At 69.4% G+C, this 115,343-nt stretch carries 85 protein-coding genes and 1 pseudogene (2 of these 86 cut by a window edge); 31 read left to right on the top strand and 55 right to left on the bottom strand.

The genetic code is table 11. The features are described from left to right. The 3 genes in view from ACIQF0_RS08525 to ACIQF0_RS08515 are tightly spaced (at most 43 nt apart) and all read left to right on the top strand, a layout consistent with a single transcriptional unit that may run on beyond the window. A protein-coding gene (locus tag ACIQF0_RS08525) for a discoidin domain-containing protein (RefSeq protein WP_401026171.1) crosses the window boundary here: on the top strand, positions 1–1,836 show its 3' portion. 21 nt of this gene lie to the left of the window's left edge; only the last 1,836 of its 1,857 coding nucleotides appear in the window; the start codon falls outside the window, past its left edge; it ends in the stop codon at positions 1,834–1,836. A gap of 43 nt (positions 1,837–1,879) precedes the next feature. Then, positions 1,880–3,694 (top strand): ricin-type beta-trefoil lectin domain protein, encoded by a 1,815-nt coding sequence (locus tag ACIQF0_RS08520; RefSeq protein ID WP_401026168.1) that lies wholly within the window; start codon positions 1,880–1,882, stop codon positions 3,692–3,694. Between the two features lie 42 nt (positions 3,695–3,736). Continuing rightward, entirely contained in the window at positions 3,737–3,862 is a 126-nt protein-coding gene (locus tag ACIQF0_RS08515; RefSeq protein WP_360029726.1) for a hypothetical protein, read from the top strand. Position 3,863: 1 nt separating this feature from the next. Here the strand turns inward: ACIQF0_RS08515 and ACIQF0_RS08510 are convergent, their stop codons facing one another. Together ACIQF0_RS08510 and ACIQF0_RS08505 are read right to left on the bottom strand one after the other, a co-directional pair. Beyond that, on the bottom strand, positions 3,864–4,139 hold the full coding sequence (locus ACIQF0_RS08510) for a hypothetical protein (protein ID WP_360029725.1): 276 nt from the start codon (positions 4,137–4,139) through the stop codon (positions 3,864–3,866). A gap of 101 nt (positions 4,140–4,240) precedes the next feature. Further along, positions 4,241–4,642 carry a DUF6292 family protein gene (locus ACIQF0_RS08505; protein ID WP_401026164.1) on the bottom strand — a complete coding sequence of 134 codons (402 nt, stop codon included), beginning with the start codon at positions 4,640–4,642 and terminating at the stop codon, positions 4,241–4,243. 328 nt (positions 4,643–4,970) lie between these two features. Here ACIQF0_RS08505 and ACIQF0_RS08500 point away from each other — a divergent pair, with 328 nt between their 5' ends. Beyond that, complete coding sequence (locus tag ACIQF0_RS08500; protein ID WP_401026161.1) at positions 4,971–5,705, top strand: spermidine synthase; 735 nt, start codon at positions 4,971–4,973, stop codon at positions 5,703–5,705. A gap of 10 nt (positions 5,706–5,715) precedes the next feature. On the opposite strand, the gene ACIQF0_RS08495 is transcribed toward ACIQF0_RS08500, so the two are convergent. After that, positions 5,716–7,560 carry a protein-arginine deiminase family protein gene (locus tag ACIQF0_RS08495; protein WP_401026158.1) on the bottom strand — a complete coding sequence of 615 codons (1,845 nt, stop codon included), beginning with the start codon at positions 7,558–7,560 and terminating at the stop codon, positions 5,716–5,718. Between the two features lie 146 nt (positions 7,561–7,706). Here ACIQF0_RS08495 and ACIQF0_RS08490 point away from each other — a divergent pair, with 146 nt between their 5' ends. Further along, positions 7,707–10,337: an AAA family ATPase gene (locus ACIQF0_RS08490; RefSeq protein WP_401026156.1), complete on the top strand. Its 2,631-nt coding sequence runs from the start codon at positions 7,707–7,709 to the stop codon at positions 10,335–10,337. Here ACIQF0_RS08490 and ACIQF0_RS08485 read toward each other — a convergent pair. From ACIQF0_RS08485 to ACIQF0_RS08425, 13 genes are all read right to left on the bottom strand, one after another. Continuing rightward, entirely contained in the window at positions 10,318–10,698 is a 381-nt protein-coding gene (locus ACIQF0_RS08485; protein ID WP_401026153.1) for an ester cyclase, read from the bottom strand. The two genes, ACIQF0_RS08490 and ACIQF0_RS08485, sit on opposite strands and share 20 nt — an antisense overlap. Continuing rightward, positions 10,698–11,117 (bottom strand): Dabb family protein, encoded by a 420-nt coding sequence (locus tag ACIQF0_RS08480; RefSeq protein WP_093601950.1) that lies wholly within the window; start codon positions 11,115–11,117, stop codon positions 10,698–10,700. Before ACIQF0_RS08480 ends, ACIQF0_RS08485 begins: the two co-directional genes overlap by 1 nt. Further along, complete coding sequence (locus ACIQF0_RS08475) at positions 11,117–12,205, bottom strand: MFS transporter (RefSeq protein ID WP_401027759.1); 1,089 nt, start codon at positions 12,203–12,205, stop codon at positions 11,117–11,119. Before ACIQF0_RS08475 ends, ACIQF0_RS08480 begins: the two co-directional genes overlap by 1 nt. A gap of 109 nt (positions 12,206–12,314) precedes the next feature. Further along, positions 12,315–12,965 carry a GntR family transcriptional regulator gene (locus ACIQF0_RS08470; RefSeq protein ID WP_401026150.1) on the bottom strand — a complete coding sequence of 217 codons (651 nt, stop codon included), beginning with the start codon at positions 12,963–12,965 and terminating at the stop codon, positions 12,315–12,317. A gap of 20 nt (positions 12,966–12,985) precedes the next feature. After that, positions 12,986–14,329 (bottom strand): ABC transporter substrate-binding protein, encoded by a 1,344-nt coding sequence (locus ACIQF0_RS08465; protein WP_401026147.1) that lies wholly within the window; start codon positions 14,327–14,329, stop codon positions 12,986–12,988. Continuing rightward, entirely contained in the window at positions 14,326–15,231 is a 906-nt protein-coding gene (locus tag ACIQF0_RS08460; RefSeq protein WP_401026144.1) for an acetylxylan esterase, read from the bottom strand. Before ACIQF0_RS08460 ends, ACIQF0_RS08465 begins: the two co-directional genes overlap by 4 nt. Beyond that, positions 15,225–17,384: a glycosyl hydrolase family 95 catalytic domain-containing protein gene (locus ACIQF0_RS08455; protein WP_401026142.1), complete on the bottom strand. Its 2,160-nt coding sequence runs from the start codon at positions 17,382–17,384 to the stop codon at positions 15,225–15,227. The genes ACIQF0_RS08460 and ACIQF0_RS08455 overlap by 7 nt, the downstream gene beginning before the upstream one ends. After that, a complete protein-coding gene (locus tag ACIQF0_RS08450) occupies positions 17,381–18,262 on the bottom strand; it encodes a carbohydrate ABC transporter permease (RefSeq protein WP_401026140.1) in 882 nt (293 codons plus the stop codon). Before ACIQF0_RS08450 ends, ACIQF0_RS08455 begins: the two co-directional genes overlap by 4 nt. Before the next feature lie 9 nt (positions 18,263–18,271). Then, the gene (locus ACIQF0_RS08445) at positions 18,272–19,222 is read right to left on the bottom strand and encodes a carbohydrate ABC transporter permease (protein ID WP_401026138.1); all 951 of its coding nucleotides are present in this window, start codon (positions 19,220–19,222) and stop codon (positions 18,272–18,274) included. 26 nt (positions 19,223–19,248) lie between these two features. Further along, entirely contained in the window at positions 19,249–21,207 is a 1,959-nt protein-coding gene (locus ACIQF0_RS08440) for an alpha-galactosidase D (RefSeq protein WP_401026135.1), read from the bottom strand. Between the two features lie 31 nt (positions 21,208–21,238). After that, a complete protein-coding gene (locus ACIQF0_RS08435) occupies positions 21,239–22,327 on the bottom strand; it encodes a mandelate racemase/muconate lactonizing enzyme family protein (protein ID WP_401026133.1) in 1,089 nt (362 codons plus the stop codon). Between the two features lie 232 nt (positions 22,328–22,559). After that, positions 22,560–23,015: an SRPBCC family protein gene (locus ACIQF0_RS08430; protein WP_401026131.1), complete on the bottom strand. Its 456-nt coding sequence runs from the start codon at positions 23,013–23,015 to the stop codon at positions 22,560–22,562. Positions 23,016–23,049: 34 nt separating this feature from the next. Beyond that, the gene (locus tag ACIQF0_RS08425; protein ID WP_401026128.1) at positions 23,050–23,979 is read right to left on the bottom strand and encodes a D-2-hydroxyacid dehydrogenase family protein; all 930 of its coding nucleotides are present in this window, start codon (positions 23,977–23,979) and stop codon (positions 23,050–23,052) included. Between the two features lie 25 nt (positions 23,980–24,004). On the opposite strand from ACIQF0_RS08425, the gene ACIQF0_RS08420 reads away from it, so the two are divergent. Further along, the gene (locus ACIQF0_RS08420; protein WP_401026126.1) at positions 24,005–24,463 is read left to right on the top strand and encodes a DUF3291 domain-containing protein; all 459 of its coding nucleotides are present in this window, start codon (positions 24,005–24,007) and stop codon (positions 24,461–24,463) included. On the opposite strand, the gene ACIQF0_RS08415 is transcribed toward ACIQF0_RS08420, so the two are convergent. Beyond that, on the bottom strand, positions 24,420–24,977 hold the full coding sequence (locus tag ACIQF0_RS08415) for a TetR/AcrR family transcriptional regulator (protein WP_401026123.1): 558 nt from the start codon (positions 24,975–24,977) through the stop codon (positions 24,420–24,422). The two genes, ACIQF0_RS08420 and ACIQF0_RS08415, sit on opposite strands and share 44 nt — an antisense overlap. A 56-nt stretch (positions 24,978–25,033) precedes the next feature. Here ACIQF0_RS08415 and ACIQF0_RS08410 point away from each other — a divergent pair, with 56 nt between their 5' ends. Beyond that, the gene (locus ACIQF0_RS08410; RefSeq protein WP_401026120.1) at positions 25,034–25,426 is read left to right on the top strand and encodes a hypothetical protein; all 393 of its coding nucleotides are present in this window, start codon (positions 25,034–25,036) and stop codon (positions 25,424–25,426) included. Here ACIQF0_RS08410 and ACIQF0_RS08405 read toward each other — a convergent pair. From ACIQF0_RS08405 to ACIQF0_RS08390, 4 genes are all read right to left on the bottom strand, one after another. Next, a complete protein-coding gene (locus tag ACIQF0_RS08405; RefSeq protein WP_401026117.1) occupies positions 25,416–26,546 on the bottom strand; it encodes a lipase family protein in 1,131 nt (376 codons plus the stop codon). The genes ACIQF0_RS08410 and ACIQF0_RS08405 overlap by 11 nt on opposite strands. A gap of 86 nt (positions 26,547–26,632) precedes the next feature. After that, positions 26,633–28,039 carry an FAD-binding oxidoreductase gene (locus tag ACIQF0_RS08400; protein WP_401026115.1) on the bottom strand — a complete coding sequence of 469 codons (1,407 nt, stop codon included), beginning with the start codon at positions 28,037–28,039 and terminating at the stop codon, positions 26,633–26,635. A gap of 64 nt (positions 28,040–28,103) precedes the next feature. Next, complete coding sequence (locus ACIQF0_RS08395; RefSeq protein ID WP_401026112.1) at positions 28,104–29,201, bottom strand: calcium:proton antiporter; 1,098 nt, start codon at positions 29,199–29,201, stop codon at positions 28,104–28,106. Between the two features lie 132 nt (positions 29,202–29,333). Beyond that, a complete protein-coding gene (locus ACIQF0_RS08390) occupies positions 29,334–29,744 on the bottom strand; it encodes an SSI family serine proteinase inhibitor (RefSeq protein WP_401026109.1) in 411 nt (136 codons plus the stop codon). 244 nt (positions 29,745–29,988) lie between these two features. Here ACIQF0_RS08390 and ACIQF0_RS08385 point away from each other — a divergent pair, with 244 nt between their 5' ends. The 5 genes from ACIQF0_RS08385 (at position 29,989) to ACIQF0_RS08365 (ending at position 34,730) form a co-directional block, all read left to right on the top strand. Beyond that, positions 29,989–30,576 (top strand): D-alanyl-D-alanine carboxypeptidase family protein, encoded by a 588-nt coding sequence (locus ACIQF0_RS08385; protein ID WP_401026106.1) that lies wholly within the window; start codon positions 29,989–29,991, stop codon positions 30,574–30,576. A gap of 91 nt (positions 30,577–30,667) precedes the next feature. Beyond that, a complete protein-coding gene (locus ACIQF0_RS08380) occupies positions 30,668–31,285 on the top strand; it encodes a TetR/AcrR family transcriptional regulator (protein ID WP_401026103.1) in 618 nt (205 codons plus the stop codon). A 56-nt stretch (positions 31,286–31,341) separates the two neighbouring features. Further along, positions 31,342–31,734, top strand: coding sequence for a hypothetical protein (locus ACIQF0_RS08375; protein ID WP_360029696.1), 393 nt, complete (start codon positions 31,342–31,344; stop codon positions 31,732–31,734). A 33-nt stretch (positions 31,735–31,767) separates the two neighbouring features. After that, positions 31,768–32,265: a hypothetical protein gene (locus ACIQF0_RS08370; protein WP_401026101.1), complete on the top strand. Its 498-nt coding sequence runs from the start codon at positions 31,768–31,770 to the stop codon at positions 32,263–32,265. A gap of 224 nt (positions 32,266–32,489) precedes the next feature. Continuing rightward, a complete protein-coding gene (locus tag ACIQF0_RS08365; protein ID WP_401026098.1) occupies positions 32,490–34,730 on the top strand; it encodes a glycoside hydrolase family 3 N-terminal domain-containing protein in 2,241 nt (746 codons plus the stop codon). Here ACIQF0_RS08365 and ACIQF0_RS08360 read toward each other — a convergent pair. The 10 genes from ACIQF0_RS08360 to ACIQF0_RS08315 all read right to left on the bottom strand — a co-directional run bounded on the left by ACIQF0_RS08360 (position 34,708) and on the right by ACIQF0_RS08315 (position 52,124). After that, positions 34,708–35,481 carry a hypothetical protein gene (locus ACIQF0_RS08360; RefSeq protein WP_401026095.1) on the bottom strand — a complete coding sequence of 258 codons (774 nt, stop codon included), beginning with the start codon at positions 35,479–35,481 and terminating at the stop codon, positions 34,708–34,710. The two genes, ACIQF0_RS08365 and ACIQF0_RS08360, sit on opposite strands and share 23 nt — an antisense overlap. Then, a complete protein-coding gene (locus ACIQF0_RS08355) occupies positions 35,478–37,226 on the bottom strand; it encodes a class I SAM-dependent methyltransferase (RefSeq protein ID WP_401026093.1) in 1,749 nt (582 codons plus the stop codon). Before ACIQF0_RS08355 ends, ACIQF0_RS08360 begins: the two co-directional genes overlap by 4 nt. Next, complete coding sequence (locus tag ACIQF0_RS08350; protein ID WP_401026091.1) at positions 37,223–38,359, bottom strand: glycosyltransferase; 1,137 nt, start codon at positions 38,357–38,359, stop codon at positions 37,223–37,225. Before ACIQF0_RS08350 ends, ACIQF0_RS08355 begins: the two co-directional genes overlap by 4 nt. Further along, on the bottom strand, positions 38,356–39,123 hold the full coding sequence (locus ACIQF0_RS08345) for an alpha/beta fold hydrolase (RefSeq protein WP_401026088.1): 768 nt from the start codon (positions 39,121–39,123) through the stop codon (positions 38,356–38,358). The genes ACIQF0_RS08350 and ACIQF0_RS08345 overlap by 4 nt, the downstream gene beginning before the upstream one ends. Further along, the gene (locus ACIQF0_RS08340; RefSeq protein ID WP_036014077.1) at positions 39,116–39,376 is read right to left on the bottom strand and encodes an acyl carrier protein; all 261 of its coding nucleotides are present in this window, start codon (positions 39,374–39,376) and stop codon (positions 39,116–39,118) included. Before ACIQF0_RS08340 ends, ACIQF0_RS08345 begins: the two co-directional genes overlap by 8 nt. Then, positions 39,376–43,041 carry a beta-ketoacyl synthase N-terminal-like domain-containing protein gene (locus ACIQF0_RS08335; RefSeq protein ID WP_401026084.1) on the bottom strand — a complete coding sequence of 1,222 codons (3,666 nt, stop codon included), beginning with the start codon at positions 43,039–43,041 and terminating at the stop codon, positions 39,376–39,378. Before ACIQF0_RS08335 ends, ACIQF0_RS08340 begins: the two co-directional genes overlap by 1 nt. After that, positions 43,029–49,538, bottom strand: coding sequence for an SDR family oxidoreductase (locus ACIQF0_RS08330; protein WP_401026081.1), 6,510 nt, complete (start codon positions 49,536–49,538; stop codon positions 43,029–43,031). Before ACIQF0_RS08330 ends, ACIQF0_RS08335 begins: the two co-directional genes overlap by 13 nt. Before the next feature lie 195 nt (positions 49,539–49,733). Next, positions 49,734–50,528, bottom strand: coding sequence for a hypothetical protein (locus ACIQF0_RS08325; RefSeq protein WP_401026078.1), 795 nt, complete (start codon positions 50,526–50,528; stop codon positions 49,734–49,736). Further along, a complete protein-coding gene (locus ACIQF0_RS08320; RefSeq protein WP_401026076.1) occupies positions 50,525–51,370 on the bottom strand; it encodes a protein-ADP-ribose hydrolase in 846 nt (281 codons plus the stop codon). The genes ACIQF0_RS08325 and ACIQF0_RS08320 overlap by 4 nt, the downstream gene beginning before the upstream one ends. Before the next feature lies 1 nt (position 51,371). Next, entirely contained in the window at positions 51,372–52,124 is a 753-nt protein-coding gene (locus tag ACIQF0_RS08315; RefSeq protein WP_401026073.1) for a nuclear transport factor 2 family protein, read from the bottom strand. A 55-nt stretch (positions 52,125–52,179) separates the two neighbouring features. Here ACIQF0_RS08315 and ACIQF0_RS08310 point away from each other — a divergent pair, with 55 nt between their 5' ends. Further along, entirely contained in the window at positions 52,180–52,998 is an 819-nt protein-coding gene (locus ACIQF0_RS08310) for a helix-turn-helix domain-containing protein (protein WP_401026070.1), read from the top strand. Here the strand turns inward: ACIQF0_RS08310 and ACIQF0_RS08305 are convergent. The 4 genes from ACIQF0_RS08305 to ACIQF0_RS08290 all read right to left on the bottom strand — a co-directional run bounded on the left by ACIQF0_RS08305 (position 52,975) and on the right by ACIQF0_RS08290 (position 56,967). Then, positions 52,975–53,832: an aminoglycoside phosphotransferase family protein gene (locus ACIQF0_RS08305; protein ID WP_401026067.1), complete on the bottom strand. Its 858-nt coding sequence runs from the start codon at positions 53,830–53,832 to the stop codon at positions 52,975–52,977. The genes ACIQF0_RS08310 and ACIQF0_RS08305 overlap by 24 nt on opposite strands. Continuing rightward, positions 53,832–54,704, bottom strand: coding sequence for an aminoglycoside phosphotransferase family protein (locus ACIQF0_RS08300; protein WP_401026064.1), 873 nt, complete (start codon positions 54,702–54,704; stop codon positions 53,832–53,834). The genes ACIQF0_RS08305 and ACIQF0_RS08300 overlap by 1 nt, the downstream gene beginning before the upstream one ends. A 65-nt stretch (positions 54,705–54,769) precedes the next feature. Beyond that, entirely contained in the window at positions 54,770–55,741 is a 972-nt protein-coding gene (locus tag ACIQF0_RS08295; RefSeq protein WP_401026061.1) for a 3-oxoacyl-ACP synthase III family protein, read from the bottom strand. Beyond that, positions 55,738–56,967 (bottom strand): ThiF family adenylyltransferase, encoded by a 1,230-nt coding sequence (locus ACIQF0_RS08290; protein WP_401027756.1) that lies wholly within the window; start codon positions 56,965–56,967, stop codon positions 55,738–55,740. The genes ACIQF0_RS08295 and ACIQF0_RS08290 overlap by 4 nt, the downstream gene beginning before the upstream one ends. A gap of 21 nt (positions 56,968–56,988) precedes the next feature. On the opposite strand from ACIQF0_RS08290, the gene ACIQF0_RS08285 reads away from it, so the two are divergent. The 3 genes and pseudogenes from ACIQF0_RS08285 to ACIQF0_RS08275 all read left to right on the top strand — a co-directional run. Then, positions 56,989–57,501 (top strand): hypothetical protein, encoded by a 513-nt coding sequence (locus tag ACIQF0_RS08285; RefSeq protein WP_401026058.1) that lies wholly within the window; start codon positions 56,989–56,991, stop codon positions 57,499–57,501. A 332-nt stretch (positions 57,502–57,833) separates the two neighbouring features. Further along, positions 57,834–76,466 (top strand): type I polyketide synthase, encoded by an 18,633-nt coding sequence (locus ACIQF0_RS08280; protein WP_401026055.1) that lies wholly within the window; start codon positions 57,834–57,836, stop codon positions 76,464–76,466. 70 nt (positions 76,467–76,536) lie between these two features. Further along, positions 76,537–81,516: pseudogene (locus tag ACIQF0_RS08275) on the top strand (SDR family NAD(P)-dependent oxidoreductase); the annotation flags it as partial. Here ACIQF0_RS08275 and ACIQF0_RS08270 read toward each other — a convergent pair. The 7 genes from ACIQF0_RS08270 to ACIQF0_RS08240 form a co-directional block, all read right to left on the bottom strand. Further along, positions 81,506–81,976, bottom strand: a complete 471-nt coding sequence (locus ACIQF0_RS08270; RefSeq protein ID WP_401026052.1) for a GNAT family N-acetyltransferase — start codon at positions 81,974–81,976, stop codon at positions 81,506–81,508. The pseudogene ACIQF0_RS08275 and the gene ACIQF0_RS08270 overlap by 11 nt on opposite strands. After that, positions 81,973–82,425 (bottom strand): winged helix-turn-helix domain-containing protein, encoded by a 453-nt coding sequence (locus ACIQF0_RS08265; RefSeq protein ID WP_360029678.1) that lies wholly within the window; start codon positions 82,423–82,425, stop codon positions 81,973–81,975. Before ACIQF0_RS08265 ends, ACIQF0_RS08270 begins: the two co-directional genes overlap by 4 nt. A 15-nt stretch (positions 82,426–82,440) precedes the next feature. After that, the gene (locus ACIQF0_RS08260) at positions 82,441–83,373 is read right to left on the bottom strand and encodes an ABC transporter substrate-binding protein (protein ID WP_401026049.1); all 933 of its coding nucleotides are present in this window, start codon (positions 83,371–83,373) and stop codon (positions 82,441–82,443) included. Between the two features lie 12 nt (positions 83,374–83,385). Continuing rightward, entirely contained in the window at positions 83,386–84,108 is a 723-nt protein-coding gene (locus ACIQF0_RS08255) for an amino acid ABC transporter ATP-binding protein (RefSeq protein WP_401026046.1), read from the bottom strand. Next, the gene (locus ACIQF0_RS08250; RefSeq protein WP_360029675.1) at positions 84,105–84,980 is read right to left on the bottom strand and encodes an amino acid ABC transporter permease; all 876 of its coding nucleotides are present in this window, start codon (positions 84,978–84,980) and stop codon (positions 84,105–84,107) included. The genes ACIQF0_RS08255 and ACIQF0_RS08250 overlap by 4 nt, the downstream gene beginning before the upstream one ends. Before the next feature lie 211 nt (positions 84,981–85,191). Beyond that, positions 85,192–86,463 carry an LLM class flavin-dependent oxidoreductase gene (locus tag ACIQF0_RS08245; RefSeq protein WP_401026043.1) on the bottom strand — a complete coding sequence of 424 codons (1,272 nt, stop codon included), beginning with the start codon at positions 86,461–86,463 and terminating at the stop codon, positions 85,192–85,194. A gap of 12 nt (positions 86,464–86,475) precedes the next feature. Beyond that, the gene (locus ACIQF0_RS08240; protein WP_401026040.1) at positions 86,476–87,327 is read right to left on the bottom strand and encodes an LLM class flavin-dependent oxidoreductase; all 852 of its coding nucleotides are present in this window, start codon (positions 87,325–87,327) and stop codon (positions 86,476–86,478) included. A 178-nt stretch (positions 87,328–87,505) separates the two neighbouring features. Here ACIQF0_RS08240 and ACIQF0_RS08235 point away from each other — a divergent pair, with 178 nt between their 5' ends. Genes ACIQF0_RS08235 through ACIQF0_RS08210 form a run of 6 tightly spaced genes read left to right on the top strand, consistent with a single transcriptional unit; the run spans position 87,506 to position 92,258 of the window. Then, the gene (locus tag ACIQF0_RS08235) at positions 87,506–88,504 is read left to right on the top strand and encodes a DUF6745 domain-containing protein (RefSeq protein WP_401026037.1); all 999 of its coding nucleotides are present in this window, start codon (positions 87,506–87,508) and stop codon (positions 88,502–88,504) included. 7 nt (positions 88,505–88,511) lie between these two features. Beyond that, a complete protein-coding gene (locus ACIQF0_RS08230) occupies positions 88,512–88,904 on the top strand; it encodes a hypothetical protein (RefSeq protein WP_401026034.1) in 393 nt (130 codons plus the stop codon). A 45-nt stretch (positions 88,905–88,949) separates the two neighbouring features. Further along, positions 88,950–89,330, top strand: coding sequence for a MerR family transcriptional regulator (locus ACIQF0_RS08225; RefSeq protein WP_319979756.1), 381 nt, complete (start codon positions 88,950–88,952; stop codon positions 89,328–89,330). Beyond that, positions 89,321–89,629, top strand: coding sequence for a thioredoxin (gene trxA, locus ACIQF0_RS08220; protein WP_360029666.1), 309 nt, complete (start codon positions 89,321–89,323; stop codon positions 89,627–89,629). The genes ACIQF0_RS08225 and trxA overlap by 10 nt, the downstream gene beginning before the upstream one ends. A 19-nt stretch (positions 89,630–89,648) precedes the next feature. Further along, positions 89,649–91,232: a Na+/H+ antiporter gene (locus ACIQF0_RS08215; RefSeq protein WP_401026029.1), complete on the top strand. Its 1,584-nt coding sequence runs from the start codon at positions 89,649–89,651 to the stop codon at positions 91,230–91,232. Positions 91,233–91,250: 18 nt separating this feature from the next. After that, positions 91,251–92,258 (top strand): gamma-glutamylcyclotransferase, encoded by a 1,008-nt coding sequence (locus ACIQF0_RS08210; protein ID WP_401026026.1) that lies wholly within the window; start codon positions 91,251–91,253, stop codon positions 92,256–92,258. Here ACIQF0_RS08210 and ACIQF0_RS08205 read toward each other — a convergent pair. From ACIQF0_RS08205 to ACIQF0_RS08185, 5 genes are all read right to left on the bottom strand, one after another. Then, the gene (locus ACIQF0_RS08205) at positions 92,251–94,305 is read right to left on the bottom strand and encodes a VWA domain-containing protein (protein WP_401026023.1); all 2,055 of its coding nucleotides are present in this window, start codon (positions 94,303–94,305) and stop codon (positions 92,251–92,253) included. The two genes, ACIQF0_RS08210 and ACIQF0_RS08205, sit on opposite strands and share 8 nt — an antisense overlap. Positions 94,306–94,500: 195 nt before the next feature. Continuing rightward, positions 94,501–96,072, bottom strand: coding sequence for a hypothetical protein (locus ACIQF0_RS08200; protein WP_401026020.1), 1,572 nt, complete (start codon positions 96,070–96,072; stop codon positions 94,501–94,503). 87 nt (positions 96,073–96,159) lie between these two features. Then, entirely contained in the window at positions 96,160–97,962 is a 1,803-nt protein-coding gene (locus tag ACIQF0_RS08195) for a VWA domain-containing protein (protein ID WP_401026018.1), read from the bottom strand. Between the two features lie 41 nt (positions 97,963–98,003). Further along, entirely contained in the window at positions 98,004–98,186 is a 183-nt protein-coding gene (locus ACIQF0_RS08190; protein WP_401026015.1) for a DUF397 domain-containing protein, read from the bottom strand. Further along, complete coding sequence (locus ACIQF0_RS08185) at positions 98,161–99,009, bottom strand: helix-turn-helix domain-containing protein (RefSeq protein ID WP_401026012.1); 849 nt, start codon at positions 99,007–99,009, stop codon at positions 98,161–98,163. Before ACIQF0_RS08185 ends, ACIQF0_RS08190 begins: the two co-directional genes overlap by 26 nt. Positions 99,010–99,139: 130 nt before the next feature. Between ACIQF0_RS08185 and ACIQF0_RS08180 the strand changes: the two genes are divergently transcribed. Genes ACIQF0_RS08180 through ACIQF0_RS08155 form a run of 6 tightly spaced genes read left to right on the top strand, consistent with a single transcriptional unit; the run spans position 99,140 to position 104,565 of the window. Beyond that, a complete protein-coding gene (locus ACIQF0_RS08180) occupies positions 99,140–100,273 on the top strand; it encodes an efflux RND transporter periplasmic adaptor subunit (protein ID WP_401026010.1) in 1,134 nt (377 codons plus the stop codon). Beyond that, positions 100,270–100,950 carry an ABC transporter ATP-binding protein gene (locus ACIQF0_RS08175; RefSeq protein WP_401026007.1) on the top strand — a complete coding sequence of 227 codons (681 nt, stop codon included), beginning with the start codon at positions 100,270–100,272 and terminating at the stop codon, positions 100,948–100,950. Before ACIQF0_RS08180 ends, ACIQF0_RS08175 begins: the two co-directional genes overlap by 4 nt. Beyond that, positions 100,947–102,137: an ABC transporter permease gene (locus tag ACIQF0_RS08170; protein ID WP_401026004.1), complete on the top strand. Its 1,191-nt coding sequence runs from the start codon at positions 100,947–100,949 to the stop codon at positions 102,135–102,137. Before ACIQF0_RS08175 ends, ACIQF0_RS08170 begins: the two co-directional genes overlap by 4 nt. Positions 102,138–102,149: 12 nt before the next feature. Continuing rightward, positions 102,150–102,647 carry a hypothetical protein gene (locus tag ACIQF0_RS08165; RefSeq protein WP_401026002.1) on the top strand — a complete coding sequence of 166 codons (498 nt, stop codon included), beginning with the start codon at positions 102,150–102,152 and terminating at the stop codon, positions 102,645–102,647. After that, positions 102,647–103,339 (top strand): response regulator transcription factor, encoded by a 693-nt coding sequence (locus ACIQF0_RS08160; protein WP_401025999.1) that lies wholly within the window; start codon positions 102,647–102,649, stop codon positions 103,337–103,339. The genes ACIQF0_RS08165 and ACIQF0_RS08160 overlap by 1 nt, the downstream gene beginning before the upstream one ends. Further along, the gene (locus ACIQF0_RS08155; protein WP_401025996.1) at positions 103,336–104,565 is read left to right on the top strand and encodes a sensor histidine kinase; all 1,230 of its coding nucleotides are present in this window, start codon (positions 103,336–103,338) and stop codon (positions 104,563–104,565) included. The genes ACIQF0_RS08160 and ACIQF0_RS08155 overlap by 4 nt, the downstream gene beginning before the upstream one ends. Here the strand turns inward: ACIQF0_RS08155 and ACIQF0_RS08150 are convergent. Continuing rightward, positions 104,551–105,735: a YbiU family protein gene (locus ACIQF0_RS08150; protein ID WP_401025994.1), complete on the bottom strand. Its 1,185-nt coding sequence runs from the start codon at positions 105,733–105,735 to the stop codon at positions 104,551–104,553. The genes ACIQF0_RS08155 and ACIQF0_RS08150 overlap by 15 nt on opposite strands. A gap of 87 nt (positions 105,736–105,822) precedes the next feature. Between ACIQF0_RS08150 and ACIQF0_RS08145 the strand changes: the two genes are divergently transcribed. Further along, the gene (locus ACIQF0_RS08145) at positions 105,823–106,890 is read left to right on the top strand and encodes an ROK family protein (RefSeq protein WP_401025991.1); all 1,068 of its coding nucleotides are present in this window, start codon (positions 105,823–105,825) and stop codon (positions 106,888–106,890) included. 1 nt (position 106,891) lies between these two features. Here the strand turns inward: ACIQF0_RS08145 and ACIQF0_RS08140 are convergent, their stop codons facing one another. After that, positions 106,892–107,629, bottom strand: a complete 738-nt coding sequence (locus ACIQF0_RS08140; protein WP_401025988.1) for a class I SAM-dependent methyltransferase — start codon at positions 107,627–107,629, stop codon at positions 106,892–106,894. 90 nt (positions 107,630–107,719) lie between these two features. Further along, a complete protein-coding gene (locus ACIQF0_RS08135; protein WP_401025985.1) occupies positions 107,720–108,289 on the bottom strand; it encodes a helix-turn-helix domain-containing protein in 570 nt (189 codons plus the stop codon). Positions 108,290–108,337: 48 nt separating this feature from the next. Between ACIQF0_RS08135 and ACIQF0_RS08130 the strand changes: the two genes are divergently transcribed. After that, on the top strand, positions 108,338–109,687 hold the full coding sequence (locus ACIQF0_RS08130; RefSeq protein ID WP_401025983.1) for an MFS transporter: 1,350 nt from the start codon (positions 108,338–108,340) through the stop codon (positions 109,685–109,687). Here the strand turns inward: ACIQF0_RS08130 and ACIQF0_RS08125 are convergent. The 4 genes from ACIQF0_RS08125 to ACIQF0_RS08110 form a co-directional block, all read right to left on the bottom strand. Next, the gene (locus tag ACIQF0_RS08125; protein WP_401025980.1) at positions 109,626–110,693 is read right to left on the bottom strand and encodes an FAD-dependent oxidoreductase; all 1,068 of its coding nucleotides are present in this window, start codon (positions 110,691–110,693) and stop codon (positions 109,626–109,628) included. The genes ACIQF0_RS08130 and ACIQF0_RS08125 overlap by 62 nt on opposite strands. Positions 110,694–110,800: 107 nt before the next feature. Beyond that, on the bottom strand, positions 110,801–111,943 hold the full coding sequence (gene dgoD / locus ACIQF0_RS08120; protein ID WP_401025979.1) for a galactonate dehydratase: 1,143 nt from the start codon (positions 111,941–111,943) through the stop codon (positions 110,801–110,803). Then, entirely contained in the window at positions 111,940–112,620 is a 681-nt protein-coding gene (locus tag ACIQF0_RS08115; RefSeq protein WP_401025976.1) for an SDR family NAD(P)-dependent oxidoreductase, read from the bottom strand. The genes dgoD and ACIQF0_RS08115 overlap by 4 nt, the downstream gene beginning before the upstream one ends. Before the next feature lie 10 nt (positions 112,621–112,630). Continuing rightward, positions 112,631–114,646, bottom strand: coding sequence for a hypothetical protein (locus ACIQF0_RS08110; protein ID WP_401025973.1), 2,016 nt, complete (start codon positions 114,644–114,646; stop codon positions 112,631–112,633). A 74-nt stretch (positions 114,647–114,720) separates the two neighbouring features. Between ACIQF0_RS08110 and ACIQF0_RS08105 the strand changes: the two genes are divergently transcribed. After that, positions 114,721–115,311: a bifunctional 4-hydroxy-2-oxoglutarate aldolase/2-dehydro-3-deoxy-phosphogluconate aldolase gene (locus tag ACIQF0_RS08105; protein ID WP_401025970.1), complete on the top strand. Its 591-nt coding sequence runs from the start codon at positions 114,721–114,723 to the stop codon at positions 115,309–115,311. Here ACIQF0_RS08105 and ACIQF0_RS08100 read toward each other — a convergent pair. Continuing rightward, a protein-coding gene (locus ACIQF0_RS08100) for an alpha-galactosidase (RefSeq protein WP_401025967.1) crosses the window boundary here: on the bottom strand, positions 115,298–115,343 show its final stretch. The gene runs 1,898 nt beyond the window's last position; only the last 46 of its 1,944 coding nucleotides appear in the window; its start codon lies beyond the right edge, outside the window; it ends in the stop codon at positions 115,298–115,300. The two genes, ACIQF0_RS08105 and ACIQF0_RS08100, sit on opposite strands and share 14 nt — an antisense overlap.

Genomic DNA, 115,343 nt, shown 5'->3' with positions numbered 1-115,343 from the left:
GCCCTGGTGGTCGGACTGACCGCCGTGCCGACAGCCGAAGCCTCCAGCGCGCCCCAGGTGCGGGTGTGGGTGACCACGCCGGACCGCGCGGAGCTGATGCACGAACGGCCGCGCGTCACGTTCGGCACCAGCGAGTCGGCGCACCCGACGATCGTGGTCGACCCCGACCGCCGTTACCAGGAGGTCGACGGCTTCGGCGCCTCGATCACGGACTCCTCAGCCGAGGTGCTCGCGGGCCTCTCCCCTGCCGTCCGCGCCGACACCATGCGCAAGCTGTTCGATCCGCGAGACGGCATCGGCGTCAGCTTCCTGCGCCAGCCCGTGGGTTCGTCCGACTTCACGGCGGCCGCGGAGCACTACACCTACGACGACGTACCGGCCGGCCAGACCGACTTCCCGCTCAGGAACTTCAGCATCCGGCACGACGAGGCGAAGATCCTTCCGTTGCTGCGCGAGGCGAAGCGCCTCAACCCGCGCCTGAAGATCATGGCCACGCCGTGGAGCCCGCCGGCGTGGATGAAGGACAACGACTCGCTCGTCGGCGGCAAGCTCAAGGACGACCCGAAGGTCTACGACGCCTACGCGCGCTACCTCGTGAAGTTCGTGCAGGCGTACGCGAGGGCCGGGGTGCCGGTCGACTTCCTGTCCGTGCAGAACGAGCCGCAGAACCGCAAGCCGGACGCCTACCCCGGCACGGACATGCCCGTCGCGGCGCAGATCAAGGTGATCGAGGCACTCGGCCCGAAGCTCAGGCTCGCCGGCCCGCGCACCAAGATCCTGGGCTACGACCACAACTGGGCCACGCACCCCAACGACGGCACGGCGGAAGCCGACTACCCGTACCAGATCCTGAACAGCAAGGCCGCGAAGTGGCTCGCCGGCACCGCCTACCACTGCTACTACGGTGACCCGAGCGCGCAGACCGCGTTGCGCAACGCCTTCCCGGACAAGGGGATCTGGTTCACCGAGTGCTCGGGTTCCAAGGGCGCCACCGACCCGCCCGCCAAGGTCTTCAGCGACACCCTGCGCTGGCACGCCCGCAACGTCGTCCTCGGCACGACCCGCAACTGGGCCCGCAGCGCGGTCAACTGGAACATCGCCCTGGACAGCACCGGCGGCCCGCACAACGGCGGCTGCGGCACGTGCACCGGCCTCGTCACCGTGCAGCCGGACGGTTCCGTGGTCACCGACGCCGAGTACTACACGATCGGCCACCTCTCGAAGTTCGTGAAGCCCGGCGCGCGCAGGATCGCCAGCACGTCGTTCGGCACGACCGGCTGGAACGGCCAGATCATGGACGCCGCGTTCCGCAACCCGGACGGTTCCACGGCTCTGGTGGTGCACAACGAGAACGACGAGCCGCGTTCGTTCGCGGTCAACGTCGGCGACCGCACCTTCGAGTACACCCTGCCCGGTGGCGCGCTGGCGACGTTCACCTGGACCAGCCAGCACAAGAGCAGGCTCGACCTCGTGCCGCTGACCGGCGCCACCGCGTCTCCTGACGGCGCGCTCGCGATCGACGACGACGCGTCGACCCGCTGGTCCAACAGCGGTCCTCAGACTCCCGGCCAGTACCTCCAGGTGGATCTGGGGCGCCGCAAGGACTTCCGCCGAGTCGCGGTCGACTCCGGCGGCAACCTCGGTGACTACGCCCGGAACTGGGAGCTCTCGGTCAGCGACAACGGCACGTCCTGGCGCGCGATCGCCTCGGGTGAAGGCGTCGGCCAGCTGACGAACATCGACGTCCGCCGCACGAGCGCGCGGTACGTCCGCATCACGTCCACCGGTGCTGCGGGCAACTGGTGGAGCATCGCCGATTTCCGTTTGTACAACTGAACAACTGCTGACGGGCGCCCAAACCCCCTGCAAGGAGCGCTGAATGTCAAAGACGACGAAACGCTGGCGCGGCATAGCGATCGCAGCGGCCGTGGTGACGGCGGGAAGCACCCTGGTCTCCCCCTCCGCCACCGCGGCGACCAACGCGAGCGTGTGGCTGACCACCGGTGACAAGGTGAACGCCCTGACCAAACAGGCGGACGTGACGTTCGGCTCGGGTGGCACCGGGTCGACGATCACCGTGAACCCGAACTCCACCTACCAGTCGATGGTGGGCTTCGGCGCGTCGTTCACGGACGCCGCGGCGTGGAACATCTTCAACTCGCCGCGCCGCAACGAGATCATGAACAACCTGTTCAACAAGACCAGCGGCATCGGCATGAGCTTCATCCGCCAGCCGATCGGCGCGTCCGACTTCTCGCGGAACTTCTACACCTATAACGACGGCGCGGCGGACCCGACGCTGTCGCGGTTCTCCACCGCGCACGACAACGCCTACATCCTGCCGCTGCTGCAGCAGGCCAAGCAGCTCAACCCGCAGGTCGCCGTGATGGCGACGCCGTGGAGCGCGCCGGCGTGGATGAAGAACAACAACAGCCTCATCCAGGGATCGTTGAACGACAGCCGCATCGGGGTGTACGCGGACTACCTGGTCAAGTTCGCGCAGGCGTACAAGGCCGCGGGCATCCCGATCGACTACCTGAGCGTGCAGAACGAGCCGAACTTCGAACCGCCGGGCTACCCCGGCATGAGGATGTCGGCGCAGCAACAGGTCAACGTCATCAACACGCTGGTGCCGAAGCTGCGCGCGGCCGGTGAGCAGGCGCGTCTGCTGGGCTACGACCACAACTGGGACGACACGAACTACCCGCAGACCGTGAACAACGGCGCGGGCAACAACGTGATCGGCTCCGCGTGGCACTGCTACGGCGGCAACCCGAGCGGGCAGTCCACCGTGAAGAACAACCAGCCTGGCAAGGACATCTTCTTCACCGAGTGCTCGGGCACGAAGTCCGCGAACGACGCGGCGACGTTCCGCGACACGTTGCGCTGGCAGGGCATCAACCTCGCGATCGGCGCCACGCGCAACCACGCGCGGTCCGTCGCGATCTGGAACATGGCGCTGGACCAGAACAACGGCCCGGTGATCGGCAGCTGCACCAACTGCACCGGTGTCGTCTCGACCATCGGTTCCAACGTCACGTACAACGCCGAGTACTACGTCCTCGGTCACCTGTCGAAGTTCGTGCAGCCCGGCGCGGTCCGCATCGATTCGACCGGCTTCGGCGAGGGCGGCGTGCAGAACGTCGCGTTCCGCAACCCGAACGGTCAGATCGTGCTCGTCGCGCTGAACTCGGGCGGTCAGCAGAACTTCCGCGTCTCCTACAACGGCCAGACGTTCGGCTACAACCTGCCGGCCGGCGCGATGGCGACGTTCACCTGGCCTGGCACGCTCGACCCCGGCCAACCCGGCGGCCGCACCGGCGCCATCACGGGCCTGGGCGGCAAGTGCCTCGACGTCACCGACGGCTCGACCACGAACGGCAACCTCCCGCAGCTGTGGTCCTGCTTCGGCGGCCCGAACCAGACGTGGACGCTGGGCACCGACGGCACGGTGCGGGGCCTGGGCAAGTGCCTCGACGTGACCGGCAACAGCACGGCGGACGGCGCCGCGGTCCAGTTGTGGGACTGCTTCGCCGGACCGAACCAGCGGTGGACGGCCTCGAACGGCACGCTGGTGAACGTCGGCAGCGGCAAGTGCCTCGACGTCATAGGCAACAGCACGGCCGACGGCGCGAAGCTGCAGATCTGGTCCTGTACGGGTGGGGCGAACCAACGGTGGACCGTACCCGCGTAGGTGAGAACGCTTGAGGTCATGCCGCCTGGGTAACCGGGCGGCATGACCGATGCGTTGAATCCGGAAGCACCCCACTCCCCCGGTACCCCCAGCCTCGACGACCTCGACGTCGAGGAGCCTGAGGCGCCTCCGGAGGAGCCCTTCGACCCCGCCGCACCGCCGGACTGAGTCAGGCGCGAGCCGGTACCGCGGCGCGTGCGCCGGGAAGGAACCCGCGCGCCGCCGTCAGGAGCGTGCGAGCCTCCATCAGCTCGCCGTACTCGAGGTGTTCGTCGGCGACGGCGACGTGCGCCAAAGCCTGCCGCGGCGCGTCTGGGGCGTCCATCACGGCCTTAGCCAGGGATTTGCGCGCCCGTTCGGCCTGGTCGGAGAGGTTCGCTCCCCCGGTGGCACGGAGGAGGACGAGAGCGTCGCAGATCGCTCGGTCCAGTGAGCTGGAATGCACGTGATCGCCGCCTTTGGACAGCCGGGGACAAGGCGCGCCGACTGCTTGACGCGGCACCGGCTACCCGCGCCCGCCCCACGGCAAACCACCGGACGGCAAATCTACGAAAGAACGATGCCCCGTTGCTCCGGCACGAAGGCGGCGAAGTCGCGGTTGGTCTGCTCCCGGTGCAGCAGCCCGTTGACCCAGCGGACCACGTCGGCGGGTGCCGGCCGCGGGTCGCCGCTGAGCCGCGCGACGTCCACGAGGTCCCCGAGACGGTCCTCCACGGCGACCGACCAGCCGCTCAGTTCGTTCCAGACCAGGGCGACGTAATGGCTGGGGAAGTCCGGCAGACGCCCGTCCAGCGCCACGTAGGCACCGGTCAGCGGCTCCGCGTCGATGCACGAGCTGTCGCCGCGCAGTCCGAGGCCGGTGACGATCTCGCTGATGTAGCTCCGCACCTCGCGGGCCACCGCATCGTCGAAGTCGATGTCGAAGTCGATCTCGGACTCCATGGTCATGTCGCGCGGATACCCCTGCGGGGTGTCGGCAAAACCGGCCGGACGAGGCCCGCGCGCATGGCGTACACCACAGCCTGCAGGCGGTGCATGCTGAGCCTGCTCGTCACGCCCTGAATGACGTACTTCACGGTGCGTTCGGAGTAGCACAGCTTGGTCGCGGTCTCCCCGACCGGCGGCCATCAACCGCAGCTCGTCCACCTCGCGTTGCGTCAGGCCCGCCCAGTCGACCCCGCCATCGTGGGCCGCGCGTCTCGTCGGTCAGGAGACCGCTTCCACAGGCACTCTTGTTCGCCCAACATTTCACCGTCTCAACAGCAATCATGGCCGGATGCGATTCGAGACCGTGGAACGGCGTCGCGTGCGGTTCGGCATGGCCGAGGTGGAACGGGACCGCGACCGGCACGAAGCCTGGCTGATCAGCGTGGACGGCACCCCGCAGTCCTATGTGGACCTGCTGGACCCCGCCAGCCTGCCGTTCGACGCGATGCGCAGGGTCGCGGACGTGATCGACGCGCTGCCACCGGGGCCGGTGAACGCGCTGCACATCGGCGGTGCCGCCGGCAGCCTGCCGCGCTACGTGCACCACGTCCGCCGGGGCTCCGACCAGCTGGTCGTGGACGTCGACGGGGATCTGGTCGACCTGGTCAACGCCCATCTGCCGCTGCCGTCCGGGATCTCCGTGCGGGTCGAGAACGGCCTCGACACCATCCGTTCCGAGCGGGATCTCGACCTGATCGTCGTGGACGCGTTCGACGGCCGTTCCATGCCGGAGGAATTCGCGAGCGCGGCGTACCACCGGCACGTCTCCGAGGCGTTGACCGGCGATCGCACCTACATCGTGAACGTGCTCGACCAGCCCGATCTGCGCACCACGACCAGGCTGGCCGACGCCATCACCGCCCAGTTCGGCGTTCCGCTGGTGATCGCCGACCTGGGCGTGCTGGCGGGAACGGGCTCCGGCAACGTCGTCCTCGTGTCGACGAAGGCGGCGCTGCCGGTCGCGGAACTCGGCACGCGGGCTCGCGAAGCCCGTCTCCCCGCTTCCGTCTCAATTGGACTGTGATCTCAGTCGGTCAGCGCCACCAGTCCACCTTGGTCGGCTCGCGGAACGCGTTGGTCCCGCAGTGCACCTCGCCGCCTCCCCAGTGCAGGAAGTCCCAGTCCTCGACCCACTTCACCTCGACGGGCGTGCCCGCGAGCGCCTGCTCGGCCCTGCTCCTGAACAGGTCGACGCCGTCGACCCTCGGCCCGTGCGGGTCGGGTGCGCCGAAGACGCCGTCGCCCAGTGAGATGCCGTTCGGGATGCCCGCCGTGTGCGCGACGAACACCGTGCTCGGCGCCTGACCGGACCGCATCCGGTCGCGCAGGTCGTCCGCCTGGGCGCGCGTGATCCGCCCGGCGAGCTCGTCGACCTCCTGCCAGCCGAACTCCTGGAACAGCACCGGAACCCGGACGAGGTCGCGCCCGGTGAGCCCGGTCTCCCTGGTCAGCACGGCGAGCTGGGTGTCGACGTGCCGGGCGGCGGCCTCGTTCTGCCCCACGAACTTCGGGTCGGCGAGCGCCTGGTCGATCGTCGGCTTCTCCTTCTCGCTGGTGCCCTCGAACAGCACCGCCGCGCCGTGACCGTCCTTTGTGGCCTTGCGCAGCACGTCGAGCGCGAGCCTCGGGTCGGCGACCATCAGCGTCCAGCCGCGCGCGTTGCGGGCCGGGATCACGTGCACCGTCTCGTCGGAGTGGCCGACCGCGAGCCATCCCGTGTCGATGACGACCGGTTCCGCGTACTGCGAGCCGATCAGCGTCGCGAACGACGGGTCGGGCATGCGCTCGGCCGTGCTGCCGTACAACGGCCTGCCGAGCTCGTGGCCGCGATAGGGCGGCAGGCTCTCGTAGTTGCCGGTGGAGTTGAGGCTGTCGTCGACGGCAGGGCCGCGCTTGTCGGTGTACTGCTGCACGACGCCGACGTCCGGGCCCCGCAACGCGCTGAACACGACGCGTCCGCCGGGCCGCAGAGCGGGCGGGTAGGGCCTGCCCTCCAGCTCCATGGCGGGCCGGTAGTTGGCGCTGCGCAACAACACGCGCATGACCTGCGGTTTTCCGCCCGGCCCCGGCATGCTGGCCGTGGTGGGTTCGAAGACGTCCTGGAACCACCGGTCGTCGCTGGGGATCGCGGCAAGCGCGTCCTCCGGCAGGTCCGCCGCCTTCATCGCGGCGCGCAGCCCGGCGGCGAACTCGTCGTAGCCCGCGCTGTACTCCGGGCTGATCGGCTTCGAGGTGACTACCTTGCTCGGTGCCTTCAGATCGTTCTGCAAGATCAGCGGCGCCACGCGCAGCTGCACCGAGTCCGTGCCGCCGGCCTTCAGCGTGACGGTGACCGTGCCGTCCCAGACGGCCCTGTCCCTGATGACGTCCCGGCCCTCCAAGCCCAGTTTGGCACCCTTGCGCAGCTCAGCGGCGGTGAGCGTGCCGCTCTCGCCCAGAGACGTCCAGGTGCCGTCACGTTCGACCCAGAGGCGGGCGTACCTGCCCTCCCCCGCGCCGAGCGACACCGTGCCGTCCTTGCCGGCGTTGCGCGGCATCGTCCGCAGTGGCGCGAAGTCCTGGGCGTCCTGCGGGCCGTTGAGCACGTCGTCCTGGGCGTCGTTGCAGGCCGCGAGCCGTTCGTCGACCGCGATGGCACCGTCCTTCAGGTCCTCCTCGGTGACCTTGCAGCGCCGGCCGTCGTCGTCCAGGTTCGGCAGGAAGATCGCGCCCCTGGCCGAGGTCCACTTCCCCTTGCCCGCCCGGTCCGCCCAGTCGACCGTGCCACTTCTGTTGGTGTCGGCCAGGATCGTCGCTCCGGGTGCCGCCGTGGCCGGCATCCCCGTGAAGATCACACTCGCCAGCGCGACCACACCGGTGGTCGCCACAACGCGTTTCATCACAAGTTCCCCCTCGTGATCATGTGCACCCCACGCTAGGGAACTTCCCAATACGGACGCATCCGACTACAGGCGACTACGCCTCCGTCTCAGGTTGTGGGCCGAACGGGTGACGAGTGCCCTCGGCTCTCGCATACGGTTCGTTCATGGACGCGCTCACCTCGACTTCACTCCTGGGACGGGACGACGAGATCCGTTGCCTGTCCGGGATGCTCACCGCTGCCCGGGACGGGCGCGGTGGTGCACTGGTCCTGCGCGGCGAGGCGGGACTCGGGAAGAGCGCGTTGCTCGGCCACGTGCGGGAGTCTGCCGCCGGGTTCCGCGTGCTGGAGGCGTCCGGGTCGGAGTTCGAGACCGAGCTGCCGTTCGCGGCGCTGCACCAGTTGTGCCTGCCGTTGATGGACTCGCTGTCGGGGCATCACCGCGAGGCGCTCGAGGTCGCGTTCGGACTGGCGAGCGGGAAGCCCGACGTGTTGCGGATCGGCATGGCCACGCTGGACCTGCTCGCGGGCGGCGAGCCGGTGCTGTGCCTGCTGGACGACGCCCACTGGCTGGACGAGGCGTCCGCGCAGGTCCTCGCGTTCCTCGGGCGGCGGCTGGCCTCCGAACCGGTGGTGCTGGTGCTCGCCGCACGACGGCCGTGGGCGCGGTCGCGGCTGGACGAGCTGCCCGGCCTGGAACTGCGGGGTCTGGCCGACGCCGAGGCTCGCGCGTTGCTGACGTCCGGTCCGGTCGCGGTCGTGGACGACAAGGTGCGGGAGCGACTCCTCGCCGAAGCGCGCGGGAATCCGTTGGCCCTGCTGGAGCTGCCCAAGGCCGGTGGGTTCGCGCTGCCGGACGTGGCATCGGTGCCGAGTATGATCGAACGCAGCTTCCAGGAGCGGGCCGCACGCCTGCCCGCCGACGCCCAGCTGCTGCTGACCGTGGCGGGCGCCGATCCGACCGGTGAGCCGGGACTGCTGTGGGCCGCTGCCGCCGAGCTGGGCATCGACGTGGCGTCCGCCGGGGTGGAGGCCGAGGCGTCCGGGCTGGTCAGCTTCTCCACGCGGGTGCGGTTCTGCCATCCGCTCGCCCGGTCGGCCGTCTACCTCGCCGCCGCGCCTTCCCAGCGCCAGGCGGTGCACCTCGCGCTGGCGGCCGTCACCGATCCGGTGAGCGATCCCGACCGGCGGGTGTGGCATCGCGCGCAGGCCGGCACCGGGCCTGACGACTCGCTCGCGGCCGAGCTGGAACGCTCCGCCGACCGTGCCCGCGCTCGGGGCGGAGTGGCTGCCGCGGCGGCGTTTCTGGAGCGAGCGGCGGCGTTGTCCGTGGAGCCGGGGTCGCGGGCGGAACGCACGCTGGCCGCGGCGCAGACGAAGCTCGACGCGGGTGCGGTCGACGTCGCGGCCGAGCTGCTCACGACGTTCTCCGCCGATGACGCACGGGCGGATCTGCTGCGCGGCCGGATCGCGTTCGTGCGCGACAAGGAGAACAACGGGCCGTCGTTCGTGCTCAACGCGGCTCGCCGGATGACAGGGGCCGACGCACGCGACGGCGTGCTGGACGCGTTGGAGATCGCGCTCGCCTTCGGCCGTCCCACCGGCGTGATGGACGCCGTCGTGCGCGAGGCTCGCGGGCTCGAACGCGGCTCGGATGCGTTGGAGGCGTTGGTACTTCTCACGGACGAAGGTCATCGGGCCGCCGTTCCCCTGCTGCGCCAGGTGTTCTCCGGCGACGATCTGGTGTGGACGCGCCATCCCGCGCTGGCGACCATGCTCGCCGGTGAGCTGTGGGACACCGAGGTGCACTCGGCGGTGACCGGGTGGCTGCTGAAGACCGGGCAGCAGACCGGGTCGCCGTTCGTGCTGCGACTCGGGCTCGCCCAGCAGGCCGTCGGCGCGGTGATCACCGGCGAGTTCGGCAAGGCGGTGTCCGCCATCGCGGAGGAAGAGGCCGTCGCCGATGCCGTTGGCATGCCTCCGTTGCGGTACGCGCGGTTGCACCTGGCCGCGTATCGCGGGCAGAAGCCGGAAGTGCTGGCCGAGATCGAGCACTCGCTGAGGGAAGCCCAGCGACGGGCCGGGTGCCTGATCGCGAACACGCACTGGGCGTCCGCCGTGCTGCACAACGGTCTGGGCGACTACCCGGTGGCGTTGGCCGCTGCTCGCGAGGCGGTCGCGCCGGGCGATCTCTACCTCGCCGGGATGGCGTTGCCCGAACTGATCGAGGCGGCGGTGCGCTGCGGTGAGTCCTCGTTCGCCTCGGAAGCGTTGGGGGAACTGGTTTCCCGGACCTCGCCGTGCGAAACCGCGTGGGCGCGGGGCATCGCGGCCTACTCGCGGGCCCTCGTCACGGGTGAGGAGGAGTCGTACGTCGCGGCGGTGCAGCAGCTGGAGTCCAGCGCGGCCCGGCCTCAGCTCGCGCGAGCCCACCTGGTGTACGGCGAATGGTTGCGCCGCGCCGGCCGCCGCGTCGACGCCCGCACGCAACTGCGCGCCGCGCACGATCTGTTGTCCTCCATCGGAATGGAGGCCTTCGCCGCGCGCGCCGCGCTGGAGCTGAAAGCCACCGGCGAGGTCGCCCGCAGCCGTTCCGCCCAGGTCACCGACGAGCTGACCATGCAGGAGACGCACATCGCCCGGCTGGTGGCGACCGGGGCGACGTCCAAGGAGGTCGCCGCCCGGCTGTTCCTGAGCCCCCGCACGGTCGATGCCCACCTGCGGAACATCTTCCGCAAGGTGGGCATCAACTCACGCCGTCAGCTGGGGGACGTGTTCAGCTCAGCCTCGGCATGATCCCGAGCTGCTGAGCTGCCCAGAGGCCGTCCGCGTTGAGCCAGTACTCGGCGATCCTGCCGTCCTCGACGCGGAGAACGTCCGTGCCGTGGAACGACACCGCACCGGCCTCGGCGAGCCAGCGCACGACGTGGAACGGCTCCTGCGAGATCGGCCCCACCTCGACGGTGAACTTGAGTCCGGGCATGTTCTGGTGGGAGCCGCGCACCCACTCGACGAGCCCCTGCCGTCCACTGTGGTCTTCCGACGGTCCGCCGGTCAGCGGCGCCACGTGCCAGACGAAGTCCTCGTGGACGATCTTCCCGGCGAGGTCGAACTCGCCGTTCCAGAAGTCGAGCCAGTCCTGCACCAGGTCGCTCATCACTTGTCTCCGTGCTGGCCGGGGGCAGCGCTGCCCGTGTACTCGCCGAGGTCGGACACGAGCTGCGTGAGCTCGGGGTCGCTGTCGTACCGCTTCTGGTGCAGGGCCGCGATCTTCGCGCCCATCTCGGGGTCCTCGTCGTCGGTGATGTCGAACGAGGCGAACTTGTCCACCAGCGGCAGCCCGACCCGGTCGGTGTTGCGGTGCGCCGGGTGGATCAGGTACTCCCAGTAGCCGTCGAGGTCCTCGATGACGAACGTGGCGCCCCACTCGTACTCGCCGCCGAAATCTCGGCCGACCACGAAGGACTTGACGGACGGGATCACGCGGCCCTGGTTGCGCAGGCTCTCCAGCGCCTCCTCGATCTGCTCGGGCGAGGCGTCCTTGCGCAGGGTGAAGCGGTTGCCGTGGTAGATCATCAGTTCTTCTCCTTCGGTGCCAGGGCGAGGACCGCCCCTGCGATGGTGGTGACGACCCCGGTCCAGGTGAACGCGGCCGCGATGCCCGTGGCCTGGACGAGGGGTGCGATGACGAGCGGTGACAGGAACTGCCCCAGGAAGATCCCCGCGACGAGCCCGCTCAGGACCCGGCCGCGTTGCTCGGGCCGGGCGAGGTTCGCGAGGCCCGTGTTGAGGTTCGGCACGACCAGGCCGACGCCGAACCCGCCGATCAGCAGGCCCGCGGTGACCAGCGCGACCCCGTTCGCGTAGCCGATGACCAGCCACCCGACGCCGAGCAGCACGACGCTGATGGCGGTGATCTTCGTGGTCTTGAGCTTCGGGAACACGAGTGCTCCCACGACGCTGGTGAGCGTGCTGCCCGCGATCACGAACCCGATGACCGCGGGGCTCGCGTTCATGCCTCGCAGCAGGAACGGCAGCTGCGTGGGGGCCATGAAGAACACGAGGGTCGCGATGAGGGCCATCAGGTAGATCCCGATGGCTTTCCGGGGAAATGCCTGGCCACCGACGGTCTGGGGTGGTGCCGGCCGTTCGCCGGTCAGACCCGTCGCGGCGGCCAGGGCTATCAGTGCGGCGACACTGTAGAGCCAGAACGGCAGCCGCCAGTCGATGCCCGCCAACACCCCTGCCAGCGGCAGGAACACGACCCCGCCCAAGCTGGCCGCGGCCTGCTGGAAGCCCAGGAACCGGCCACGTTCAGGGCCTTCGAACCAGTCGGTGATGAGGGCGCTGACCGCGGTCATGACGCCACCGACCGCGAGGCCGAGCAGCGTTCTGGTACCCAGCAGGACGGGCAGGCTGGTCACGAAGTACCCCGCCGTGCCGGCCACGGCGTAGAGGGCGAGGCTGGCCGTGAGCAGCGGCTTGCGGCCCGTCCGGTCGGCGACCAGGCCCGCCAGCGGCGCGCTCACCGCGATGGCCAGCGAGGTGATGGTCAGAGCGAGCCTGACCAGGACGCCGTCGCCGTACACCTCGCCCATCGCGGGCAGGCTCGGGGCGATGATCGCCGCGGCCATGATCGTGAGTGTGGCGGAGGCCAGGACCACCGCCCTGGCCGTTCGCGTTGGCGCAGTTCGTGTTGTCACGCCACAAGACTCGCCCCGGAGTGGGGTCGTTCGCGTCGGTAGGCGTTACGTAGATCGCGTAGGTGACTGCCTACATCCGGTCGAGCAGCCGGGCGCGTGCGACCTCCAGGTGCGCGGTCATCGCCGCACTGGCCCCGATCTCGTCCCGGGCGACCAGCGCGTCCACGATCGCGCGGTGCTCGGTGATCGTCTGCACCCCGAACGGCTGCTGGAAGTTCAGCCGGAACAGGTGCAGGTGGCAGTGGGTCTTGGCGAACGACTGCAGGACGGCCTCGTTGCCCGCGATCCGCAGGATCAGCTCGTGCAACCGCTGGTCGTGCGCCGTGAGGTTCTTGTAGTCGTCGTAGGCGTCATCGGCGGGAGCCGACGGACAGGTCGCCAGCTCCTCCTCGATGAGGTCGTCGAACTCGGCCGTCATGCGGCCCGCCGCCAGAGCCGCGGACGGCGGCTCCAGCAGCAGTCGCAGGGCGTACAGGTCGTCGACCTGCTTGCGGTTCAGCAGGTCCGTCACGCTGTAGCCGCGCAACGGGAGCCTGCTGACCAGTTCTTCGGATTCGAGGCGTGCCAGGGCTTCCCGGACGGGCGTTGGGGACACGTCGAGCTGACGCGCGAGTTCGTCTATGTTCACGCGGGCGCCGGGCGCGATGCCGTCGCTCATGATCAGGGCACGGATCTGCTCGTAGACGTCATCCGCGAGCACGCGCCTGGTCGGTATCCGCAACACCACTCCTGAGACTCCCGTCAGTTCTTGGCCAGTATCTCCTGCGAGACGCGTTCCATCTCGGCGAACACGTCGTCGGAGCGCTGGCCTGCGAAGTACGCCTCGAAGAGGGGCTGTTCGGCGGACTGGACCGCCGAGCCGTTGGCGTACGCGCTGGACGGGTAGAGGACGCCGTCCTTCACGTACTGGTTGAAGACGGTGAGGTCGACGCCCTGCGTCTTCATGGAGGTCACCGTGTTGTCCATGGCGGCGGGAATCGACGGGAAGAACGTGCCGGTGGCGCCCGCCTTGGTCTGGCACTCCTCGCTGCCCATGTAGCTGACCCACTTCCAGGTCAGGTCGGGGTTCTTGGTGCCGGCCCAGACGTTGTTGCCGTTCGAGTTGGACAGCACGGAGCGCTTGCCGTCCGGACCCAGCACGGTCGGCGCGATGCCGACCTTCACGCCGGGGATCTTCCCGAACGACGGCGCCGACCACGAGCCGCCCATCGTCATCGCGACCTTGCCGGAGCCGATCAGGTCGACGTCGGAGATCGTGGACTGGCTGCCGGTGGTGAAGGTGCCGAGCTTCGGGGAGAAACCGCGCTCGGTCAGCGACAGGACCCACTTCATCGTCTTGGTGAAGCGCGGGTCGGTGTAGTTGAACTTGGTGGGCCACTGGTCCTTGTCGCCCAGCCGCCAGCCGAGGGTGTTGACGAACGGCGCCCAGCTCGTCTCGCCGATGAAGCTGCGGCCCGCCATCGCGCCGATGCCGTAGGTGGCGATCTGCGTCTTGTCGAAGCCCGCCTCGTCACCGTGCTTGCCGTTCTTGTCGATCGTCAGGCGGGCGACGACCTTGTCGAACGTGCCGCCGTCGTCCGGGTTCCAGGACAGCTTCTGCACGTCGGCCTCCGCCACGCCGGCCTTGGCCAGCATGTCGGCGTTGTAGTAGAGGCCGGAGGCGGCCCAGTCGAGCGGCAGCCCGTACTGCTTGCCGTCGGTGAACTTCCACGTGTCGACGCCGACCGAGAACCTCTTCAGGTCCACAGAGGACTTCGCGATCAGGTCGTCCAGCGGCATCAGCTGGTGCTGCGAGGCGTAGGCCTGCAGGAACTGCACCGAGTTCTGGAACGCGTCGGGCGCGGTGCCCGCCACGAAACCGGCGGTGAGCTTGGTGAAGTAGTCGTCCACGTTGTAGCGGGTGATCTTCACGTCGGTGCCGGGGTTGGCGGCCTCGAACGCCTTCTCGCACTCGCCGTAGGCGACTGCCTGCTTGTCGTCCCAGGTCCACCAGTTCACGGTGGTGCCGGAGCCCGTGTCGGAACTCCCACACCCCGCGACCACCAGGGCTGTTGCTGCTACCAGGGCAGCGGCGGCGATTTTCATGGCTTCTCCAAGAGACGGGATCGGAAGGCGTCGAGTGCGATGTCGAGGTCGTCGGAGCCGCCCGCCTCGTGGGCGCTGTGCTCCCAGACGGCCATCTCCCTGGGTCCGGCGTAGGCGTGGTAAGCGCCGAACACGGTGGACGGCGGCACGATGTCGTCCATCAGGCCGACCGAGAACCACGCGGGAGCCGTGGCCTTGGCGGCGAACCCCACACCGTCGAAATAGGACAGTGCGGGGAAGACGTCGGAACGCCGGTTGTCGGCGATGTAGTGGGTCAGCTCGGTGTAGGGCGGACGGCCGCAGACGTTCAGCGCCCGGCGGAAGTCGCAGAGGAACGGCGCCTGCGTGTGGACGGCGGCCAGGTCGGACACGAGACCGGCGACGGCCAGCGCGATTCCGCCGCCCTGGCTGTTGCCGATCGCGGCGACGTCCGCGGAACCCAACGTGCGCACGGCATCGACCGCGCGCACCGCGTCCGTGAAGACGCGACGGTAGAAGTAGGTGGAGCGGTCGGCGATGCCGCGGGTCAGGAACCCGCCACCGCCGCGCTGGTCCCTGACCTCGACCTGCAGGTGCGCGAACCCGGCACTGGCCCAGGTCAGATTCTCGACCGCGCCGCCCCGGTTACCGCCGTAGCCGTGGTACTGCACGACAGCGGGAAGTCCGGACTGCCCCTTCGGAGTCCGCAGCCACGCGTGGATCCGGTCGCCGCCGAACCCCGAGAACGACACGTCGTAGACGTCGAGCGTCTTGAGCGGCGTGTCCACGGGCACGGCCTCGACGTCCAGGTCGATCGCCCGCGCCTCGGCCAGCGTCGAGTCCCAGAACGAGTCGAAGTCGTCCGGCCGCACGTAGGAGCTGCGGTACTCCCACAGCTCGTCCAATCCGAGATCGGTCAGCACGACATCCTCCCGCGCACTTCGACAACGTCGCTCACGACGACCTCGGTGATCTCGCCACCGATGCTCACCGGCACGAACTCCGACGCGTCACCGGACACCCGCCGCACCCGCACCAGCACATCGCCGTCATGCCACGTGACGTCGACGGACAGCCCGCCGCGGCAACGAAGTCCGCGAGCAGTACCGGAGGACCATCCGGAGGGCAGCGCGGGCAGGACGTCGATCACGCCGGTGTGGCTCTGCACCACGACTTCCGCGAGTGCCGCGGTGAAGCCGTAGTTGCCGTCGATCTGGAACGGCGGGTGCGTGCTGAACAGGTTCGGCAGCAGGCCGCCCCACTCGGAGCCGTCGACCGGTGCGTCTCGGTGCCGGTCGCCGGTGAAGGGCTGCGAGGCCTCGGACAGCAGCGACCGCACGGTCTCGCCGTCACCAAGCCGGGCCCGTAGCGCCATCTTCCAGGCCCACGACCAGCCCATCGCGCCGTTGCCGCGCTGGTCCAGCACCTCGACGGCGGCGTCGCCCAGCGGCGTGCCGGCGACGATCTGGCCGAGCGGGTAGACCGACACCATGTGCGACATGTGCCGGTGCGTCGGGTCTTCCTCGGGCAGGTCGTGGGCCCACTCCCCCAGCCGGCCGTCGTCCAGCACCGGGACGGGCCGCAGCCGGGGCAGCGCCGCGGAGATCTCCGCGACCAGCGGATCGGCGCGGCCGGACGCCAGCGCGAGCGCCAGGGTCCGTTCGAAGACGGCGCGGACGAGCACCACGTCCATCGTCACGGACCAGGTCAGCGCCTGCGGCCTGCCGTCGACGAGGAACCAGTTCTCCGGCGACGTCGAGGGGCACGTGTCGAGGTGGCCGTCGGGGCCTTCGACCAGCCAGTCGAGGAGGAACTCCGCACAGCCGCGCAGCAACGGCCACGCACGCTCCAAAGTGGACCAGGTACGGGCGAAGTCGTAGTGGTCCCAGGCGTGTTGGACCAGCCACGCGCCGCCCATCTGCCAGATCGCCCACGACACCGCGCCGTGGCCCATGCCGACCGGCAGTGCCCAGCCCCACGCGTCGGTGTTGTGGTGCGCGACCCAGCCGCGCGCTCCGTACAGGTCCCGCGCCACCTCGCCGCCGGTCACCGCGAGCTTCTCCAGCAGTTCCAGCAACGGGTCGTGGCACTCGGCGAGCCCGGTGACCTCGGCGGCCCAGTAGTTCATCTGGGTGTTGATGTTGATCGTGTAGTTCGAGGACCAGGCCGGACGCAGGTCGCCGTTCCAGATGCCCTGGAGGTTCGCGGGCGGCGCGCCCGGCCGTGACGACGAGACCAGCAGATACCGGCCGTACGCGAACAGCACGGACGCGACGAGCTGCTCGTCCTTGCCGGACAACAACTCTGGCACGTCGACCACCTCGGGCAGGTCACCGAACCGCACCTCGCACGCGTCCATCAGCGTCATGTGGTTGCCGTGGCGCCGGCCGGTCCACCGCGACCCGTCCGTCGTGGAACTGGTGAGCGTGAGCAGCCAGCGCTCGCCCTCGCTCACCTTGACCGTCACCGTGCCCTGTTCCCCCGCGCCGTAGACGGGAGCCTCGACCTGAGGTTCGTGCCTCGGTGCCGAGTCGATGGGAATCTCGACGACGAGGTTGAGCCCGTCGCGCGAAAGCTCGCGCAACGGCGTGGAGATCTCGACGTCGGTGGGCACCGCACCGATGATCTCCACGCACAGTGCGGTTTCCGAAGTCCACACGCGCCGCTCGACGTCCAAGCCGTCGATGGTCAGCCGCTCGGTGACGACGCCCGTGCTCAGATCCAACGTGCGGCCGTGCGACTCGCCTTCGGGCAGCGTGATCCACAGGTCCACGTACGGCAGGAACGTCTGGCTGTACGGCCCTTCGAACGACATCAGCAGCTCGGTGGCCCGTTCCAGATCGCCGCCGAAGATCGCCTCACGCACCTGCGCGAGCCGTTCCGGACCGGCTCCGGAAGCCAGTACGTCCGCCAGGGCGAGAGAAGGCCCGTCAGCGGTGCCCGACCACACGGTCGCGTCGTTGACCTGCACGCGAGACCGCCCGGCCCCGCCGAACACCATCGCGCCGAGGCGGCCGTTGCCCACGGGCAGCGCCTCGGTCCATTCCGTCGCAGCCGACGGCCAGTGCAGTCTCACTTGATCCCCGTGAAGCCGATGGAGTTGACCAGCCGCCGCCCGAAGACCACGAACAGCAGCAACATCGGCAGCGCCGCGACCAGCGTCGCCGCCATCAGGCCGGCCCAGTCCAGCGACGCCTGCGGTGAGGACTGCTTGAACACCGCGAGCGCGAGGGTGAGCGGACGGACCGACTCGTCGTTGGTCACGAGCAACGGCCAGAAGTAGTCGTTCCAGGTGGTGATGAACGTCAGCAGCGTCAGGGTCGCCATCGGCGCGACGCTCATCGGCAGCACTATTCGGAAGCACACGCGCAACGGCCCGGCGCCGTCGATGATCGCGGCCTCCTCGACCTCGTTCGAGAGCCCGAGCATGAACTGCCGCAGGAAGAAGATGTTGAACGCGGAGAAGAACGCGCCGGGCAGGATCATGCCGCCGAAGCTGTTGAGCAGCCCCAGATCCTTCATCAGCACGAAGTTCGGCAGCAGCGTGAACACCGACGGCACCATCAGCGCCGTCAGCAGGACGCCGAAGACGAGATCCCGGCCCTTCCAGTACAGCCGGGCGAACGCGTACGCGGCCAGTGCCGAGAACACGACCGTGAAGAGCGTCAGCAGTCCCGCGTACACAATGGAGTTCCACAACGCGAGCGCCAGGTCGATGCTGGCCCCCGAACCACCTTCCGCGGCCGCTTCGGCGGGGGAGGCCAGCCCGAGAGCGCGTTTGAACGGGCCCCAGGTGAAGTCCACGGGCAGCAACGACGACGGGTCCGTCGACATCGCGAAGTTGTTGGACAGCGCGGTCCGCACGATCCAGTAGAAGGGGAAGATCGTGACCAGCAGGACGACGACCAGGTAGCCCCAGGCGACGCCCCTGCCGAGCTTCATCGAGAGGTTCACCGGGCCTCCTCAGTTGGTGTCGGACTCGCCGGCACGGGCCATCCGCATCTGCGTGAAGGTCACCGCGACGAGCATGAGGAACAGGGCGAGCGACATGGTCGCGGCGTAGCCGAAGTCGAACTGGCCGAAAGCCTTGTCGTAGATGTACATCTGCAGCACCAGCGAGGCGTCCGCCGGACCGCCCTTGGTGCTGACCTGGACGATGTCGAAGACCTGGGTCGAGCCGATCACGTTGAGGATCACGACCATCACCAGGATCGGCCGCAGCAGCGGCAGCGTCAGCGACCGGAACATCTGCCACTCCGACGCGCCGTCGATCCGGCCGGCCTCGTAGATGGTCGCGGGGATCGTCTGCAGACCGGCGAAGATGAGAACGGCGTTGTAGCCCATGGTCTTCCAGACGTTGAGCGCGGCCAGCGTCGGCACCGCCCAGGCGTCCGACCCGAAGAACATGACCGGCTCGCCGGTGACCCAGGTGATCAGCTGGTTCACGATGCCGAGCTGCGGGTCGAGCATCCACGTCCACACCAGCGCCGTGACGACGCCGGAGATGAGGAACGGCAGGATCATCAGCCCGCGGACCGTCGTGTTGACCCCCAGCCGGTGCAACACGACGGCGGTGATCAGCGAGACGCCGACGCCCAGCACCACCGACAGCACGACGAAGTAGGCCGTGACGCCGAGAGAGTGCCAGAACCTGTTGTCGTTGACGAGTTCCCTGATGTTCTCCAGGCCCGTCCACACCGGTGGGCTGAGGATGTGGAACTCGGTGAAGCTCAGGTAGACGCCGCGCAGCATCGGGTAGGCGAAGAACACGCCGAACCCGAGCAGGGCGGGCGCGACGAGCAGCCACGCGACCCACGTGTCGTTGCGGCGGGAGGCGGGGCCTTTGCGCCTGCGTGCAGGCGGAGGCGCCGTGGCGACAGGTCCACGCACGACCTGGGCGCTTGAGTCCTGCATGGTTGTCACCACGGCACCTCCTGGTCCTAGATGCGGATGCTGTCGACGTCGAACACGGAGTCGTCCGGGTTGCCGATCCGGATGGTGTTGTTGCCCTTCAACAGGTAGATGGGCACGGTGACCTTCTGCGGTGTGTTCCAGTCGTCGTCGTTCGAGCCGGCGACGGGCAGCTTGAAGCTGGTGCCGTTCACCGTGACGATGCCGGTCCTGCTGGCGTCAGCGGAGATGTAGGCCAGTTCGACGAGGTATGTGCCCTCGCGCGGGGCGACGACCGTCGGCATCGTGATGTTGCCGCTCCCGCCGATGTAGCCGACCTTGCTGCCACCCGAGCACGCGCAGCCGTAGACGGTCGCGCCGCCGCCGGGGCTGCCCTTCTCCGCCTCGTACGTCACGCTTTCCTGCGGTGTCACGAAGCTGACGGGCTTCGAGCGGGCGCCGTTCTGCACGACGGTGAACTCGTAGGACGTCGCCGGGGTGAGGCCGGTGACGGTCGCCTTGGTGTCCGTGGTCGTGGCGACCTTCTTGTTGCCCGCGTAGACGTCGTAACGGACGCCGGACTTTCCGTACCACTTCAGCGAAACGCTGTTCGGCGTGGCCGCGGTGCCCTGCACGACACCGGGAGCGACCGAGCCGCGCGGGTTGATCGTGAACAGCTTCGACCCGTGCACGGGCAGGTCTTCCGTGATGGAGCCGGACTTCTGGCCGACGTCCTTCTTGGCCCACACGTCGCGGACCTTCGCGTTGCCCTGGATGCCGAGCTGACCGAAGTCGGCCGTCACCTGCGCGGGCCTGGAGCCGAGGTTGAACAGCGCCACGGTGTAGCTGCCGTCGCGGTTGCGGGCGTACCAGACCTGCTGGTCCGACGACTGGTCCACGGGCCTGGCCGGGACGCCGGCCTGGTTGATCGCGATGACCTCGTTGTTGGTCAGCAGCTCGTAGCCGTAGTCGTCGATCTTGGTGAGGTCGTCGCCGATGTAGAGCGGCGAGGACGAGATCGACCACAGCGTCATGTAGCTCTGCCGCTCGGCCTCGGTGAGGCCGTCCATCTGGCCGTTGCCGACGGCGAGGCTGTCGAGGTTGTTCCAGTGGCCGGGGCCGGCGTCGTCGATCCACTGCACGACGTCGTTCCACCGCTGCTTCACCGACTGGTTCCAGGTGACGAGGGTGTCGCAGTAGCACTCGACGTCGGTGTCGACGCGCCAGCCGTTGGTGTTGGCCTTCCACACGTCGGCGTGGCGATGGCTCAGCGCCCACGAGATGAGGAACTCGATCGGGCGTCCGGTGCTCTTGAGCGCGGAGTTCCACGCCTTCACGTCGGTCGTGTTGTCGTAGCGCTCACCGCCGCGGAAGCTGCCGGGACCGACGCCGTCGAGCTTGAGGAAGTCGACGCCCCAGCCCGCGAGCACCTGTGCGATCGAGTCGATGTACTTCTGCGAGCACGGGTTCGCGAAGTCCATCTTGTAGGCCATGTCCCACCCGTTGGTCTTGCGCAGGTCCGGGTAGACGATGTCCTTGGTGGTGCAGCCGGGCGCGTTGTAGATCGGCGTCTTGCCGTCGTTGTAGGCCTTGAGGTCCAGGCCGACCGCGAGGTAGGAGCCGAACTTCATGCCCTTGCCGTGGATGTAGTCGCCGAGCCACTTGAAGCCGCGCGGGAACTTCTTCGCGTCCACCACCGGCCGCCCGTACTCGTCGAACGAGCCGAGCCAGCCCGCGTCGACGTTCACGTGGTCGTAGCCGGCCTTCTTGAACTTGGCCGCCAGCACGTCCGCCTGGGCCAGCACGTTCTTCTCGTTGAGCCAGCTGGCGGGACCGTCCGGGTTCACGCCGGGGTAGTTGGTCGCCTGCAACGTCCAGCTGCTCCAGCCCATGTACGGCTTCTCGGCCTTGGCCGCGGTCTGCTGTTGTACCTGGGGTGCTTGGGCCTGGGCTGCGGGGACCGCGACCAACGACGCGAGCAGGCCGGCAACGACACCTAACGCTCTCAAGACCACTCCTTTGTGATTTCCGGCGGTGACTTCAGGCGACCCGGAGGTCTTCCATCGCGTCGCGGTCCCAGTCGATTCCGAGACCTGGCGTGTCAGGGGCGAGCGCGTGCCCGTTGCGGACGGTCATCTCGCTCTTCGTGATCCCGCGCAGCTGCGGGATGTGCTCGACGAACTTCCCGTTGGGCAGCGCGGCCGCGAGGCTGACGTGCAGCTCCATCAGGAAGTGCGGGCAGACGTCGGCGTTGAACGCCTCCGCGAGGTGCGCGACCTTGAGGAACGGCGTGATGCCACCGATCCGTGCCGCGTCCACCTGGATGATCGAGGCGGCACCGCGTTCGAGGTACTCGCGGAACTGCGCCACGGAGTACAGCGACTCCCCCACCGCGATCGGGATGCTGGTGGCCTTCGCCAGGCGTTCGTGACCGCTCACGTCGTCCGCCGGCAGCGGTTCTTCGAGCCAGGTCAGGTTGACGTCGCGGAACGCGTCGGCCCTGCGGATCGCCTCAGCGCCGGTCATCGACTGGTTGGCGTCGACCATGATCGCGAACCGCTCGCCGACCGCCGCCCGGACGGCTTCGAGGCGCTCGACGTCCTCGGTGAGATCGGGCTTGCCGACCTTCATCTTGATGCCCTGCCAGCCCTGCGCGGCCGTCTCCTTGGCGCCCGCGACGAGCTCCTCAGTGCTCAGATGCAGCCAGCCGCCCTCGGTGTCGTACAGCGGGACCTCCTGGCGGAAGCCGCCTGCCAGGCGCCACAAGGGTTCTTGAGCTCGCAGGCAGCGCAGGTCCCACAGCGCGGTGTCCACGGCGGCCAGCGCCAGCGAGGTGATCGCGCCGACCGTGGTGGACCGCGTGTACGCGAACAGGTCGTGCCAGACGTGCTCGATCCGGCGAGCGTCGACGCCTTCGAGACGAGGCAGCAGGTGGTCCTTCAGGAGTGCGAGGACCGAGCTGCCGCCCGTGCCGATCGTGTAGGCGTACCCGAGCCCGGTGAGCCCGTCGTCGGTCTCGACCTCGACGAAGACGGTCTCCTGCTTGATGAACTGCTGGACCGCGTCGGTGCGCAGAGTCTCCACCGGAACGTCGACCTGGAACGCCTCGGCTCGTCGGACCTTTGCCACGCCAACTCCTCGGATCTCTGATCCTATAGGATATTTGACGGGGATTGAACGCTGGCGTTACGAGCATGTCAACCGTCGTTTGGCCACGGTCTCACGCAGGTGAGAGCGTTTTCAACGGGTTCGGGCAGCCGGATCTAGTTCCGGTCCTCCGATGTTTGCAGCTCACAGCCGCACCACACCGATCACCAGGGATGTGTCGGTGTGTTTAAAAGTGAGTGATTCTGTCTGGTTGTCAGACCAACTCGACAGCGCGCTTCAGCCGCTCCAGCGTCGCCTCGATGTTGCGCTGGTTCGTCACAGCGCGGTCCTTCACCCCGGTCGCCAGCTGCGTGATCGGCACGTACCAGCCGGGCCGGCGATCCCACGTGGACTCGGTGACCCGGCAGCCTTCCGGCGTCGCCTCGATGTCGTACTGCCAGCGCGACACGGCCATGCCGAGCGACTTCACCTCGAACGCGAACCGGGTCGGCGAGCAGTCGGTCACCGTCGAGGTCGTCGGCCACATCCGCCAGCCGCGCTTGTTGAGGCCGCGGAACCGCGCGCCGACCCGAGGCCCGGCCGCGTTCAGCCACTTGCCGCCCGTGTACTCCTCGGCGCACCCGCTGAGCCCGCGAAGGTCGCTGACCAGTTCGAACACCCGCTGCGGCGAGGCGGCGACATCGATGTGCGCGGAGGCGTCCGGCGTCATGCCGCTGAACTTACTACCGGTAGGTAACCGGCCGCTAGAGCGTCCGGATCGGTTCACCCGCGAGGAACGCGTGGATGTCCTCCACGGCCTCGGTGAAGTAGGTGCGGTAGTTCCCCTCGGTGACGTACCCGACGTGCGGCGTCGCGAGGACGTTCGGCATCCCCCGCAGTTCGTCGGTCAACGGCAGCGGCTCGACCTCGAACACGTCCAGGCCCGCGCCGGCGATCCGCTTCTCCCGCAACGCGTCCAGCAACGCCCCGGCGTCGACGATCGGCGCGCGGGAGGTGTTGATCAGGAACGCCGACGGCTTCAGGCACGCCAGCGCCGCCGCGTCGACCAGCCCGCGGGTGCGGTCGCTCAGCACCAGGTGGACGGACGCGAAGTCGCTCTGCCCCAACAGGTCGTGCAGGCCACCAGCGAGCCGGACGCCCTCGGACTCGACGCGTTCGGCGGTGAGGTTGGGGCTCCACGCCACGACGTCCATGCCGAACGCCTTGCCGACGCGCGCGACGGCCTTGCCCAGGTGACCGAAGCCGAGCAGACCCAAGGTGCGCCCGGACAGGTCGGTGCCGACGGTGCTCTGCCAGGGGCCGCCGGCGTGGAAGGCCGCGTTCTCGACGACCAGGTGGCGAGCGAGGCCGAGGATCAACGCCCAGGTCAGCTCGGTCGGCGGGGTCTTGGCGCTGCCGGTGCCGCAGACCGTCACCCCGTGCTCGCGAGCGGCGTCCAGGTCGATCGCGGCGTTGCGCATGCCGCTGGTGATCAGCAGCTTCAGGCGAGGCAGCCGGGCGAACAGGGCCGCGTCGAACGGGGTCCGCTCGCGCATGATCACGACGCACTCGGCCTCGGCCAGCTCGGCGGCCGGGTCGGGCAGGTGGTCGCGCAGCACCGTCACGTCGAGGCCGGACCAGTCCGCGTTCGCCAGCGCCACGCCCTGGTAGTCGTCGAGCACCACACACCGCATGGGCTGATCATGTCAGAGTGGTCGGATGGGAGCCTTCCACCTGGCACAGGCCAACATCTCGACCGGGCGGTGGGCGTTCGACCACTGGAGGATGCGCGGGTTCGTGAGCCGGGTCGAGGCGATCAACGACCTGGCGCAGCAGGCTCCCGGCTTCGTTTGGCGGCCGACGTCCGAGCGGATGATGGACGACCTGAGCCGGTTGGGACGCGATCCGATGCTGGAGGCCTACAACCTCAGCGTGTGGGAGTCGGTCGAAGCTTTGTGGGCGTACGCGTTCAGCGGCGTGCACCTCGAAGCCGTCAAGCGCAGCAAGCAGTGGTTCGAACCGGAGAGCGCGCTCGACGTGATGTGGTGGATCCCCGCCGGTCATCGCCCCACGACCGAGGAAGGCCTCGCCAAGCTGGACCTGGTGAAGCAGAACGGACCGACGCAGGAGGGCTTCACGTTCCGGAAGCGGTTCCCGCCAGCGCACCCCGGACGATGATCTCGACCAGTGGCCGGGGATCGATCGCCTCGCCCCGCGCGAACTGCTGCAGGAACAGGCCCTGCACACACGCCCCGAGCGTGTCCGAGGCCGCCAGCGGGTCGCGCGCGCCGAGACCGGCGAGGGCCGGTACCAGCATCGACGCCATCGTGGCCCGGCCCCGCAGCAACGCCTGCCGCACCTGGGGATTGGTCGCGGCCTCCACCCACAGCACCATGCGGGCGGTGACCGTGACGGCGTTCGGGCCCGTCATGAACTCGTAGAGCCGGCACAACTCGTCGACCAGTTCCTCGGGTGACGCCGGCGTGAGCGTCGCCTCGATCTGCGGAACCTCCTTCCGCACCATCCAGTCCACGACGCCGTCGAGCAGCGCGGCACGGCTGCGGAAGTAGTTGGACGTGGAACCCTTCGGCAGGTCGGCGCGGTCGTCCACGCGGGCGTGGGTGAGGCCCCGCAGGCCTTCGGTGCCCAGGAGCTCGACGGCGGCGGCGAGAGCGCGGTCCCGGTTCGACATCACCGCGACACTATAAACGTAGTGACCAGACACTACGAACGTAGTACCGTCGATCCATGACCGCGACCATCGCCCTGATCGCCTGGATCGCCAACACCGCGATCGGCTTCGCACTGCTGCTGCGCCTGCTCCGAGCACGAAGACGGATACCGGCCCTCGCCTACTACCACCTCGCCACCTCGTTGATCGGGCTCGGCATCTGGATCGCCTTCGTGGCAACGGGTTCGGCGCTGCTGGCGTGGGCCGGGTTCGCCGTACTGACGCTGCACCTCACCCTCGGGGACACCCTGATGGTGAAGGGCTGGCGCAGGAGCAACCCCGACGCGCGGGGCATCGTCTACTTCCGGGCGACGATGTCCCTGCTGAAGAGGCCGCTCCCGCTGGCGCACGCCTGGCTCTCGCCACTGGCCTGGTTCCCGGCCTTCGCCGCCGCGGTGATCAGCAGTTAGGACGCGTGGACTTCCCGGCGAAGCGGTCACCCAGCCACAGCAGCGCGTTCGAACCCCACGCGCTGACGGCGGTGACGTGCCCGAGCAACGGCAGCGGCGTCCACTGCACGTCCGCGCCGAGGGAGCACCACTGCGAGCGCAGCTTCTGCCCGACGGCGAACGGGATCAGCTCGTCCAGCGTGCCGTGGTAGAGGTACACGGGCGCGGCCGGCTTGACCGAGCCGAGCGTGTTCTCCTTCAACCGCTTCTGCCACAACGGGTTCTGGATGACGTCCGGCGTCGTCGTGAGCGAGTTGAGGCGCGTGAACGGTGCCACCAAAGCGATCTCGGCGACGCACGACTCGCGGATCTTGTCGATGACCTGCTTGCCGCGCGCGTTGAGCAACGACGCCAACGGCAGTTCGGGGTAGGCCGCGGCGTACCCCGCGGCCGCCGCGAACACCAGTCCCGAACCGGCGTTGCCGTCGTTGAACTTCGCGACCGCGTTCAGGTCGGCAGGCACCCCGCCGGCGGCGACACCCACGACGTTCAGCGAAGGCGCGTAGGACTTCCACTGCTCCGCGGCGGCCGACGCGGCCTGACCACCCTGCGAGTACCCGAAAACGCCGACCGGCGCGTCAGCGGACAGCCCGGGGACACCACTCGCGGCACGGGCGACGTCGAGCAGCGCCCTTCCTTCCGAACGCGACACCGCGTAGGTGTGATCCCCTGGCGTGCCAAGGCCTTCGTAGTCGGTCACCGCGACCGCCCAGCCGTTGAGCATCGCCTGCGCGAGGAACGCGATCTCGACCTCGGTGCCGTTCTGCAACTGCCGCGACGGCGCACACTGGTCGCCCATGCCCTGCGTGCCCATCGCGTACGCGACGATCGGCCGCGGACCGTTGTTCCACGGCAGCGGCGACACGAGCACCATCCCGGACACCACGGTGCCCTCGCCCGTCGCGGACGTCGAGCGGTACCGGATGTCGTAGGCCTTCACCGGCGCGGGCAGGAGTCTCAACGGCTCCGGGTGCCACGCCACCTCCCGGCTGCTGACCAGCTCCCCCGGCGCGGCCGCCGTTGCGGGCGTGACCAGGGTGAACAAGAGGAGGACGGCGGCGAGCACGGCACGGAGCTGCATCGTTGGACCCCTTTGTGGTAACCGGCGTTACCGCAATGTAGGGCCGAACGCCGCAACAGGACAATAGTCCGTTCGGCTTCATGGATTCACACGAGGCCTTGAGCGAACGAGAAAACGCGGTCGGGGTCGTACTTCCGCGCCACCTCGCGAAGCCGGGTCAACGACGAGCCGTAGTACGCGTTCGCCCAGTCCGGCATCTGCGGATCGAGGTAGTTGACGTACCCGCCGGCGCCGAACATCTTGCCGAGCTCATCGCGCGCCACACCCATGGCGCGCCGCGCGTTCGCCTCCCCTGCGCCCAGGGTCAGCTCGACCTGGATGCTCGCCAGCGCATTCCGGTGCGGGAAGGCGGAGGCCGGCCCACGACCGACCGCGCCGCCCAGCGCGTCGATCATGTTGTACGAGTTCGGGGTGTTCTTGAAGATGTCGGCGAGCTTCTGCGGATCGGCGATCGGCTTCGTCAGCATCCGCGACGTCGCCACGTAACTGCCGCGCGACTGCGAGCCGCCGCCACCATTCCAACTCGGGCGGCACGAACCGTCGTTGACCTTGCACCACGCGAACCGTTCCATCGCGGCGAGGAAGGTCTGCTCCTGCTCACGCCGTGAGGTCGGCTGCGAGCCGACGCGACGGACCAGGTCGTCCAGCAACGGCTTCAGGTTCACCGGCATGCCGACGAAACAGCCACCGACCTCGACGTACGGGTTCGCCCCGCTGCCCACGCCCACCGTCGAGGTGAGTGCGTCCGGCGCTTTGCCCTGCCAGTCCGGCCACACGCTGAGCAGCGAGGCCAATGCCGCCGACGGGAAGCCGAGGGTGAACGTCGTGAGGTTGCGCGCCGGTTCGGTGCGGAACACGAACGACGTGACGATGCCGAAGTTGCCGCCACCCCCGCCGCGCAACGCCCAGAACAGGTCGGTGTGCTCCGCGGCCGAGACCGTGCGGTGCACGCCGTCGGGGGTCACGATCCGCGCACTGACCAACCGGTCGCAGGTGAGGCCGAACTGGCGGGCGGTCACGCCGATGCCGCCGCCCAGCGTCAGCCCGGAGATGCCGACGGTCGCGCACGTGCCGGCCGGCATCATCCGGCCGGCGTTCGCCAGCGCGACGTACAGGTCCATCAGCAACACGCCCGCGCCGACCTCGACCGTCCCGTCGGCGCGGACGTCGATCCGGTTCAGGCCACGCACGTCGACCACCAAAGCGCCGTCCGCCGTGGAGTAGCCGGGATAGCTGTGGCCGCCGCAGCGCGCGGTGATCCGGGTGCGCTCAGCGCGGGCGATCTCCACGCAGCGCTGGACGTCCGCCGGTGACACGACACGGGCGATCGCGCTGGGACGTTGAGTGTCGTACTGCGTGAAGTAGCCGAGCTTCGCGTCTCCGTAGGCGGCGTCGCCGGGCCTGATCAGCTGAACGTCCATGGTGGACTTGCCGGCCAACGCCGACACAGCTCCCAAAACGGCCGTGTGCAGAAGTGCCCTGCGACGCAACATTCCACGAACGTAGGAGTCGGACAAACCAGGGCACAACGGATCAAGCGACCGGTCAAAATCCCGGCTAGGGGTTCACAGCCAGGAACAGGAACGCCGCCAGCAGCACCAGGTGCACGCCACCCTGCAGGCGAGTCGCACGGCCCGGCACCACGGTGAGAACGCTGACCAGAACCGTGAGCAGCAGCAGAATCATCTGCGTCGACCCGAGGCCGAGCATCAGCGGCCCGTCCAGCCAGATGGTCGCGAGCGCGATGGTCGGGATCGTCAGGCCGATGCTCGCGATCGCCGAGCCGTAGCCGAGGTTGATGCTGGTCTGGATCCGGTCGCGCAACGCGGCGCGGGCGGCGGCGATCGTCTCGGGCAGCAGCACCAGCAGGGCGATGACGACGCCGACGAACGACTGCGGGAACCCCGCGGCGCGCACGCCGGCCTCGATCGCGGGCGACTCGATCTTCGCGAGGCCGACCACGGCGATCAGCGCGACGAGCAGGAAGCCGAGGGAGAGCAACGCGGCCTTGCCGGACGGCGCCTCGGCGTGTTCGTCGGCCTCGATGACGCCGTCCTCGTCGACGGGCAGGAAGAAGTCGCGGTGCCGGACGGTCTGGGTGAAGACGAACATCGCGTACAGGCCGAGGGAGGCGATCGCGGCGAACGCGAGCTGCGGGCCGGAGAACTCGGGGCCGGGCGTGGTCGTGGTGAACGTCGGCAGCACCAGCGTGAGCGTGGCGAGCGTCATCACCGTGGCGAGCGCGCCGCCGCTGCCTTCGGCGTTGAACAGGATCGTGTGGTGCTTCATCGCCCCGAGCAGCAGCGCGATGCCGATGATGCCGTTCGTGGTGATCATGACCGCGGCGAACACCGTGTCCCGTGCCAGCGAGGACGCCTCGGGCCCGCCGGACACCATCAGCGTGACGATCAGCGCCACCTCGATGATCGTCACCGCGACCGCGAGGACCAGCGACCCGAACGGCTCCCCCACCCTGAGTGCGACGACCTCGGCGTGGTGCACGGCGGCGAGCACGGTCGCGGCGAGGACCAACGCGACGAGCGCGACCAGCACGCCCCCGAGGTCACGGCCCCAGGTCACGGCGAGCAGGAGCAAGCCGAGCACGGGGGTGATGGTCGTCCAGTGCAGCAGTGGGAAGCGCGGGGCGGCGGCCATGATCCAACCCTCGCATACCAGGCGGGCCGTCCGCCATTCGGCGCAGACCCCATTCCGGACGCAACAAAATGTGGAGCGGAGCGCCCCTGCCGCGCCCCGCTCCACATTTTATTTCGATGCCGTGTTCGATCCCTAGAAATCGAAGAGGGCACCGGTGTGCGCCAGCATGACGCACGAGTTCGGGTAGGTGTGAACCTCGCTCACGGGCTCACCGCGCCAGAAACCGAACATGGAGACCTCGACGGGCGCGTAGTGGAACGTGCACGCCCTGTCGTCCGCCTGCATGGTTCCCAGGTCGGTGCCTGCCGAGGCCAGCGTCGCGCAGGCGAGGGCCCTGCGCGGGTGCTGGTCACCTCGTTCGCAGGTCAGCACGGTCGCCTTGAAGACGCTGTCGTCGAACTCCGAGTACTGGACGGACAGGAACAGCGCGGTACCACCCCGAGAAGAAGATGGGGACTGTGCGGCCGGAGCGGCCTGCGCGGTGCCGGTGAAGACGAAAAGTGAAGCGAACAGAGCGACGATCGCAAGAATGCGGCCGGACATGAAAGCGGTCCTCCTGAGACCTCATTAAAACGGGCCGGTTCTCGGCCGAGGCAGATGTTGCCATCATGTTTCGTCGTCGCGAAAGGGGCCAGCACCTGTTCACCGATCACATTTCCACGCTCCACCAAAAGCGTGATTGGGCCGAACGGATGTGGCGCTCGCCACGTTCACCGAGACGCAGCTGCCGACGGACTGTTACGGGTTGCTGACAGACGAGGTTGCGCTCGGACGTATTATTCGAATCATGTCCAAGACCTCCAGACGCGTCGTGTTCGGCGTGCTCCTGATCGTCACACTCGTGGTTTCCACCGGCGGCGCGCTGGGTTACCTGGGCAGATTGACGCTCGTGTTCGACCGCCATCCCGGAAAACCGCTCGCGATTGTCGAGGAAGTGCCCGGACCACCGGACGGGCCGAACTGCTCGATCGACGCCCGCTACTTCGACGAGGACCCGCGAGGCCTGCGCCCGGAGGTGCTCAAGGCATGGCTGGCGCTGCGCGCCAAGGCCTCTGAGCAGGGCGTGAAGCTCTGCCTGAACGACGGCAAGCGCAGCCGCGGGCAACAGCAGGCCGAGTTCGACGAGGCGGTGAAGAAGTTCGGCACCGCGGAACTCGCCTCGAAGTACGTGCTGAACCCGCCGGACCGTTCGATGCACGTGATCGGATTCGCCGTCGACATTCAGCCGATCGAATCCGCGAAATGGGTCGAGAAAAACGGCAACAGCCTCGGCTGGTGCCGTCGTTACGAAAACGAGCAGTGGCATTTCGAGTACAACGCCGGCTACCCCACCGGGGGTTGCCCCGCCCTGATCCCCAGCGCGACGGGCAGCTGACCCCCGCGCAAAGGTCTAGACGCCTGGGGTGCGCGGAAGGTTGCGCCGACGTAATCTGACAAGCCCAGTTACCAGATTGGAGCACCCCCCGGTGGCCCGTGCCTACGGCGGCATTTCACCCGAGCAGCGCAAGGCCGAGCGCCGGGCGAAGCTGCTTCAGGCAGGCCTCCAGCTCTTCACCAGCGCGGGCTTCGCGGCCACCAGGATCTCCGAGCTGTGCACCGAGGCCGGCGTCTCGACGCGCAACTTCTACGAGGAGTTCGCCTCGAAGGAGGACCTGCTGCGCGACCTGCACGACCTGATCAACGCCACGGCGTTCGCCCAGGTCCGCACGGCGCTCAGCGAGCTGGAGAGCACCGACGTGGCCGTCCGGATCACGACGCTGCTGGACGTGTTCGTGCGCAGCGTCACGGCCGATCCCCGTGCACCGCGCCTCAACTACGTCGAGGCCGTGGGCGTGAACGCCGAGATCGAGCAGCAGCACGTGCGCTGGGTGAACACGTGGGCGGAGTTCATCGAGTCCGAGGCGCTGCATGCGGCGGCCACGGGCGTCGCACCACAGCGGTCGTACCGGCTCACCGCAATCGCGCTGGTGGGGGCCATCACGGGGCTGCTGCGGGAGTGGCAGGCGCACCAGCCGCCGCTCGCGGTCGACGAGATCGCCGCGGAGATCCGTGAGCTGATGCTGGCGGCCATCACTCGCCCGTGAGGGTGTTCCAGCACGAAACGGCCGCACGCTCGCCGCGAGGCTCGTACGGTGCCCGCATGGTCGAGCTTCCGGCACCGCTGGCGCAACTCGCGGCCGACCGCGGCCTCGGGCCGTGCGACCACCGGTTCCGCCGGCGCGTGACCCTCTTCACCGTGCTGGGACTGGTCGCGGCGGCCGCGGTCGTCTTCCTCCTGCTGACGCTCACCGCGGCACCCCTGTTCATCCTCGCGCTGCCGGTCCTGGTCGCCCTGCTGTTGCTGCAACGCCGCCGCGGCGCCGGTCTGTACCTGTTCGACGGCGGGTTCGTCGTGGCGAGCGGCTGGACGGCACCACGGGTCGTGACGTGGGAAGAGGCCCAGGGCTCCACGGTCAGGCTGGACGGCACCTACGAGGACTTCCAGCGGGCGGCGACCATCATCCAGACGCGCACTGCCCGCAAGCCGCGCTGAACCGGTGGGGCACCTCTGTCCGTAACCACCCATGTGAGCCGATTCGCCGTTCTCGCGCTGTTGGTGTGCCTTGGGGCCTGTTCCGCGCAGCCGGAAGAGGAGACAGCCTCGCCGGCCGAACTGGAGGCCGCTGCCGGTCCGGTGGCGGGGCCCGCCAAGGTGTTGCCGGGCGACATCGCGAAACTGCAGGTCGAGGAGTCGCCCGCGGTCGGCGCAGTCGTCGCCGACCGCGAGCACAACACCCTCTACTTCAGCACCCAGGACGGCCCGTCGAAGTCGGCCTGCCTCGAACCCGAGTGCACGCTCGTGTGGCCGCCGCTGCTGGCCGCGGGCGGCCAGATCGAGGCGCCGGGCCTCGACCAGGCGCTGCTCGGCACCACGAAGCGCCCGGACGGCCTGGAGCAGGTCACGATCGCCGGCAAGCCGGTGTACCGCTACGTCGACGACGAGGGTGCCGGCGACACGACCGGGCACGGCGTGGACGACCGCTGGTTCGCCATCTCCCCCACCGGCACGAAGGCCGCCCGCTAGCACCCGAAATTTCGGCGTCCGCCGCAACAGCGGCCTGTGACGCCAAGGCGACACACTGGAACCGGCTGCTCTGCTGAGTAGTCGGTTTGTCGCGTTCGTGTTACTCGAACGATTCGTTTGTACCGGAAATCCTGAAACCGGTTTCGCGCGGAACCGGTTTCAGGTATCAACTGTGAGAGCGCTCCCATAGACGCTGCCGCCGCACGAGCCCTCTCGGAGACCACATGGATCGCGACGACGTGCCCTACCTCGACGCCACGCTGCCGACCCCAGAGCGGGTGGCCGACCTGCTGGGCCGCATGACGCTGGCCGAGAAGGTCGGCCAGATGATGCAGCTGGACTCGAGGGAGGACCTGGACGACCACGTGCTGCGCAAGCACGTCGGCTCGATCCTGCACACCTCGCCCGAACGAGTGCTGCGCGCGCAAGACCTCACCACTCAGACACGGTTGCGTGTCCCGTTGCTCATCGCCGAGGACTGCATCCACGGCCACTCGTTCTACGAGGGCTCCACGATCTTCCCGACGCAGCTGGGCATGGCCGCGAGCTGGGACCCGGAGCTGGTCGAGCAGGTCGCCCGCGTCACCGCCGTCGAGGCCGCCGCCACCGGCGTGCACTGGACGTTCTCACCGGTCCTGTGCATCTCGCGGGACCTGCGCTGGGGCCGCGTGGACGAGACGTTCGGCGAGGACCCGGTGCTGATCGGCGAGCTCGCGGCCGCCATGGTCCGCGGCTACCAGGGTGACGGCCTCGCCGACGAGACGGCGATCCTCGCGACCGCCAAGCACTTCGCCGGGTACTCGGAGACCCAGGGCGGCCGGGACGCGAGCGAGGCGGACCTGTCGCGGCGCAAGCTGCGGTCGTGGTTCCTGCCGCCGTTCGAGAAGGTGGCGCGTGCGGGCTGCGCGACGTTCATGCTCGGCTACCAGTCCACCGACGGCGTGCCGATCACGGTCAACTCGTGGCTGCTCGACGAGGTCCTGCGCGGCGAGTGGGGCTACAAGGGCACGCTCATCACCGACTGGGACAACGTCGGCCGGATGGTCTGGGAGCAGAAGCTGCAGCCCGACTACGCGCACGCCGCCGCGGCCGCCGTGAAGGCCGGCAACGACATGATCATGACGACCCCGCAGTTCTTCGACGGCGCGTTGCAGGGCGTCGAGGAGGGGCTGCTGGCCGAGTCCGACCTCGACCGCGCGGTCACCCGCATCCTGACGCTGAAGTTCGACCTCGGCCTGTTCGAGAACCCGCGCAGGCCCGACGCGGAACGCCAGCGCGTGATGATCAACCACGACGACCACGTGGCGCTGAACCTGCAGGTCGCGCGCCGTTCGCTGGTGCTGCTGCGCAACGACGGCGTGCTGCCGTTCGCGCAGGGCAAGGGCAAGATCGCCGTCGTCGGCCCCCTCGCCGACGACGCCCAGACCCAGCTCGGCGACTGGGCCGGTTCGTCCGGTCAGGCCGACTGGCTGCCCAACGGCCACCCGCGCGAGATGATCACCACGGTCCTGGACGGGCTGCGCGAGCTGTCGTCGCAGGAGATCACCTACGCCCGTGGCGCCGACATCCTCACGCTGGAGCCGGACCCCGAGGGTGACACGTTCCCCGACGGCCAGCCGCGTCCGCCGGTGGTCAAGGCCTGCGCACCCGACGCGACCCTGATCGCCGAGGCCGTCGCGGCGGCGCAGGACGCCGACTACGTGGTCGCCGTCGTCGGTGACGTGATCGAACTGGTCGGCGAGGGCCGGTCCACCGCCACGCTCGACCTGATCGGCGGCCAGATCGCCCTGCTGGACGCGCTGGCCGAGACCGGCAAGCCGCTGGTCGTGGTGCTGCTCGCGTCGAAGCCGCTGGTGCTGCCCGCGTCGGCGCGCAACGCCGCCGCGCTGCTGTGGGTGGCCAACCCCGGCATGCAGGGCGGCCGGGCGATCGCCGAGGTGCTGCACGGGCTGGTCGAGCCGAGCGGCCGGCTGCCGATCTCGTTCGCGGCGCACGCCGGTCAGCAGCCGACGTACTACAACCAGATCCGCGGTCAGCACGGCACGCGCTACGCCGACCTGACCCAGGAGCCGGCGTTCGCGTTCGGCGAGGGCCTGTCGTACACGACGGTCGAGTACGGCGACCTGCACGTGGAGACGGCGGTGCTGCGCCCGGACGAGACGGTCAAGGCGTCGATCACGTTGTCCAACACCGGCTCACGGCCCTCCCGCGAGACCGTGCAGGTCTACGTGAGCGACGCCGTCACGTCGGTGAGCTGGGCGGACAAGGAGCTCAAGACGTTCAGGCAGGTCGACGTGGCGCCCGGCGAGACCGTGAAGGTCGACCTGGAGCTCCCTGTCTCCGCCTGCACGATCGTCGACGCGGCCGGGCTGCGCGTGGTGGAGCCCGGCGAGTTCGTCCTGCTCGTGGGTCCGAGCTCGAAGGACCTGCGCCGGGCCGAGTTCACCGTAAAGCCGCTGCCTTGAAGGGACCGGGGACGATCGTGAGATAGCGGGGAGGGATCTCCACCGCCTTCGTGATCGCCTTCTTCACCGCCGGGACCAGGTCCGCGTCGACGAGTGCGACAGCGGGCCTGCCCGGCGGGTCGATCAGCGTGCTGGCGCCCCGTGCGCCGGCGGCCAGCGCCGCCCGCACCACCGCGTCCTGCTCGGGATCCGGGTCCTGGGCGCGGTGGTACGCCGACAGCGCGACGCCGAGATCGTCCGCTTCCTGGACGTACGGCCGTTCCACCTGCGGTTCCTGCCGCCGGACCCGCGTGTCGACGACCAGCAGCCGTTGGCCGGGCAGGTCGAGGACCTCCTGCCGGGGTTCCTCGAACCGCTCGCCCGCGAGGTCCTTCAGCGCCAGCGCGACGGCCGTCCTGAGTGCCTCACCGGCGGACAGACCACTCCCCTGCGGCAGGTCGACGCTGCACATCAACGCGGCGCCGCCGGTAGCCTCGACTCCCGCCGCCCAGGCCGGGACGTCGTCGGACGGCAGCAGGGCGCGTTCGGTCGGCCGGTTCACCGACACCAGCTCCAGCAGGCCGTCGTCGCGCCGGTCGCCCGCCACGATCGCACCCCACCTGGCGTGCACCTTGATCGCACCGCCGAGCAGGTTCAGCACGCCGGGCGCGTACCAAACGCCCTCCGCGGGCCGTCCGAACGTGCGCCGGAACGCGTGCGGCACCAGCCTGAGCTCCGGCGCGAGCTCAGGCCGATCCGCGATGTCGATCATGCCTGCTCAGCCGATGCCTTCTGGGCCAGCAGCCGGTAGGCGTTGCCGTTCCCGGTGCGCGCGGCGACGAAGCGGTTCACCGTCTGGTCCAGCGCCAGCGCGACGAAGAACGCCGGAATTCCCAGCGACCACACCAGGAAGCTGCGGGTCCGGCGGAGCCTGACCTTCTCCGGGCGCCACGGCGCGGGCGTGCGCGGTGCCTTGTCGCCCAGCCACAGCAGCAACGCGAGCGTGAAGTCGTTGCAGAGGTGGGCTTCCTTGCGTTCGGTGGCCACCGTGGTCAGTCCGCGGTCGGCGAGCGCGTGCTCCAGGTTGCCGATCGGCATCATGTGCTGGTGCTGCGGCTGGAACCACGGCATCCAGTACTGGCCGAACAACCGGCCGAGCCGCCACTCCGGGTCCGGCAGCTCGATCAGCAGGTAGCCGCCGTCGGGCAGCACGTCCGCCGCGATGTCGAGCTCCTCCCACGGATCGCGCACGTGCTCCAGGTAGTGGTGCATGCTGATCACGTCGTACTGGCCCTTGAGCTCACCCGCGAAGTCCTTGAAGCTGCCCCGGTAGGAGTTCTCGATCCGGCCGAGCCTGGCCGCGTCCTCGATGGCCGCGCCCTGGTCGAGTCCGTCGAACGTCGTGGCCGGCAGGACCTCCTTGGCTCCCAGGCAGAAGTGGGCGTGCCCGGAACCGACGTCCAGCCAGCGTTCAGGTTTCGTGAACGGCTCTACCATCCGCGCCCGGCCGTAGTACGGGTCGGTCTTGCCGGAGAACACCGCTTCGGCCGACGTCTCGCCGAGACCGTCGTAGAAGTCGCGGTAGTAGAAGCCCAGGCCTTCCTCAGTGAGGCGCGGGTTCTGCCAGACGTGTCCACATCGGACACACCGGTCCATCGTGAACGTGCCGGGCTTGCGCTGCACCAGGTCCGTCGCGGTGACCCAGCGGCGCAGGTCCGTGCTCCCGCACGACGGGCAGTTGTCGCGCGGCGCCTCGTGGAAGTTCCGGTCGCGGTTCTGCTCGTACCAGGGCGCGGCGGCCTTGAGGGTCTCGGCCTGGCGCTTCTCGGCCGTGGACTTCTTGCCCCCGGACGTCTTGAACCACAGGTAGGGCGTGCGCAGCACCCGTGGCACCCACAGGTCGCGCGGGCTCAGCGGCGTTCCGGCGAACACCAGGATCGGGTGCGCCCAGTAAGCGGCCAGTGCGACGAGTCCCCACCGCCAGTCGGTGATCAGAGCGCCGATCACGGTCGCGTACCCGATGACCGAGCCCGCGATCCACAGCGACGGCCGCTTCCCGAGCCGGCGCAACGTCGCAGCGCGGTAGCCGAGGTCGTACGGACCGGCCTTGAGCCCCGGCGCGACGGCGATGTCGACCACCGCGTGCACGTGGTCCTTGACCCGCCGCACGTAGGCCACGAACTCGGTCGGGTCGTCGGGGTCGACCTCCTCGACGTACTTCTCCCGCACCAGAACGGCCTGCGACGCGCTGATACCGCGCGCCCACTGGTCGTCGCGGTACTTGCCGGGGTCGAACGCGCCGAGCAGGTCCAGCGCGGCCACCGTCGGCAGGTCGCGCGGCACCAGGTCGACGAGGTCCGCGTCGGTCTCCCACGAACCCTCCGGGTGCACCCCGGTGGCGGTGAGGAGCGAGTGCTCGCTCACGCCCGGAGCGAGCACTCGCAGCTTGGACGCGCGGGAACGCAGGCGCAGCACGTCCAGCAGGACGACGAGCACCACCAGCACGGTGAGGATCACCCGGCCACCACCTTTTCCAGTCGGTCGGCTGCGGCCGCTGCGCCGCCTGCCGCCAAGAACGATTCGCGCACCAGTCCGGCGGCGGCCGCGTACTCCGGCTCGTCCAGCACGGACTCCAGTGCGCTGCGGATGTCTGCCGCGCGCGCCCGCGAGTAGGTCAGTCGCACTCCGGCGCCGGCCTCCACGACCTGGGCGGCGACGGTCGGCTGGTCGTCCCGGATCGGTGCCACGACCAGCGGCAACCCGTGTGCCAGCGCCTCGCAGACGGTGTTGTGGCCGCCGTGCGTGACGACCGCGTCCAGGTGCGGCATCAGCGCGAGCTGCGGCACGGACGGGAGCATCAGGACGTTGGGCGGCGCGGGTCGCGGTTCGGCGACCATCACGACCCGGACGGCGAGACCGGCGACGGCTTCCAGGACCTGGCCGAGGAAACGCTCGCCGGCGGGTCCGTTCAGGGTTCCCAGGGAGACCAGCACGGTGCGCGGCTCTGCTCCGCGCACCAGCCACTCCCACGGGAAGTCCACCCGTTCCACTCGATGGCTCAGCGCGGGCCCCACGAACGCCACCTCGTCGCCGAACTCCCCCGCCACCAACGCCTTCGAGCTGTAGACCAGCACGAGCCGCTCGGAGAACCTGATGTCCCCGTCGGCGAAGTCGTGCAGCAGGTCGCGCACCCAGGCGTCGACCTTCGGCATCGTCCTCAGTGGATTGACCAGCTCCGCGGAGGTGCTGGCGGACGTCACCCAGGGCACGCCGGCGTTGCGCGCCACCAACGGCCCCGCCAGCGCCTGCTGATCGGCGACGATCACGTCCGGCTGGAAGCTCCTGACCGCCAGGTCGACTCCGGGCACCATGGAGTGCCCGAGCGGGATCAGGAACTCCTCCCAGAAGAACTTCAGCACCGCCATCCCGCGCAACGCGAGCCAGCGCTCCCGTTTCGCGCGGATGTCGGCCTCCAGCAGGTCGTCGATCGCGGGGAAGACCCGTGCGTCGTCCGGCAGGAGTGGCTTCAGCGTGCCGGGATGCCCGACCCACGCGACGTCGTGCCCGCGCGCCAGCAGCTCGCCGCCCACCGAGGCGGTCGGGTTGACGTGCCCGGTCAGCGGCGGCACCACGAACAGGAACCGGCTCATGACGGCAACCAGTCCAGCAGCACGTCGAGCAGCTCGGCCGTGGCTTCGCGGAGCACTGTGTGCCCCAGGCCGGTCACGACGTGCAGGCGGCACGCCGGAATCCGTTCCTGCAGCTCCGCGGCGGCCCCGATCAGTTCGGACTCGGCGCCGTAGACCCCGAGCACCGGGCACCGCACCTGCGTCAGGTCGAGCTTCGCGCCGGAGCCGAGGTCGTCGATCAGCGTCGTGCCGTTGAGCAACGCGTTGGCGTTCACGGCGAGCTTCGCGATCTTGCGTTGTCCCAGGGCCATCAGCTGGTCCTGCGTCCGGTCGAACTCCAGGCCGAGCGCGGCGACGGTCAGCGTGTTCGTGATGTCCTCGAACCACGCGTCGCCGACCACTCCCCCGACCGCCGACTCGACCAGCACGACGCCGCCGACCCGTTCGGGAGCCTGGACGGCCGCGTGCATCGCGACGACGCCGCCGTAGCTGTTGCCCAGCAGGAAGACCGGCTCGGTCACGCCGATCTCGTCCAGAACGGCCACCAGGTCCAGCGCGCTCTCCTCCGGCGTGTAACCGGACGGCGGCCGCTCCGACAGGCCGTGCCCGCGCAGGTCGAACAGCACGGTGCCGAACCCGGCCTGGGCCAGCGGCGCGGCGAGCGTGTAGTAGAAGCTGGACAGGTTGTCCATCACCAGGCCGTGCACGAACACCACGGTCGGTCCCGTTTCCGGCCCGAGCCGCTGCACGTGAAATCGCAGCCCTCGGGCGTGAACGTCAGACACGCGCCGTGATGTGGTCGACGAGGCGGCCGACGGACATCGCCATGATCTCGTCGATGTCCATGTCCGCCAGGAAGGCCACGAGATCCACGCCGTAGTGGGCGTTGAGCTTGTCCGCGAGCGCGACGAACTCGATCGACTCCAGGCCCAGGTCGTCGCTGAACGTGGTGTCGCGGGTGATCTCCACGCCCAGCAGGAAGTCCGGCCCGACCACCTCGGTGATCAGCTTGGCGACCTGCTGCAGCACCTCGTCCATCACATCTCCGTTCGCACGCGGGCCGCGGCTCGCCCGAGTTCTGCAATGACTTCGATTCGTGGCACGGCGAACGCGCCACGCACCCGGCCGTCGGCGGTCACGGTCAGCTCCGCCGGATAGACCGGCCCGGCCCCGCGATCCCACAGCCACCCGCGCACGGCGTCCTTCGCCGCGATCACGCGCAGCAGCCAGTCGCGCTGGGCCGGAACGTCCAGACCGCCGTAATGCCGTCGTTCGGCGGAGTTCAGGTAGCGGCGCATGATCAGGTCACGTGTGGCGCTGTCGGACCAGTTCTCGGTGACCCGCAGCCACTCACCGTCCTGAGTGGACAGCATCTCGGTGCCGGGCTTGAGCTTGACCTGCCAGATCCGGTCGTCCGTGGTGAAGCGGCGGGTGGTCCAGCCGGTGATCCGGCACCACAGCGCGCCGTTCACGGTCAGTTCGGCGTCCGCGATCATCACCTGCTCGGTGACCTCGCGGATCCACGCGGTGCACTGGACGTCGGCGGTCGGCACCGGCCCGTGGAACGTCACCTGCTCGATCCCGGTCGGCAGCACGGTCTGGTCCTCGGTGCGGCAGACCTGCATCCAGTGGCCGATGAGCTGCCCTGCGCTGTCCAGCAACGCTCCCGGCGCGGGCAACGGCGTCAGCACGCCCGCGATCCCGTTGTCCGCCAGGCGGTCGATCTTCGTGACGCCCGCGAACGCCGGTCCGTGGAACATCCAGTTGTCCTTGTACAGCTCGTCTGCGGACACTGGTGCCTGACGAACGCCCTGCAGCTCCTTGCGTTCGGACTGGAGCGGCTGCGGTGCCATCAGCACGACGCCCTCGGCGTAGTCGCCGACCTTGACGACGACCCGGTCCTGACCTTCCGCTCGGGCGGAGATCTTCACGGTCGTCGCGGGAAGGGCCGTGAGCCAGCGCTTGGCCTTGATCTGCGCGAACCCGTGCACGGTGCCGCCGGTGAGCCGGCGCGCGGCGTCCGCGAACACCTCCAGCAGGCCGGTCGCGGGCACGATCGGGAACCCGTCCGCGAGATCCGGCCAGCCGGCTGCCTGCGGGAACACCGAGTGGTCGACCAGTTCCGGCATGGTCCGCAGCGAGAACTCGCGGGTGAACCCCGCTTCGTTCGGCCGGAGCGCGCCGACGACCTCGCGTGCGACGGCGTTGGTGTGGGCCAGGAGCTTGTTGACCGCGGCGGACATCGGGCTGTCGTCGGCCACCAGCACCGGTTCGGTGCCGAGCGCGTCGAGTCTGATCTTCGGCGTGCCGAGCTTGAGCTTGACCTTGTGGGCCGTGCCGCGCTTGAGACCGAACGCCCACAGCGCTTCCGGTGCGATGTCGGCGTTCACGGCGATGTGCGGCCGGTCGGTCAGGGTGTCCCCGATGAAACCGGGCAGGCTGCCCTGTCCGATTTGGACGAACGCGCGGAAGCCGGCGCCGTGCAGGCGTTCCAGCAGCGGCCGGAACCGGACGGGCTCGACCAGGTGCCGCAGGACCAGTTCGCGGACCTCGCCGGCGGCCATCGGTTCGAGGGAGTTCGCCGACCACACCGGGATGTCCGACGTGCGGACCGGCAGTGCGTCGAGCATCTCCTTGGCCCGGCCCAGGTACGGGGCGAGCGCCGGGGTGTGGAAGCCGGTGCGGAACGGCATCAGCTGCGCCATCACGCCGTTGGCCTTGAGGGTGACCAGGACCTCTTCGAGGCGGTCGATCGGGCCGCAGATCACCGACTGGTGCGGGCAGTTGTCGTGGCTGACCGTCACGCCGTCGACCAGGTACTGCTCGGCGGTGTCGGCCGAGCACCCCAGTGCGGCGTAGGCGATGTCGACCACTGCGACCGCGCCGGGTCCGAGGGCGGAGACGAACTCGTCGATCGTCGGGTAGATGCCGCCGACGACCATCGCCGTCCACTCGCCCATGCTGTGCCCGGCGAGCGCTCCCGGCGTGATGCCGAGCGCCATGAGTTCGCGGGCTTCACGGCGGCCGTCCTGCAGCAGTCCGACGGCGTGGTCGACGACCTCTCCGCTGAACTCGCGCTCGAAGCCGGGGAACACGAACGCGACCTGGTCCGTGCCGGTCAGCAGAGGTTGCGGGGAGAACCAGATGTCGTGCCGGCCGGGCCACGCCTTGCCCTGGGCGAGCACGCGTTCGGCGAGCTTGAGCTTGCGGTCGTCCGGGTTGCCGATGGCGAGCCGGAACGCCCTGTCCGCGCTGGACGTGCGGCGTTCTTGGAGTGCCCTGGCCAGTTCCTCCGCGGTGTCGGCGGCGAACGTCATCACCGGCTTGCGCGGCTTGGCGATGGTGTGGCCGTCGAGCACCGCGTGAGCGTTGATCCCGCCGAACCCGAACGCGTTGACGACCGCGCGGTGCCGTCCGGTCCACTCGCGAGCGGTCGTCACGGGCGTGAACCTGGTGCCGGTCAAGCTGCTGTGCGGGTTCTCGACGTGCAGGGTCGGCGGAAGCGTGTTGTGGTGCAGGGCGAGCGCGGCCTTGATCAGGCCGGCCATGCCGGCGGCTGGCATCGCGTGGCCGATCATCGACTTCACCGTGCCGATGCCGATCTCGTCGCCCTGCCCGCCGAACGCGCTGATCATCGTCTGGAGTTCGGCGGCGTCACCGGCGGGCGTGGCGGTGCCGTGCGCCTCGATCAGTCCCGGCGGGTTCTTCTGTGGGTCGAGGCCCGCGCTGGCCCAAGCCCGTTGCACGGCAAGGATCTGCCCGTCCGGGTTGGGCGTCATCATGCTCGTTGCACGGCCATCGCTCGCCGTGCCGATGCCGCGGATCACCGCGTAGACACGTTCGTCGCCGACGTCCTCCAGCCGCTTCAGCACGACCATGCCGACGCCCTCGGACAGCAGCGTGCCGTCGGCTGAAGCGTCGAACGGCCGGATGCGTTCGGTCGGGCTCAACGCCCTGAGCTGCGTGAACACGCTCCACAGCGTCGGGTGGTGGCAGACGTGGACGGCGCCGGCGAGCATGGCGTCCGCGCGACCCTCCTGGAGTTCGCGGACGGCGTGCTCGACGGCGACCAGCCCGGACGCGCAGGCCGCGTCCACCGTGTACGCGGTGCCCTTGAGGTCGAACCGGTTGGCGATGCGCGACGCCGCGAGGTTCGGCACCAGGCCGATCGAGGCTTCCGGCTGCTCCGGCCCGAGACGGTCGCGGATGGCCTGGCGCACGGTGTTCAGCTCGGTGCCGGCGATGTTCGGGAAGAGGTCGCGCACCACCGACATGACCTCGTCGGCGAGCCGGACCCGTTGGTCGAGCCGCGCACAGCCGGGCGTGAGGTACCCGCCGCGTCCCACGACCACACCGACGCGGTCCCGGGACGGCAGCATCGACTCACCGCCCGCGTCCGCGATGGCCTCGGCGGCCGTGGCGAGGGCGAGCAGCTGGTCGGGCTCCGCGCCGTCCACTGTGGACGGCATGATGCCGAACCTGGTCGGGTCGAACTCCGCGAGGTCGTCGACGAACCCGCCCTTGCGGCAGTAGAACCGGTCGCCCGTCCTGCTGTCCTGGTCGTAGTAGGTGGCCGGGTCCCAGCGGCCGGGCGGGATCTGACCGATCGCGTCGACGCCACCGACGATGTTGCGCCAGAACGTCGCCGCGTCGGGGGCACCGGGGAAGACGGCGCCGATCCCGACGATCGCTATGCCTCCCATCGGTAGACCACCTGCACGTCCTGACCGTTCGCGATCTCGTTCAGCAGCGCGTCGACGCCCTGCTCGGGCTCGATCAGCCCGATGCCGCGCCGCGCGTACTCGTCGGCGAGCCCGACGGCCATCCCGGCACCGGCCCAGGGGCCCCAGTCGACGGCGACGACCCGTCGCTGGGCTCCCCAGAACCTCGCCATGCGGTCCAACGCGTCGTTGGCGGCCGAGTAGTCGGCCTGACCGCGGTTGCCGAAGACGCCGCTGACGCTGCCGAACAGCACGAGGAACCCGTCGCCGAACGCCTTGGCGCCGTTGACCTTCGTGGCCCAGACGCGGTCGAACGACTCCTGCGTCTTGGCCTCGATCAGCTTGTCGTCCAGCACTCCGGCGCCGTGGATGACCCCGTCGATCCGGCCGAACCGCGCCTTGACGTCGTCGATCACCTTGCCCACGGCGTCGGCGTCGGTGACGTCGCACTCGTGGTAGCGGACACTCGAGGCGTTGGCGCGCAACCGTTCCATGGTCCGACGGACTTCGCGTTCGGCGAGCACCTTGCGCGCCTTGGCCGGCACGTCGTCCTTCTCCCCCAGTTCGAACAGCGCCTTCACGAGCTCGGGCTCGGTCGTGGCGTGGCTCAGCCGGTGGTCTTCGGCCGCGATGGGCGTGCGGCCGATCAGTTCGACGTGGCAGCCCGTGCGCTCGGCGAGTTCGATCGCGGCGAGCGCGGTGATGCCGCGGGCGCCGCCGGTCAGCAGCACCACGCTGTCGGCGTCCAGGTCGAGGGTTCCCGCTGCGACGTCTCCCGGGATCGCCTCGATGACCTGCCGCCGGCCGGCCTGGTAGCCGACGACCGCCGGGCCGGGGCCGATCTCGGCGAGCAGCGCGGTGGCGATGTCGCGGTGGCTCTCCTTGGGGTTGACGTCGACCGAGCGCACGACGAGGTCCGGGTACTCGAGCGCGGCCGTGCGGATCAGGCCGTGCAGGCCGATGTCCGCGGGCAGCTCGTCGGGCGTGTGGTCGAAGCCGAACGTGCCGCCGCCCGTGGTCACCACGACGAGCGCGACCCCGTTCGTCACGCACTGCTTGACCTCGCTGAAGGCCTCCGGCAACCGCGCCTGGAGCCGGATCACGACGTCGACGCCGGTCAAGTCGTCCGGGAATGCCGGTTCGACGCGCGGGCGGGCGGTGTGGCGTTCGAGCAGGTCGGCGAGTTCGAGGCCGATCCCGTTGTCGTCGATGATCAGCACGGTCCTGCCGGTGAGGTCGGCCGGTTCGGCCGGCTCGGCGGGCACCACCTGCGGCACGAGCCGGACGAGCTTTCCTCCTGACACCGGCAGCGCGAGCGCGGGCGCCGGGGCGGGCAGTGCCGGGGTCTCGCCGAACCACGCGACGATCCCGTCGATCGTCTTGAGCTGGGCCAGTTCGTCGACGCTTCCCGTCGCACCCAGCTCCTGGGCCAGCTCGCCCACGATCTCGGCGCGTTTGATGGAGTCGATCGACAGGTCCGCTTCCAGGTCCAGACCCGGCTGCAGCATCTCGATCGGATAGCCCGTGCGCGTGCTGATCGTCTGGAGCACGACCGCCCGGACGTCCTTCGCAGGAGCGAGGACCGGGGCCGCGGAGCCGAACCAGCCGACGATGCCGTCGATGGTCTTGAGCTGCGCGAGTTCGTCCACCTCACCGGCCGCGCCCAGCTCCGCCACCAGTTCGCCGACGATCTCCGTCCGCTTGATGGAGTCGATCGACAGGTCGGCTTCCAGGTCCAGGCCCGGTTGCAGCATCTCGACCGGGTAGCCGGTGCGGGCGCTGATCGTGCGCAGCACCACCGTCGCGACGTCTTCCTGCGGCGCGGCCTGCGGTTGCGGCACGACGACCACCGGCTGGTCGATCACCTGCCTCGGTGCGGGCACCGCGGCCGGTTCGGTGCCGAGGTAGCTCAGCAGCACGTCCCGCTGGGCGCTCACCGCGTCCCGCATCCCGTCCAGGAACTTCTCGATGATCTCGTCGCGCCCCAGCCCGGAGCCGACTCGGAGAGTCGGGAACTCGGTCGCGGGCCGAAGCCCACCGGGTAGTGCGTCGCCGTTCGCGTCCCGCACGAGTCCTCCATCCACGTACCAGCCCGGCCGTGGCGGCACGACCGTGGCGGGTTCGGCCCTGTCCTCGAACAGCGGTGCGGTGTCCACCTCGACACCGGCGACCGCGAGAGCTGCCAGCGTGCGCAGGAACGTCACGTGGTCGTCGCAGCGCAACGCCTGGTGCGGCCGGTCACCGAGGGTCTTGCCGACGAGCGACGTCAGCACGCCGCCGGGGCCCGCCTCGACGAAGATCCGCGCACCCGCCGCGTACATCGACTCGATCTGGTCCACGAACCGAACCCGGCCCGCGAGTTGCTCGGACAGGCCTTCGCGCACATCGGCATGAGGAGCCGCGGACACGTTCGACCACACCGGGAACCGCGTCTCGCCCAGGGAGATCGCCGCGAGCCGGGCCGCGAACCGGTCGCGGGCACCGGCCATCAGCGGGCTGTGGAACGCGGCGGCGACCGGGATGTTCTTCACGGTCAGCCCGGCGTTCTTCAGCACTTCGACGGCGTGGTGCACGGCCTCGGTCGGACCCGAGATGACAACCTGGTCGGGCGCGTTGTGGTTCGCCACCACGACATCGGCCGGCAGCAGGGCCTCGACCTCGGCCACCGCGGCCGTCACGGCGGCCATCGTGCCGGGGTCCTCGCCGACCGCGTCCAGCATCGCCTGGGCGCGGGCCGCGCTGAGGTCCAGCAGGTCGGCGGCGCCGAACGCACCGGCCGCCGACAACGCGACCAGTTCGCCGTAGCTGTGGCCACCGGCCAGGTCCGGCCGCACCCCGACGGAGTCCAGCAGCGCCGTGACCATGAGGCCGGCGATGCCGAGCGTGGGCTGGGCGTTGCGGGTGTCCGTGATCTCCGCGCGTTGCCGGGACACGTCCTCGGCGGTCAGCGCGGCCGGCGGGTACATGACCCGCTCGTAGCGCGCGTCGAGGAAGTCCTGCAGCCGTGGGAAGGCCGTGACCAGGTCGAGCAGCATGCCCGGCCGTTGGCTGCCCTGGCCCGGGTAGAGGAACGCCACCTGGGGCCGTTCCCCCGACCTCAGCGACACCACGCCGGACTCGCGCCAGGCCTCGACATCCGCGAGTGCCTTCCGCAGGCCCCCGTGATCGCTGACCACGAACGCTGCTTGAACCATGCCTTCGCCGCACGCTGCGGCCAGCGAACGCAACGGGGTGCGCTCGTCGATCAGCGCGGCGAGGCGAGCGGCTTCCCGTTGCGCGGCAACCTGATCGTCGCCGCGGATCAGGAACAGCTCGGCCGGCCAGGCGGTCAGGCCGTGGCGCGGTTCGTCGGCGCCGGTGTAGCCCGCGATGACGGTGTGGAAGTTCGTGCCGCCGAACCCGAACGCGCTCACGCCCGCGACCCGGTTCCTGCTCGCCCACGTGCGGTGGCCGAACGCGAACGGGCTGGTCCGCGCGTCCCAGAAGGCGTTGGGCTGCTTGACGTGCAACGTGCCGGGCCGCAGTCCGGTGTGGACGGACAACGCCGCCTTGATCACGCCCGCGAGACCGGCCGCGCACTTGGTGTGGCCGATCTGCGACTTGACCGAGCCGATCGTGCAGGTGCCGGGTTCGACGCCGGAGAACATCCTGGTCAGCGACGCCAGTTCGGTCCGGTCGCCCACCACGGTTCCCGTGCCGTGCGCCTCGACCAGTCCGACGTCGGTGACCGGCAGCCCGGCCGCCGCGTACGCGCGGCGCAGGGCTCGTTGCTGGCCTTCCGGACGGGGCGCGGTCAATCCCAGGGACCGGCCGTCACTCGACGCGCCGATGCCCTTGATCACCGCGTAGACCCGGTCGCCGTCGCGTTCGGCGTCGGCGAGCCGCTTCAGCACGACGGCGGCCACGCCCTCGCCGAGTGCGATGCCGTCCGCGGCCGAGTCGAACGTGGCGCAGCGCCCCTTGGCGGACAGGGCTTTCACCGAGGCGAACATCTGGTAGTCGTGCGCGCTGTTGTGCAGGTCGACCGCGCCGCACAGGACCATGTCGCTGGTGCCGCCGACGAGTTCCTTGCAGGCCACGTCGAGCGCGGCGAGGCTGGACGCGCAGGCGGCGTCGACGGTGTAGTTCGCGCCGCCGAGGTCGAGCCGGTTCGCGACGCGGCCCGCGATCACGTTGCCGAGCACGCCGGGGAACGAGTCCTCGGTCAGCTTCGGCAGGTGGTCGTCCAGGCCGTTGATTCCCAAGGCGGGCAACGCGGTGCGGACCGTGTAGGCGTTCGCGAGGTCGGCGCCCGCTTCGGCGCCGAAGATCACCGACGTGCGTTCGCGGTCGAACACCCTGGTCTGGTAACCGGCGTCGGCCAGCGCCTTCGCCGACACCTCGAGCGCCAGCAGCTGGGCGGGTTCGATCGAGGTCAGCGAGGCGGGCGGGATCCCGTACGCGAGCGGGTCGAAGGCCGTGCGCGGGAGGAAGCCGCCCCAGCGGAACGGGCTGCCGTAGCGCTCCGGCGACCAGCGGTCCGGCGGGATCTCGGTGATGGAGTCGGTGCCCGCCAGGACGTTCGCCCAGAACTCGGTGACGTCGCGGGCGCCCGGCATGATCGCGGCCATGCCGACGATGGCGACGTCCAGCGGTTCCTGGGCGGTCTCGTGCTCGGTGGTCTCGGGGACGACACCGGAGACGATGTCCTCGTGCAGCTGGGCGATCGTGGTGCGTTCGGACCGCAGGGTCGCGACCTGGCCGATCATGAACATGCCCTCGCGGCGCTGTTCGTCGTCGCCGACCTCTTTGAGGACACCGTCGTCGCGGACGAGACCGCGGCTGGCGAGCCGGAGCCGTCCCAGGTTGAGCTGTTCGAGCCTCTCCCAGCTCTCCTGCTTCGACAGTCCGGTGAGCTCGGACCGAGCCCGTTCGAAGGTGTCCACATAGGACGTCTGCGCGCAGCGGACGGCGTGTCCTGGTGAGGTCTCCAGCAGTGCGGTGTCCTCGCACTCCAGCGCGACCTGCTGGAACACCGGCCGGATCGCGCCGTGCGACACGGCTTCCTCGGTGAACAGGTAGGCGGTGCCGACGAGAACGCCGACGGCCGCGCCCCGTGCCGCGATCGACGCGGTCATGGCGGAGATCATCGCGGCGGACCGGGCGTCGTGAATGCCGCCCGCGAACAGCGCGACAACGTCCTTCTCGCGGCCTTTGAGGACGTCGATCTGCTGCTGCCACAACGTGAAACTGGTCCGGGGTCCGGTGTGCCCGCCGCACTCCGAGCCTTCGAAGACGAACTTGCGCGCGCCCTCGTCGAGGAACCGGCGCAGCAACGCGGGCGACGGCACGTGCAGGAACGCCTCGATGCCGGCGTCCTCCAGCTCGCGTGCCTGCGCGGGTGTGCCACCGGCGACGATCGCGTACTTCGGCCGGACGGCCAGCACGGCCTCCATCTGCCGCGCCCGCAGCTCGGGCGGCGCGAAGCCGAGCAGTCCGACGCCCCACGGCCGGTCGCCGAGCTTCTCCGCGGTGTGCTCGAGCAGCGTCCGGACGGCCGGGCCTTCCATCAACGCGAGCGCCAGGAACGGCAGCGCGCCACCCTCGGCGACGGCCGCGGCGAACGCGGGCTGGTCGCTGACGCGGGTCATCGGCCCCTGCGCGATCGGGTACCGCAGGCCGGGGACGCGGTCGCAGAACGGTCCGCCCGACCGGATCGAGCGGTGCTCACCCGCCAGGGTGAGATTGTCCCGAATGCCCGCCGCAATCGCGCCGACCACGCCTCCGACGGTCCCAAACGAGGTACGGTAGAAATCAGCCAAGGAACCTTCTTGACCAATTTCGAGCGTGTTTTGACGAACATGAACGCGTAACCCGCGGTTCACGACGGTGTCGGCGCCATCCATCATCCGGACGGCGTTGACAATTTCGCCGGAAATATGTTTTCGAGCCTCCGCGACGAGCGTGAGCTGGCCTTCCAGCACCACTCCGCGCGCACCGCCCGCGACCGCCGCGGCAGCCGTGTCAGGGCCGATCGAACCCGCCACCCAGACCGGCAGATCGGTCAGCGCGAGCACCTGCTGGAGCAACACGAACGCGGGTGAACCACCCACTCGGCCGCCTGACTCAGCACCCTTCGCGATCAGGCCGGCGACCCCGAACTCGATCGCCGCAGCGGCTTCCGCCACCGAGGTGATCACCGCGAGAACGCGGCGTTCACCCAGCTCAGCGAGGTTCGGCGCGAAGCGGGCGAGATCGACCACGACGGTGTCCACGGCTTCTGGCAGCGGCACTGTCAACGGTCCGTGCAGTCTCACCCCGAACGCGCGCGGATGACGCGCGGCCACGCGGGCGAGGTCGGCGGCGGCTTCCGGCCCGAGGTCGAGCACGCCGAGCCCACCGGCTCGTTCGGCCGCGACCACGAGGGCCGGGTTGGGGGTGCTGAACGGACTCAGACACAGCACCCGTTCTCGATCCGACAGCATGTTCACTGTGCTCACTTCCTCACCCTGCAGGGGTGGGGAGAAAGGAATTCAGCTAGGGTTCCTACTGACCGGTACGGTGACAACGCGCTCACCGTACGCACAAACCCGATGCGCCGTCGAGAGGGTGATGAAACTTTCTCACATACGTAACCTGACGAATGGCCCCGGATGGCGGGGGGCCTTACTCCAGTTCGCGGATAGCGCGACGTGCTATGGCAGACCCAGCACCTCGGTGATGTCCGCCCGGACAGACACCGCCCGTTCACCAAGATCGGCAGGCACCTCGGCGTGCGCGGTGTTGATCCGCACCAACCGAGCGCTTGGCAGGGCGCGGACCAGCGACTCCACCGGCCGGCGAATGACCGTGGGCGTGCTGAACCCGGCACCGATCTCGATCACGAGCACGCCGTCTCCCAGCCACTCACGCAGCCGCGTCCCCGCGGGCGCGTAGTGATCCGGCACGTACTCGGGCCCCTTGTGCACGTTCAGGAACACCGCTCCGCCGCATCGTGGACATGACGGCAGCGTGTCGGACTCCCCTGTCAAGACGTCATAGGTGGCCAAAGCGGCGTCCACGATCGGCCTACTGGGCCACGTCTCCCGTGTGCACGGCGTCTCGCACTGGTAGCGGCCGTAGTCGCCCTGCGGCGTCCACACCCTGTCCTCCGCGAACCCGTTGCGCGCGAACAACCCGTCCACATTGGACGTCAGCACGAAGTGGTCACGGGTACCGACCAGTTCCCGCAACCGCGTGTAGACGGGGTTCGGTTCTTCACCGAACCTGATGTCGTTGACGTGCACGGACCAGTAACCCCACAGCAACCTGGGCGGCAGCGGCAGCCCGATCAGCTGGTACCTCGCCCACAGACCCTTCTCGTGCAGCACCGGGAACAGCTCGGCGAACCGCTCGGCGTCCGAGTAGTCGTAACCCGCCGCCGCGGACAGTCCCGCGCCCGCCGCGATGAGCACGCGATCGGCCTCGTCCAGCCAGCGTTCCAGCGTCACAACACCTCCCGGTAGACGGCCTCGTCCTCGCCCCTGAACGCCACGAACACCACGCGGTCGAACCGGCCGGGGTGTGCGGCGAGCCAGTCCCGGACCGTGCCGGCCGCGATGCGCGCGGCCGGTCGTCCCGGAAACCCGAAGATCCCGGTGCTGATGCCGCAGAACGCGACCGTGCGGATTCCCGGTACCTCGGCCGCGACGTCGAGGCACGCCCGGTAGGAGTCGGCGAGCGCGGTTCCGTGCGCGGGCAACAGGTTCCCTCGCACGATCGGGCCGACGGTGTGCAGCACGAACGGCGCGGGCAGGTGGTACCCGCGGGTGATCTTCGCGATCCCGGTCGGCTCCGGTGTGCCCTGCAAGGTCATGATCCGGTGGCAGTCGGCCCGCAACCGCGGCCCGGCGGCGTTGTGGATGGCGTTGTCGACGCAGGCGTGCATCGGCTGGAAGCAGCCGAGCAGGGCGTCGTTGGCGGCGTTGACGATCGCGTCCACCCCGAGCCGGGTGATGTCGCCTCGCCACACCGCGATCGGCGCGGGCAACGTCAGGGCCTTCGCGAACGGTCGCTGCTGACGTTCGCCGCCGAGCAGCGCGTCGAGCACGGCGACGAGTTCGGGGTCCAGCGGCGCCGGTTCGCGGACGGTGAGCACCGCCCGCAGCATGCGGCGCCGCTCCCCCGCCTCGCGCGGCAGCCGGAACCGGCCGACCCACGGGTCGTCCCCGAGCATCCGCAGGGCGAGACTGGTGAGCAGGTCGAGTTCGCCGGCGGGCGCGGGCGCGCTGAGCGGCCGGAACGGCTCGTCCAGCGCGACCGCGTGCCGGTAGTCGGGCAGTGTTGTGAGCACGTCAGAACAGCCCGTTGGCGTGCGGCATCTCAGCCGGGATGGGCGCGATGACGTCCCAGTGCTCGACGATCCTGCCGTCCTGGACTCGGAACAGGTCCCAGTACGCGACCGGTTCGCCGAACTCGCCTTCCGACTGCAGCAGAACGAGATCACCTTCGGCCACCACCTGGTGCACCGTCTTGTAGACGAGGTTCTTGCCCTCCCCCGCCCACGTGGCCGCGGCCGCCCCGAACCCGTCGAGCCCGTCCGCCGCCTCCGGGTTGTGCTGCAGGTAGGTCTCGGTGGAGATGTAGTCGGTCAGCACCGAGTAGTCGGCGTCCTGCAGGATCCGCTGCGCGAACTCCTTCACCAGCTCGCGACTGCGTTCGGTGCCTTCGGCGGCGGGCTGCGCCGCACCGTCCGTCTGGGACCGTCCACTCGCGGTGTTCGCGACCACGGGCGTCAGTGCGTCCCAGTGCTCGGTCAGTTTGCCGTCCCGCACCCGGAACAGGTCGAACGCGACGAGCGGCTCCGGTCCGAACCCGTGGTAAACGCCGTGCAGCGCAACGAGATCACCATCCGCGATCACCCGCGCCAGTTCGTAGCGGAAGCCTTCCGGCAGGCCGCCGACGAGCCCGCGCAACGCCTCGGGTCCGTCCGCGATGAGTGAGCTGTGCTGGCGGTAGTCCGCCGCCACCCAGCGGTCCACAGCGGACGGGTCCTTGTCGCCGAACAGTTCGCCGGTGGCCTTGAGCACGAGTTCCTTGTTGTCCATGGCTGCAACTTTGTCCCAGCCAGGCGCCTGCGACGAGGTAGGATAACGCCTCACCATGGTCAGAAGTGGACAGGTCGCGCAGTTCGGCTTCAGCAACCCCGACCGCGGGCAGCTGGGCCTCGAAGCGCTCGACCTCGGCGTGCTCCGCCGCAGAATCACCGAGGAAACGCTGAGCAAGGTGCACCGCACCGACTTCCACCAACTGTTCCTGTTCACCGCGGGCACCGGCACCACCATGGTCGATTTCGTGGACCACCCGTGCGCGCCCGGCACACTCCTGCACGTCAGCCCAGGCCGGGTGCTCCGCCTGCCTGCCGGCTCGGCAGAGGCGCTCATGGTGCTCTTCACCCCGGCGTTCCCACCCCTGGCGCTCAGCCCGTTCGGACCGGTCCGGCACCTGGTGCCCAAGGCGGAGCTGGCCGTCTTCACCCGCGCCGTGCAGGACCTCCGCCAGGAGTACCGCCGCAACCTGCTGACCAACGAACCGGTGGACCTGCTCCGCCAGTTGCTGGGCGCGTTGCTGCTGCGCGTCGCCCGCCTGCCCGGCTCCGCTCCCGGCCACGCCGACGCCCGTTTCGAACGCTTCCAGCAGGAACTGGAGCGCTCGTTCGCCACCACGCGCAGCGCCGCCGAGTACGCGGCCCGCATCGGCTACTCGGCGCGCAGTCTCAACCGCATCTGCCTGTCCGCGACGGGCCTGTCCGCGAAGGCGTTGATCGACGCCCGCGTGACGCTGGAGGCCAAACGGCTGCTCGTGCACACCGACCTGTCGTCGGCGGCGATCGGGCACCGGCTCGGGTTCAGCGAGGCCACGAACTTCACGAAGTTCTTCGCCCGCGAGACGGGCACGTCACCCGGCGCGTTCCGCGAGTAGCTGGCCAAGAGCGTGGCGGGCGATGCCGGCGACGAACGGGTTGCCGTCGCCTCGGCGGGCGAGGGCGAGCACCGACAGCTCCATCGCCCAGCCTCGCGCGCGAACCCAGGTGGCGTCGTCGAACTCGGTGAGCTCGCGCCGGAACTGCGCGCGGCCTCGTTCGTCGAGGAACAGCCACGCGGTCATGAGGTCGCCCGCCGGATCACCGGCGGCGGCGCAGCCCCAGTCGATCACGCCGGTCAGCTCGCCGCCGGTGAACAGCAGGTTGCCCCGGTGGAGGTCGGCGTGCACCCACCGGAGCGGCCGGTGCCAGCGCGGGGCGCTGATCGCGTCCTCCCAGATGGCGGTGAGCCGCGGGTCCCCGCCGAGCTTCGCGATCGCCCAGCGCACACCCGCGTCGCTGACGGAGATGTCGTGGCGGCCGCGGTAGGTGGTCCACGGTTCGCCCGTGGTGTCGATCTTCTGCAACGCCAGGAGCACCTCGGCCAGGCGCGCGCCGGTGTGCGGGCTGACGGCGTCGATCGTGGAGAGGTCGCCCGGCAGCCAGCGCACCACCGACCACCGGTACGGGTAGTCCTCCGTGGCCTCGCCCAGTTCCAATGGTTCCGGCACCGCGACCGGGAGGTGCGGGGCCAGTCGCGGCACCACCTGGAAGTCCCGTTCGGCCTGGTCCTTGGCCTCTTCCAGGCGCGGGAGCCGCACCGCGAGCTCGTCGCCGAGGCGGTAGATGGCGTGGTCGGTGCCGCCGTGCCTCAGTTCGGTGAGTTCGAGGCCGTGCCAGCGCGGGAACTGGTCGCGGACCAGTCCGTCCACAAGGGACACGTCGATCCGCATCAGTCGTCCCAGCCGGGGCAGAGCTGGTCGAGCGTGCGACTGGCGATGCCGGCGAGGAACTTGTTGGTCTCGCGGTAGTACGGCAGCGCGAGCACGGCGAGGTGCAACGCCCAGCCCTTCGCGCGCACCCAGGTGGCGTCGTCGAACTCGGCGAGTTCACGCCGGAACTGCTTGCGTCCGCGTTCGTCCAGGTAGAGCCAGGCCGTCATGAGGTCCGCCGCCGGATCGCCGACGCCGGCGCTGCCCCAGTCGATCACTCCGGTCAGCGCGCCGTCGCGGAAGAGCAGGTTGCCGACGTGCAGGTCGGCGTGCAGCCAGCGGCCGGGCTGGTCCCAGCTCGGGGCGTTCAGCGCGTCCTCCCAGAGGGTGACGAGCCTCGGATCGCCGCCGACCTGCGCGATGCAGGTGCGGACGGGGTCGTCGTGGTCGGCACCGCTGATCCGGCCTCGGCCGGTGGTCCACTGCTGCCCGGTCGCGTCGATCTCGTGCAGTGCGCGGATCAGGTCGGCCAGCCGGAACGGGGTGTCCTCGCCGACGTCCTCGATCGGGGCGGTCTCGCCATCGAGCCAGCGCACCACCGACCACTGGTACGGGTAGTTCCCGGCCGGTTCGCCCAGCGCGACCGGTTCCGGTACCGCGACCGGCACGTGCGGCGCGACCAGCGGAACGATCTCGGCTTCCTTGGCCGCCCCGTCCTTGGCCCACTCGCGGCGCGGCAGCCGCACCGCCAGGTCGTCGCCCAGCCGGTACAGGGCGTTGCTGGTGCCGCCGTGCGCGACCTCGCGAATCGGCAAGCCGTGCCAGCGCGGGAACTGCGTGCGCACCAGTTCGTCCACAAGGGACACGTCCGTCGCGGTCTCGCCGTCCAGCATCGATCAGCTCCCCCAGTGGCCCAGCGCCCCATGCAACACCGGGCCACTGGCGGGAGCAACTCGTTTTAGTGCCGGAAGCAGAGGGTTCCCCACTGGAACCCGGCACCGATCGCGGACATCACGAACACGTCGCCCTTGCGCAGCTCCCCGAACCGCGAGTGCAGCGCGGTGAACACCCCTGCCGACCCGGTGTTGCCGAGCCGGTCGAGCGTCACCGGTGCCTTCGCGGCGGGGACGCCGAGCTTGTCGAGCGCGGCGTTGATGATGTTCAGGTTGGCCTGGTGCAGGAAGAAGTGGTCGATCCGCTCGATCGGCACCTCCGCCTTCGCCGCCGCGGTGAGGATGCTGTCGGGCAGCCACCTCGTCGCGGTGTCCCAGACCGCCCTGCCGTTCATGGTGACGAAGTGCTCTCGTCGCTCCACGGTCGTCTCGCTCGTGGGCAGCCGTGAGCCGCCGGCCTTGATCTGCACGTCGTAGGACAGTTCGGAGCCGAAGTCCCAGGACACCAGTCCGCTGTCGCCGTCGCCGCGGTGCAGCACCGCCGCCGCGGCCGCGTCACCGAAGAAGATGCGGCTGGTGCGTTCCTGCGGGTCCGTGACGCGGCTGGCGCAGTCGGCCGCGATCACGAGCACCGTGCGGGCGGCCGACGACTGCAGCAGGTGTGCCGCGAGCAGCAACGCCTGCACTCCGTTGGCGCACGCCGCCTGCGTGACGTCGAGCGTCAACGCCCGGTGCGCCCCCAGGGCCTCCTTGACGATCAACGCCGTGGACGGCAGCGGCTGGTCCCAGGTGTAGGTGGCGACGATGATCACGTCGACGTCGCGGACGGTCGTCTCTGAGCTCACGAGCGCGTCCCTGGCAGCGGCGACGCACATGTCCGAGACGGCTTGGTCCGGTGCGAGCCAGCGCCGTTCGCGGATCCCGGTCCGGCTGGTGATCCACTCGTCGGACGTGTCGACCATGCCCGCCAGGTCGTCGTTGGTGACGATCCGTTCGGGCAGGTGGACACCGGTTCCCTTCAACGCCACCGGAATCACACGGAGCTCCTGGCGGTGTTGGTGGCGGGGGTGATCAGGTCGGCGAAGTCGACGTAGAACCGGCCGGACACGCACTCGGCGCCGAGCAGGATCCGGCGGGCGGCCTCGGCGGTGAGCGCGCCGCCGAGCGCCACGCCGGACGCGAGCTGCGGCCAGCTGCTGAGCGTCCTGCCGAGCTCGCCGAACGACGCGCGCAGTTCGGGGCTGATGCGTTCGGCGTCGACCATGGCGAGGATCAGGTCGACCTTTTGTTGTTTCGACAGGGTTTCGAGCTCGTCGGCGGTGACGTCGCCGATCAGGCCGTGCAGCAGCGGCCGGTGCGGTTCCTGGTCGAACCGCTCGACGTCGAGCATGCCGCGGTCGTTGCAGTCCATGACGACGGGGATGCCGCGCCGCCGTGCCGCCTCCCTGGCGGCGATCTTCGCGTACGGGGTGTCGCACTCCTCGACGATCAGGTCCAGGCCGTCGGCGAACTCGTCGAGGTTCTGCCGGGTGAGGCCGTCGGTGAAGATCTCGATGTCGAGGTAGGGGTCGATCTCGAACATCTGCCGCGCCGAGATGACGGCCTTGTTGACGCCGAGGTGGTGGACGCCCGCGCGCAGCCGGTTCAGGTTGGACAGACCGAACTCGTCGAAGTCGGCGAGCTTGAACCTGCCGCCGATGCCCTCGAGCGCGAACGTGACGGCGGCGCTGTTGCCGACCGAAAGGCCGATCACGCCTATCCTGCGGCCCAGCAACGACCTCTGCTGCGGGCGTTCGATCTTGCCGCGGTTGCGGTCGGTGCGGACGAGCCGGAACTCCTCGCGGGGCAGCACGTGCACGAGCCGCTGGGACCATGGGTAGTGGACCCAGGTGCCGTACTCCCAGTCGGTGAGGCCGCCGAGTTGCTCGTGCTTGCGCCGGGTCAGGTCCTCGTGCGGTGGCAGCCAGGGTTCGCGGCTGCGGATGAGTTCGTCGATCTGCGCGTCGATCGTGTCGTGGACCTCGCGGACCTGACCGGAGTCCAGAAGTCGTTGCAGCGCTTCCCGATCGGCCGCGACCGTTGGGGTGAGGAGGGTCGGTTGCCAGGTCGTGGTGTCCGCGTTGCCGTGGAGGTGGTGCGGCCGGCGGTGACTGAGCGCGACGGCAGGGGTGTGCTCGACCGCCGCCAGTTCCGGGAACTCTCCACGCATCCTCGTGACGAGTTCGTGGTATTCACCGGCGCCCGCCGCGACGTCGTGGAACATGATCACGACGTCCTCCGTGTAGTGCTCGACGTGTCGGCGCGTCCCCTCGACACACCGGAAGCCGAATCGTTCGTGGAACAGGTGCTGGCCGTCCTTCGTCCCGGACGTGCCGATCATCGCTTTCGCACCCAGAGCATGTGCGGCACCGATTGCGACGGCGTTCAAATAGGCGCCGAGCCCCAGTTTCCGGGCCCGATGTTCGACCACGAGTCGACTGTGCTCAAACGTTTCTTCGGACGTGACGCCGTACTCGCCGAGAATTCGTTCAAATCCGGCATCGCCGAGAAACGCCCGGGACTGGAACAGCTCGCCGGTCTCCGGCGTCGACAGCCTGATGTAGCCGAGAGGCGGCCCACCTGGCTCTTTGCGTGCGACGAAGTGCCAGGCGCCGTAGTCGAGGTCCTGATCGTCGACGTGCCGGCCGTCCTCGCTGCGGAACGCCGGCCGGCGTCCGCGATCGAAGAGAACCCGCGCCCGCAACTCGCGGACCGTTTCGACTATCTCATTGCTGACGACCGTGTCGGCGGAAGCTAAGAACGCACTCACGTGCCACTGCTGATACATCTGACGCGCCACCTCGAACAATGAGAAGAACGTTGATCGCGCGCACCTTAACCACAGTTGATCTTGACTGAGAAATCAAGATCCCTAACGGGTGAACTCCGCTTTCCCGTCATGCGACCGGCGCCGTCGTCCCGAACGGCCCCGCCCGGATCACGCTGTGTGGTCGCGTTCCCAGGCCGTGCCGTGGAAACGTTCTCATCGGACAGAAGCTGTGGAATCCACTACTAGTCCGGCTGTTCGAATGTGCCAACGGGGATCGCCTCGGGGAGCACCGCGGGATTCGGACTGACGGAGCGCAGAGCATGAGCAACTCCAGTGAGAAGGTTGTCGAGGCGCTGCGCGCGGCCGTGAAGGAGGCCGACCGCCTGCGCCGTGCCAACCGGCAACTGGTGGCCGCGGCCGGTGAGCCGGTGGCGATCATCGGCATGGCCTGCCGTTTCCCCGCCGGAATCACGTCCCCCGAACAACTCTGGGACCTGGTGTCCACCGGCAGGGACGCGATCACGGGCTTCCCGGCCGACCGCGGCTGGAACGTGGAGGAGTTGCTCGGCAGCGGGGTCGACGCCCGCGGCAACAGCGTGTCGGTGCAGGGCGGTTTCCTGCACGGCCTGGCCGACTTCGACCCGGCGTTCTTCGGCATCTCACCGCGCGAGGCGGTGACCATGGACCCGCAGCAACGCCTTCTGCTGGAAGTGTCCTGGGAGGCCCTGGAACGAGCCGGCATCGACCCGTCCACCCTGCGCGGCTCCCGCACGGGCGTGTTCATCGGCACCAACGGCCAGGACTACGAACACCTCCTGATCCGCGGCCTGGACGACGCGACCGGCGACGTCGGCACGGGCATCGCCGCCTCCGCCGAGTCGGGCCGGATCTCCTACGCGTTCGGCTTCGAGGGCCCGACCCTGACCGTCGACACGGCCTGCTCGTCTTCCCTCGTCTCCCTGCACCTGGCCGTGAACGCCCTGCGCGGCGGCGAGTGCACGCTCGCCCTGGCCGGCGGCGTGAACGTCATGTGCACCCCCGGCTCGCTGGTCGAGTTCTCGCGCCAGGGCGGCCTGGCCCGCGACGGCCGCTGCAAGGCGTTCTCCGACGACGCCGACGGCACCGGCTGGTCCGAGGGTGTCGGCGTGCTCGCCCTGGCCCGCCTGTCCGACGCGCAGGCCCTGGGACACCCCGTCTTGGCCGTGGTGCGCGGCTCGGCCGTCAACTCCGACGGCGCCTCCAACGGTTTCACCGCCCCGAACGGCCGCGCCCAGCAACGAGTCATCCGCGCCGCCCTGGACCGCGCCGGCCTCGGTCCGTCCGATGTGGACGTGGTGGAGGCGCACGGCACCGGCACCGCGCTGGGCGACCCGATCGAGGCCCGCAGCCTGCTGGCCGTGTACGGCGCGGACCGCCCGTCGCCTCTGCTGCTGGGTTCGGTGAAGTCGAACATCGGCCACACCCAGGCCGCCGCCGGTGTCGCGGGCATCATCAAGATGGTGCAGGCGATGCAGCACGGCGTCGTGCCCGCGACTCTGCACGTGTCTCAGCCTTCGACGCACGTCGACTGGTCCGCCGGTGACGTCTCCCTGGTGACCACGGCTCGGTCCTGGCCGGAGTCGGATCGCGCGCGGCGTGCCGCGGTGTCGTCGTTCGGCGTGTCGGGCACCAACGCGCACGTGATCATCGAGGCCGCCCCGACCGCCCAGGAATTGTCAGACCTGCCTGAGATGATTGGGTTGGGGGGTAGTTCCCCCCAGGGGGCCGGCCAATCCGAATCGATCCCGAAGAGCGCGGCGGGCTCGGTGCCGCTCGTGGTCTCGGCCAAGTCCGAAGCCTCCCTCCGCGCCCAGATCGACCGCATCCGCACTCATCCGGGCGACGCGCGCGACATCGGCCACTCCCTCGTCACCACCCGCACGCTCTTCGAACACCGCGCCGTCCTCCTGGCCGACACCGAGATCACCGGCCAGGCCAAGCGCACCGAGCTGGCGATGCTCTTCACCGGCCAAGGCGCGCAACGCCTCGGCATGGGCAAGCAACTCCACGCCCGCTACCCGGTCTTCGCGGAAGCCTTCGACGCCTGCACCACCCCCGAACTCAGACAGATCATCTGGGGCGACGACGAGGACCTGCTCAACCAGACCGGCAACGCCCAACCGGCGCTGTTCGCGTTCGAAGTCGCGCTCTACCGCCTCCTGCGGCACTTCGGCGTCGAACCCGCCCACCTCGCCGGCCACTCCATCGGCGAGATCGCCGCCGCGCACGTCGCCGGTGTCCTCAGCCTCGACGACGCCAGGACCCTCGTCACCGAACGCGCCCGCCTCATGCAGGCCCTCCCCCGCACCGGCGCGATGGTCGCCGTCCAAGCCTCCGAAGCCGACGTCACGCCGCACCTCACCGGCAACGTCAGCATCGCCGCCGTCAACGGCCCCGCCTCCGTCGTCATCGCGGGCGACGAAGAACCGACCCTCGAACTCGCCCAGCGCTGGAAGCACAAGCGTCTCCGCGTCTCGCACGCGTTCCACAGCCCGCTGATGGAACCGATGCTGAACGACTTCCGCGAAGCCATCGGCACCCTCACCTTCCACCAGCCGCAAATCCCGATCCAAACGCACGCGGACGTCACCAACCCCGAGTACTGGGTCCAGCACGTCCGCGACACCGTCCGCTTCCACGACAACGTCCAAGCCCTGCGAGGCAAGACGTTCCTGGAGGTCGGCCCGGACGGCGTGCTGGCCGCACTGGTCGAGGGCGCCATCCCGACGATCCGCAGGGACCGCGACGAGGTCGAGGCGTTCGAAACCGCACTGGCCCGCCTGCACGTCGGCGGCACGCGAGTCGACTGGCTGCCCTGCTACCCCGACGCCAGACGCGTCGACCTGCCCACCTACGCGTTCGAGCACGCGCCGTACTGGCCGTCGGTCTCGGTCAGCGCGGGCGACGCCACCGGACTCGGCCTCTCCCCCGCCGGGCACCCGCTGCTCGGCGCGGCGATGACCGTCGCCGGGTCGGGCGAACTGATCCTCACCGGCACGCTGTCCGGCGCGCAGTGGCCGGCCTTCCCCACGGCCGGATTCGTCGAGCTGGCGCTGAAAGCGGCGGACCTCACCGGCCACAGCGCGGTCGAGGAACTCACCACGATCGAACCGCTTCGGCCGGGCAACGGTTCCGTGCAGGTCCAGCTGCACGTCGGCACCGACGGCCGCTTCGCCCTGCACTCGCGTGCCGACCAGCAGGAGTGGGTCAGGCACGCCGAAGGCAGGCTCGGCACCGGCACGCAGCCCGAGAACATCGCCGTGTGGCCGCCGAAGGGCGCGCAGGTCGTCGACAGTTCCCACGACGAGAGCCTCCGCGCGGTCTGGCAGCGGAACGGGGAGATCTTCGCCGAGGTGGTGCTGTCTCAAGACGGCACCGGTTTCGGCATCCACCCGGCCTTGCTGGACGCCGCGCTGAACGCCGCGTCGTTCCTCGGCGTCGAGGGCGAACCCGCGGACTGGCGTTCGGTCACCCTGCACGCCACGGGCGCCGAAGTCCTCCGCGTCCGTCTGTCCGAAGAGGACGAACAGGTGAAGCTCACCGCCACCGACGCCAACGGGGAGGCGGTCCTGGACGCCGTCATCTCGTTCCGCGAGTTGGCGGCGACGCAACGCACCGAGCTGTACCGGCTCGACTGGGTCCCGATCGAGGTCCACGGCGCCAACGACTGGGCCGTGCTCGGCGAGGACCTCCTCGAACTCGGTGTTCCGGTCGTGGACTCGTTGGCGGGCGAGTTCACGCCGGACACCGTCCTCGTGCCGGTCACCGATTCCTGGCAGGCTCTGCTGCTGATCCAGGAGTCGCTCCTGACCTCCGCGCGACTGGCGTTCGTCACGCGAGGCGCCCTGTCCGGAGACGACCTGGCGGGCGCGGCCGTGTGGGGCCTGGTGCGGTCGGCGCAGGTCGAGCACCCCGGCCGGTTCCTGCTGCTGGACGTCGAGGACTCCCTCCCGGACGGCCTGACGTCGCTCTTCGACCTCGGCGAGACCCAGGCCGTCGTCCGCGACGGCGAGGTGCGCGTCGGCCGGTTCAGCCGCGCCGCCCACTCCACTGAACACTCGTGGAACGGCACAGTCGTCGTCACGGGTGACGTCCCCGAGATCGCGCACCACCTCAGCGAGCTACCAGGGGTGCGCGGGATCGTGACGATCACCGACTGGGACTCGCTGCCCGAAACCCTGTCCACCGTGGACGATCTGGCCGCGGTCGTGCACGCGGCCGACCTCCAGGACGACGGCGTCGTCGGCGCCCTGACACCGGACCGGCTCGACACCGTCTTCCAGGCCAAGGCCGACACGGCGTGGCTGCTGCACACGCTGTGCGGCGACGTCCCGTTCGTCGTGCTGACCTCGATCGCCGAGGTCGTCGGCGCGGTCGGCAAGGGCGCCCACGCCTCCGCGAACAGTTACCTCGAAGCCCTCGCCGCCCACCGCCGCGGTCTCGGCCTGCCGGGCCTGGCACTCGCGATGGACACGTGGGACCCGGCCCTGTTCGACGCCGCGATCGGGACCGACGAGGCGTTCCTCGCGCCGTTCGTGCCCGAGCGCGCCCGCCCAGGGCGCCGCACCGCCTCGAACGCCCGCAGCGGCGGCCTCGCGCTGAAGCTCACCGGCCTCCCCTCCGCCGACCGGCTGCCGTTCGTCGTCGAGGTGGTCCGCGAGGAGGCCGCGAAGGTCATCCACGCCGGCGCGATCGCGGAAGACAGGGAGTTCCGCGCGCTCGGCTTCGACTCGCTCACCGCCATCGAACTGCGCAACGCCCTCGCCCTGGCCACCGGCCTCTCGCTGCCAGCGACGCTGATCTTCGACTACCCGACCCCGCAGGCCGTCGCCGAGCACCTCCTCGCCGAACTGACCGGTGAGGGTCTCTCCGACGACGTCGTCGCCCAGGGCCAGGCCGATCCCGACGACCCGATCGTGATCGTCGGCATGGCCTGCCGCCTGCCCGGCGACGTCAACTCGCCGGAGGACCTGTGGCAGTTGCTCGTGACCGGCGGCGACGGCGTCACGACGTTCCCCCACGACCGCGGCTGGGAGGCCGAGGCGATGGGCGGCACCGTCGAGGGCGGCTTCCTGCACGGCGCGACGCAGTTCGACGCGGGCTTCTTCAGCATCTCCCCACGCGAAGCCCTCGCCATGGACCCGCAGCAACGCCAGCTCCTAGAGGTCGCCTGGGAGGCCGTCGAACGAGCCGGCATCGACGCGACGTCGTTGCGCGGCACGAAGACCGGCGTCTACATCGGCACGAACGGCCAGGACTACACGAACCTGATCCTGCGCTCCCGCAACGAGGTCGAGGGCCACGCGTCAACGGGCCTGTCATCTGCGGTGATCTCCGGCCGCCTCTCCTACACCTTCGGCCTCGAAGGACCCGCCCTCACCGTCGACACCGCCTGCTCGGCCTCGCTGGTCGCCCTGCACCTGGCCGTGAACTCGATCCGCTCCGGCGAGTCGACGATGGCCCTGGTCGGCGGCGTGACGGTGATGTCGACCCCGATGAGCTTCGCCGGTTTCAACGCCCAGGGCGGCCTGGCCGGTGACGCGCGGTGCCGTTCGTTCTCCGAGGACGCCAACGGCACGGGCTGGGCGGAAGGCGTCGGCGTGCTGGTGATCGAACGCCGGTCCGACGCCCTGCGCGCGGGCCACCAGATCCTCGCCGTGGTGCGCGGCTCCGCCATCAACCAGGACGGCGCCTCGAACGGCCTGACCGCACCGAACGGCCCCGCGCAGCAACGCGTGATCCGCCAGGCCCTCGCCAACTCCGGTCTGTCCACTTCGGACGTCGACGCCGTCGAGGCGCACGGCACCGGCACCGTCCTGGGCGACCCGATCGAGGCCCAGGCCCTGCTGGCGACGTACGGCCAGAACCGCACGTCGCCGCTCCTGCTGGGTTCCATCAAGTCGAACATCGCCCACGCCCAGGCCGCCGCCGGTGTCGCGGGCGTGATCAAGCTCGTCCTGTCGCTGCGCAACGGCGTGCTGCCGCGCACCCTGCACGTGACGTCACCGACCTCGCACGTGGACTGGTCGGCGGGCAACGTGTCGCTGCTGACCGAGAACACCCCGTGGCCCGCGGTGGACCGCCCTCATCGCGCCGGCATCTCGTCGTTCGGCCTGTCCGGCACCAACGCGCACGTGATCATCGAGGCCGCTCCGAGCGCTCAGGAATTGTCAGACCTGCCTGAGATGATTGGGATGGGGGGTAGTTCCCCCCAGGGGGCCGGCCAATCCGAATCGATCCCGAAGAGCGCGCCGGCCTCGGCAGGCGCGGCAAGCACCCCCAATTCGACGGGCCCGGCGCCGTTGCTCCTGTCGGCGAAGTCGCCCGAAGCCCTCCAAGCGCAGATCGACCAGATCAACGCCCTCGTCCAGAGCGGCGCGAACGCACAAGACGTCGCCTACTCCCTGCTGCACCACCGCGTGATGTTCGACCATCGCGCCGTGCTGCGAGACGGCACGACACTGGCAGAAGGCATCGCCTCCCCCAAAACGCTCGCATTCCTGTTCAGCGGCCAAGGCGCACAACGCCTCGGCATGGGCAAAGATCTGTACGAAACCCAGCCGGTCTTCAAAGCCGCACTCGACGAGATCGCCCAGCACCTCGACGTCACCCCGGTCATGTGGGGCGACGACGCCGACGCGCTCAACCAGACCGGCAACACGCAGCCCGCCCTGTTCGCCTTCGAGGTCGCCCTCTACCGCCTCGCCGAAAGCACCGGCCTCACCCCGAAGTACCTGGCGGGCCACTCGATCGGCGAGATCGCCGCCGCCCACGTCGCCGGCGTCCTCACCCTCGAAGACGCCGCCGAACTCGTCCAGGCACGCGCCCGACTCATGCAGGCCCTCCCCCAGACCGGCGCGATGATCGCGATCCAGGCCACCGAAGCCGAGATCACCCCGCTCCTCACCGAGAACGTCTCCATCGCCGCCGTCAACGCGGAGAACTCCCTCGTCATCGCAGGCGACGAGAACGAAGCACAGCGGATCGCCGCCAAGCTCAAGGGCCGCAAGTCCACCCGCCTCAAGGTGAGCCACGCGTTCCACAGCCCCCTGATGGAACCGATGCTCAACGACTTCCGCGACGCCATCAGCACCCTCACCTTCCACCAGCCGCAAATCCCGATCCAAACGCACGCGGACGTCACCAACCCCGAGTACTGGGTCCAGCACGTCCGCGACACCGTCCGCTTCCACGACAACGTCGAAGCCCTGAAGGCCAAGGGCGCCAACGCGTTCCTGGAGATCGGCCCCAACGGCGTCCTGAGCGGCCTCACCGACGCCGTCCCCGCCCAGCGCCGCGACCAGACCGAGACCGACGCGTGGCTGACCGCACTGGCCCGCCTGCACGTCATCGGCGTCAAGGTCGACTGGCAGCTCGACGGCCGCGCGATCGACCTGCCCACCTACCCGTTCCAGCACGAGCGCTACTGGCCGGAGATCGCCCAGGCACCGGCGGCCGGCCGCGACCCGATCGACGCCGAGTTCTGGGCCGCCGTCGAACAGCAGGACGCCGGCCAGCTCGCCGCGACGCTCGACATGGACCCGCAGACCTGGGCCGGTGTGCTGCCGGGCCTGTCGGCCTGGCGGCAGAAGCGGTCCGCCAAGTCCACTGTGGACTCCTGGCTGCACGAGGATTCGTGGACGCCCATCACCGGCCTCAAGCCCGCGCAAGGCTCGTGGTTCGTCGCGGTGCCGATGTCGCTGTCCGAGGACGCCTGGGTGCAGACGTTGCTCGCCTCTCTCGGCAACGACGTCACGGTGCTCGAGGTGGCGTGGGCCGACCGCGAGTACCTGACCGGGCAGCTGGTCGAGTTCAACCAGAAGCGCTACACGGGCGTGATCTCGTTGCTGGCGCTGGACGATCTCGACGAACTGGCGCCGGTCGTCGGCACGACCGCGCTCATCCAGGCGTTGGGCGACGTGGACATCAACGCGCCGTTGTGGGTGATCACGCGCGGCGCGGTGTCGACCGGACGCCACGACCTGCTCACGCAGCCGTGGCAGACCGGTGTGTGGGGCCTGGGACGCGTCGCGTCGCTGGAGTACCCGCAGCGCTGGGGCGGTCTGGTCGACCTGCCGGACGACATCGACGACCGCATCGCGCACCGGTTCACGTGCGTGCTGTCCAGCGACGAGGACCAGACGGCGGTCCGGTCCGCCGGGGTGTTCGGCAGGCGCGTTGTCGTTGGCGCGCAAGCGAACGGTGTCGAGTGGACGCCATCCGGAACCGTGGTGCTCACCGGCGGTACCGGCGCTCTCGGCGCGCACCTGGCCCGTGACTTCGCCCGGCGCGGCGCCGCGAAGATCGTCCTGGTCAGCAGGCGCGGCCTCGGTTCCCCAGGCGCTGTGGACCTCCAGGCCGAGATCACCGCGCTCGGAGCGGAAACCGTTGTCGTGGCGTGTGACGTCGCCGACCGGGACGCCGTCGCCGAGCTGCTGACGCCGGACGTCAAGGCCGTCGTGCACGCGGCCGGTGTGCTCGACGACATGATGTTCGACAGCCTGACGCCCGACGCGTTCACCAAGGTGTTCGAGTCGAAGGTGAACTCGGCGTTCGTCCTCGACGACCTGACGCGCGGCATGGACCTGGACGCGTTCGTGCTGTTCTCGTCGGTGGCGGGCTCGGTCGGCAACATGGGCCAGGGCAACTACGCCGCCGCGAACTCCGTGCTCGACGCGATCGCCCAGCAACGCCACCAGGCGGGCCGTGCCGCGACGTCGATCGCCTGGGGTGCCTGGGCGGGCGACGGCATGGCGGGCGACGACCGCGTCGCCGAGCACATCAAGCAGGTCGGCGCGGCGTCGCTGGACCCGGACCTCGCGATCACCGCGCTGCGTCACCTCGTCGCGCACGGCACGCCCACGGCGGTCGTGGCGGACCTGCGCGCGCCGCAGCTGCTGATGGCGTTGCTGAGCCTGCGCCCGACGCCGGTGATGTCCGAACTGCCCGGCGCCCGCGAGGCGCTGGACGAACTCGCCGCCGCCCGCGCCGAGAGCGACTCGGCCGCCGCGGAGTTCCGGCGTTCGCTGCGATCCCTGCCCGCCGACGAACGCGTCAGCCCGGTGCTCGACCTCGTCCGCACGCGTGCGGCGGTGGTGCTCGGGCACGCGGGCAAGGAGGCGGTCGCGTCCGACAAGGCGTTCCGCGACATCGGTTTCGACTCGCTGACCGCCGTCGACCTGCGCAACCACCTCTCCTCGATCACGGGACTCGCGCTGCCCGCCAGCCTGGTGTTCGACTACCCGACACCGCTGGCGCTCGCGGAGTTCCTGCTGGACGAGCTCCTCGGCGACACCTCCGTCATCGCCGAGGAGCACGTTCGCCTCGCGGACGCCGACGACATCGCGATCGTCGGCATGGCCTGCCACTTCCCCGGCGGCATCGACTCGCCGGACGACCTGTGGCGCGTGCTGATGGCGGGCGAGGACGTGATCACGTCGTTCCCGGCGGACCGCGGCTGGGACACGACCGAACCCATCCGCGGCGGATTCCTCGACGGTGCCGCGGACTTCGACGCGTCCTTCTTCGGCATCTCCCCGCGCGAAGCCCTCGCGATGGACCCGCAGCAACGTCTCCTGCTCGAAACCTCCTGGGAGGCCTTCGAACGCGCGGGCATCGATCCCGCTCAGCTGCGCGCCTCACGGACCGGTGTCTTCGTCGGCACCAACGGCCAGGATTACCAGCACGTCGTGATGGCCTCCAACGAAGACCTCGAAGGCCACGCGGGCACGGGCCTGGCCGCATCGGTGATCTCCGGCCGCATCTCCTACGCGCTGGGCCTGGAAGGACCCGCCGTCACCGTCGACACCGCCTGCTCCTCAGCCCTGGTCGCGCTGCACCTGGCCGCCCAGTCACTGCGCGGCGGCGAATGCTCCCTGGCCCTGGCCGGCGGCGTCACGGTCATGGCGACCCCCACCTCGTTCTCGGGCTTCTCCCGCCAGGGCGGCCTCGCTCAGGACGGCCTGTGCAAGGCGTTCTCCGACTCCGCGGACGGCACGGTCTGGTCCGAAGGCGTAGCCGTCCTGGTGGTAGAGCGCCACTCCGACGCGGTCGCAGCCGGACACCCGGTGCTAGCGCTGGTCCGCGGCTCCGCGTTCAACTCCGACGGCGCCTCCAACGGCCTCACCGCCCCGAACGGCCCCTCGCAGCAACGCGTGATCCGCGCGGCCCTCGCCTCGGGCGGCCTGTCGGTGTCCGATGTGGACGCCGTCGAGGCTCACGGCACGGGCACCGTCCTGGGCGACCCGATCGAGGCGCACGCCCTGTTGGCCACCTACGGCCAGAACCGCGCCGAACCTCTGCTACTCGGCTCCGTGAAGTCCAACCTGGGCCACACGCAGGCGGCAGCGGGCGCGGCGGGCGTGATCAAGATGGTGCTGGCGATGCACCACGGCCAACTCCCCCGCACCCTGCACGTCACCTCGCCCTCCTCCCACATCAACTGGTCCACGGGCGCCGTCGAACTCCTGACCTCCGCCACCACCTGGCCCGCGGTGGACCGGCCTCGGCGCGCGGGCGTCTCGTCGTTCGGCATCTCCGGCACGAACGCGCACGTGATCTTGGAAGCACCGGGCACTCCGGAACTGTCAGACCTGCCTGAGATGATTGAGATGGGGGGTAGTTCCCCCCAGGGGGCCGGCCAATCCGTATCGATCCCGAAAGGCGAGACGAAGTCGGCGCACCCCGCAGACACGGCGAGCGCGGCAGGCACACCAGACGCGGCGGGCACCGCAGGCGCGGCGGGCACCGCAGGCGCGGCGACTCCGACGAGTGCGGTGCCGTTGCTCGTGTCGGCGAAATCAGCGGGCTCGCTGCGCGCCCAGGTCGAGCGGATCAAGGCCGTTCTCGCCGCCGGAGCGAACCCGCTCGACGTCGCCCACACCCTGTCGAAGCGGTCGCGGTTCGCCCACCGCGCGGTCCTGATCGACGGCGAGGAAGTCGCGAACGGGACCGCCGGCGAGCACACGCTCGCCGTGCTCTTCTCCGGCCAGGGCTCGCAGCGCCTCGGCATGGGCAAGGACCTGTACGAGCGGTTCAGCACGTTCGCGGACACGTTCGACGCCGTCCTCGCCCACTTCGAACCTGGCCTGCGCGACCTCATCTGGGGCGCTGACGCCGACGCGCTCGACCAGACCGGCAACGCTCAGCCCGCCCTGTTCGCGTTCGAGGTGGCGCTGTTCCGGCTGCTGGAGGAGTTCCGGATCAAGCCAGCCCACGTCGCGGGCCACTCCATCGGCGAGATCGCGGCCGCCCACGTCGCCGGAGTCCTCACCCTCGAAGACGCCGCCAAGCTCGTCCAGGCACGCGCCCGCCTCATGCAGGCCCTCCCGCGAACCGGCGCGATGATCGCTGTCCAGGCCACCGAGGCCGAGGTCGCGCCGCACCTCACCCGGAACGTGTCGATCGCCGCGGTCAACGCTCTCAACTCCGTCGTCCTCGCCGGCGACGAACAAGAAGCCGACGCCATCGCGGCCAACTGGAAGCACAAGCGACTCCGCGTCAGCCATGCGTTCCACTCGCCGTTGATGGAGCCGATGCTGGACGACTTCCGCGAGGCGATCAGCGGGCTCACGTTCCACGCACCGGTTGTAGGAATGTCAACATCCGGCGACGTCACCACCGTCGACTACTGGGTGAACCACGTCCGCGACACCGTCCGGTTCCACGACAACGTGCAGGCGCTCAGGAGCAAGGGCGTCACTCGGTTCATCGAGGTCGGACCGGACAGCGTCCTGTCGGCCCTGGTCGACGGCGTGCCTACGGTGAGGCGTGACAGGACTGAACTGCACAGCTTGATGACTGCACTCAGTCAAGTACATGTTGACGGAATCAATGTTGACTTGACTCAGATGTTGATTCGAGGTGTACAAATCAACATCCCGACGTACGCCTTCGAGCGCGAGCGGTTCTGGCCGAAGGCATCCGTCGGCGGACGTACAGGCGACCTCACGGCCTATGGCCTCGCATCGGGCGGACACCCGCTTCTCGGCGCGGCGGTCACCGTCGCGAGCACCGACGAGTTGGTGCTCAGCGGACGGCTCGCGAAGGCGACGCATCCGTGGCTCGGCGAGACGTTCCCGGCGACCGGGTTCCTGGACTTCGCGATCCGCGCGGGAGACCTCGTCGGCTGCGATCGCGTCGAACATCTCGCCACGGCCGTGCCGTTGCGTCTGCCGGAACGTGACGCCGTCGCCGTGCAGGTGCGCGTCGGCCCACCGCAGGACGGCAAGCGCACGGTGAGCGTGCACGCCCAGCACGGCGACACGTGGGTGGAGCACGCCACGGGCACGCTCACCACCGAGCCGTACCACGCGACGTTCACCGGTGACGGCATCGAAGTCGAACTGCCCGACGGCGTGGACGACGCCGCAACGTTCGGTGTGCACCCGTTGTTGTTGGCGCAGGCCCTCGAAGGCACGAGCGAACTGCTTGGCGAGGGCGTGCCGTTCGAGTGGCGAGACGTGTCGCTGCACGCCATCGGTCCGGAGCGGCTGAAGGTCCAGCTCACGCGTATCGGCGACGCCGTCGAGGTTGCGGCCGCCGACGCCGAGGGCAACCCCGTGTTGTCCGTGCGCGCGTTGACCGTGCACGTACCTGAGGTTCCGCAAGACCAGCGGGTGCGTGAGGCGTTGTTCCAGGTGAACTGGGTGCCGGCGCGACTCGGCGAGGCGTCCGAGATCAACGCCCGAATCGTCGAGGTTCGGGGCGGCATCGACGCCGAGGCCGCACACCGGGCGACGATCGAGGCGTTGGAGGTTCTGCAGAACACCGACGAGCGCACGGTGTTCGTCACGCGGGGCGCTCAGGAGCCTGTCCGCGATCTTGGTGCGGCGTCGGTCTGGGGCCTGGTGCGGGCCGCGCAAGCCGAGGATCCCGGACGTTTCCTGCTGATCGACCTCGACGAGTCGAGCACCGTGGAACCCGGCATGCTCGTGAGCGAGGAGCAGCAGCTCGTCGTGCGCGACGGCGTCTCCTACGCCGGTCGGCTGGCGCGCCTGGGCGAACACGAGACGCGGCCCGTCGACTGGTCCGGCACCGTGCTGATCACCGGTGGTACCGGTGGCCTGGGTGCGGAACTGGCGCGGCACCTCGTCGCGTCCGGAGCACGAAGCCTGCTGCTCCTGAGCCGGCGCGGACCCGACTCCCCTGGCGCGTTGGAGCTGCGGGCGGAACTGATCGCGCACGGCGCCATCGTCACGATCGCCGCCTGCGACGTCGCCGACCACGACGCGCTGGCCGCCGTCCTCAATGGACACGACGTGACCACTGTCGTGCACACGGCGGGAGTGCTGGACGACGGCGTGATCGCGTCGATGACGCCCGAGCGGCTGACGAAGGTGTTGCGGCCCAAGGTGGACGCGGCCTGGAACCTGCACTCGCTCGTGCCGGAGGCGCAGTTCGTCCTGTACTCGTCGGTGTCCGGCGTCCTCGGCACCGCGGGCCAGGGCAACTACGCGGCGGGCAACGCGTTCCTCGACGCGCTGGCCCAGTACCGGCGTTCGCTCGGGCTGCACGCGGTGTCGCTGGCGTGGGGCGCGTGGACGTCCGAGGTCGGCATGACCGGGCAGATGGACGCGGCGGCGTTCGAGCGGCTGGAGAAGTCCTCGATGCCGCCGATCTCTCTGGAGCTCGGCCTGGCGCTGTTCGACGCGGCGGTCACCACAGACGCGGCGCAGGTCGTGCCCGCACGGGTGATCAGCGGCACCACGAACGGCATGGTGCCGCCGCTGCTGCGCGACCTCGTGCGCGGCGGGCGCCGAACCGCGGCGAACCGCTCCGACGTGCAGCTCGGCCCGGACCGTCTGGTGGACCTGGTGCTGTCCGAAGCCGCCGCCGTCCTCGGACACGGATCCGCGGCGACGATCGACGCCGGTCTGGAGTTCAGCCAGCTCGGCTTCGACTCGCTGACGTCCGTCGAACTGCGCAACCGCCTCGACGCGGCCACCGGCCTCACGCTCCCGGCGACGCTCGTCTTCGACTACCCGACTCCCCAGGCACTCGCCGCCCACCTGGCCGTCGAACTGTTCGGCGGCACCGCCGAGACCGAGTCGTTCGCGGGCGCCGTCAGCGACGAGCCGATCGCGATCGTGGGCATCGGCTGCCGGTTCCCCGGCGACGTCATGAGCCCCGACCAGCTCTGGGACCTGGTGGCGGCCGGACGGGACGCGATCAGCGGCTTCCCGGCGGACCGCGGCTGGGACGCGGGCGTGGTCGGCGACGGCGCCGGGCAGTCGGTGACCGGCCACGGCGGCTTCCTGAACGGCATCGCGGACTTCGACCCGGCGTTCTTCGGCATCTCCCCGCGCGAGGCCGTCGCGATGGACCCGAACCAGCGCCTCGTCCTCGAAACCGCCTGGGAGGCCCTCGAACACGGCGGACTCGACCCGCTGGCCCTGCGCGGTTCGCGCACCGGCGTCTTCCTCGGCGCCGGCGGCCTCGAATACGGCCAGCTCGTGATCAACTCCGAACAGGCCCGTGAGGGCTTCTCCAGCACCGGAACGTCTCCGAGCGTCGTGTCCGGCCGCCTCTCTTACGTACTCGGTCTGGAAGGACCGTCGATCACGGTCGACACGGCGTGCTCGTCGTCGTTGGTGGCGCTGCACATGGCCGTGTCCGCGCTACGGAACGGTGAGTGCACTCTGGCGCTCGCAGGCGGCGTGCAGACGTTGGTGTCGCCAGGCACTTTCATGGAGTTCAGCCAGCAGGGCGGCCTCGCGCGTGACGGCCGATGCAAGGCGTTCTCCGATTCCGCCGATGGCACCGCATGGGCTGAGGGCGTCGGCGTGCTCGTGGTCGAGCGTCTGTCCGACGCGCTCGCTGCTGAGCATGACGTGCTCGCGATCGTGCGCGGTTCCGCGGTGAACTCGGACGGCGCCTCCAACGGCCTGACCGCACCCAACGGTCCGTCGCAGCAACGTGTGATCCGTGCGGCGCTCGCTGCTGCCGGGTTGTCGACGTCCGATGTGGACGCCGTGGAAGCGCACGGCACCGGAACGGCCTTGGGCGACCCGATCGAGGCGCAGGCACTGCTCGCGACCTACGGCCAGGACCGCGCGGAGCCACTGCTGCTGGGTTCGCTGAAGTCGAACATCGGCCACTCGCAGGCCGCGTCGGGCGTGGCGTCGGTGATCAAGATGGTGATGGCGATGCGGCACGGCGTCCTGCCGCGCACCCTGCACGTCACCGCACCGTCGTCGCACGTGGACTGGTCGGCGGGGTCGGTGTCGCTGCTGACTTCGGCGACCGCGTGGCCCGCGGTGGACCGGCCCCGGCGCGCGGGCGTCTCGTCGTTCGGCATCTCCGGCACGAACGCGCACGTGATCTTGGAAGCACCGAACGCCCCAGAACTGTCAGACCTGCCTGAGATGATTGGGATGGGGGGTGAATCCCCCCAGGGGGCCAGCCAGTCCGAATCGATCCCGAACGACGAGGCCAAGTCGGCGCATGCCGCAGACACGGTGCCGTTGATCGTATCCGCGAAATCGGCCGACGCGGTGCGCGCGCAGATCGAGCGGATCACCGACTTCGCCGAACGAACCGGGGCGAGCGCGCACGACGTCGGGTTCTCGTTGCTCAGCCGGTCGCGCTTCGACCACCGGGCGGTCCTGCTCGACGGCGCCGAAATCGCCACCGGACAGGCGAGCAAGAAGAAGCTCGCGGTGCTGTTCTCCGGGCAGGGCTCGCAGCGGCTCGGGATGGGCCGGGAGCTGTACGAGCGGTTTGGAGCATTCAAAGCCGCGTTCGACGAGGTCGATCGACACCTCCACATCAAGAACGTCGTCTGGGGCGCGGACGAGGCCGAGCTGAACAGCACGGCCAGTACGCAGCCCGCGCTGTTCGCGATCGAGGTCGCTCTCCACCGGCTCGCCGAGAGCTTCGGCGTCGAGGCCGACGTGGTCACCGGGCACTCGGTCGGCGAGATCGCGGCCGCGCACGTCGCCGGCGTGTTCAGCCTCGAAGACGCGGCGACGCTCGTCCGGGCACGCGCGAACCTGATGCAGGCGTTGCCCGCCAACGGTGCGATGTTCGCGGTCAGGGCGAGCGAGAGCGATGTCATCAAGCACCTCGACGACGCCGTGTCCATCGCGGCGGTCAACGGGGAGAACGCGGTGGTCATCGCGGGCGACGAGGCACAGGCGCGGAAGATCGCCGGGAACTGGGAGCACAAGCAGCTCAAGGTCAGCCACGCGTTCCACTCCCCGCTGATGGACCCGATGCTCGACGACTTCCGCGACGCCATCCAGCACATCCGGTTCCAGGAGCCGAAGATCCCGGTGCAGGCGACCGGGGACGTCACGACGGCCGAGCACTGGGTTCGGCACGTGCGGGACGCGGTGCGGTTCGCGGACAACGTTGCGCACATCGGCGACGCCACGTTCCTGGAGATCGGGCCGGACGGGGTGCTGAGTGCGCTGGTCGACGGTGCGATTCCGGCGCTGCGCAAGGACAAGGACGAGGTCACGGCGTGGACGACGGCGCTGGCGAGGTTGTTCGTGCAGGGGGTGGACGTCGACTGGGCGCCGTTCTTCTCCAAGAACAACAAGATCAAGCTGCCCACCTATGCGTTCCAGCACGACCGGTACTGGCCCACGCCCCGCAAGCACAGCGGTGACGTCGGGCTCGGGCCGGTGGACCACCCGGTGCTCGGTGCCGCGATGACGCTCGCCGGGTCCGATGCCGTGGTGTTCACCAACAGGCTCACGGAAGATCACCCCGAGGCCGCGTTCGCGGAGATCGCGTTCCGGGCGGCCGATCAGGTCGGGTGCGGGCTCGTCGAGGAGCTGGTCGTCAGCGGGCCGTTGACGGCGGGCGTGTTGCAGGTGTCGGTTTCGCCGCCACAAGAAGGAAAGCGGCAGCTCACCGTCCACACACGACAGGGTGACGAATGGGTGCGACTGGCAAGTGGCGTGCTCGAGGAAGGTGAGTACGCGAACGACTTCCCGGTCGGTGAGTGGCCCCCGAAGGGAGCGGTCGAGATCGGGGAGAACACGTGGCAGCTCGGGGACGCCACGTTCGCCGAGGTGTCGCTGGAATCCGGCGACGCCAACCAGTACGGCGTACATCCCGAGCTCATCCAGAAGGCGATGCTCGGCGAGGACGTGCCGCTGGAGTGGCGGAGTCTGTCGCTGCACGCGATCGGCGCGTCGACGCTGAGGGTCCGGCATCTGGGTGGCGCGATCGACGCCGTTGACGGGCAAGGGTCGCCGGTGTTCTCGGCACGGACCGTGGTCCTCGGCTCGCCTCTGACGAAACAACAGCAGCAGGATTCGCTGTTCCGGCTGGAGTGGGTGCCCGCGCCGCGGTTCGCCGAGATGGAGGCGGCCGTCGTCGAGGTCAGTGGCGGCGAGGACTACGTCGAGGACGCTCATTCTCTTGCTGTGCAGGCACTTCACACGGTTCAGCAGGACGAGCGGGTCGTGTTCGTGAAGCGTGGCGACGACCTGGCGGCGTCGACGGTGTGGGGGCTGGTCAGGTCGGCGCAGTCGGAGAACCCCGGGCGGTTCCTGCTGGTCGACACGGACGACTCCGCGCCGGTGCCGATCGGGTTGCTGGACGCGGGCGAGACGCAGGCGCGGGTGCGGGACGGGCAGGTCCAGGTCGCTCGGCTCGCGCGCGTCACCGACGCCGTCGAGACCGCGAAATGGGATCCGGAAGGCACGGTGCTCATCACCGGCGGAACGGGTGGGCTGGGCGCGGAGCTGGCGCGTCACCTCGTCGCGGAACGGCGTGCCAAGCGGCTGCTGCTCGTCTCGCGGCGTGGGCCGGACGCACCGGAAGCCGTTGCGTTGCAGGCGGAACTGACGGCGCACGGTGCGGACGTCACGATCGCCGCCTGCGACATCGCGGACCTCAAGGCGGTCAGGAAGGTGTTGAAGGGCGTCGAGTTGACGGCCGTCATCCACACGGCGGGTGTGCTCGATGACGGCATCATCGGGTCGCTGACGCCGGAGCGGCTCGCCACCGTTCTCACGCCCAAGGTCAACGGCGCGTGGAACCTCCACGAGGCCACGAAGAAGCAGAAGCTCAAGGCGTTCGTGCTGTATTCGTCGGTCTCGGGCATCGTGGGCGCGCCGGGACAGGGCAACTACGCCGCCGCGAACGCGTTCCTGGACGCACTCGCCGTCCACCGGCGCGAGCGGGGTCTGCCGGCGACGTCGCTGGCGTGGGGTCCATGGGCGCAGTCGAGTGGCATGACGGCGCATCTGCAGGAAGGCGCTATCGATCGCATGGGACGGGGCGGGATGCCACCGTTGAGCGTCGAGGAGGGCATGCGGCTGTTCGACGACGCCACGTCGCGTGACGAGGCGTTCCTGGTGCCGGCGCGGATCAGCACCGGCCGTTCGGACGGGCCCGTCGCGGCGGTGTTGCGCGGTCTGGTCCGCGGTGGCAAACGGGCAGCAGGGGCGTCCACTGTGGACTACGGGGCGACCCTGGCGGCGCTGCCCGCGGAGGACCAGCTCCAGCACGTCCTCGACCTGGTGCGCGGGCACGCGGCCGGCGTCCTCGGGCACGCGACGCCTGTGGCGATCGACCACGACAAGCAGTTCCGCGACCTCGGTTTCGACTCGCTGACCGCCGTGGAGCTGCGCAACAGCATCGCGGCCGCCGCCGGGCTCAAGCTCGCGGCGACGCTCGTCTTCGACTACCCCACGCCCGCCGAACTGGCCGCGCACCTGCACGGTCTGCTGGTCGGCGCGCAGGACGAACGGCCCGCGCTCACCACCGAGCTCGACCAGGTGGAGATCGCCCTCGCAGCCGGAACGCCGGGGGTCGCGGCGCGGCTGCGCAAGCTGCTCGCCCAGTACGGCGGCACGGCCAAGAAGGAAGCCGCGCGCGAACGCCTCACCGAGGCCTCCGCGGACGACGTGTTCGCGTTCATCGACAACGAGCTCGGCCGACGCACCGAGCGCTGACCCACTTCACGACGGAAGGTTTCCGGCGATGCCGAACGAAGAGAAGCTCGTTGAGTACCTGAAGTGGGTCACGGCTGACCTGCACGAAACGCGTCAGCGGCTGGAGGAGGCCGAGTCCGGGCGCCACGAGCCGATCGCGATCGTCGGCATCGCGTGCCGCTTCCCCGGCGACGTGCGTTCCGCCGAGGACCTGTGGGACCTGGTCTCGGAGGGCCGTGACGCGATCACCGGTTTCCCGACGGACCGCGGCTGGGACCTGGGAACGCTGGCGGGCGGGGACTCCGCGACGTTGCAGGGCGGGTTCCTGTACGACGCGGCGGAGTTCGACCCCGGCTTCTTCGGCATCTCGCCGCGAGAGGCTCTCGCGATGGACCCTCAGCAACGGCTGCTGCTGCAGACCACGTGGGAGGCCATCGAGCGTGCGGGCATCGACCCGGCGTCGTTGCGTGGCAGCGAAACGGGCGTGTTCGTCGGCACGAACGGCCAGGACTACGGACATGTGCTGATCGCGTCGGAGGAGGACGTCGAGGGTCACGCCGGAATGGGCACGGCCGCGAGCGTCATCTCGGGCCGCATCTCGTACACGTTCGGCTTCGAGGGTCCTGCTGTCACCATCGACACGGCGTGTTCTTCTTCTCTCGTCGGGTTGCACCTCGCTGCTGCTGCGCTGCGCAACGGCGAGTGCTCGCTCGCGGTCGCGGGTGGCGTCACGGTCATGGCGACGGCGTCGAACTTCGCCGGCTTCACGCGTCAGGGCGGCCTCGCGGTTTCTGGGCGCTGCAAGGCCTTCTCCGATGACGCCGACGGGACCGGTTGGTCCGAGGGCGTCGGCGTGTTGTTGGTGGAGAAGCTCTCGGACGCACAACGCAACGGACACCCCGTGCTCGCCGTGGTGGTGGGCAGCGCAGTCAACCAGGATGGCGCGTCGAACGGCCTCTCCGCGCCGAACGGTCCCTCGCAACGACGGGTGATCCAGGCGGCGCTGGCCTCGGCGGGGTTGGCGGCCGACGAGGTGGGCGCGGTCGAGGCGCACGGCACCGGGACCGTGCTGGGTGACCCGATCGAGGCGCAGGCGCTGCTCGCGACCTACGGTGCCGAACGAGCCGAGCCGCTGCGGCTGGGCGCGGTGAAGTCGAACATCGGGCACACGCAGGCGGCCGCGGGCGTGGCGGGCGTGATCAAGATGGTGATGGCGTTGCAGCGGGAGACACTCCCCCGGACGCTGCACGTGAGCGCGCCGTCGTCGCACGTGGACTGGGCGGCGGGCAACATCGCGCTGCTGACCGAGGCCGAGCCGTGGCCGCGCGGGGAGCAGCCGAGGCGGGCGGGGATCTCGTCGTTCGGCGTGTCGGGGACGAACGCGCACGTGATCATCGAGGAGGCACCACAGCCGAACGAAAGCGGCGACGAGCCCACGCGGTGCCCGTTCGGCTTCGGTACTGACGCGGACGAGTTGCCACTGGTCGTGTCGGCGAAGTCGGCCAATGCCCTGCAAGCGCGCATCGACCAGGTCCGGGCGCTTGAAGAGTCCCCCGCTGCCGTCGGCCACTCCCTCCTCACCACCCGCAGCACCGGATTCGAACACCGAGCCGTCCTCCTCAACGGCGCCACCCTCGCGAGCGGCCAGACCCAGCGCAAACCGGTGGCCGCCCTCTTCAGCGGCCAGGGCGCCCAACGCCTCGGCATGGGCAAGGACCTCTACGAAACCTCCGACACCTTCCGCACCGCGTTCGACAACGTCGCCCAGCACCTCGACGTGGACCTCGACGACGCCATGTGGGGCACGGACGAGGACGCGCTCAACCAGACCGGCACCACCCAGCCGGCCCTGTTCGCCCTGCAGGTGGCCCTCTACCGGCTCCTGGAGAGCTACGGCTTCAAACCCGACCACGTCGCGGGCCACTCCATCGGCGAGATCGCGGCGGCGCACGTCGCCGGCGTCCTCAGCCTCGAAGACGCCGCCACACTGGTCCAAGAACGCGCACGCCTCATGCAGGCCCTACCGCAGAACGGCGCGATGTTCGCCGTCAAGGCGACGGAAGCGGAAGTCAGGAAGCACCTCACCGCGCAGGTGGACATCGCCGCCATCAACGGCCCCAACGACATCGTCATCGCCGGTGAAGAAGCGACAGCAACGGCCATCGCGCAGAACTGGGAGCACAAGCAGCTCCGGGTCAGCCACGCCTTCCACTCCCCGCTGATGGAGCCGATGCTCGGAGCATTCCGCAACGCCATCAAGCACATCACCTTCGCCAAGCCGCGCATCCCCATCCACACCAACGGCGACGTCACGACCGTCGACCACTGGGTCAACCACGTCCGCGACACGGTCCGCTTCACCGACAACGTCAAGAAGATCGGCGACGCCACCTTCGTGGAGATCGGCCCGACCGGAGTGCTCAGCGCACTGGTCGACGGCTGCATCCCGACGCTGCGCAAGAACAAACCCGAACCGGCGGCGGTCCTCACCGCGCTCGCCAAGCTCTACATCAGCGGCGTGAACGTCAACTGGCGGAAGTTCTTCCCGCGCGGCGACAAGATCGCCCTGCCCACCTACCCGTTCGACACGCAGCGGTTCTGGCCCAAGGGCGGCACCGCGCCGAGCGGACCGGCCAAATCCCAGCCCGCCCTGCACGAACTGCACTGGGTCGACGCCACCGTCACCGCGAGCCCCATCGCGGCGGCCAGGTGGGCGATCATCGGCGGGGACGAGTTCGACCTCGCGCACGTGCTCTACAGCGCCGGGCAGACCGTCACCGGGTACGGGGAGACGCTCGCCGAGGCCGCGAAATCCACCAAGCCTGACGTGTTCATCGTGGCGGTCAGCGGTGACGGAACACCAGCAACTACCCACGCACAGACACAACGCGTCCTCGCGATCCTCCAAGAGGCCGACGACTACAGCGCGCACATCGTATTCGTCAGCGGGGAGAACGACCTCACCGCGGCCGCCACGGCAGGTCTCGTGCGCAGCGCACAGATGGAGAACCCAGGCAGGTTCCTGCTGTTCGACACCGACGGACTGGACGTGTCCGGCGCGTTGCTGCCCAAACTGGTGGCGTGGGACGAGCCGCACGTGAGGGTCCGCAATGGACAGACGACGGTGCCACGACTGAAAGAAGTCCAGAAGACCGAAGGCGACCACGAGTGGGACCAGGACAAGACGGTCCTGATCACCGGCGGTACCGGCGGACTCGGTGCCGAACTGGCGAAACACCTCGTCACCAGGCACAACGTCAAGCACCTGCTGCTCGCCAGCCGTCGTGGCGAGGAGTCGCCCAAGGCCACCGAACTGCGCCGAGAGCTCGAAGCACAGGGCGCGACGGTCACGATCGCGGCGGCCGACGTCTCGAAGGCCGACGACGTCACCAGTCTCCTCAGCGCGGCACAGAAACCCTTGCAGGCCATCATCCACACGGCAGGCGTGCTCGAGGACGCGCTGATCGACGCGCTCACCCCGGACAGCGTCACGAACGTCCTCACGCCCAAGGTCGACGCGGCCTGGCACCTGCGCAACGCCACGGACGTCCAACTGATCCTCTACAGCTCCGTCTCGGGCGTGATGGGCGCGGCGGGGCAGGGCAACTACGCGGCCGCCAACTCCTACCTCGACGCCCTCGCCCAGAGCACCGAGAACACCATCAGCCTCGCCTGGGGACCGTGGGCGCAGGACTCCGGCATGACGGCCGGGCTCAGCCAGGCCGCGATGGACCGGATGCAACGGTCGGGCATGCCGCCGCTGGCCGTCGAGCAGGGCCTCGCGCTCTTCGACGCCGCACTCGCGCACCGCACACCCCTCGTGGTCCCGATCCACGTCGCCGCCCAACGAGGTCCGGTCTCCAAACTCCTGGGAGGCACCAGCGAACAACCACAGGAGAAGGCCGCCGTCACGGTGCTGGACCGGCTGCGCAACGCCACGCCCCAGGACCGCGAGGGACTGGTCCGCGACCTCGTCACCGGCACCAGCGCGGCGTTGCTCGGGCACCCCGACCCGAGCGCGGTCGACCCGCGGAAGGACTTCCTCGAACTCGGCTTCGACAGCCTCATCGCGGTCGAACTGCGCAACCAGCTCAACGAACTCCTCAGCCTCAAGCTCGCCGGATCAGTCGTCTTCGACCACAAGACCCCGGCGAACCTGGCCCAGCACCTCGTCACCGAGCTCGGCACCCTCCACAGTGGAGGAACCAGCGCGAACGGCGTCGAGGTGGCCGCGGAGGACACGGTGTTCGGGCTCTTCATGGAAGCCGTCACGAAGAACAACGTCGCCGCCGGACTGCAGATGCTCAAGGGCGTCGCGAACCTGCGCCCGATGTTCTCCTCCCCCGCCGAGCTGGACGAGCTGCCCGAGGCCGTCACGCTCGCGGACGGGCCGAAGCTGCCCAAGCTCATCTGCATCAGCGCACCTGGCGCGACGGCAGGCGTGCACATGTACGCGCGGCTCGCGGCTCACCTGCGAGGCAAACGGCAGGTCAGCGCACTCCCGCTGATCGGGTTCGGCTCAGGCGAACCACTTCCGAAGGACGCCGCCGCGGTCAACCGGTGGGTGGCCGAGGCGGTGCTGCACGCGAGCGACGGCGACCCGTTCGTGCTCGTCGGCCACTCCTCCGGCGGCACCCTCGCCTACCTCGCGGCGGGCGTCATCGAGGAGACGTGGGGCGTCAAACCGGACGGCGTGATCATGCTCGACACGCTGAGCCTCAACTACGACAACCGCGAGGGCATGGACTTCGAGTCCGTCACCAGCAACTACTTCAACACGATGGACTCCCCCGCGGTCAACATGAACAGCGCGCGCCTGTCCGCGATGGCGCACTGGTTCCCGCGCATCATCGACACCGGCATCCACACGACGGTGCCGAAGCTGTTGGTGCGGTGCGCGAACGAGGTCAGGGGAACGGACCTGGTGACCACGAACCAGGACGTCTCGGTGCCCGCGGACGACATCCGGCTCGTGGCCACCGACCACATGGCGATGGTGAAGGAGGACGCCCACCTCACCGCCGAGGTGATGGAGGACTGGCTCAAGGCCTTCCACCCCGTCACGTCCTGACGAGCAACGCCTTCTCGAACGGCAGCGGCCCGGCCGGCGGGACCGTCACGTCGAACAACGGCGTGTAGCCCGCCGCCAGGTACAGCCCGCGTGCCTCCGGCTGGCGCGGGCCGGTGGTCAAGAACAGGCGCCGGTAGCCGAGCCGGGCCGACTCGGCCTCCAGCACCGAAAGCACCTGCCGGGCCAGGCCCTGGCGGCGGTACGACGAGTGGGTCCAGATCCGCTTCAGCTCCGCGGTCTCCGAGTCGTACCGCCGGAACGCGCCGCCCGCCACGGCGGTTCCGCCCCGCAGCAACACCATCAGCCGTCCGTCAGGCGGTGTCAGCGACTCGTCAGGGAACCGTTCCATCCGCTCCCGAGCCGCCTGTCCGTACCTGCTCACGTACTCCTGCAACAACTCCGCCATCATCCCGGCGACCTCGGGAGCGTCCGGCCGAGTCCAGTGGACCTCGTCGGTCATCCGGCGCGCCGGTCCGCCAGCCGCACGACGTTCGGCGAGCGCTCCACCCGGACCCGGCTGCTCGACGCGACCAGGTAGCCGACACCGCGCACGGTCTGGATCACGTCCGACGCGTCGGCGAGCTTCTGCCGGATCCGCCGCACGTGCACGTCGACCGTGCGGGCACCGCTGTAGTCGTCGTTGACTCCCCAGACCGCCGCCAGCAGATCACGACGGCGATGCACCCGGTCGGTGTGCTCGCACAGGTGCAGCAGCAGCTCGAACTCCAGCCTCGTCGTCTCGACCACGACGTCGTGCACGAGCACCTGCCGCGTGTCCGGCAGGATCCGGACGTCCACCGCCTCGACCGCCGCCTGGGCCGCGGGCATCAGGCCCACGTCGTTCAACGCGCCGAGCAGCCGCAGCGCGGTGTCCTCGTCGTCAGTGTCGATGGTGATGCTGAACCTCATGACGCACCTCCCTGATCAGCTCTTCGGCAGACCCTGCGGGTTGATCTCGGACGTCGGCACGGCCTCGTCGGACAGGCCCCAGCGCTTCAGCACCTCGGCGTACTTGCCGTTGGCGATCAACTGGTTCAGCGCCTCCTGGACCGGGGTCACGAGCCCGCTGTCCTTCTTCGTGGTCACGGCGATCTTGCCCTGGACGGTGGCGCCGCCGGAGAAGTTGCCGATCACCTCGGTCTGCCCGGACGTCGCCGCGTGGTACGCGGAGGTCGGGTTCGGGCCGAGGTAGGCGTCGATGCGGCCGGACTGCAGCGCGAGGTAGTAGTCCGACGAGTTCTGGAAGTACTTGATGTCCGTGGCCTTCAGGCCCGCCGCCACGTTCTGGGTGCTCCAGTCGACCAGGATCTTCTCCTGGTTGGTGCCCGACGACACGGCGATCACCTTGCCCGCCACGTCCTTGGGCTCCTTCACCTTCCAGGTGCCGCCCTTCTTCGCCTCGAACGCCAGCGTGTCGAGCCGGTAGGTGGCGAAGTCGTACTTCTCCTTGCGCGCCTCGGTGACCGTGATGTTCGACAGCCCGAGGTCGTAGGCGCCGCTGTCCAGGCCGACGAACAGGTTCTCCCAGGACGAGACCTCGAGCTTCGGCTTGAGTCCCAGCACGTCGGCGACCAGCGACGCGATGTCGGTCTCGACGCCGATCACGGTCTTGTCGTCGGTCGCGTAGAACCGCAGAGGTGGTGCTGTGCCGGCGGATCCGCCGATCGTCAGCTCCCCCTTCGTTCTGAACTTCTCCGGCACCTTCGACGCGATCTTGTCGTCCTTGGTGGCGGTGACCCTCTTCTGGTCAGGACCGAGGTTCACGCTCAGGCCCGCGACCTCGACGGGCTCTTCGCCGCCGGCGGTGCCACACGCCGCCAGACCGAACACCAACGCGGCGAGAAGTACTTTGCGCACAACGAACTCCTTCTACAGAACCTTGGACAGGAAAGCGCGGGTGCGCTCGTGGACCGGGTGATCGAGCACCTGCTCCGGTGTTCCCTCTTCGACGATCACGCCGTCGTCCATGAACACGATCCGGTCGGCGACCTCGCGGGCGAAGCCGATCTCGTGCGTGACCACGACCATCGTGGTTCCGGAACGGGCCAGGTCGCGCAGCACGTCGAGCACCTCGCCGACCAGTTCCGGGTCCAGCGCCGACGTCGGTTCGTCGAACAGCACGACCTTCGGTCGTGTGGCGAGGGCTCGCGCGATCGCGACGCGTTGCTGCTGACCGCCGGAGAGCTGCCGGGGATACACGTCCGCCTTGTCCACCAGCCCGACCCGTTCGAGGAAGTGCCGGGCCTGCACCGGATCGGCCACCTCCGCGATGTTCTCCAACGCGGTGAGGTGCGGGAACAGGTTGAAGTTCTGGAAGACGAACCCGATGTCCTTGCGCTGCTTGAGGATCTCGCGTTCCTTGAGCTCGTGGAGCTTCCCGCCGCGCCGCTGGTAGCCGATCAGCGCGCCGTCGATGGTGATGAACCCGCGGTCGACCTTCTCCAGGTGGTTGATCGTGCGCAGCAACGTCGACTTGCCGGAGCCGGACGGCCCGAGCACCACCACGACCTCACCGGCCGCGACGTTCAACGACACCCCGCGCAGCACCTCAAGTGAACCGAAGCTCTTGTGCACGCCCAGAACCTCGATCACCGGCGGTCTCCTCGCGCGAAGTAGCGCTCGACGTAGTGCTGGCCGATCGAGAGCAGGGTGGTCAGGATGATGTACCAGACGGTCGCGACCATCAGCAGCGCCACGACGCGGGCGTTGCGGCCGTAGATGACCTGCACCTGGTAGAAGAGCTCGCCGATCGCCATCACCGAGACGACCGACGTGCCCTTGAACAGGCTGATCACCTCGTTGGCTGCGTTGGGCAGGATCGACCGCATCGCCTGGGGCAGCACGATTCTGCGGAACTGCCGGAACCTCGGGATGCCGAGCGCGGCCGCCGCCTCGAGCTGCCCGCGGTCGACGGAGATCACGCCGGACCGGACGATCTCCGCCGCGTAGGCCGCCTGGTGCAGCGCGAGGCCGAGCACGGCGGCGCCCATCGGGCTGATCAGCGCGATGGTCTCGAAGCTGACGAACTCCGGCCCGAACGGGATGCCGAGCGAAAGCCGTTGGTACAGATAGGAGATGTTGAACCAGAACAGCAGCTGCACGATCAACGGGATCGAGCGGAACGCCCAGATGTAGGTCCAGCCGACCGCCGAGAGGAACGGGCTCTTCGACAGGCGCAGCACCGCGACCACGATGCCGAGCGCGAAGCCCAGCACGGTGCCGAGCACGGTCAGCACGATGGTGGTGCCGACGGCGGTCAGGATCGACTGGGCGGTGAAGTACCGCGCGAACGTCGGCCAGTCCCAGGCGGGGTTCGTGACCAGGCCGTGCACGAACTGCGCGGCGAGCACCAGCACGAAGGCCACACCGACCCAGCGCCACGGGTGGCGGGCCGGCACGACGGGCAGCGAAGAAAGATCATCGTCCTTTGTGGACACAAGCGTCAGCGTGCCGGAAGAGGTCATGGCGAGTCCTTGCTGCGGCGGGGAACGTGAGACGAGCGAGAAGAGTCAGCTCGTACAACAGTCGATGCGACAGCGGGAGGACAGGATCAACGCGGCGGCGCCGTTCATCCTGTCCTCCCTTCCCTGCGCTCTTGAGGAGAGCACTCACTCAACGACGCTCACGTTAAGTACCGATGAACCACTCCGGCAAGGACGTCCACGTGCTGAACAACTATCGGATACCGAGATGATCCCTCAGCGTCGGACCTGAGTACTCGGACCGGAAAACACCGCGCTCCTGCAACAACGGCACGACGGTGTCCGCGAACTCGTCGAGCCCGCCCGGCGTCACGTGGGGCACGAGGATGAACCCGTCGGCCGCGTCCTGCTGCACCAGGTCGTTGATCTGCGTGGCGACGCTGTCCGCCGAGCCGATGAACGTCTGCCGGGCGCTCACGTCGATCACGAGGTCGCGGATGGACAGGTTCTTCGCCGCGGCCTTGTCCCGCCACTCCTGCACGGTGGCGGCGGGGTCCTTGAACATCCGCACGCTCGCCCGGCCCTTCGCGATCGTGTTCTCGCCGATCAACGGCTCCACGTCGGGCAGCGGGCCGTCGGGGTCATAGCCGCTGAGGTCCCGGTTCCACACCTGCTCCAGGAACCGGATCGCGGTCGCCCCGCTGACCTGCTGGCGCCGCACGACCGCGGCCTTCTCCTGCGCGTCCGCGTCCGTGTCGCCGAGGATGAACGTGGCCGCGGGCAGCACCACCAGCTGGTCGTGCGTGCGCCCGTACTTGGCCAGCCTGCCCTTCACGTCGCCGTAGAACTTCTGGCCCGCCTCCAGCGTGCCGTGCCGCGAGAAGATCGCGTCGGCGGTGGCGGCGGCGAACTCGCGCCCCTCCTCGGAATCGCCCGCCTGAAGGATCACCGGACGGCCCTGCGGCGAACGGGGAACACCGAACCTGCCGCTGATGTCGAAGTGCTCGTCCTTGTGCTCGAAGGCACCCACGCCGGTGTCGAACAGCTTCCACGCCGTGCGCAGGAACGACTCCGCGCGGGTGTACCGGTCCTCCTGCCTGAGGAAACCGCCGCGCCGGAAGTTCTCGCCGGTGAACGCGTCCCACGAGGTCACGACGTTCCAGGCGGCGCGGCCGTCCGACAGGTGGTCGAGCGAGGCGAACTGCCGGGCCACCTCGTAGGGTTCGTTGAAGGTCGAGTTGATCGTGCCGGCGAGCCCGAGCTTCTCGGTGACGGCGGCCAGCGCGGCGAGCACGGTGAAGGTGTCCGGCCGGCCGACGACGTCCAGGTCGTAGATCTCGCCGCCCTGCTCGCGCAGCCGCAGTCCCTCCGCGAGGAAGAAGAAGTCGAACTTCGCCCGTTCGGCCGTCTGTGCCAAGTGGACGAACGACTCGAACTCGATGTGACTGCCCGCCTGCGGATCGCTCCACACGGTCGTGTTGTTCACGCCGGGGAAGTGCGCGGCGAGGTGGATCTGCTTGGTCATCTCGCGCTCCCTCTAGGCGAACTGGTTGGCGGGCCGGGCGAGACCGAGGTGGCCGCGCAACGTCCTGTGCTCGTACTCGGTGCGGAACAGCCCGCTCCGGCGCAGTTCCGGCACGAGCTCGCGGGTGATCCGCTGGAGATCGCCGTGCAGGCGGAAACCCGCGAACCCCTCGGAGTGCCAGGCGACCAGCTGCTCGATCGGGGTGGACACGTCGACATCTCGGAACACGAGCCTGTCGGTGGCCGAGACTTCGTCGGCGAACACGATGTCCCCCAACGGGTGCGAGGCCGCGATCAGAGGATGGCCCTGCGGCGGGCGCGGCGTGATCGACGGCCCGCGCACCTTGAACCACCGGCCCTCGAAGTCGATGTAGTGCAGCTTCTCGCGATCGATGAACCGCCCCGTGGCCTCGTCGCGGATCTCCGCGTCGTCCTCCCAGCTGTCCCACAGCCGGCGCAGGACCTCCGCGTAGTCCGCCGCCTCCTCCCACAACTCGGGCTCGGCACCGACCGAACGACGCCCGAAGTGCCTGGCGTCGGCGGGATCGGGCGCCACGGCCAGCTGAACGCCCGCCCGTCCCCCGCTCACGTAGTCGAGCGTCGCGATCGCCTTCGACAGGTGGAACGGTTCGGTGTGCGTCACCACCGCCGTCGGCACCAGGCCGACGCGCGTGGTCAGCGGCGCGATGCGCGCGGCGGTGAGCACCGCGTCCAGTCCCGGCTGCCCGCCGAGCGAGTCGCCGAACGTCACGAAGTCGAGCGTGCCGAGCTCGGCCTCGCGCACGAGCTCGGCCCAATGCCTTGCGGTGAAAGCTTCTTCGCCGGTCGCGTGGAGCGCGGCGGCCAGGTGCAGTCGTGTGCCCACCGGTCCCCCTCTCATCGTTTACTCGCATTCTGTGCGCGCGGAAGGAGCTCGCGCCGGGGCGGCCACTGGGTGGGAATCTCGGCCGCCGGGGGAATATTTTTCGGGCTTGCGGATTGCGAGGAGTTGGTGTCACGATCTTCCGCATGACGACTCGAAAGGGCGTGCGCGCCCTCGCGCTGTGAGCGCACCGAGCGGGCTTGAGACCCGCTCCCCCGATCGTTCCCCGCTCCGCGAAGACTGGCTCGCCCACGCGCTGAGCACCGCACCCGCTGATCGTCCGGCGGCCGAAGAGGCCGTGGGCCTGCTCTACGCGGCCACCGGCAGGCCACCACCGGAGTTCGCCTGGGTGCGTTCCCCCGCCGAGGCGGCGACCGTGTTGCCCGCCAAGGACATCTTCCGCTATCGCGACAACTCGCAGACCGTCGAGGCACAGATCGCCGCGCTGGTCTCGGACCTGCGGCACCGCGGCGACTGGCAGGGTGCCCCGAGCCGCCGGGGCGGAGAGCTGCGCCGAATCGTCCGCGACAGCCTGATCCCGGCGGTGAACTCCACGATGCCGGGCTCGCTCGGCATCGGCTGGGCCGGTCAGCACGACGCCGACTGGCTGGCGGACCTCCGCCCGCGTGACCGGGCACTGCTCGGCGAGTGGGTGACGCTCACCCGGTCGACCGGGTGGTGGTGGCCGCGCGAGGAGGTCTGCGTGATGTCCGATCGCCCCACGGCCGTGCACGTGGACGCGAACTCGTTGCTGCACAACGACAAAGGCCCTGCCATCGCGTTCGGCGACGGCACGCACGCCTATGCGTGGCACGGCACAACCGTGCCGGGGTGGGTGATCGAGGAGCCGGACGTCGTCCGGATCCTGACCGAACGCCGCCTGGAGCTGCGGTTCGCCGCCGCCGAACGCCTCGGCTGGGAGACCTACGTCGACCAGGCCACGCCACAGTTGATCGCCACCGCGCCCGACCCCGGCAACCCCGGCCACGACCTGCGCCTCTACGACCTGTGGGGCCAGGTCAACCTGCTGCTCGTCGTCAACGGCTCGGTCGAGCGCGACGGCACCCGGCGCCGTTACGGCCTGCGGACGCACCACTGGCAGCGCGACCCGCTCGACGCCGCGGCCACGACCTACGGGTTGCGGGCCGACCAGTACGCCCAACTCCTACGACGCACCTGAAACACACATGAATCTCGCAGAACTCGTCGACCGCACCAGCGTCGACGCGCTCGACCACCTCGAGCGACAGTCCACCATCCCCGTCGTCGACGGCCTGCAGGCCCAGGGCGACCTGATCGTCATCCCGTTCTCGATGCTCGACTCGCTTCCGGACGACGTCGCCGACCGCGACGTGCCCGCCGAGGGCGTCCACCTCATCGCCGGCTTCCACGGCGCCAACCCGCACGTCCTGGTCGCGGACCCCGGCACCTGCCGCTGGTCCACCGGCCGGGACCTGGCCGTCGTCGAGAACACCGCTCCCGTCTACCTGCTGCACCCCGAACACGGCGGAACCGGCATCGCCGCGGGCCGGTGGCTGATCCGCCGGCAGTGGACGGCGGCCGGTCTGGTCGCGGACTGAGAAAGGGTTGCCTTGACGTGCGCGTCAAGGTTTAGCGTTCCGTTCATGAGGATCGGCGAACTGGCCAAGCGAGCCGGCACCACCACCCGTGCGCTGCGCTTCTACGAGTCCGAGGGGCTCCTCGAAGCGCAGCGCACGCCCAACGGCTACCGCGAGTACGGCGAGCACGACCTGCGGCTGGTTCGCGAGATCCAGTCGTTGCAGGCGGTCGGACTGTCCCTGGAGGACACCCGGCCGTTCGTCGCCTGCCTGCGCGCGGGCCACGAGTCGGGTGACTCGTGCCCGGACTCGCGGGAGGTCTACCGGCGCAAGCTCGCCGAAGTGGACGCCTGCCTGGACCGGCTGGGCGCCGTCCGGGAGTTCCTGCTGGCCAGACTCGCCTTCCAGGACCCGTGTCTCGTACCCGAGGAGATCCAGTGCAGCTGACCGACGCCACGTTCGAGGAGAAGACCCGGACCGGCACCGTTCTCGTGGAGTTCTGGGCGCAGTGGTGCGGGCCGTGCCACATGCTCTCCCCCGTGCTGGACGAGATCGACCGCGAGCGCGACGACCTGACCGTGCTCAAGATCAACGCCGACGAGAACACCGCCACCGCCCGCGACTACCAGGTCATGTCGCTGCCGACGATGCTGCTGTTCCGCGACGGCGTGCCGATCCGCCAGATCGTGGGAGCGCGCCCCAAGGGCCGTCTGCTGGCCGAATTGGATGACGCGCTCAGCGCCTGAGCCGCCTATCTTTTAGCGCATGCTCGGTCTCGAACTCGTAGTGGTGCTGGGCGTGTGCATCCTGGCGAGCAGTGTCGTGTCGGGACGGTTGCGCGTCGCCGCCCCGGTCCTGCTGGTCGTCTGCGGTGCCGTGCTCGGCTTCGTGCCCGCGCTGGAGAAGGTCAGCCTGCCGCCCGAGGCGATGCTGCTGATCTTCCTGCCGGCGTTGCTGTACTGGGAAAGCCTCAACACGTCGTTGCGGGAGATCCGCAGCAACCTGCGCCCGATCGTGCTGCTCAGCACGCTGCTCGTCCTCGCGACCGCCGCGGCGGTCGCGGCCGTCGCCCACGCTCTCGGCCTCGACTGGGGTCCGGCGTGGGTGCTCGGCGCCGCCCTGGCCCCGACCGACGCGACCGCGGTCTCAGCGATCGCACGAGGCATGCCGCGCCGCACGACCACGATCCTGCGCGCGGAGTCGTTGATCAACGACGGCACCGCCCTGGTGATCTACGCGATCGCGGTCTCGATCACCATCGGCGAGCAGGAGTTCAGCACCGGCATGGTCGGGTTGCGGCTGCTGCTGTCGTACGCGGGCGGTGCGGTCGCGGGACTGCTGGTGGCGTGGCTCGCGGTGCAGGTGCGCAAGCGGCTCGACAGTCCGATGCACGAGACCGTGGTCAGCATCCTGACACCGTTCGCGGCGTTCCTGGCCGCCGAGACGGTGCACGGCTCCGGTGTGATCGCCGTGGTGACGTGCGGCCTGGCGCTCGCGCGCGTCGGTCCACGGATCGTGCGCGCCGACACCCGCCAGGTGAGCTACGCGTTCTGGGGCATCGCGACGTTCCTGCTGAACGGCGCCCTGTTCGTCCTGATCGGACTCCAGGCGCACAGCGCCATCCGTTCGCTGGACGGTTCGGAGACCCTCGCGACGTTCGGCGCCATCGGCCTGGTCTCGCTGACCGTGGCCGGGACGCGCTTGTTGTGGAGCTACACGACTCCATACGTGATTCGTGCTTTGGATCGCCGTCCTCAGCAACGGTTGCGGCGCGTGGGAGCCCGGCAACGGCTGGTGTCGTCGGCCGCCGGGTTCCGCGGCGCGGTGTCGCTGGCCGCCGCCCTGGCCGTACCCGAGACGGTGGTGGGTGGCGGGCCCTTCCCGTTCCGCGACGAGATCATCCTCATCACGTCCGGCGTCGTCGTGCTGACCCTGATCGTGCAGGCGGTGATGTTGCCCTCGATCATCCGTTTCTCGCAGCTCCCCGAGGACACGGCACTGGACGAGGAGCTGCGGCTCGCCCAGTCGACGGCGTCCGAGGAGGCCTACGAGGCACTGCCGCGGCTGGCCGACGAGGTGGGCGTCTCCGACGTCGTCTACAAGCGGGTGCTGGCCGAGTACGAACACCACCTGGAGGTCGTGCGGGCGAAGGAGGCCGGTGACGAGGAGGTGGCGCAGTCCGAGGTCGAGTACGCGGCGCTGCGGCTGGAGCTGATCGCGCACAAGCGGGCGACCGTGGTGCGGTTGCGCGACGAGGCCGCGATCGACGACATCGTGTTGCGCACGATCCAGCGGAAGCTCGACGTGGAGGAAGTGCGGTTGTCTCGGCGCGAGGTCGACGAGGACTGATTCCGTAGGGTTGGGCGCATGATCACTCCGCGGGAGCGCGTGCTGGGCCGGATCGCCGATCACCTGTGTGGCCGGTTTCCGGGGCGTCCGTTGCGGGTGGCGGTGGACGGGATCACGGCGTCGGGCAAGACGACTTTGGCTCGCGAGCTGACGGCTGCCGTTGCGGCTCGTGGGCGTTCGGCGGCGCACCTGTCGATGGACGGGTTCCACAACCCTCGTGCTGTTCGGCATCGGATGGGGCGGGACTCGGCTGACGGGTACTACCTGGACGCGTACGACTTCGGCTCGTTCTCGCGGCTGGTGCTGGAGCCGCTCGGGCCTGGTGGGGATCGGCGGTATCGCTCGCGGATCATCGACCTGCGCTCGGACACTCCCCTCGACGAACCGCCCGTGGTGGCGCCGGACGACCTCGTGCTCGTGGTGGACGGGAGCTTCCTGCAACGGGAGCTGGAGTGGGACGAGGTGGTCTTCGTCGACACTCCGTTCGCCGTCGCCCGGGAACGCGGGACTCGTCGTGACGCGGAGTTGCTGGGTGGGTTGGAGCACGCCGAACGTGCCTTTGACCAGCGATATCACGCCGCCAGTCGCCGGTACCTGGACGAGGTCGGGCCGGCTGGGCGGGCTTCTGTCGTGGTGGGGAACTCCGATGTCGCGAACCCCGTGCTGCAGCGGATCGGTGGTCCGGCCGACGCTGTGGTGAACCTGTTCTCGTACGGGACGTTGCAGACGCCGTCGGTGCAGATCGAGCACTTCGGGCGGACACTGGCCGGCAAGGAGGACGTGCTGCCCGGTCATCGGCAGGACTGGGTGACGATCACCGATCCGGCCGTGATCGAGACGAGCGGGAGCGATCGGCACCCGATCGTCTCGTACACCGGCTCGCCGGCGGACGTGACCGCCGGAACGATGTTCGAGGTGACGACCGCGGAGCTCGCGGCGGCCGACATCTACGAGGTCGACGACTACCGGCGAGCGCTCGTGCGGCTCGGATCGGGCGCGGACGCCTGGGTGTACCTGGCTAGCTGAACCTGTTGCGCGCGAAACCCGACCTGGTCTGGCCGAACTTGTTCAGCGCGTACTCGGTGAACGCCTGGTTCCCGCTGTCGCTCCACGCCTGGAACAGGCCGAGGTTCTTGGTGAGGCTGATCAGCTTCAGGAACGTGACCCGGTCGTCGCTGAACTGCGCGGACGGTGCCCGGGAGTGGGCGTGCAGCAACGTGTTCACGTGCCCCTCCAGCCGGCTGCTCGCCGTCTCCCGGTCGTTCTGGTAGAGGTCGTCGAGCGCGTAGAAGGTGATCTCGCTCGTCCACAGCCCGACCGCGTGCGCGAACACGGTCTCGGGGGCGATCGACGTGTCCGCGCCCAGTTCCAGGACGTGCCGGCGGTTGTCCCTTGCCAGCGCGTCGACGTACTGGACGGTCGCCGTGCCGAAACCCGTCCAGTCCGCGGGCGCCTGCACCTCCAGGACGACCCAGTAGGTCTCGTCGTAGGCCAGGTCCGGGGCGAAGATGCGGATGCCGTCGTGATCGGTGACCAGGTCGGGCAACGACTCGACGCCGTACTCCTCGCGCGCCCGGTGCTTGGCGACGGCGACGTCCCGCTCGACACGGGCCCGCGTCGGCGCGTCGGTGATCAGGTCGTGGCCGTAGAGGTGCCAGGCGGTCACGGTGGCGTCGAGCTTGATCTGCAGCTGGATGTTGATCGCGGCCAGGTGCTCGCGCCGCGCCAGGTCCTCCGCGAGGTTGAGCCGGAGGTCCTCCGAGTCGGTGACCAGGGCGCAGGAGCCGCCGGTGATGCCCGCCAGCGCTTCGAGCTCACGCATGCGCGCGTCGGCGCCGAACCCGAAGCACGACAACGTCAGCTCGCCGCGGGTCTTCTCGGCGATGTTGCGGCGAATGGTGATCCAGTCGCGCACACCCGACGTCGGATCGCCGTCGGAGAACAGGTAGAGGCAGTTGACGATGTCCGTCTGGACGTGCGCGTACCTGGCGATCTCGTCGATGCCGTACTGCACGCCCATGTTGATGTCGGTGGCGCCGTGCGCCCAGAGTTCCGCCACGACAGCAGCGAGTTGCACCTCCGAGAGGTCCTTCTTCGGCGTGGCTTTGAGAAGCGTTCTGACGTTCGTGTCGAACGACACGATGCCCAAGATGTCCGTATCCCGAAGTTGCGCATACAGCTCGTGAATCGCCGTCTTCACCGTGTTGAGCTTGGCGCCCTTCATCGACGAACTCGTGTCGACCACGAACACGAAGTTCACCGGCATCGCCTGCCTCGAGGACGATTCATCGGCGGTTTTCGCGGATCGCAGTGCGACTTCCACGAAGTGCGTCGTGTTTTCGTTGGCGCGCAAGTTCGCCTCTGCGGGACATGCGCCGTAGCTCACCGCGATGGCGTTACCGGCGGAGGGCGTGGGAATGCCGGAGGAGTTCGAGGTGACGAAGTCGTCGAACCTGATCTGGGTCTGGTCGATCAGGACGCCCTGCTCGATCAGGTCCTTGATGCCCAGTGTCGCCTTGGTGCCGAACGCGTTGTTGCGGCGCACGAACAGGCCGCTGCGGGGAAGCGGGTGCTGCCGGTCGGCGAGCGGGAGGTCGGCCGAGGGCCAGTTGCCGATCTTGCCGATGACTCCCTGCGCGTGAGTCTGCGGGCGGCCGGACATGGCCTCGGCGGACGGCGTCGCGCGGAGTGAGGTCGGCTCCGCTCGCGACCTGCGGGACACTTCCTGGCTAAACTCGGGCAGTTCGCTGTCAGCGCTCCTCACCCGTTCCTCACGAAGTGCTTGGGCCAGGGCCCGACGCCGATCGGACACTGCGGTCGTGGGCTCGTCCGTCACGGGCAGTCGGTGCTCCAGTTCGGGCCGGTCGTTCAGCGACTGGACCCTCGGGGACCGCTCCCGTTCGTACCGGTCCGTCCTGAACCGCTCCCGCACGGGCGGCTCCGGTCCGAGTTCCGGATCAGGATCCACCGCGAGCTTGGCCGGAGGCTCTTCGCGAGGAGCTTCCTCAAGGATCGGCGCCGGCGGCTCCTGCTCGCGCCTCAACTGGTGCCAGCCCGCACGCCGAAGCCTCACACCTCCCACAACCAGAATTACCGCGACGACCAGAATCAAAAGCCAGACGAGATTCATGAGATTGTCCCCTGCACACGATCACGAGGAGGTGACAAAGTATCAGGCTCGTCCGTCCGGCGGTAGCGGGAAATTCTGCGCCGAGCACACCAATTCTAGTCGACCAGGAATTGTCCACTAAATGGCATCGAACGCCCTCTACGAAACGAGAGAAAGGCGCCGGGGCTGTTCGGGAGCCTTGACCTCGGCCGACGGGATCTCGACCTCCTCGCCGCCGATCTCGCGGGTGATCCACGCACCCGACTCCACCATGACCTTGAGGGTGCGGGTGTCGAGGGCGTTGACGCGGCCGTAGTACCACTCGTCGGTGGCGAGCGCGCCCATGCGGTCGCCCATGCGCTTCTTGATGTCGAGGACGCGCTCGAACAGCGTCTTCACCAGGGCGGCGCGGTCGTAGGGGCCCTGGAGGCCCTCGCGGATTCGGTCTTCGATGCCGCGCGGGGTGCCTTCGGAGTCCGGCATGAGCATGGTGGTCCAGGCGCGGGACTTCTCGCGGTACTGGAGCTGCTGCATGATGCCCTCGTGCTGGGCGAAGTCCGCCGCGCGGAAGGCCTTGCCGCGCCAGCGCTTCTGGAGGTTCACGGCCAGCGAGAGGGCGCTCTTGAGGCCCGTGTTGAGGCCTCGGCCCGGCCAGAAGTGCAGGGAGTTCGCGGCGTCGCCGAGCAGGAAGCCGAACGTGTCGGGTGCCAGTTGGGCGGTGAACTTCGACATCTGCTGCATGCCGAGCGTGAACGAGTTGATGCCGACGACGTCCGCGACGCCGACGCCGAAGAAGCGCAGGCCGTCGAGGATTCGGGGCCACAGGTAGGAAAGCTTGTCGACGGACGGCTTGAACACGGCGCGGTGGCGGTCGCAGACGAAGCGGCCGTTCGCGGAAGGGCGCATGGTGCAGCCGAACTTGCCGATGCACGAGATCGGGCCGCTCTCCCCCAAAGCGACGATCTCGGAGGCCTCCTCGGCGGTCAGGCGCATGTTGATGAAGCCGCCGCCGAGCGAGTTGAAGAGGAACCTGTTCTGCGCCACGGTGAGCGGGACGGTGTGCTCGTCGGGCGACTTCGCGGTGACGCGGATGCCGAGGACGCGCTCGTCGAGCGGCGAACCGTCCACTGAGAACAGTTCGCGGCTCGGGGTGCCGAACTGCGCCGAGAACGCGTCGCGGGTCGCGGAACGGGCGCCGTCCGCGATGGCGAGGACGTGCAGGCCGTCGAACTTCGTGGGCGCGGTGTAGGCGGCGGGGACGACCTCGATGCCGTAGACGTCCTGCGCCATGTCCAGCAGGCAGTCCTCGATCCAGCGGATCTTGATGTTGCGCGGACGGCCCTTGGACGCCGGCGAGTCCGGGCCGAGCGGCCACATCTCCGAGAACTTGCCCGGCGTGAAGAGGCGCTGCTGCACAGCGGACGGCAGGGCGGCCCAGACGTTGCTCTGCAGCGTCACGACCTGCTCGCGCCGGTTGTTGCCCTCGGCCTGGCCGCGCCACACGACTCGGTCGCCCTGGCGCATCCAGCGGCGGTCGTGGACGCGGACCGAGACCCGGTCGCCCAGCAACGACTTGATGGTGCACGCGAAGGCGAGACCGACCGGGCCGCCACCCGCCACGTCGACCCGCAGCGGGGTGGACCTGCGCAGCGGAACGATCTTGCTGCCCTGCTTGGGCAGCATCACCGTCGGGCCGCAGCGGCCGATCAACACCGTCTTCTCGTCAGCCATGGCCCATCCCCCTCGTTCCCGTTGTACGGCGGGAACACGTAGCGAGACGGGAGGCGGTTCAACGAGTTTCGAGGAAATTTTTCCCGGCTAGCCGAACCGGTTGCGCGCGAAGCCCGACCTGCTCTGACCGAACGCGTTCAGCGCGTGCACGGCGACGGCGTCACCGCTGTCGGAGAACGCCCGGACCGTGCCCAGGTTCGCCGTCAGGCTCATCAGCTTGCGGAACGTCACCTGGTCGTCGCGGAACTGCGGTGCCGGGGTGTGCGCGTGCGCCTGGCGCAACGTCTCGACGTGCTCGGAGAGCCGGGAATTCGCCGTCTCCCGGTCGTTCTGGTAGAGGTCGTCGAGCGCGTAGAAGGTGATCTCGCTCGTCCACAGGCCCACGGCGTGCGCGAACACGGTTTCCGGGGCGATCGTGCCGTCGGCGCCGAGTTGCAGCTCCTGCCGGCGGTTCTCGCCGGCGACCACGTCCACGTACTGCACGGTGGCGGCACCGAAGTCCGCGTCGGCCGGGGCCCGCACCTCCAGGACCACCCAGTAGGTCTCGCCGTGGGCGAGGTCCGGGGCGAAGATCCGGATGCCCTCGTCCTGGGTGACGAGATCCGGCAGCGACTCGACGCCGAACTCCTCCCGTGCGCGCTCGCGAGCCGCGGCGACGTCTCGCTCGACGCGGGCACGGGTCGGGGCGTCGGTGATGAGGTCGTGGCCGTACAGGTGCCAGGCGGTGACGGTCGGGTCGAGGCTGATCTGGAGCTGGATGTTCAGCGCGGCGAGGTGTTCGCGCCGCGCGAGGTCCTCGGCGAGGGTGACCCGCACGTCCTCGGGATCGGTGACGAGCGTGCAGAACCCACCGGTCGTGCCCGCCAGGGCCTCCAACTCGCGCATGCGGGCGTCACGGCCGAACCCGAAGCATGACAGCGTCAGTTCGCCCCGCGCTTTGGCGGCGATGTTGCGGCGGATGGCGATCCAGTCGCGTTCACCCGAGGTCGGCTCCCCGTCCGAGAACAGGTAGACGCAGTTCACGACATCCAGCCGGGCGTGCCGGGAGAGCTCGTCGATGCCGTAGAGGACGCCCAGGTTGATGTCGGTGCCGCCGTCCGCGCGCAGTGCCGCGACGATGGCGTCCAGCCTCTCCTGTTCGAGCGACGCTTTCGGCGTGGCCTTGAGCAACGTCCTGGCCGTGGTGTCGAACGCGACGACGCCGAGGACGTCCGTGTCGCGCAGTTGGGCGTAGAGCTCGCGGATCGCCGTCCTGACCGTCTCGATCTTCCCGCCTGCCATGGAACCGCTGGTGTCCACGACGAACACGAAGTTCACCGGCACGGACTGCGCGGCGGACCTGCCCGTTTCCCCGGCCCGCAACGCGATCTCGACGAAGTGGGTGGTGTTCTCGTTGGCACGCAGACCTGTCTGGGCGGGACAGGTGCCGCTGCTCACCGCGAGCGCGTGGCCGGGCGGCGGCAACGGGATGCCGGACGGGTCCGAGGCGATGAAGTCGTCGAACCTGATCTGCGCCTGGTCGATCAGGACCCCCTCGTCGATCAGGTCCTTGATGCCGAGCACCGCCCTGGTGCCGAACGCGTTGTTGCGGCGCACGAACAGGCCGTCCCGGGGCAACGGAGACTTCCTGCCGCCGAGCGGAACGTCCTCCGAGAGCCAGCGCCCGACCTCGCCGGCGATCGTGAAGCGGGACCTCGAGGACTCTTCCCCGCCGACCTCGTGCTGTGCGGACACGCCGAACCACTGGTCGTCGTACTCCGTGTCGTCGAGGTAGTCCGTGTCGTCGTGGATGAGAACCCGAGAACTCGCGGAGTGCTGCCTCCGTATGAAGAACCCAACCGCCACGGCGAGCAACGCCAGCACCGCGACCAGGACCCACACGAGGTTCATGTGATCGTCCTAGCAGGCCGTGCCGCCGAACGGAGCAGGTGTCAACTAACTGGCAACCTCTGGACGAAGTTCGCCCAGGCGATGGCACCGAAGGTCAGAACGCCTCCGGAGGGGTTCTTCGAGTCACGAACCAGAGCATCAGCGGCGACCGACACCTCGACGCAGTTGTCGTCCTCGGTCGCGCCGCTGTAGCTGCTCTTACGCCAAGCGCGGGCCTCGCTCATTGAGTTCCTCTCGCGGTCGGCCGACGTGGTCCGCCAGCACCCTCCGCGATTGTTCCTCATCCAAGGCAACCTCGGCCAAGCGATCGAACAGCAGGCGAGTCCGGGCGATGGCGCCCGGATCCTGCACGAACACCTTCGCCAGGTCGGTCGAGGTGAACGCCACGGGCATCGACTTCTCGTACTCCCACAGCACACAGCTGGTGGCCACCAACTGTGCCGTCGCCGGGACGATCCGGATTCTGGGCGCGCCGAACAGCAGCTTGGCGTACTGGTCTTCCATGGTCTGTGCGTCGCCGACCTGTGTCCGCAACGCATGCTCGTGGATGTAGAACAGGCAATCCGGACGATCGTGCCGGTTCAGGATCACCTGGCGGTCCATCCGGAACTTGACCACCGTGGGGATCCGCTCCTCCACGATGTACCCGCCCATCCGGTACAGGCTGTCGGCGTACTCAGGTGTCTGCGACAGACCGGGCATCGCCTGCGGGTCGTAACTGGTGATCGTGATGGCGGTCGCCTCGGCCATCGCCAGCGTGCGGAGGTTGTCCGAGATCTGGACGATGTACTCCTCGAACGCGTAGCGGAACCGGCGTTTGAAGTCCTCGAAGAAGTCGATGTCCTTGCCCAGCATGGAGAGGTACTGCACGAGGTCGATCTCGCTGGGACGGTACTTGCCGTTCTCCAGGGTGGAGACCTTGCTGGGATCCCAGCCCAGGCGGACGGCCAGTGCGGCGCCCGTGAGTGCGGACGACGTCTCGCGAACTTTGCGCAGTTCGTCGCCCAGATCCCGGCTGTATGCGGTAGATGGAGTACTCGTGGCCATGGTTCGACCGTAGGGCTTGCTCCCAAAGCAACAAGGGGCTCATTCGGGTGAAAACGGTCAGGCTGATCTTCAGCTCGTTGCCAGGAAACTCGCAGCCCTGACACAGCTTGCCGGACGACGATCCCGAGCCATGACTCGACGTCGCAGATCCTTGTTGATCAACGGACTGCTGGTGGTGGTGCTCCTCGGTGCCGGTGTGGCCGGCTACCTGGTGTTCTTCGGTTCCTCCGGCAATGCCCAGTCCACCACCACCGCTCGTACGGCCGCCGCCGCGAACCGGGACGTCAGCGAGGTGGTGACGGCTTCGGGGACGGTGCAGAGCTCGTTCAGCGCCGCCGCGTCGTTCGGGGCGAGCGGCACGGTCACCGAGATCAACGTCAAGGTCGGCGACGCGGTGACGAAGGGGCAGCAGCTCGCGAAGCTCGATCCCACGCAGGCGCAGCTGCAGGTCGACATCGCGCAGGGCAACCTGAACGCGGCCCTGGAGAAGGGCACGGGCACGAACGCGCTGCTGACGGCGTACCGGCAGACGCAACTCGCGCTTCAGCAGGCCAAGGACAACCTCGCCGCCACCGTGCTGACGGCTCCTGGCGACGGCACGATCACGTCGGTGACCGGAGCCGTCGGGCAGAAGGTCGGTAGCGGCAGCACCTCCAGCAGCACGGGTTCCACCTCCAGCACGACGACCACCACGACGGCGTCCGGGTTCGTCGTCGTCACCGACCTGAAGAACCTCGTGGTGAAGGCGAACGTCTCCGAGTCCGACGTCAGCAAGCTCAAGGCCGACCAGGCGGCGACCGTGACGGTCAACGCGATGGCCGGAACCCCGGTGCAGGCCAAGGTCACCACGGTCGACCTCACGCCCACGACCGCGAACAACGTTGTGCAGTACGGAGTGAGCCTCGCGTTGACGCAGCCGCCCGCCGAGCTCAAGCCGGGTCAGTCGGCGAGCGTCGAGATCACCGTCGCGTCCGCGCAAGGCGTTCTCGCCGTGCCCGCGGCGGCCGTGCAGACCGTCAGCGGTGCGAGTTCGGTGCAGGTAGTCGAGAACGGCGCCGAGACGCGCAAGACCGTCGAGGTCGGGGTGCGCGGCGATCAGTACGTGGAGATCAAGTCGGGGCTGACCGCCGGCGAGGAGGTCGTGCTGCCGCAGGTGAGCACGTCCAACAGCACCAACCGTCAGCAGCAGCCGGGCACCGGGCAGTTCCCGGGCACGGGCACCGGTCAGCGCAACGGCGGCGGGTTCACCGGGACCGGTCGATGAGCCCGGTCATCGAGGTCCGTGATCTCCGCAAGACCTACGGCGGCGGCGACACGGCCGTGCATGCGTTGCGGGGCCTCGACCTCACCGTCCAGAAGGGCGAGTACATCGCGATCATGGGTGCGTCGGGCTCCGGCAAGTCGACGCTGCTCAACATCCTCGGCTGCCTCGACATCGCCACGTCCGGCAAGTACCTGCTGGACGGCATCGACACGGGCGAGTTCGACGAGGAGCAGCTCTCGTTGCTGCGCAACAGGAAGATCGGGTTCGTCTTCCAGTCGTTCAACTTGGTGCCGCGGACAACGGCACTCGCGAACGTCGAGCTCCCGCTGGTGTACGCGGGAGTTCGGCGTGCCCAACGCCGGGAGAGGGCGCTGGCCGCGCTCGATCTCGTCGGTTTGAAGGACCGCACGCACCACCGGCCCAACGAGCTTTCCGGTGGCCAGCAACAACGTGTCGCGATCGCGCGGGCGTTGGTGACGTCGCCCGCGATCGTGCTGGCCGACGAACCGACCGGCAACCTCGACACCGAGTCGAGCCGGGAGGTGCTCGGCATCCTCGACCGGCTCAACGCGAGCGGGCGCACCGTCGTGCTGATCACCCACGAGGACGAGGTCGCGTCGCACGCCATGCGCACGGTCCGCGTGGTCGACGGGAAGGTCGCGGGGGTGCTGGTGTGAGGATCTTCGAGATCGCCGCGTTCGCGGTGAGGGGCCTGACCGCGAACAAGATGCGGTCCGGGCTCACGACGCTCGGCATCCTGATCGGTGTCGCGTCGGTGATCCTGCTGATCGCCGTCGGCAACGGCGCGTCGAGCGCGGTGCAGCAGAGCATCGCCGGGCTCGGCACGAACATCCTGACGATCAGCCCGCAGCGCGCCCAGCCCGGCAGCACGGCCAAGCCGCTGACCACGGCGGACGCGGCGGCGCTGGTGGGTCAGGACTCCCCCGACGTCAAGTACGCGTCGCCGGTGGTCTCGGCGCAGGCGACCGCGGGTTACGGGGACACGACGCACGACATCGGGCAGTTCATCGGCTCGGACCCGCACTACTTCGACACCACGAACAGTTCGGTCGCGCAGGGGAACCTGTTCTCCGACAACGACGTTCAGCAGGCGCGCAAGGTCGTCGTGATCGGCGCGACGGTGGCCACCGAGTTGTTCCCCGGCACGGATCCGGTCGGGAAGTCCATGCTGGTCAACAACATCCCGTTCACGGTCGTGGGAGTGCTGGCGGCCAAGGGTTCCAGCGGGTTGCAGGACGCCGACGACATGGCCGTGGCGCCGCTGTCGACCACGCAGAACGCGTTGACCGGCTACGGCAGTCTCACGCAGATCGTGGTGCAGGCGCAGTCGGCGGACGCGTTGCCGAACGCGCAGGCCCAGGTGACGACGATCCTCAACGGCCGGCACAAGATCACCCAGACCGCCGACTACCGGATCCTGAGCCAGGACCAGCTGCTGACCGCGCGGACCGCGACGACGGAGACGTTCACCGTGTTGCTGGCGTCGGTGGCCGCGATCTCGTTGCTGGTGGGTGGAATCGGCATCACGAACATCATGCTGGTCACCGTCACCGAGCGGATCCGCGAGATCGGCATCCGCAAAGCCGTTGGGGCGCCGCGGTCCTCGATCCTCGGGCAGTTCCTGATCGAGGCGACGCTGCTGAGCCTGTTCGGCGGGGCCCTGGGCGTGGCGGCGGGGATGATCGGCAGCCAGTTCACCATCGCGGGCATTCAGCCCGTGCTCGTGCCGTCGTCGGTGCTGCTCGCGTTCGCGGTGTCGGCGTTGATCGGCCTCTTCTTCGGCAGCTACCCGGCTTCCCGCGCGGCGAAGCTCCGCCCCATCGAAGCCCTCAGGCATGAATAAGGAGTTTTCGAAGTGACCAACCCACTCGATCAGCCGCTCGAGAACGACATCTCGGCCGAGCTGAAGGAACGCAAGACGGGCTTCGGCAAGACGACGGTGATCCTCGGGGTCGCGGTGCTCGCCATCGTGGCGTTCGTCGGCGGGGTGTTCGTGCAGAAGTCCTTCGGTGCCAGCGAGACACCGACCCGCACGAACGCGGCCGGGCGGCAGTTCCCGGGCGGCAACGGTGGTACTCCCCCGTCCGGTGCCCAGCAACGGCCGAACGGTGGTCAGTTCGGGCGTGGCACCGTCGGCACGATCGACCACGTCGAAGGCACGACCGTCTACGTGAAGACGCAGAACGGCCAGATCGTGAAGGTGTCCACTTCGGACGCCACGAAGGTCGAGGTCACGTCGGAGGGCAAGCTCGCCGACCTGAAGGCCGGTCAGCAGGTCGTCGTGCAGGGTCAGGCGGGTTCGGACGGCACGGTGAGCGGGCAGACCATCACCCAGCGGCCGACCACCGGGTGATGCAGGATTCACGCGTGGAACGGGGCCGGTTGCTCGTCGTCGAGGACGAACCCAGCATCCGCGAGCTGCTGTGCGCCAGCCTGCGGTTCGCCGGATTCACCGTGTCCAGCGCGGCGACCGGCTCCGAGGCGTTGACGGCGGCTCGTTCCGACGCGCCTGATCTGGTGCTGCTCGACGTGATGCTGCCCGACCGGGACGGGTTCGAGGTGGTGCGGCGGCTGCGTTCCAGCGGGGTGCGGGTGCCGGTGCTGTACCTGACCGCGCGGGACAGCACGGACGACCGCATCACCGGACTGACGATCGGCGGTGACGGGTACATCACCAAGCCGTTCAGCCTGGAGGAGGTCATCGCGCGGGTGACGGCCGTGCTGCGCCGCACCCGGCCCGGCGCGGAGAGCGAGCAGCTGATCTGCGGGGACCTGTCGCTGGACGTGGAGAGTCATGTCGTGCGGCGCGGTACGCGGGTCGTGGAGCTGTCGCCGACCGAGTTCCGGTTGCTGCACTACCTGATGCGCAACAGCGGGCGGGTGCTGTCGAAGGCGCAGATCCTGGACCAGGTGTGGTCGCACGACTTCGACGGCGATGTCGGCGTGGTCGAGTCGTACATCTCGTACCTGCGGCGCAAGGTGGACGCCGCCGAGCCCCGGCTGATCCACACGGTTCGCGGCCTGGGGTACATGATCCGCAGATGACGTTGCGCGTGCGGCTGGTGGTCGTGCTCGTCGCCCTGGTGGCCGCGGGCCTGTTCGGCACGTGGCTGATCGGGTCGCAGGTGATGGAGAACTACCTCCTGCACCAGCTCGACGCCCGGCTCGACCGCGCGGTGTCGACCCCGCGCGCACTTCCGTTGCGGGACAACATGGTCCTGCGCGACGCCGGCGGAGTTGTCGCGGGGACGGCGCTGGAGGGGTTGCCGCCGTTCGGCTCGATGACGCCCGGTGAGCACGTCACCGCGGGCTCGCTGCGGGTGGTGATGCGGGAGCTGGACGGGAACGAGCTGATCGCGGCTGTGGACCAGTCGGAGGTCGACCGGTCCGTCGACGACCTGCGGCTCGCGTTCCTTTTGATCAGCCTCGGGGCGTTGATCCTGGTCGGCATGGCCGGGTATGCGCTGGTCAGAGCGTCGACGCGGGCGTTGGAGGAGGTCGAGCAGGTCGCCGGTGAGATCGCGGCCGGCGACCTGTCGCGGCGGGTGCCCGTGCGGCGGCCGGGGTCGGAGGTCGGGCGGCTGGCGTCCGCGCTGAACACGATGCTGGGGCAGATCGAAGCCGCGTTCGCGGTGCGGGTGTCGTCGGAGAACCGGATGCGGCAGTTCGTGGCGGACGCCTCGCACGAACTGCGGACGCCGTTGACGTCCATCCGCGGGTACGCCGAGTTGTACCGGCAGGGTGCGGCCACCGACGCGGACGCGGTGCTGCGGCGGGTCGAGGACCACGCCGCGCGGATGGGGTTGCTGGTCGACGACCTGCTGCAACTGGCGCGCCTCGACTCGGAGCAGCCGCTGGCGTTGTCCACTGTGGACCTGGTCGTGCTGGTGAACGACGCCGTGGCCGAGACGGGCCCTCGCGTTTCGCTGGAGTTGCCCGCCGGTCCGGTGCTCGTGGACGCGGACGAGGCGCGGGTCCGGCAGATCCTGACGAACCTGCTGGGCAACGCCCTGATCCACACGCCTGGGCCGATCGAGGTGCGGCTCACCGAATCGGCGTTCTCCATCGCCGATCACGGGTCCGGGATGAGCGCGGAGGTGGCAGCGCGGGTGTTCGAACGCTTCTACCGCGCGGATCCCGCGCGTGGGCCCGGCGGAAGTGGGCTGGGGCTCGCGATCGTGGCGGCGCTGGTCGCGGCGCACGGGTGGCGGATCGAACTGGACACCGCGCCCGGTGAGGGCGCGGTGTTCCGGGTGCTATTCGGGGCGTGAGCGGTTCGGCCAGGCGCGTTCGTAGTGCTCCTCGGGGAAGTCGCTCGGGCTGGAACCCGTCGCGTGGGCGTGCTCGATCTCCTTGGCATAGCGGTCGTTCCGGGGGCAGGAGGGCGCGGCCGGGATGTACATGACGTTGCCCCAGCCCTGTTGATCGGTGACGGGCGCGACGCTGTGGATCATGTCGCAGTGCCACCAGACCGAGTCGCCCGCCCGGACGTCCGGGATGCCGCTCAGGGCCTCGATCAGGAGTGAGTGGTACTTCGGGTCGACCGGGAAGACCTGGTTGACCGTGACGCCGCACATGTCGTCGTCCGGGACGTCGTCGAGCAGCGGGCGCAGCATCAGGTACGCCATGGCGCCGGGGATCGGGACGGTGTGCAGGACGCCCTGGTCGTGGTCCATGTCCGAGAGCGCGGTCCAGCCCTGGAAGGTGCGGAACACCGAGCACATCGTCGTGCCGGGGTACTGCGGGCCGGTGGTGCGGTGGGCGGCGTCCCACGGGTCGTACTGCTCGGGCGTGCCGTTGAACAGGTGCCGGAACGCCTGCTGGTACTCGCGTGTCATCCACAGGTCGAGCGTGCCGGGGTCGAGGTGGGTGCCCAGGCCGCTGGAGTTGGCGCCGGGTGGGCGGCGGCGGATGCGGTCCGGGTAGCCGACGTCCTTCGCCGGGTCGAACCAGCCTTCGTGGTGCCACAGGCCGTTCAGGAACCGCTGGACCGTGGCCATGCGCTTGTGCCGCCTGGCCTGGGTCTGCGCTTCGGACCAGTAGATCGGGTAGATCTCGGGCTTCGAGCCGACGCTGCCGAAGAAGTCGTCGCCGGGGCCGCGGTAGTTCTCGAAGAAGTCGTTGCCCTCGACGTAGTCCACAATGGACTTGTCCCAGGCCAGGGCCTGCTCGCGGTCGAAGTGGTTCCGCACGACCAGGCAGCCCCGGCGGCGCACGAGGTCGGGGGACGCGGTGCCGGCCTCGATGTCGGCGTAGTCGATCACCGGCCACGCCTGCCCGGCTTTGACGTCGTCGACCTCGCGCCGGATCTGCTGCTCGACGACCGCGAACACCTCCTCGACGCTGCGACCGGACGCCTCGATGTTCGCCCTGATCGCCTTCTTCACCTCCCGGACGGCTTTCGGCAGGTCAGCGGGTGTCGTCTCCCAGTTGGGCAGCACGGCGGCTCCTTCCAGTAAGGCCTCCTAACTTGGAACCATAGGCGTGTCGGGCCGTTGTAGGCAAGACCCCTAACTAGAGTGCGGCGCGTGACCAAGCCGTCCCAGGAGTTGCTGCGCTCGATATCGGACGAGCACGTGCTGCGGTCGTTGATGTCCGCGCGCAAGCTGACGCGGGCGGAACTGGCCGTGGAGACCGGGCTGTCGAAGCCGACGGTGAGCGAGAGCGTCCGCCGCCTCGTGGACCAGGGCCTGGTCGCGGACACCGGCGAACGCACTCCGGGCGGGCGCGGCAAGGGCAGGGTCGGCTCGTTCTACAGCCTGGCCGAGGACATCGGCGTCGCGCTGGTCATGACGATCGCACCGGACGGCGTGACCGCCGAGTGCGTCGACGCCTACGGGGACGTCGTCGGCCGCACCCACCACCCCATCGACGATCCGGCCGAAGTGGCCGCCGTGCTGCCGTCGGTCGCCGCGGAAACCGTTGCCGCGCACAACGTCCGGCTCTGCACGGTGAGCGCAGCGGATCCCGTCGACCGGCGCACCGGCAGGCTCGTCCAGCTGCCCGACTCGCCGTTCCTGGTGGGAGAACTGGATCCGGTCGCGGTGCTGGGGCCGTTGCTGCACGGGCCGGTCGTGGTGGACAACGACGTCAACTGGGCGGCGCAGGCCGAACACGCCGCGCTGGGCGTCGCGGACTTCGCCTATCTGTTCCTGGGCGAGGGCCTGGGTTGTGCGGTCGTGTCCGATGGCGAGGTGCGGCGCGGGCACTCGGGGCTGGCCGGTGAGATCTCGCACCTGATCACGGCCGGGCCGTCCGGTGCGACGCCGTTCATCGAGGTGTTCGGCGAACTCGGGTTGCGCCGGCCGGGGACGACCGCGATCGACGTGGCACGGTTGCGGGCGGCGGACCCCGGCGTGCTCGCGCGGGCCGTCGGCGGTGTCGTCATGGCGTTGGTGACGCTGGCCGATCCGGAAGTGGTCGTGGTCGGCGGGTCCTGGGGGCCGTCGTTGCTCGGCGCGATCAGGGACGAGTGCTCGCGGTTGCCGCGTCAGGTCGACGTGGTCGCGGCGTCCGTGGCGTCTCCGTCGCTCACCGGTGCGCGGGCGGCCGCTCTCGACCTGCTGCGAACGGCGCTCGTCACGGCGTCGCGTTAGGTCACTTCCGCGCCGCCCAGACGGTGCGTTCGGTGCGCAGGGAGAGGTCGTCGCGGCGCAGGGCTTCTTCTGCCGCCTCCGGGCCCCGCTGCCTGCGCAGAACGATGCGGGCGTAGCGTTCCACGGCCTCGGACCGTTCGATGTGGACGGTGATCGTGCGTTCGCCCTCGACGGCGAACCCTGCCTCGGTCAGCTTCGGGCCCCAGTCCGCGCCTCGGTGGGGCAGGCGTTCGTCGTGGGCGTCCGGGGCCTGTTCGGGGAAGAACTGCGGCATGCCGGCCATTTCGACGACGGCGAGCACGCCGTCCTTCGCGAGAGTCTCGTGGAGCCGGCGCAGGGTGCGGTCGGGGGCGGCCATGTGGTGCAGCGAGCCCGAGGCCCAGATCAGGTCCGGGGCGCCCAGGTCCGGCCAGTCCGCGTCGAGGTCGGCCAGGACGGTGTGGACCCGGTCGGCCAGGCCTCGTTCGCCGGCCTTCTGGCGCAGTCGCTGGAGGTGGTCCAGCGAGGAGTCGACCGCGGTGATGTGGGCCTCCGGGTAGCGGGCCAGCAGGGCGAACGTGCCCGCTCCCGTGCCGCTGCCCAGGTCGACGACGTGGCGGGGGTTCGAGGTGGGCAGCCAGTCGATGATGTCGGCGGTGTGGGCGGCGAGGACTTCGGCGTCGAGGTCCAGGATCTCGGCCTGGTCGTCTCCGTGGCCGTGCCCATGTCCGTGCCCATGTCCGTGTCCGTGTTCGCTCATGGGACCAACGTAGGTCCGCCATGCTCTAGATGCACGGTGGCTTGCGCAAGACGCAAGAAGGTCGGTCGAACCGGTGCCGTCCGCGCAAGATCACGCCTTCTTGTCGGCGTTGTGGCCGCGGCGCGCCTCCCGGTCGAAGATGCCGAGGATCTCGCACGGGCCACCCGCCGTGCCGATGGCGTGCGGCAGCATCGTCGGGAACTCGGCGGCCTGGTTCTTCTCCACCCGGAACCTCCGGTTGCCGAGCAGCAACAAGGCCGTGCCCGACAGCACGACCAGCCATTCGCGGCCGGAGTGCGCGCGCAGCGAGGCGGGGTTGTCGGGTGGCGGGGTGGTCATCCGCTGGCGCATGACGGTCATGCCCGGCTCGGCCTTGATCGGCCAGCGCATGTTGCCGTGCGCCCCGTCGAGCATCGGGCTGACGATCACGTCGTCGGTGTCGGTCTCGACCAGTTGGTCGAGCGAGGTGTCGAGGGCGCGGGCGAGGGTGACGAGCTGGTCGAGGGCGAGGCGGCGCTGGCCGTTCTCGATGCGGCTGAGCGACGACGGGCTGAGCCTGGCGCGGGTCGCGAGTTCGTCCAGCGACCAGCCCTGCGCCACCCGCAGCGCACGGATCCGCTTGCGCACGAGGCCGTCCAGATCGCCATCTTCTTGCGTCATGCGCACGATCGTATGCCTCTGCCGCAAACTCCGCTTAGCGTCGCTGCCATGAATCGAACGAAAACCCTGGTCGCGGTGTGCGTGGCGTTGATGGCCGTGATCTCGTCGGTGACCGGGCTCAACGTCGCCCAGCCCCACCTCGCCGCCGAGTTCGGCGCGTCGCAGGGCACGGTGTTGTGGATCATCAACGTCTACGTGCTGACGCTGTCCGCGTTGCTGTTGCCGCTCGGCGCGGTCGGTGACCGGTGGGGGCGCAAGCCGGTGCTGATCGCCGGGCTGGTGGTGTTCGGCGCGGCGAACGTGATCGGCGGGCTGGCGCCGTCCGTCGAGGTGCTGCTGGCGGCTCGGGTGCTCGCCGGCATCGGGGCGGCGACGATCATGCCCGTCACGCTCGCCGTGATCACCTCGACGTTCCCGGAGCAGGAACGCAGCCGGGCCATCGGTGTGTGGACGGGCGTCGCGGGTGGCGGCGGGCTGCTGGGCATGTTCCTGTCGGCGCTGCTGGTCGACGTGGCGGACTGGCGGTTCCTGTTCGTGCTGCCGGTCGTGCTCGTGGTCGTCGCGCTGGCCATGGCACTCACAGCGGTGCCGGACTCACGGGAGGCGCGGCCGTTCGACGTCGTCGGCTCGCTCACCTCCGTGGTCGCGGTGGCCGGACTGATCCACTTCCTGCACGAACGCGACGTGCTCAGCCTGCTCGTCGGGGCGGCCGCCGCGATCGCGTTCGTGGCGTGGGAACTCCGGCATCCCGCGCCGTTGCTGGACGTCCGGCTGTTCCGCGAGCGCCGGTTGGCCACCGGGTCCGTGGTGCTGCTGGTGGTGTTCGGGGTGCAGGCGGGCGTGTCGGTCGTGCTGTACCCGTTCTTCCAGACCGTTCTCGGCTGGTCCGGGCTGGTGTCGACGGTGGCGTTGCTGCCGATGGCCGGGATGATGATGGTCGCGTCCGGTCTCGCGCCGCGGCTGGCCGAACGGATCGGTGCCCGCGCCACGATGGCGACGGGAATCGCGTTGGGCGGCTTGGGTTTGGTGCTCATGGCGGTGTTCGTGAACGCCGCCTACCTCACCGTGCTGCCGGGCATGATCGCGATGGGCGCGGGCATGGGGTTGTCGATGCCGCCCGCCACCGAGGCGATCACCAGTGCGTTGCCTCGCGAACGACAGGGCGTGGCGTCGGCGCTCAACGACGTCACGCGCGAGTTCGGCACCGCACTCGGTGTCGCGCTGCTCGGTGCGATGGTGGCGGGCGCCGTCGACGGCGGAGAGTCCTTCGTGGAGGGCTGGCGGACCGCCATGTGGACCGGGGCGGCCATCACGGCGGTCCTGCTCGCTCTCGTCGTCAGGCGTCGATCAGCAGATCCAGCAGCTTCTGCGGGGGCTCGTCGCCGAACAGGCTCTTGAGCATCTCCTCGGAGTCCTCGGCGGTGTGGGCGGCGCGCGTGAACATCGCCTCCTCGTACTCGGCCAGCGCGGTCTCCACGTCCTTCGTGGCGAGCGCCTGGCCGAGTTCGGCGGCGTCCAGCATGGCGAGGTTGGCGCCCTCGCCGTTGGGCGGCATGAGGTGCGCGGCGTCGCCGACCAGGGTCACCCGCGGCACCCGTTCCCAGCGAGTCTCCGCAGGCAGGGCGTAGTGCGGGCGGAACACCGGCTCGGTGTCGGACTCGGTGATCAGCGCGGTGAGCTCGGGCGCCCAGCCGTCGAACTCCGCGGGGATCTTGCCGAGGTCGTCGAACCACTCCAGCGGACGGGTGAACTCCACGTAGGCGTGCAGCGTGTCGCCGGCCTCCCGGTGCGCGAAGATCCCCTTGCCCTGGCCGGGAGCGAACATCGAGCCGCCACCGACCGCCTTCGCGACCTCCGGATGCCGGGTGTCGGCGTCGTAGAGGTAGGTCTCGACGAACGACATCCCCATGTACTCCGGCTTGGCGTCGGTGACCAACGCGCGCACCCGCGACCACGCGCCGTCAGCGCCGACCAGCACGTCGGCGTCGACGGTGCTGCCGTCCTCGAACGTCACCGTCCTGTCCTGGACGCCGGTCACCTTGCTGCCCCACCGGACGGTGCCCTCGGGCAGCGAGTCGAGCAGCATCTGCCGCAGGTCGGCGCGCTGCACCTCGGGACGGCCGCCCGTGCCGTCGTCGCCCTGCTCGTGCAGCACCGTGCCGTCGGGCTCCAGCACGCGGATGGCCTGGCGGCCCGGCAGGACGAGGCCGCGGAACTCGTCCATCAGGCCCGCGGCCTCGACGGCGATCTGGCCGTTGTAGTCGTGGATGTCGAGCATGCCGCCCTGCGCCCGTGCCGTCGGCGACTCCTCCGCCTCGTAGACGGTGGACGGGATCCCGTTGACGTGCAGCACACGGGCGAGCGTGAGACCGCCGAGACCGGCACCGATGATCGTGACGTGCATGAATGGGCTCCCCTGGAGATCGTGCCGCCTCCCTGACGGCACGACCAGGTTCACCCGGCGCGCTGACAGCGGACGCACACGTCACTGGCAGCGGCTGGCAGGCCCTGTCACCACTCCGCGAAGGAGCCGTCGTCGTGCCGCCAAACCGGCGACCGCCACGCGTGCCCGGCCTCGGCCGCCCTGCGCACCGCCGCCTCGTCGACCTCGACCCCCAGGCCGGGCCCGGTCGGCCGGGCGATCCAGCCGTCCACGACCCGCACCGGCGCCATGTCCACCAGGTACGACGGGTCGGAGCCGTTGTAGTGCATGCCCGCGCTCTGTTCCTGGATCAGGAAGTTCGGCGTGGTGAACGCGACCTGCAACGAGGCCGCGAGCGAGATCGGCCCGAGTGGACAGTGCGGAGCGATCGACGCACCGTAGATCTCGGCCAGCGCCCCGATCCGGCGCAGTTCCGAGATGCCGCCCGCGTGCGACGGGTCCGGCTGCACGACCGCGACACCGGCTTCGAGGACGGGCTTGAACTCCCAGCGCGAGAACAGCCGCTCCCCCGTCGCGATCGGCACCGTCGACGCCTGCACCACCGACGCCAGCACGTCGGCGGGCAGTTCGGGCAGCACCGGTTCCTCGACGAACATCGGCTGCACCTCTTCGAGCATGCGCACGAGCCTGCGCGCCATCGCGGGCGAGACGCGGCCGTGGAAGTCGATCGCGAGATCTCCCTGTGGGCCAAGGGCTTCGCGTGCTTCACGGGCCCTTTGGAGAACCGCGTCGGTGTCGGCGGGCGAGGCGATCGGGCGCATCTCGGCCGTGGCGTTCATCTTCACTGCGCTGAAGCCCGCCGCGACCTGCCGCGAGACCGCGTCGAAGATGCCGTCCGGACGATCGCCGCCCACCCAAGAGTAGGCGCGCACGCGGTCGCGCACGGGGCCGCCGAGCAGTTCGTGGACGGGCAACCCGCGGGCTTTGCCGGCGATGTCCCAGAACGCGTGGTCGTAGCCGGAGAGAGCGGACGACAGCACGGGGCCGCCGCGGTAGAAGCCGCCGCGGCGCAGGACCTGCCAGAGGTCCTCGACGCGCAGCGGGTCCTGGCCGATGACCAGCTCGGACAGTTCGTGGACGGCGGCGCGAACCGTCTCCGCCCTGCCCTCCACGACCGGCTCGCCCCAGCCGCTCACCCCCTCGTCGGTGCTCACCTTGAGGAACAGCCAGCGGGGCTCGACCAGGAACGTCTCGACCGCCGTCACCTTCATGAAGAATCCTTCGCCGCGGACCAGCCGCCGTCGACCAGAAGCTCCGCGCCCGTCACGAACGACGCCGCCGGAGACAGGAGGAAACCGATCACCGAGGCCACCTCGGCCGGGTCGCCGAGGCGGCCGGCCGGGGTGGCTCGGGCACTGCGTTCGCGATCCTCGGCGGAGACCCGGTCCCAGGCCGCCGTCAGCACGGGACCGGGCAGCACCGCGTTGAACCGGACGTCCGGCGCGTACTCGACGGCGAGCTGACGGGTCAGTGCGACCAGCCCGCCCTTGGTGGCCGCGTACGCGCCGTGCCCGGGGATGCCGAAGTGCGCGTGCACCGACGAGACGAGCACGACCGAGCCCTTGCGTTCGCGCAACGACGGCAGGCAGGCCTGGACGCCGTGGAACGTGCCGCCGAGGTTGACCGCGAGCTGGCGTTCCCACTCGGCGGGCGTTGTCGCGTCCAACGGCTTGACCGCGACCGTGAAAGCGTTGCTCACCAACGCGTCCACGCCGCCGTCGCACAGCTCGATCGCCCGCTGCCAGGTCTCCGGATCGCTGACGTCGCCCCGCACGGCCACATCACCGCGCAGGTCGATCCCGACGACCCGGTAACCGTTGTCCGTCAGGTGTTTCGCCGTCGCGGCACCGATTCCGGCACCCGCACCCGACACCACCGCGCACTTCATGCACGTTCTCCTAGAGCTTCTGCCGGTAGACCTTGTTGTCCGGTCCGCGCACCACAGTCCACGCGGAGCCGTCCGGACCAGCAGTAGCACCGACGGCGCCGACGAGCGAGTTGCTCGGGAACTCCGGACGGTTGAACCAGCCGCCCCAGACGCCGGCGGAGGCGTTCACCTGCCAGAGCGTGTAGTCGCTGGCCCGCGCGAACAGGTAGATCCGGTCCTGGAACTCGATCAGGGTCGGGCTGCCGGAGATCACGCCTCCGAGTGACGTCCACTGGCCTCCGCTGACCGGGCGGACCCAGACGGCGTCGGCGGCGGTGCGGACGGCGACCTGGCCGCCGGCGACGCTGGGCCTGCCGTAGATCGGGGCGTCACCGGGTGCGCCGAGCGAGGTCCAGGTGCCACTTTGGTAGCGCCAGACCTTGCCGTCCTCGCCTCGGGCGACGATCGTGCCGTCCTGCGCGACGCTCGGTGCGTCAGTGAGCTTGCCGCCCAGCGACTTCCACGAGCCCCAGCGTCCGTTGCGGAGGGTGCGCTGCCAGGCGCGGTTGTCGTTGCCTCGGACGGTCACCTCGACGTCGGTGCCGACCGTGCGGACGGCGGGCTGGCCCTGTATCGCCTTGCCCAGGCTCGACCACTTGCCGCCCCGCAGCATCTTGAGCTCGCCGCCCGTGCTCCGGCTGAACACCAGCGCTTCGTCGCCGACCCGTGCGATCGCGGGCGAGGCGGTGGCGTCGGAGCCGACTGCCTCACCGGGCACGAGGTCCGTGCCGCGCAGCTTGAGCATCGCGGTGCCGTGTGCGGGAACCGTCACCGTGTACTTGTCGGTCGCGGTGCCACGGTCCGCACGAGCACGCAGGTCGCGCACCGAAACGTTGCCCTTGAGTCCGGCCTGGGCGAAGTTCACGGTCATCTCGGCGGGCACGTCGCGGCGGTTGAGCAGCACGACCGAGCGCTCGCCCTTGCGGGACAAAACCTTGCTGTAGACGTCGGTGTCACCGGTCGAGGCGACACGCACGCCCTGGACGGCCAGCGGGTCCTGGTCGACCGCGAGGATCTCGGGGTTCTTGAGGGTGTTCACCATCGACGGCGGCAGCGTGCGCGGGTCGGAGCCGATGATCAACGGCGAGGACATCTGCGCCCACATCACGAACTGCGAGGTCGACTCCTCCTCGTTGAGCTCGTAGGTGCCCTGCTGCGTCCTGCGCATCGGGATCAGGTAGTCCGGGTCGTTGTAGCGGCCGGGGCCGTTCGACTCGGGGTGCGCGGCGTTGCGGTCCATGTTGCGCAACACGTCGCGCCAGATGCCCTCGTACGGCGTGCCGAACGCGATGTCGGTGCTGGTGCGCCACGAGTCGCCGGCGAGCGGGCCGAACGTGTAGGAGATGTCGGCGGTCTGGTCCGGCTCGTGCGGGACGCCCCACTCGCCGGTGACCGGGTTGCAGATGTTCAGGATCATCGGCCGGCCCGCCTTGGCGAGGGCCTTGCTGAAGTCCGTGAACGCCTGTGCGGGCTTGAGGTTCGCGAAGATCCCGCAGAGGAAGTCGGCCTTCACGGCGTCGAACTTCCAGTCCGCGAACCGCTTCGCGTCCTTCTCGTAGTAGCCGCCACCGCTGCCGACCGCGCAGTTCTTGCCGTCGGACGGGCCCGCGTCGGTGTAGATGCCCGCCTTGAGGCCCTGGGCGTGCAGGTCCTTGACCAGCTTCGGGAGTCCGCCGGGGAACTTCGCCGGGTCCTCCTGGAGGTTGCCGCGCGCGTCACGCGGGATCGGCGCGGTCCAGCCGCCGTCGATCCACACGATCTTGTACCCGGCGTCGCGCATCCCGCTGTTCACGAGGAAGTCGGCGACCCCGCGCACGTCCTTCTCGGTAGGCGCGCCGAGGCCGTAGTACGTGTTCCAGCCCATGTACGGGGTCTTGGCGACACCACTGTCGTAGTAGGTGGGCGCTCCCTGGTCGTCACCCGCGTATGCGGGCGCCGCCACCAGGGACATCAAGGCGAAGGCCAACGCGACTCTGCGAACCGACATGCCCGTGAGCCTCCCCCGCGCCCGATACAGGTGTCAAGAATAATTCGTAATTTATGTGTAGTAGGCTGGCGGGCGTGAGCTACCGCTACGAGATCACACAGGCAGTCGTGCGGCAGGGCATCATCGCGATCGTTCGCACCGCGTCCGCCGCCACCGCCGTCGAGGCCGCCGTTCCGTTGCTGGACGCGGGTCTCACGTCCCTCGAACTGCCGCTGACCAACCCCGGTGCGCTGGAGGCGATCCGGCAGTTGCGCGCGGACTACCCGTCGGCGGTCATCGGCGCCGGTTCCGTGCTGGACGAGACGTCCGCTGTCGCCGCGGTGCGCGCCGGGGCGCAGTTCCTGGTGGCGCCCAACCTGAACGTCGCCGTGATCCAGGCCGGGCACCGGTACGGCGCCGCTGTGCTGCCGGGTGCCGGGTCGGTGTCCGAGGTCGTGCAGGCGCTGGAGGCCGGGGCGGACGCGGTGAAGGTGTTCCCCGCACCCACGCCTCAGTGGGTGCGCGACGTGCTCGCCGTGCTGCCCTACGCGCCGCTCGTGCCGACCGGCGGCGTCGCGCCGGCTGACGTCCCGACGTGGCTGGAGGCCGGGGCGGTGGCGTGCGGGGTCGGATCGGCCCTCGCCCGCACGCCCATCGAGGAGATCAAGGCCCTCATTCGCTCCTGAGCACGACCACGTCGGCGTCGTTCGACTGAGAC

Origin of the sequence: Lentzea sp. NPDC092896, assembly GCF_044754905.1 — a bacterium.
In the GTDB taxonomy this organism is placed as follows: domain Bacteria; phylum Actinomycetota; class Actinomycetes; order Mycobacteriales; family Pseudonocardiaceae; genus Lentzea.
The sequence above is the reverse complement of the archived record's forward strand: the minus strand, read 5'-3'. Positions and strand labels throughout refer to the sequence as shown.

What these genes read in the sequence shown, in the direction of transcription:
- ACIQF0_RS08520 (WP_401026168.1), top strand. Translation starts at nt 1,880, where the DNA reads ATGTCAAAGACGACGAAACGCTGGCGCGGCATAGCGATCGCAGCGGCC.
- ACIQF0_RS08515 (WP_360029726.1), top strand. Translation starts at nt 3,737, where the DNA reads ATGACCGATGCGTTGAATCCGGAAGCACCCCACTCCCCCGGTACCCCC.
- ACIQF0_RS08505 (WP_401026164.1), bottom strand. Translation starts at nt 4,642, where the DNA reads ATGACCATGGAGTCCGAGATCGACTTCGACATCGACTTCGACGATGCG.
- ACIQF0_RS08500 (WP_401026161.1), top strand. Translation starts at nt 4,971, where the DNA reads ATGCGATTCGAGACCGTGGAACGGCGTCGCGTGCGGTTCGGCATGGCC.
- ACIQF0_RS08495 (WP_401026158.1), bottom strand. Translation starts at nt 7,560, where the DNA reads ATGAAACGCGTTGTGGCGACCACCGGTGTGGTCGCGCTGGCGAGTGTG.
- ACIQF0_RS08490 (WP_401026156.1), top strand. Translation starts at nt 7,707, where the DNA reads ATGGACGCGCTCACCTCGACTTCACTCCTGGGACGGGACGACGAGATC.
- ACIQF0_RS08485 (WP_401026153.1), bottom strand. Translation starts at nt 10,698, where the DNA reads ATGAGCGACCTGGTGCAGGACTGGCTCGACTTCTGGAACGGCGAGTTC.
- ACIQF0_RS08480 (WP_093601950.1), bottom strand. Translation starts at nt 11,117, where the DNA reads ATGATCTACCACGGCAACCGCTTCACCCTGCGCAAGGACGCCTCGCCC.
- ACIQF0_RS08465 (WP_401026147.1), bottom strand. Translation starts at nt 14,329, where the DNA reads ATGAAAATCGCCGCCGCTGCCCTGGTAGCAGCAACAGCCCTGGTGGTC.
- ACIQF0_RS08445 (WP_401026138.1), bottom strand. Translation starts at nt 19,222, where the DNA reads ATGCAGGACTCAAGCGCCCAGGTCGTGCGTGGACCTGTCGCCACGGCG.
- ACIQF0_RS08430 (WP_401026131.1), bottom strand. Translation starts at nt 23,015, where the DNA reads ATGACGCCGGACGCCTCCGCGCACATCGATGTCGCCGCCTCGCCGCAG.
- ACIQF0_RS08425 (WP_401026128.1), bottom strand. Translation starts at nt 23,979, where the DNA reads ATGCGGTGTGTGGTGCTCGACGACTACCAGGGCGTGGCGCTGGCGAAC.
- ACIQF0_RS08420 (WP_401026126.1), top strand. Translation starts at nt 24,005, where the DNA reads ATGGGAGCCTTCCACCTGGCACAGGCCAACATCTCGACCGGGCGGTGG.
- ACIQF0_RS08415 (WP_401026123.1), bottom strand. Translation starts at nt 24,977, where the DNA reads ATGTCGAACCGGGACCGCGCTCTCGCCGCCGCCGTCGAGCTCCTGGGC.
- ACIQF0_RS08410 (WP_401026120.1), top strand. Translation starts at nt 25,034, where the DNA reads ATGACCGCGACCATCGCCCTGATCGCCTGGATCGCCAACACCGCGATC.
- ACIQF0_RS08405 (WP_401026117.1), bottom strand. Translation starts at nt 26,546, where the DNA reads ATGCAGCTCCGTGCCGTGCTCGCCGCCGTCCTCCTCTTGTTCACCCTG.
- ACIQF0_RS08400 (WP_401026115.1), bottom strand. Translation starts at nt 28,039, where the DNA reads ATGTTGCGTCGCAGGGCACTTCTGCACACGGCCGTTTTGGGAGCTGTG.
- ACIQF0_RS08395 (WP_401026112.1), bottom strand. Translation starts at nt 29,201, where the DNA reads ATGGCCGCCGCCCCGCGCTTCCCACTGCTGCACTGGACGACCATCACC.
- ACIQF0_RS08390 (WP_401026109.1), bottom strand. Translation starts at nt 29,744, where the DNA reads ATGTCCGGCCGCATTCTTGCGATCGTCGCTCTGTTCGCTTCACTTTTC.
- ACIQF0_RS08385 (WP_401026106.1), top strand. Translation starts at nt 29,989, where the DNA reads ATGTCCAAGACCTCCAGACGCGTCGTGTTCGGCGTGCTCCTGATCGTC.
- ACIQF0_RS08375 (WP_360029696.1), top strand. Translation starts at nt 31,342, where the DNA reads ATGGTCGAGCTTCCGGCACCGCTGGCGCAACTCGCGGCCGACCGCGGC.
- ACIQF0_RS08365 (WP_401026098.1), top strand. Translation starts at nt 32,490, where the DNA reads ATGGATCGCGACGACGTGCCCTACCTCGACGCCACGCTGCCGACCCCA.
- ACIQF0_RS08360 (WP_401026095.1), bottom strand. Translation starts at nt 35,481, where the DNA reads ATGATCGACATCGCGGATCGGCCTGAGCTCGCGCCGGAGCTCAGGCTG.
- ACIQF0_RS08350 (WP_401026091.1), bottom strand. Translation starts at nt 38,359, where the DNA reads ATGAGCCGGTTCCTGTTCGTGGTGCCGCCGCTGACCGGGCACGTCAAC.
- ACIQF0_RS08340 (WP_036014077.1), bottom strand. Translation starts at nt 39,376, where the DNA reads ATGGACGAGGTGCTGCAGCAGGTCGCCAAGCTGATCACCGAGGTGGTC.
- ACIQF0_RS08335 (WP_401026084.1), bottom strand. Translation starts at nt 43,041, where the DNA reads ATGGGAGGCATAGCGATCGTCGGGATCGGCGCCGTCTTCCCCGGTGCC.
- ACIQF0_RS08315 (WP_401026073.1), bottom strand. Translation starts at nt 52,124, where the DNA reads ATGGACAACAAGGAACTCGTGCTCAAGGCCACCGGCGAACTGTTCGGC.
- ACIQF0_RS08310 (WP_401026070.1), top strand. Translation starts at nt 52,180, where the DNA reads ATGGTCAGAAGTGGACAGGTCGCGCAGTTCGGCTTCAGCAACCCCGAC.
- ACIQF0_RS08305 (WP_401026067.1), bottom strand. Translation starts at nt 53,832, where the DNA reads ATGCGGATCGACGTGTCCCTTGTGGACGGACTGGTCCGCGACCAGTTC.
- ACIQF0_RS08300 (WP_401026064.1), bottom strand. Translation starts at nt 54,704, where the DNA reads ATGCTGGACGGCGAGACCGCGACGGACGTGTCCCTTGTGGACGAACTG.
- ACIQF0_RS08290 (WP_401027756.1), bottom strand. Translation starts at nt 56,967, where the DNA reads ATGTTCCACGACGTCGCGGCGGGCGCCGGTGAATACCACGAACTCGTC.
- ACIQF0_RS08280 (WP_401026055.1), top strand. Translation starts at nt 57,834, where the DNA reads ATGAGCAACTCCAGTGAGAAGGTTGTCGAGGCGCTGCGCGCGGCCGTG.
- ACIQF0_RS08270 (WP_401026052.1), bottom strand. Translation starts at nt 81,976, where the DNA reads ATGACCGACGAGGTCCACTGGACTCGGCCGGACGCTCCCGAGGTCGCC.
- ACIQF0_RS08265 (WP_360029678.1), bottom strand. Translation starts at nt 82,425, where the DNA reads ATGAGGTTCAGCATCACCATCGACACTGACGACGAGGACACCGCGCTG.
- ACIQF0_RS08250 (WP_360029675.1), bottom strand. Translation starts at nt 84,980, where the DNA reads ATGACCTCTTCCGGCACGCTGACGCTTGTGTCCACAAAGGACGATGAT.
- ACIQF0_RS08245 (WP_401026043.1), bottom strand. Translation starts at nt 86,463, where the DNA reads ATGACCAAGCAGATCCACCTCGCCGCGCACTTCCCCGGCGTGAACAAC.
- ACIQF0_RS08230 (WP_401026034.1), top strand. Translation starts at nt 88,512, where the DNA reads ATGAATCTCGCAGAACTCGTCGACCGCACCAGCGTCGACGCGCTCGAC.
- ACIQF0_RS08225 (WP_319979756.1), top strand. Translation starts at nt 88,950, where the DNA reads ATGAGGATCGGCGAACTGGCCAAGCGAGCCGGCACCACCACCCGTGCG.
- ACIQF0_RS08215 (WP_401026029.1), top strand. Translation starts at nt 89,649, where the DNA reads ATGCTCGGTCTCGAACTCGTAGTGGTGCTGGGCGTGTGCATCCTGGCG.
- ACIQF0_RS08210 (WP_401026026.1), top strand. Translation starts at nt 91,251, where the DNA reads ATGATCACTCCGCGGGAGCGCGTGCTGGGCCGGATCGCCGATCACCTG.
- ACIQF0_RS08200 (WP_401026020.1), bottom strand. Translation starts at nt 96,072, where the DNA reads ATGGCTGACGAGAAGACGGTGTTGATCGGCCGCTGCGGCCCGACGGTG.
- ACIQF0_RS08195 (WP_401026018.1), bottom strand. Translation starts at nt 97,962, where the DNA reads ATGAACCTCGTGTGGGTCCTGGTCGCGGTGCTGGCGTTGCTCGCCGTG.
- ACIQF0_RS08190 (WP_401026015.1), bottom strand. Translation starts at nt 98,186, where the DNA reads ATGAGCGAGGCCCGCGCTTGGCGTAAGAGCAGCTACAGCGGCGCGACC.
- ACIQF0_RS08185 (WP_401026012.1), bottom strand. Translation starts at nt 99,009, where the DNA reads ATGGCCACGAGTACTCCATCTACCGCATACAGCCGGGATCTGGGCGAC.
- ACIQF0_RS08180 (WP_401026010.1), top strand. Translation starts at nt 99,140, where the DNA reads ATGACTCGACGTCGCAGATCCTTGTTGATCAACGGACTGCTGGTGGTG.
- ACIQF0_RS08175 (WP_401026007.1), top strand. Translation starts at nt 100,270, where the DNA reads ATGAGCCCGGTCATCGAGGTCCGTGATCTCCGCAAGACCTACGGCGGC.
- ACIQF0_RS08160 (WP_401025999.1), top strand. Translation starts at nt 102,647, where the DNA reads ATGCAGGATTCACGCGTGGAACGGGGCCGGTTGCTCGTCGTCGAGGAC.
- ACIQF0_RS08155 (WP_401025996.1), top strand. Translation starts at nt 103,336, where the DNA reads ATGACGTTGCGCGTGCGGCTGGTGGTCGTGCTCGTCGCCCTGGTGGCC.
- ACIQF0_RS08140 (WP_401025988.1), bottom strand. Translation starts at nt 107,629, where the DNA reads ATGAGCGAACACGGACACGGACATGGGCACGGACATGGGCACGGCCAC.
- ACIQF0_RS08135 (WP_401025985.1), bottom strand. Translation starts at nt 108,289, where the DNA reads ATGACGCAAGAAGATGGCGATCTGGACGGCCTCGTGCGCAAGCGGATC.
- ACIQF0_RS08130 (WP_401025983.1), top strand. Translation starts at nt 108,338, where the DNA reads ATGAATCGAACGAAAACCCTGGTCGCGGTGTGCGTGGCGTTGATGGCC.
- ACIQF0_RS08125 (WP_401025980.1), bottom strand. Translation starts at nt 110,693, where the DNA reads ATGCACGTCACGATCATCGGTGCCGGTCTCGGCGGTCTCACGCTCGCC.
- dgoD (WP_401025979.1), bottom strand. Translation starts at nt 111,943, where the DNA reads ATGAAGGTGACGGCGGTCGAGACGTTCCTGGTCGAGCCCCGCTGGCTG.
- ACIQF0_RS08115 (WP_401025976.1), bottom strand. Translation starts at nt 112,620, where the DNA reads ATGAAGTGCGCGGTGGTGTCGGGTGCGGGTGCCGGAATCGGTGCCGCG.
- ACIQF0_RS08110 (WP_401025973.1), bottom strand. Translation starts at nt 114,646, where the DNA reads ATGTCGGTTCGCAGAGTCGCGTTGGCCTTCGCCTTGATGTCCCTGGTG.